Source organism: Sphingobacterium sp. LRF_L2, assembly GCF_965644235.1.
Classification (GTDB): domain Bacteria; phylum Bacteroidota; class Bacteroidia; order Sphingobacteriales; family Sphingobacteriaceae; genus Sphingobacterium.
Map to the genome: position 1 here is coordinate 230687 of NZ_CBFFRI010000006.1, position 115343 is coordinate 346029.

Here is a 115343-nt window from a genome sequence, read left to right on the forward strand (position 1 = left end):
ATTTATTCTTAAAAACAATATATCTAGTTGTTAGCCTGACTTATCTAATTTGAATTGCTGAATACCTGTTAATTCTATGATTATTCGTGTTCAACGAGGTTTGTTCTATTTATTTTTTGTTGTTTTTTTTATTTCAGTGCTATTTTTTTTATTTTTTTTCTTGTTTTTTCTAATTATCTATTTTATATTAGCAAAAGCTGATCTTCTTGTACGAAAATAAGCTACGACTAACAACAAAAAAATAATGCTTCCTCAGAAGCTCTGTATTAACTAAACAACAAATAACAATGAAACAGAAACTGCTTACTTATATAGGTGTTTTCCGACACTGACGTATTTAAATCACATCAAGTTTAATTTTATACCTCAAATTTCAGCGGAAAATTGTTTGAATAATTCTGCTAGGACTCTTTTTGACTTAAAATTTTGATTGAAGTCCTATTTTTTTTGAGATATGCTAAATCCTTTTTTTAAGGGTAAGGGGTGTTGTTTGCCTAATTTTAATAATAATACTATTTTTTTAGAAAAACAAATTGCACTATATAGTCCCATCGAGGGAAATTTCTTAACTAAACAACAAATCAAATGAAACAAAAATTACTCAGTTTTATTTTTGTGTGCACGTGCCTTTTAGGGGTCTCATTTGCACAAAATCGCCAAGTGAGTGGAAAGGTTACGTCTGCTTCCGACGGATCTCCGATTGGCGGCGTTTCAGTGGCCGTTGTAGGAACAAGTTTTGCTACACAAACAGACGCTTCTGGAAATTATTCCATCAGCTTGAATGGAGATGTAACCCTATCGTTTTCCTATCTTGGATACAGTAGCCAACGGGTTCAAGTCGGCACCCGCAACGTATTAAATGTCCAACTTGTAGATGAACAGTCGGCCTTGGATGAAGTTGTGGTTGTCGGGTACGGAACGCAAACCAAACGCGAAATTACAGGCTCTATTTCTTCGATTAGCGGCGATAACTTTACCAACAATTCTTCAGCATCGTTGGATCGTAATTTGCAAGGTTTAGCGGCTGGTGTACAGGCATCTGTAACCTCAGGAGTTTTAGGGCAAACGGCCAAGGTACGTATTCGTGGGTTGTCATCGTTGTCTAACTCTTCCGACCCTCTATATGTGATTGATGGTGTGCCGTACATTGCTGGAGATCAGAGTGGCGTGTTTTATAATAATCCCTTGGCTAGTTTAAATCAGAATGACATTGCTAGCGTGGAAGTTCTAAAAGATGGTGCCGCAACAGCTATTTTTGGTTCTAGAGCATCCGGAGGCGTTATCTACATCACAACCAAAAGCGGTAAGGCTGGTACAACTTCTGTAAACTATAACAACTGGTTTGCGTTTGCAAGCCCATCTAAGCGCTATGATTTATTAAATGCGAACGAATTTATTGAAATAGCGAATGAGAAACGACGCAATGCTGGTCAGTCAGAGGTTGCTGTTGAAACTGTTGATCCTGTGAGTGGTGAGGTTTATGATACAGATTGGCAGGATGTTGTTTTACGCAAGGGGGCTTTTCAACAAAATCACTCCTTGTCATTAAATGGTGCTAATGAAAAGACCTCCTACTATTTTTCAGGTGGCTTTGCCGATTTAAAGGGTATTTCGGTTGGCAATAGCCAAAAGAAATATAATATCCGGGGTAAGGTAGATCAGAAAGCGTTGAACGATAGACTTAAATTAGGATTAAATACGCAGGTCTCTTATGTTGATGATAGAGGTTTTAATGATGGAGGAAGTTCTTTGTCTGGTAACATTACTTCCGCTCTTTATGCCTTACCTAATGTACCTGTAATTTGGGCTGACGGGACTTATAATTTTACTTCGGATGCGGCAGCTTTGGGAAGAGGTGACAATTTAGCAGGTATTGACGGTAGTTATACGAATGTTGCTTATACTTTGGCGAATAACATCTATAAAACATCGGCTCTACATTTTAATGGAAGTGCCTATGCCGATGTGGAGATTCTTAAAGGGCTGAACTTCAAGTCGCAGTTAGCCGTTCAGTATATTGCAGGTGAGGATTACTTGTATTGGAATCCGGTACACGGAGACGGTAGACTTGTGAATGGTCGTATTTATCAATATTATCTTCCAACGTTTCGCTATAACTGGCAGAATTATTTGACGTATAATAAAGAATTTGGAGACAGTAAGTTGAATATCGTTGCGGGTATAGAAGCGCAAAAAAGTAAAACCCGTTATTTCTTTGCACACGGATATGACTTATCTTCTACGTACTTCGCAGAAAATGAGAATATTATTTCAGGATCATTGAATACCCAATTACTGGGTGGCTCAGCCAATGAGAATGCATTTCAGGCGTATTTCGGTCGTGTCAATTATACGTTGAAAGACCGTTATTTCTTATCGGCTTCTTTACGTCGGGATAGATCTTCATCTTTGGCTCATGGAAACCAAAGTGTAGTACTTCCTGGAGCGTCTATCGGTTGGGATGTAACGAAAGAAGATTTCTTCAATAGTTCGTTTATTAGCCAATTTAAGGTTCGAGGAGGCTATGCTAAAGTAGGAAATACCGATATTGGTAATTATCCATACGCAGGAACCTTTAGTGCAGCTATCTATGGAGATTATGCGGGAATACGGTATTCACAAACTGGAAATTCAGAGTTAGGGTTCGAGACGAGTAAGAAATATAACATAGGTGTCGACTTTGCATTTTTGAAGGATCGATTCACCTTTGTAGCTGATTTCTTTAGGAATAATATCGATAATATGATTCTATCTGTTCCCACGGCTCCCTCTTTGGGTGTACCAAATAATACAATAGCAAAAAATGTGGGAGAGATGTATAACCAAGGTTGGGAGTTTGCGCTCGGGGGGAATATTATTGCTAATGAAAACTTTCGTTGGAATACCAATTTGAATGCTACTTTCGTGAAGAATAAAGTTTTAACATTGTATGAAGGAAATGATATAACGTATACCTACCATATTGTTCGAGAAGGCGAATCCGCAGGATCCTTCTACGGCTATGAATATTATGGTGTAAATTCTACCAACGGAAATGCCATATACCATTCCCATACGAGAGATACCGATGGAAATCTGGTAGAAGGCTTGGTACAGTATAATGCTACCAGTGGAAATTTAGGATGGAAGGTTTATGATCCTGAAAATCCTGGCGATGTTGGTACGACAGGTAGCATAGGTGAGAAGCAAGTGTTAGGCAATTCCATGCCAACCTGGTACGGCGGTTTTAATAATACGTTCTTCTACAAAGGATTCGATTTCGCATTGAATTTGTCGTTTTCCGGCGGAAATAAAGTATTTAATCGTACCCGGCAGGAGGCTCTAAATAGTCAAACATTCACGAATGCGGGTAAAGAATTGTTGGATCGTTGGACTACAGAAGGACAAAATACGGATGTGCCAAAATTGTATTATGGGCAAGGTGCTAATATCAATCTAAATGGAAACACAAATAGTCGTTTTTTGGAGAGTGGCAATTTCTTGCGTGTTAGAACTATTGGGGCGGGATATACTTTTGAAAATGAAGCTTGGCTAAAGTCTATCTATTTAAAGAATTTACGGATTTTTGCGAATGTAGAAAATGCCTTTGTATTTACTAAATATACAGGCGTGGATCCGGAGGTTATGACTAGATTTACTTCTAATCAAAGTAATAATGCGCAGGGGGGCTTGGATTTTATGTCTAATCCGATTCCAAGAACGTTCACATTCGGTCTCAACGTTAACTTTTAAACTGACTAAGCATGAAAATTTTTAAATCAAGATATTATAAAGTAATAGGAGTAGCAACGTTAGTTATAGCTTTGGCTTCTAGTTGCAGTAAGGATTTCACGGAATTAGATCCTTTAGCTGCATTATCGGAATCGACAGCATTTACAACACCGGAAAATATCGAATTAGCTGTTAACGGGATGTATTGGCAAGCGGCTGTGGGACAATATGAAGGTAGTACGGGACGAGGCTATCCCTTTGGGGCGGCTAATACGGAGCAAGGAGACATGCGTGGCGAAGATATGATTAATCTACAACAGTTTTTTTTAATTACGTATCAGAGTCAGTATACCACGACTACAGCTAATAATAAAAACCATTGGGAGCAACTGTATGCATTGATTAATCAATGTAATGTGATAATAGAAGGAGTTGAGGGAGCTGTTGATGGCAATATTTTAGAAGCTGATGTTGCGAATCCCTACAAAGGTGAAGCTCTCTTATTGCGCGCTTTAGCCCATCACGAGTTGTTATTGCATTTTTGTCGTCCTTACGCCGATAGCCCGACTTCAAATCCAGGAGTTCCGTATAGAACTTTGGCGACAAATTCGTTTGAGAAGGTTGAACAACAGCTTACCTTGGGGCGTGGTACAGTTGCTGAAGCTTATGCTAACTTGTTAGCTGATTTAGATGAAGCCGAGTCTCTCCTTCCGGCGACTCGTTCCTCGGCAGATCTTCAGATATCGAGAGCAACAAAAGGTGCAGCAATTGCACTGAAAACGCGCGTAAAATTGCATATGGCTGATTATCCCGGTGTGATCGAGGAAGGACAAAAATTAGGAGCGAGTCTTACTTCTGGTACTTTTAGTTCTTCTATAGGAGGTTACGAGCTAGAAGCCGATCCTGCTACGGCATTTTTGTCGTATGACAAGAATTCGGAATCTATATTCTCTATTGCACAAAGTATCAATGCAAATGCGGGTACAAATGGCGCTATTACGAACATGTATGGAGCGGCAAATCCAAATGGCGCTAGTACTGGTGGGAGAAGTTTGATCGCTATAAGTCCTAATTTATACAATGCAAGTTTTTGGCTAGCAAATGATTTAAGAAAAACCGAGTTAACATATAAGCAAACGTCAGGCGATTATCCATTTGCATTTGCGAATAAGTATAGACGGTATGGTGATAATGACGATTGGAATCCGATTATTCGGTATGCAGAGGTATTGCTTAATGTTGCTGAGGCTTATGCATACAACGGTAATGATGCACAGGCACTTCGTTTATTGAATGCTGTAAGAGATCGTTCTGTTGGAACCGCTAATTCATTTGGTACAACATCTCCTTCGGATCTTAAACTCGCGATTTACAATGAACGAAGGATTGAGTTTGTTGCAGAGGGCAAAAGATGGGGAGATATACATCGTTTGGCATTATCTTCTTACGGTGCTAATGGAATTCCAGCAAAGGTTTTACCAGGGCAATTAACGAGTGCGGTATATGATGGCACAACCCTATTAACGCCTTCACAAGCTGTAGTGGCTTATTCCAATTATTTGTTTCTGTGGCCTATTCCTCAGACAGAAATTGATGCGAATCCTACACTGCGTGCGGAGCAAAATCCTGGATATAATTAGTAATAGTTATATTTAATTATCATAAATGACGAAAGGGGAGCAAATTATTATTTCGCTCTCCTTTTTAATTTTTCTGTATTTGCCGATTTCCTTGCCATTATACTCCATCAATTTTAGGTTAGTCCCCTGCTGACGAATTAAATGGTCATTCGATATAGGAATATTATGAGACTTTGGGCCTTTCTAGTAGATGATTAGATAATCAGATTTTGGCTTTTTATAAACGTTTTGTCTAATAGCAGAGAGAAAAGAACGAAATATTGACAGATTCGGTATGTAAAAAATCGATTGTGAGCTTTCTATTTATTGATCGTATATTTTAAAAATAATAAAATTTAACGGAATATGTATTGACGGGGAGTTGTTTGCCTGAGTAGGTCGACTGGTCTGTCAGTTCTTTTGGTATAAAAAAAGCTGTTTTAAAAGATCTCTCATTAATCCTTTAAAACAGCTTTCAATAGTTCTTTATAGCTTCAGTTAAAATTTGTAAGAGAAACTTGCTACAATGTTACGAAGTTTTTGCGGATTGGCTGTAGTGTATCCAATCCAGTAATGTTTGTTGGTTAAATTATCTCCTTTTAATGCAATTCTAAATTTGTTAAAATCATAAAAGGCATTAGCATTCATCACGAAATATGACGGAAGTTCGAAAACAGCAGATGTGGTGTTAAAAATACGGTTAGCATTCGCATAGTTTCCGCCAACGCCAAAACCTAGTCCCTTAATTGGACCGTCAACGAATTGATAGTTTGCATAGAAATTAGCTAACCAAGGGGATGAAGCCGTATTTGGCCTTCTATCTAAGACAGTATTGTCTGTCGTTTCTGTATATTTTGAATTGTTATAGCTTAATCCAGCGATAACAGAAAATCCTTTTACAAGGTAGGCATTCATCTCCAATTCAAAACCTTCACTTTTTAGTTTTCCAGCTTGATCTTGGATTGCTATGCCACCTGTAGTATACCCTGTGGTCTGTAAAGTGTTCTTAACAGCAATATTGTAGTAATTAATGGTTGCGTTTATCCGACCATCCAATAAACTGGTTTTTAAACCTCCTTCCCATTGATTTGCTCGTTCAGGATCGGAAAGAGCCGTATTGCCATCGCTATCTACAACATAATAGCCATTGCTTGTAAAACTATTTTGGTAGTTACCAAATACAGAGATTTTATCTTTAACAAATTCGTACACAACACCAAATTTTGGTGACCAAGCCGATTGGCTATATTTAGGTGTTTCGCTGCTTCCTTGTATTCCACCTAGGAAGTCATTTTTTTCATAACGTATTGAAGCCATTACGTTCAATTCCTCGGTTAGGTTCAATACATCCGAAGCATAAAAACTGTAGGTGTTTAACTTATTTTTTAAAGGCCATGTGGAGGCATCAAATGTTCCATTTTCGCGTAAGTTGTCGTAATAAGCAGTCACATAGGCTGCATTGAAGTTCGTGTAATCCATATCCCCAGTAAAAGGTACGAAGTCAATAACGCCATAATAAAAAAGTTGATCATTTTTAGTACGCATATAATCACCGCCGACTATTAGCCTATTTCTAAGACTACCCAGTTTGAAATCAAAGTTGAAGTTCTGTTGTACCTGGAAGATACGCTGCGTGCTATTTCCTGTAGATTGATCACCACGGTACAATCCTAGTGTTTCATCAGTGGGATCGGCTCCATAGGATGCTGTAGTAAGATAAAAATACGGATTAAACCCGTTTGAATAGCTGTAGGCGTTATTAATGGCTGTGGTGGATTTGATACCTTTACTTATTTGATAAGTAACCTGCCCAAATAGGTTTCGCACTTTTCCTGTGTTGATAAGGTCTGTTCCTGTATAGTAATTTTTATACTGAAGACCTATATCTTCTAAATCCTTCATGCTGTTGTATCCTAAATTGGAAGGTGAAAAAATAAAGAAAATATTCTGTTCGGCAGAAGTCTTATTTTCAAACATTTCATACTCAGCATGCACTTGAACACGATCATTTACTTTCCATGACAAACTAGGAGCTAAAGCAAAATACTTACTTTTTGCATCTGTATTTTGGAAGTTTCCTTCATTGGTGTAAGCGGTATTTAATCGGAACAAGACGTCTTTCTTTTTTGTTAGTGGGCTATTTATATCTGCTTGCGCACGATAAAAATTATAGCTACCTCCGGCAATGGAAACTGATCCTCCAAACTCTTCGAAAGGCTTCTTTGTAACCCGATTAATAACACCACCATATGAAGTCATATTACTACCATAAAGAGCTGCCGAGGGACCTTTTAATACCTCTACTTTTTCGATGTTTATTGCATCCATAGTTCCACTAACTGGGGCGACTAGACCGTCACGCAAGGAATTGTTGGAAATGAATCCTCGTAAGTTGACGTATGCACCACCATCCCCAGATCTATTTGTGGCATTCCACATTTTCTGAAGCCCTGTCACATTGCGATAGGCATCATCTACGCTAAATATCAATTGATTTTCGATTGCGACTCTATCTACACTTGAATAAACCTGAGAATTTTCAATTGCACGTAAAGGCATCTTATTTGTATATTCCGTATCTTTTTTGATGTACGTATTTACGATGATTTCTTCGATACTTCTCTTCGTTTGAATAGTGTCCGTTTCCTGACTGTAGGAAAGAGTGCTAGAGAGCAGCGCAACGCCGCACAGTGGTATTATTTTCATTGTTGTTAATTAGACTCATTTTAAATTGAGGCAAATATAGAACAAAAAGAATAAAAATAAATGTCAAATTAAAAAATGTGTAATTTTTTTGTTGCTTAATTCTATGACATGGGGTTAGATTGTATTTGTTTGGTATTTAGTTGTTTGTGTTTTTTTTGCAATACATAATTGAAAGTTCTAAAGTAAAATTGGAAAAGGTCTATTTGTTCAGGTAGGCTATTACATTGTCATTTTGCAAAGTGGTAACAAGATCTATTACAACAACTAGCTTGATTTTATAGCACATTATGGATGTAAACCTTTATTTTTCGTTTGAAAAAAAGTGTTTAAAAGTACAAAATCCGTTATGATAGGTTCGAAATTGCGCCGTAAAACGACCTGAGAATAATCGTTTACAGACTATTGTCCTTGGGGACAATAGTAACCTAGATGGAAAAAGCTATTGCAAAACAGGAAATTTGTGCCAGAATCAGAGGGGGGGCCAAATACTTTTTGGCACAGATTTCCTGTTTTTAGACGGTAAAAAGAAGCTGTTTTTGTGTAGGAAAGTTTGTTTATTTTAATTAAACAATGTTTTTAAGCTAATTAATTTAGTTTTTACGGGAAAGTGCAACTCCTGTGATTTTGACAAAACCTCCTGTGATCCTGGGCAAATCACAGGAGGTTTTCCGCTGCGCTGCTGTTGTTTTGTTCGGCACTGCTGTGATCCTGGGCAAATCACAGGAGGTTTTCCGCTGCGCTGCTGTTGTTTTGTTCGGCACTGCAGTGATCCTGGGCAAATCACAGGAGGTTTTCTGTTGCGCTGCTGTTGTTTTGTTCGGCACTGCAGTGATCCTGGGCAAATCACAGGAGGTTTTCCGTTGCGCTGCTGTTGTTTTGTTTGGCACTGCAGTGATTCTGGGAAAATCACAGGAGGTTTTCCGCTGCGCTGTTGTTGTTTTGTTCGGCGCTGTTGTGATTCTATGAAAATCAGATGATGTATTGTTTATCGCAGCTGTGGTTTTTTTGCAGGCAGGGCAGTGTCCCATAAAGAGTGTAAATCGTTTTTCTAGGATCTGTCTCAAATATTTCCTGTGATTAGTTTTGCAACTTTTTTAGTATTATCGGCATAATATTGCAATTTATTTTCATAATCTATATATTTGGTAGTATAATGCCGAAGCAACCGCAGGATCACTTCAACCAAAGCAAGTCTGATACTTTTTCGTCGCGAGACGAAGAGGCTTTAGGCCTGTTGTTCAAAGATCTTTTTTATGCATACGAAGCCCCTTTGTACAAACTTGCTTTGCAGCTTGCTAAAGATTCCGATGTGGCAAGGGACATTGTTAATGATGTTTTTTTAAAGTTATGGGAAATACGAGATCAGCTGGACGAAATTCGTTCAATCGAATCTTTTCTTTTTACCATGACCAGAAATAAGATCATGGATTATCTACGCAAGGTGTCTTCTGAAGAACGGCTAAGAAAGGCAATTTGGGAAAGTATGCAGGAGCTCGTTGATCCCGTAAATATATCCGTAGAGGCAAAAGAGTTTCAACGCATACTCCATGAAACGGTCGACAATTTACCCCAACAGCGAAAAAAAATTTATCAACTCCGCGACGACGGATACAGTTATAATGAAATCGCAGAGAAAATGCACCTATCTCCCCACACGGTTAAAAATCAGATCAGTGCAGCCATAAAATCCTTGAAAAAAGCATTCTCCCATTTTTTATTCCTTTAATTTTTATTGCTGATTTACAGTGTTTTGTGTTGTTGTTTGTTTTTTTTGCTTCCCGCAATAGGAGCAGAGTAGGCCCTCGTGCGTCTTACTAATAAGAGAGAAGCTAAACATATGAAAAAACGTATTGATTATTTAATACGACAATATATAGATAACAAAGCTACACAAGCGGAGTTGACGGAATTTTTTAATATGATCCGATCGGCCAAATATGATATGGAGTTATCTGCATTCATCAAGCAGCAATACGAGCTGTTAAAGAGAGAAGATCGTTCTGCCGTATTTATTGACGAAGAGGGGAAGCTGTCGATGGCAGAAAAACAATACCCGAAGCTGGAGAGATCCATCCCTATTAGAAAGAAGTTCTTAAAACGATCGCTATCTGTTGCCGCATTATGCATAGCAGGGCTCCTTTTATTTTTCTATTATGCAGCTGATAGCGGTAGAGACGGAATAATTTCGACAGGAGAAGAGCGGGTATTAAAGGAAGCTGCGCACGACGAACGTAAGATGCTCCAATTGTCCGACGGAACAAAAATCTGGTTGAATGGTTCCTCGAAACTAGAATACCCACCGCATTTTGTTAAGGGAACACCACGAGAGGTCACCCTGATTGGGGAAGCATTTTTTGAAGTGAGTAAGGCTGCCGATTGGCCTTTTATCGTGAATACAGGAAAATTACGCACAACTGTGCTGGGGACAGCTTTTAATATCAAGGCTTACCCAGAAATGGCGAATGTTATGGTCTCGGTAAGCCATGGCAAGGTACAGGTTTCCCAAGGGCAGCAGATATTAGCAACACTCCTGAAAAATCAGGAACTTCGGGTACCCGTGGCTGATAATCCGAAGGTTGTGGCACCGGTGCAGCTGGCCGAAAAGAATACTGGAAGTTGGAAAGAAGGCTATCTAGACTATGAGGCAGAAACAATAGGTTCGGTGATGGCGGATCTTCGACGTATTTACCAAGTGGATATAGAGCTTCGTGATAAAGAGCTCAAAGATCAAGTGATTACAGCTTCCTTTTCAAAGGAGCAAGGAGCAGATCAAACCTTGAAGGTTATCGCATCGTTAATCGACAGGCGTTTGAAAAGAGAAAATGGAATTTATTTTATTTATTAAAGATCAATATATGACGCAATAAACAACAAGCAATAATAAGCCATTACGGCTGGACCCCGTAATGGCTGCTGGATCTAATCAACTAGTTACGTTATACTAAACCATTATCAAAATTATGCATTTCAATTTAAAAGAATGCAAGGGGAATTTATTATTCAGAAAATCCCTCTTGAAGACCACAATCTTCATGATCCTATCCCTTGTCTGGTCATTGGCATCAGGACAAAATTTAAAGGATGTAAAAGTTTCCTTACCTGCCAAGAAGATGACGGCAAAAGAAACACTCAATTTTTTGCAACGGCAAACAGGATTTAGGTTTTCCTACATCACGGCTGATCTAAACCAAGAAAACAAGGAGACTGTAGTTCTTCAAGGAGATAATCTCGCTGAGATTCTAGAGCGTTTGTTTAAGGGGACAAAGCTGTATTATGAACAGATTGGGAAAAACATTGTCATCAAAAAACGAAAAGATGACGGAGCAACGAACAGCGTAGAAAATTCGCGAAGAGAAGTCGTACAGCGATCCCTTCGTGGGCTGGTTCGTGATGAAAAAGCACATCCACTTGCTGGAGTAACGGTGAAAGTGAAGGAGGGGAGCCAACTGGTTTTTACGGATGCGAATGGTCGGTTCGATATTCCCGATGTTTCCGTACTTCAGCCTACAATCGTACTTTCCTATCTTGGTTACCAAACGAAGGAATATGTCTTCGACGTGGAAAATAGTACGGATGCTGTTACGCTTGATCTGATTCCCGATTTTGGAAATATAGATGCCGTGACAGTTATTGCTTATGGTACGACAAGTAAGCGTGTAAGCACATCATCTACGGCCGGAATAGGTAGCGATGTCATTGCGCGAGCTCCGGTTAATAATCCGTTGGAAGCACTTCAGGGACGAATAGCAGGTCTAGAAGTAAATAGCTCTAGCGGCCTTCCAGGAAGTTCTTTTACTGTTCGACTTCGAGGATTAAATTCTTCTCGACAAGAAGGAAATGCGCCACTTTATATCGTTGATGGAATACCTTATTTTTCAGAATCGCTGAATGTATTTTCTGGGGATAATGGATCACAGAGTCCTTTGACTGCAATTAATCCAGCAGATATCGAGCGTATTGATGTGCTAAAAGATGCTGATGCAACAGCAATATATGGTTCTAGAGGCGCGAACGGTGTCATATTGATCACCACTAAAAAAGGAAAAGCTGGACGTACAGCTGTCAATGCCAATGTATACACAGGTGCAGGGAAAGTTACCAAGCAGCTGGACATGTTGTCAACTTCGGAGTATCTGGAGCTCCGGAAGGAAGCATTTGCCAATTCGGAAGTTACCCCTGATCCCGAGTTGCCCGATCTTTTTCAGTGGTCTTCTACTGAAGATCAGAACTGGCAGAAGCGTCTGTTAGGGAATACGGCCAAGCTTACCGAGGCTAATTTTTCGGTCTCAGGAGGTTCGGAGTTGACGAATTTTCTTTTAAGTGGAACTTTCAGAACAGAGTCTACGGTTCAACCCGGAGATAATGGCTATAAAAAAGGGAGTGGTATGCTGAATATAGGTCACCGTACCGCCAGTAATAACTTTTCTGTTTCAGCAACAGCTAATTTTACAAGCGATTTGAACGATGCGTTAGCAACAGATATCAGCCAATATTACAATCTTCCTCCCAATATGCCGATTTACGATGCCTCTGGCGATTATTATTGGTATGGCAATATTCAAAATCCAATTGCATTCTTGGAACGCAGCCATGAAAGCCGCAACAAAGCATTGCTTACCAGTACCACGCTGCGGTATTCTCCCCTAAAGGGATTGAATCTTGCGGCCAATCTCGGCTATAACTATACGGCTTTAAACCAATTACAAATGTATCCGTTGCGAAGTTTTAATCCGGCAACTGCAACAACCAATATGAGCTACTTTGGTAACAGTAGTGTTTCTTCCTATAATATCGAACCCCAGGCAACCTATACGATTCAATTGGGGAAAGGAACGCTTGACGCACTTGCTGGTGCGACATGGCATCAGGCCGTACGCGATGGGGAGTCTCTGATCGCAGAAGATTTTACCTCAGACTCACAACTTGACAATATCAGTGCAGCGGTTACCATTCGCCCGCGTACCTTTAGGTATAGTAAATATAAATACCAAGCGGCTTTCGCGCGCTTAACCTATAATTGGGATAATCGTTATATCGTCAATGGAACATTCCGTCGCGATGGTTCGTCGCGATTTGGCCCAGAAAGGCGTGTCGGCAATTTTGGTTCTTTAGGAGCTGCTTGGGTTTTGTCTGAGGAAGACTGGTTCAGTTCCGCACTACCTATAGTAAGTTTTGCTAAACTGCGCGGTAGTTATGGTTCTACAGGGAACGATCAGATCGGAGATTATGGTTTTCTTGATACCTGGAGCTACACGTCTTATCCTTATGATGGTGTTGCCGGACTTTATCCAACACGTGTTGCTAATCCGGCGTATAGCTGGGAGCGAAACCGAAAGCTTGAAATGGGACTGGAAACGGGCTTTTTGCAAGGCAGACTAACACTCAATGTTAATCACTATAGAAATCGTTCCGACAACCAGTTGATAGAACAGGTACTTTCCGCGCAGACTGGGTTTTCTGGCTTTACAGCAAACCTGCCGGGGATCGTAGAAAATAAAGGTTGGGAATTTGAAATCAGTTCGACGAATATAAAAAGCGAACATTTCGAATGGAACACATCAGCAAATCTGACCGTTTCTCGAAATAAGCTTGTCGCCTATCCCGGACTGGAAGGATCAGGATTAGAAAGTGTTTATGCAATCGGCCAGCCTTTGGACATCGTATTTGGTTATAAGTTTACCGGTGTCGATCCCGAAACCGGTATCGCTCAGTTTGCTGATCTAAATGGAGACGGTGAGGTAAATCCGGAATTAGCGGATATGCAGGTGTTAGGCACGCGGTTGCCTGAATTCTTCGGTGGTATCAATAATACGTTTCGATACAAGAATTTTGATTTGAGCTTTTTGCTGCAATTTGTCAAACAAAAAGGCGAAGGTATCAATTTTGGATATTCAGCACCGGCAGCCATTGGTATTATGACGAACTTTGATCGCTCGGTATTGGACCGTTGGCGTGAGTTTGGAAATATGACTGATATCCCGAGAGCTGCAGCAGTGTCTACCGACGAAGCGTATACCATTTATAACACCTTTTATCGGCATTCCGATGCGCAATGGGTCGATGCTTCTTTTTTACGGCTAAAAAATGTGATGATCAGTTACGATTTTACGTCACTTCTTCCTCAGTTGAAAAGCCAGCGTATCAGTCTCTATGGCCAGGGCCAGAACCTCTTTACGGTGACAAATTACGAAGGCTTTGATCCAGAGACCAAAGGTAGAGTTGTTCCACCTCTCAAATATTACACAATCGGTATTCGTTTAACCTATTAATTTTAAGCTATGCACTTGTTAAGATATTGTTTATTAATCGTTGTTTTTGTGCAACTCACCGCATGCGAAAGCTATCTTGATGCGGGTAATCCGAAAGATCAAATGCCATCCTCATTGGCCTTTTCTGATGATAAAACCGCCACCGCTTCGGTTACTGGCGTGTTTACGCGCATGAATCAGCTTAACTATCAGTTCGCGAATGTACTGTCGATGATCTTACCAGCGATGTCGGCTGACGAATTCGTTTATGCGATAGCTTCTGCGGCTTTTGATGAATTTAAAAATAATGCTGTATTGCCCTCAAACCAATACACAAATACGTTCTGGACGCAGCCTTATAGCTACATTGCTCAGGCTAATTTCTGTGTTGAAGGGCTGGAAGCTGCTGATGGACTGAGCGCTGATGTGAAAAGCCAGTTGATCGGGGAGGCTAAGTTTATCCGTGCGTTCTGTTACTTCTATTTAGTCAATAATTTCGGCGATGTACCGCTGATACTCGGTACCAAGGTTATGGAGAATAATACCAAGCCGCGTACGCCGGCAAGTGAAGTATATGCTGCGATAATCGACGATCTGATTGATGCGAAATCGAAACTTTTCGATGGTTATCCGCAGGGCGATGTGGTGGACGCGGATGGGGAACGTATACGCCCCAATAAAGGAGCGGCTACAGCACTTTTAGCGCGGAGCTACTTGTATACGCAACAATGGGCCTTGGCGGAGCAGCAGGCCACAGAGCTGATCGGTTCTTCGACATATAGCCTGTTGCCCGAAGCAGAATTGGATGCGGTTTTTCAGGCCAATAGCCGCGAAGCAATATGGCAATTGCAAGCCGTTAATACTTCTGGAGGACGTAACACCTGGGAAGGTTTTTTGCTGGTACCAGCAGCGCCGACGAGTTCGCCTTTATTCCGCCTTATTCCTGGATACCTTTACGATGCTTTTGAAGATGGCGACGCGCGTTTCGAAAAATGGGTGGGAAGCATGACCACAGCTGCAGGCGTTACCCACCGCTATCCTTATAAGTATAAGATCCGTACCGGCGTGAGCCCTGCAAAAGAATATACCATGGTTTTACGCTTGTCGGAGCAGTATCTTATTCGTGCTGAAGCCAGCCTAATGCTTCAGAAATACGATGCAGCACGGGCTGATTTGAATACAATCCGTGAACGTGCAGGATTGCAGGACCTCGCCACGGCAAATGATCCAGCCTTGCTTCGCGAAGCACTGGAGCAGGAAAGAAGGGTGGAACTTTTTGGCGAATGGGGACATCGTTGGTATGATCTGCGTCGATGGCCAAGTATTTCAGGACAAGCAGGAAAGACACGAGCGGACGATATTTTACCGTCATTAAAGCCCGCTTGGCAGTCAAAAGCTATCTATCTGCCTTTGCCGAATGATGCATTGCTTACCAACCCGAATCTTACACAGAACTAAGGCATATGAATGTAAATAAAAAGAACGGTAAACTCAGCACTATACATTTACTATCGTTACTTTCTCTCTTTTCGTTTTTCTGTTACGGCAGCTCGGTACTGGCAGCAGGTAAGAAGACAACTTTAAAAGGGATAATCAAAGGATTTGAAAGTAAAACGGTAACCTTTAGTTATCAGTCCTATGCGGTTCCCTTTGATGAGGATAAAGTCGATATTCGCTTAGATGGTGATGGAAGCTTTACATTGGAACTTTCTTTGAGTGCCGCAGTTCGTGGCTTCGTTATGTTGGGAAGTACGCCGGTAGAAGAACGTTTCGTATTGGCTAAAGGTAACGGGGTAGATACCACAGTTACAGCCAGTACCAATCGTCCACACATTGTATACTTCTACTTGTCACCAGGAGACAGACAGCAAGTAACGGTCGATCCGCAGGACATCTCCGGCACGCTGCTGTTACGTGGGAAAGGAAGTGATAATAGCTTATACCTCAATCAAGAAGACTGGCGCTTTAATCAATATAAGGATAAACACCTGAAGAATTATTTTTCCTATGTACACTATGAGCCAGGGCAGTACCTATCTTACGTAGATGGGCGGAGGGATGAGCGAATGGATTTTTTAGCAGAATTTTCGAGTAGGCATGCTGTTTCTAAACAACTCTTGCAAATCAGTAAGAACAGCATTTATGGAGATGCTATCATGGCCCGTTTACTCTATCCTCGTATGCGGGAGAGCTATCGTAAAGAAGACTACATCGTACCAACGGACTACTATGATTTCTTAAAGGACGTTGCTTTAGATCAGAGTGATACAGATAAGGGGATTGCTTATTTTTATTTCTTAGATTATTTTCTCAAGGAATCTGTTCGGTTAGAGCACTTTAAAGGGGAAGTTTATGAATTTGCCGAAACGAAGTTGTCGGGCAGACTGTTGTATGCGTATTATGCCTTTGCTTTGCGAAGTAACTTTAAAAAAGGACTGTATGAAAAGTTTGGTCAAAATTGCCCTTATCCCATTTTGGCAAAACGGGTAAAAACAAAATACAGTAAATTAGAAGGAATGTTGGAAGGAAATCCTGCACCAATTGTGGATTTTGAAGATCAAAAGGGGAATACGTTCTCTTGGGAGAAATGGAAAGGAAAATATATCTACGTAGATTTCTGGGCAACATGGTGTGGCCCCTGTATTGAAGAAATTCCAGCACTGGAAAAATTGCAGGTTGATTATGCAAATAAGGATATTGTCTTTCTCAGCGTTTCCTTTGACCGGGAAAAGGATAAACAAAAATGGTTGGACTTTCTGAAAGAGCGATCAATGAAAGGAACGCAATTATGGATCGATGAAGCAAATAAAAAGGAGCTTAGCGAAAGATTGAATATTTTGCAGATACCTCGGTTTCTACTGCTGGATCGGGAGGGGCATATCGTAGATGCGAATGCACCAAGACCCTCAACGGCGCAAGTACGGGAACTTTTTGACAACTTATTGTGATAGAAGTTAACTTTATTTATCGTCAATCCTGAAAGCACTTTTAAGGATGATTCTGTCAATAAATTGAGAGCCCGCGCTGATTTGTGGGAATTGATAACATATTTTATGTAACCCTATTTAAAACTAGCCAGCATCTGTGGCTAGTTTTTTCTTTTCAGAAGGAACCCGTGTTTATCTATTGCAGATTAAAAACTGTTTTGATTAAACGGTACGTGGGCATCGGTCGGCTTTTATATTGTTCTGTGATTTTGGTGATCGTTGCGCTATGTGGAATATACATCAAGATTTTAATACTAAAATAATTAGTTTTTAAGCGGTTTGTTTATTACCTTTGCCCTTAACCATTATAATAAAGCCATGCTAACAACACCTATTTACATTGATCCTGTCACGGATTATGGGTTCAAATTGATTTTTGGATCGGAGACAAACAAAGATTTATTGATAGCCCTATTAAACGGGTTCTTTCGCGGTAGAAAGAATATCGTTGATCTGGTTTATGTGCGGAATGAACATGTTGGAGATGGAGTTGAGATCGGTACAGTTATCTTTGATCTGATGTGCACCACTGTTGACGGTGCAAAATTTGTTATTGAAGTCCAGCGTACCGCACAGGTGAATCTGAAACGACGTATGTTGTATTACGGCAGCAAAATTATAGCCGATCAGGCACCAAAAGGCAATCGAAAGGCCTGGAACTACGAAGTTACGGAAGTATACGTGATTGTGCTGATGGATGGCTTTGTGTTACCAGATGCGGAGGAGTCACAGGCTGTTATGCACGATATCTGTCTGTGTAATAGGGAGACATGTAAAGTTTTTTATGAAGATTTGGGATTTATTTACGTGCAGTTGCGTAACTTTACAAAAGCAGAACATGAATTGGAAAGCGATCTGGATCGTTGGCTTTATGTTTTACGTGATTTATCAAAGCTAGATAAGCTGCCAATTTTTTTGCGAAAGTCGATATTTGAGAAACTATTTAAGATAGCAGAGTATTGTAAATTAAACAAGGAGGAACGTACGATGTATGACGTAAGTTTAAAGCGGAAGTGGGACCAGGAGGCTGTGCGGCAATATCAGGAACAAGAGCAGAAGAAACGACTTGAAGAAGGTTTCGAGCAAGGTATGCAACAAGGAATACAGCAAGGTCTAGAACAAGGCATAGAACAGGGAATCCAAAAGGGAATAGAACAGGGAATCCAAAAGGGAATAGAACAGGGAATCCAAAAGGGAGTGCAACAAGGTATGCAGCAAGGTGTGCAGCAGGGCATAGAACAGGGACGCGAGATCGGTCTCGAACAAGGTTTAGAGCAAGGACGCTGTGAAGAACGTGCTAAAGCTGAAGCGGAGAAAAAATCGGCTGCATTAAAGATGCTTGCCGGTGGATTTGCAGTTGAAGTAGTTGCCGATATGTTGGGACTATCAATTGAAGACGTCGAGAAGTTAAAATAACAAGCTTAAGCATTTGCTAAATATAATAAAGAATAGCCATCTGTATATTTCAGGTGGCTATTCTTTATTTCGTTGGTTTTTATGGGTTCCCGTAATTCTTTTATTTTTAAAATATTATATTTGGTCAGGTTTCCCCTTGAGGAAATCCATGCTATGACTAAATCAAAGGATCATACCTTGGTCTTTGATTATTAACTGAAAGCAACGTTGATTAAGACGATCATTTGAACGCAAAAATTTAATTGTAAAGTATACCGATTGGATACGTTGGCTCCATGAAGTGTGAGTAAATCAAACCATTGAATTTTAAGAAGTTTAGGCTTCCCGAAAATCTGTGGATACGGTCTATCTGCACTTGCCAATCCCTCCGCTTGTCATGCTTTACTGTGAACGTTAAATAAGAATCCAATTTACCATATTAACTAAAAATGATGAAGTTATGAAAAGAAAAATTCTGATCCTCTTTATTGGTCTGATGGCTTTTTCCGGCTTACAGACCCATGCCCAGAACCTCAAATTGTATAACCTGTTTTATATCAGTAAATACATGACCGCACCTGATCTGCCTGATACGGTAAGACGTCAGGTCTATTCCACCGTAATTTCAAATGTCGGGGTAGATGCAGGAAGTTTCAACCAGCTCAACGCAAGTCCACATATCCTGAAATTTATGGGAGATGTAGAAAAAAATGAAGTTTCAAAATTGATGGTGACCTTGAATAAAATTTCCACTAATACTGGGAAATATAAAGATAAGGCCGGTAAAATGGAAGCTAGTATGACCCTTGTCAGGGGGTATCTGGATACCGTAACAGCAAGGTCATCCTTGGTCTTAAAAAAATCGACAGAACGAAGTGCAGCTCTGGAGATCGTATCAGCTATCGATATTCTCGCTAAATTAAATAATTCATCCGTTATCAAAGCTGTTACGAGAGATAGTATCGTATCTGCCGCAGGTAAATTACCGTTAATCGGCGGTGAAGGAAGCCTAACAAACTTTAAAAATGAAATTGATGCAATTGTCCTCGAAATTAAGGAAATTGGAGTCGATTCGTTCCAGATCATACATCCTTATGCAAACTGGCAACATGTTATAAGTGACGCCCAAAAGAAAACATTTGTCGATCTGGCGTCGCAACTTAAAACCGACATCGAAACACTCGAAAAAGAAATCGTCAGGTTGGAAGCACAGAAAACCAAATCGCTGGACAGCATGGCGCTACTTGTATTTAGAGGAGACATTGTCCACTCCAATCTGGGCGAAAACATCAAGATCTTTGAAAGCCTGGATTCCAAGGCCACCACCCAACAGATTGCTATCAGCAGTAGTATTTCGGCCGCGGTTCAGGGATCGGCATCCTCATTTCGTTTACCTTCCGAGGCGGATGTTGTCAACGCCATGGCCATTTTTCTGGCAGACCGAGCAAAGCGCGAAGCGATGATATGGCTAGTCGATCAGCTAAAAACACAGATTAAGCAACCTTTGCTGACCGATGTATTTCCGGAAACATACAAAATGCTCAGTGAAGGGAGCGGCCTTTCAGCTCCTGATTTCGGAAGCGCATGGCGTCTTGCCCTTTCAAAGGATCTCATCCGTATCCCAACAAATCTAGTCGATAGCCGCTACGTCCGTGAAAAGTGGTTTGCAGGAAATGACGATAAAGCAAATGAACTTAAGGAACTTGTTGCGTTTGGGGCTGACTTCCTGACACTTGTTAACGCACAGTACAATTACCGTGATATTCTCAAACACCTCTATCTCAAAAAATACAATGAGTCCGCTAAAACCAATGTGCGGACCTATTTCGATTTCCTATATCTTCTTGTAAACGAACTTTACACCATTGACGAAGTAAACGGAAAATCAACCTTTAGGCTTTTAACCTTTGAAGAACTGCAGAGTCTCAATGAGCCTCAATGGGATATCTTTATCAACCTGGTGAAGATAAAATATGGACAGGCTTCATTTGATTTTCTTGTGAACGAGTTCAATGAAAATAAACTTAAATCAAAAGATCGTAACAAGTGGATTGCGACATTACTCCTCACACTTACACAGTTTGATAAATTGAGGGCCGAGGATAAAGAAAACCAAGCCAGTGGAAATGCTCCCGATATATGGAGCAGCTTTGTCAATATCATCGATCAATTGGACGCAAAGAGCTACATTCAGACTGGTGCAGGTTCCCTGAATAGTACAAAAAGTACCTCATCTAAAGATGGCCTGCAATCGCTTCGCAGTATAATCGATATATACCAAAACCTGTATGCCAGGAATTTTGACATGGCCTTGAAAGAAACAGTGAACTTGCTCACATCCTATGCCGAGGCAAATAACATCGTCATCACACTAAAACAGAATGCACTTACCCTGAAAACTCCCTGGAGAGCCCCGGAATTTAGCATGCCATTAAGTAAATACATTACAGGGCCAGACAATGATCTAGAGGTTTCTGTCAAAGAGAATGCCGTTTCATTTGGCAACATAGATAACCGCACCTTTGCATTGTCTACTATTTATGAAGAACTTCAGTTTCTGAAATATTATGATACAAAGACCTCGTGGGAAGATTGGAAGAAGGGATGGAAGGCCCCTGAAACCATTAGTATGGTAGGCTATTTAACCACAAAAGGGATCCTCCGAGGGAAAAAAGATAGTATAAACTTCCTTACAGTCAAACTTATTGTTGATCTGCTGCATGATCCGATGGCAGTGGTCAAAGATCCGTTTTATCAACAGACATTTGCTGCCGGCTATTTAGGCCATATTCCGGAAGAGAATACGCAGAAACTGATCAAGATCACCTCCTTTTTTACAGACGTACTGCAGTCCAGCGATGAAAAAGGTCTAGCATCGGCCATGGAAAAACACTTTCTCCCGCCGACTTCCTATATCATGAAGCGAAAGCTTAAATTCAGTGTTTTCCTAAATGGTTATGTAGGTGTATCCGCAGGATATCAGCATGTTTTTGCCGAAGAAAGCCAGTTCAGAAAAGGAGATAAAGCTAACTTTGCAGTGTACGGAATCACGGCTCCCGTCGGAGTCACCTTTTCCTGGAGGAATGTGGGGATCTTTGTGCAGGCCATTGAACTGGGCAATCTCGTAAATCACTACCTGTGGGAAACGGATACCGAAAACAGGCCTAACGTTTACATTAAAGAAGTGATAAGCCCAGGGGTTAACTTTATGTATTATCTTAAGAATTCACCATTTGTCTTATTTGCGGGAGGAAAACTTATTCCCCTTGAAACTAAGCTTGAAAATGGACATAAGTTAAACAATAAGGCCTTTGATCTAGGGCAGATTACAGCAGGGATTAAATTTGATATCCCGTTTGTGGCTCTTGCTAAGAAAAGTCTGTAGCAATATATGCGGCCATATGCTTTAGATAGGTCTGGCCGCATTATTTCAATCAGGTATTTCTCCCGCATTCCTATACCAAGTGCTTCTGTTCTTTTTTAGAATATGTTTTTTAAAAATGTTTTGAAATAAAAATATTTTATGTAACTTGTGTCAACATTGAATTTTTAAGCCGACCGTTAAATTATGCCCCTTAACAAAAAACAGATACTTCGCTATTCCATAGTCTATCGTGTAATAATGGTGATTATCCTATTACTGATTTTCCATTTTATAGCAGATACAATTATAAATCTGCTGGGTGACAAAACATTGGAAGCGTCGGAATGGTTGGTCTCCATTCTTAAAATCCTGACCGGATGTATTTCTGTATATTTCGTTTTAAACTATATCTTATACGTTTTTTCCTGGAAAGCAACTGTTACACGCGAGGGATGTGTCGTAAGTGGTCTTAAGCAGACAGACAGAATATTTACCTGGCAAAATGGAGATCTTTTGGCTTTAGAGACCTACAATCTGATCCTTATCAATAATCCTATTGAATCTTCATCCGGGAGCTATCGCCTGAGCGCATGGGTAAACAATAAGAAAGCATTGGTAGAGTCCCAGTTGGAGCATTTTAAACAGGAAGATTTTTCCGGCTTGGAAATCAGAAGTGAAGTTCTCGAAAAGATGTACCAGCAGACCGTAGACGGCTATTATAAACATCTAAAAAATAACAGAGGAAATAAGCTCTTTCTTGCGTTTTGTGTAAGCCTTGCAGTGACAGCAATCTTGCTGTTGTCTTTGCTTGGTCAGTTTACATACACAAGTATTCCCTTACTGATAGGTTTGTGTATCGGCGTGGCTATCCAATTGCATACGCTTATACAGAATTGGAATCTTTACAGTGACAGAACGGCGATTACCATAACAGCCTGTACAATATTTTCTGTGCTCTGTTTTGGCGGAACGATGTTCCTGAATACCTATGTCGCCAGTGAGCTCTATTTTGTAAAATGGGGAGTTCTCTTTGGTGTATTTAGTACGGTGTTTATCCGTGTTTTTGTCGATGGCCGTATAAGACCGGTAATACCCAAGCTCAGCGGGTTGGTCTATTCAGTGCTATTCTTATTACTTTCAATCTATTTTATATCCTTTTTAAAACTGGGTAATATGATCGGCAGCTTTCAGGGGGACAGATGGGAGCGGGGGACTGTCACAGCGTTGGATCAGTTTACTATATTTCACCCGGTTTCATATTACGTTACTTTTGATAATGATGATCTTGGAACCAGGTTATTGGACCTAAATTGTCTTGATCGAAATACTACTGAAGCTGGAATCACCAAGGTACAGATTAAGGTCAAAAATGGTAACCTTGGCGTACCTTGGTTATACAGAACTTATGATAATACCGATGATGCTAGGCAATTACAGTATCAGTAATGGTAGTTTGGAGATAGTATTATTAGATGTTTCTATAGGAAAGTGAAAGCTTACCTGAAACGGCACAAGTCCATTATATAATATTTGTAAACGGCGAAACTGTAGCGCTGCCAGATCTTTCAAGATTAGATGGGTTACCTTTACTCAAAATCTACCCTATACACGTTTATCCTGATGTTTTCTGTAGGGTTTTTGATTTGATATGGGTTACTTTTGCTATAATCCCGTGCAAATATCTCGTAGTTATTCAACCATAAAAACTTTTTTTCCGCTACATCGACAAGTTTATTGTAAGGGGACTCCAATAACTGTATTTTATCTGCATCAGCGATCAATGACGCATCTAAGTATATGTTGTCATACTTGAAGCGAAACATATTGGTAGCGATTTCTGTATCCGGATGTTGGGGAATCGTCTTCCGTATCGTTTCCCGAAAAAGAACTTTGTTCTTGTAGACAATCTCAAAATAATAAATATTAGAGATCTCTGTCAGGTATTTCTCGACAGCTTTAAGCGGTACACTCCCGTATCCGTTATCCTTGTTGATGAATAATCCTTCCAGATTATCATTTATCAAAATGGCCTTTGGCTGCTGCGCGTAGTTCTTGCTAGTACATAAGATTAATAGTAATACAGCGATAATAATCTTCTTTGCTTTCATGCTAGGCTATTTATAGTGAGATTGTTATGGGGGTAAATATAATTATTTATATCGTGAAAATTACAATAAAATATTTTATTGTTAGGATTCTGTATTATTGACTATAGTTCTAAGATGGTTTTGTTAACTTTTAGGTAAGTTGAAATAAATCCTATCTTAGGGTCGGTAAACCAAAGTATTTAATTAATAATCGTATATATGGATCAAAATGAAACTATGAAGGAGATTGATGTAAACTTGCTAAATAGGGAATTTTTGAGAAGGAGCTTACATATTATAAGCCATTAGCATAGAGAAAACTTGGAGGTGTTTTGCGGCAGTTAACTTTTTAAAAAGGATAATCTGAGTCTAGTAAAAGAGGTGATTTGGCTTTGATATAAAATCTTGCCAAATCACTTCTACTATTAGCAGAACAAAACCTTATGCTAGCATTGTCCTGCAAAAAAATAAAGCTATTATTCTAATTTTGTTTTTTAGCTCGTTGTTTTTTTGAAGTCTTTTTATTTCACGAATATCTTTTTTATTTAGTTTGATGTATTCGTAATCGATAGCTGGTTTAAATGCCATAGTTATTTTAAATTCAAAATCTCGGGCATACTGTCCTAAACTTAAGTTTGGGATTCTAAAAAATGAGAGATTATCCTGAACAATTAATTCTCCTTGAAACCAATCCGTTGGAAGAGTTATGTTGAATTTTCCTTTATTGTCCGTTTTTCCGGATGCAATGGTATCTTTTTCTTCATTGACAAAGTGAATTGACGCATTTTGAATAGCATCCTTGTTATAGGTGTGTAATTCTCCGAAAACTCTAATGCTACTGTCATTTGGCAGTCCATAACCTCTTTGCTCATAAGAAGCTCCATTAAATACTTCATGCTGTTTGTATGGAGTAGCTTTACTGATGTTTTTCTTTCCGGTACAGCTTAAAAATACATTTAACGCTGCCGCTAGTATCATAAGATGAAATAGTCTTTGGTTCATAATAATTATTTAAATTTTATTCCAATAGGTTTCTAACAAACTGCTCGCACTAGGTAATGCCATTAGTAGTTATAGCATATTGCTCTACATTGATTGTATCGCAATATAAGTTTTGTATCTGTCATTTCTCAGCGTGATATTAATATGAATAGCCAATCTATCAGTGCTAAAGTTTTGATTTTGACAAAGTAGATAAATAAAACCATTTTTTAATATCATTAAATTAAGATTTAAAAGTTTATTAAAAATATCTTTGGTGTTAATCTATATTTTTGAACAGTATTGGAGAATTTTTTTTGTAATTTATATTACTGATAATAAGGATCTTATTGATAATGTATATAAAGTATATGTTTTTTATATACATTATTACTATGTTTGAGAATATTTATTAACCATTGATAATTATTAATTAAAAAAAATGAAATATTATATCCTAATCTTATTAGTGTGCCTAACATTTGGCTTGCTGAGAGCTCAAGATGAGCGCATTTTGAAACGGATTGTCCCGCCTTCTCCAGAAGTCACCGCTCTAGGAAAAGTTGTCAGCACACCTGTCTCACTGTATACGGGTATCCCCAGCATCACAGTACCGATATTTACTGTAACGACCGCAGAAATAAATTTACCAATATCCCTAGATTATCACGCAGGAGGGATTAGAGTCGATGAAATTGCGAGCTGCGTTGGACTCGGTTGGAGTCTTAATGCTGGAGGAGTTATTTCTTCAAAAGTTGTGGGATTACAGGATTTTGCAAATGACGAACCAAATTATATGACATTAAGGAATGATTATGATTTTTTTAATAATCTAGCTGATTATCAATGGGCAAAACGCGTTGCCGCTGGGGAGTTGGATACGGAACCCGATAATATTTTTTATAACTTTTGTGGGCGCGGCGGAAATCTCGCTGTCGTGGGGAAAACCAATGGGATACGCAATTATATAACGATTCCTTATGAGCCATTAAAAATAGAAAATAACGGACGTCGTATTGTGGATGAGAAAGGAGTTAAATATGTATTCGGTGAGGTAGAAACGGTAGAGGTTTCGATGCCCGATAACTACGTAGAACAGCCTTATGACGGAGAAACACGTAAATTAACTAGGATTGAATCTCCTACGGGACATTGGATAGATTTAGAGTATATCACTTCAAGTTACCAATATGTACAGGGAAGGGTTCAGTCTGATTTCCATGTACTGCTAAATCAGTTCGCTACCTATACGGTAGGGTTTGATGATCTCGCACCTTTTGATAAGATTGCAACTAGTACAGTTTCAGGAGCATGCTATCTAAAAAAAATAATTGCTGATAATGGTACAGTCGTAGAATTTATCTATGACTCCAGTGTAGCGCGACGGGATCTTCCGTCTGCCAAAAAATTAACTCAGATTGATATTTATAGCAATAATAATTTAATAAAGACCTACAATTTACAACAATCTTATTTCGGACCCGAAGGAAGTTATTCGCAGAGTTTACCTGCAGATAATTTTCGGCTAAAGTTGGACAAAGTGATTGAGAGCGGTAAACCTCCCTATGAATTTACATATAATGCAAACGGAACTAATAAATACCTGCCGGCAAGGAGCTCGTTCGCTCAAGATTCTTGGGGATATTACAACGGTAAAAATGACAACACGAAATTGTTGCCCCAATTTTATACAGTGGACGGTCAGAATATCAATGGAGCAGACCGCGAACCGAATGCCGTCTTCATGCAGTATGGAATTCTGAACGTAATAAAGTATCCCACAGGTGCTACATCGACATTTTTTTATAAGGCAAATGAATATACGCTTCCCGCGGGAAGGCTTACAGGTAATAAGATACTAACATCTCAGTACGCAGGAAATAACAGTGCGGGAACCGATCCTCCTACAGTGTTCAGCGTTCCGGCAAATGCTCAGGATATAAAATTTACTGTAACCTCTACATGTCCTACCGAATCAGGTGGGGGCGCAAGTATATTTTTACGAGCTGCAAATAATCTTGACATGTATGTAGTTCGATTTCTTAATGGAGTACAAACGCAGATTATTAATTTAGATACCGCCCCAGCCCTGGGAGGTTCTCTTGCTGGTAAGAGTTTTCTTGTAGATTTTATTTTAGAGTGTGAATCTTGTTGTCCCAACGGTTATTTTGCGGGTGTGTTGTCTTGGAATATATTGGAAGATGAAGTAACAACTGTGCCTACAAATATAACTGTCGGAGGTTTAAGGATAGAAAAGATAGTTACGTCCAGCAAGGGGGATGGCAGCGATAATATGACACGTGTATATAAATACGATAACCCAGAGACGGGACTTAGCAGTAGCGGAATTACACCTAAAATACGTCCGACCTTTACACAGCGTTATTTCAAAAGAAAACTGGTAACTTATCCGCAGCCGGCCTATTTTAATTCAGAGTATGTAAAACGTGTCTCAAGCAGTGTTACTCCGTTGGGGGCTTTTAAAGGAAGCAATATTTGTTATGAATTTGTTTCAGAGCTTGAGGGAGAAAACGGAGAAAATGGCAAAATACAAAGCAAATTCACTTACTACAATGATCTGACAACTAATGAGAGTATTCCAAATGTCCCATATACAGATTACGATTTTCTTCGCGGATTACTTATCGAACGAAAGATCTTTAAAAAGAATTATGCCACTGGCGGATTCACACTAAGAGAGTTGCAGGAGAACCAATATCAGATTAACCACAATCCCATCAATTTTTGGGCATACAAGGACGGAGAGACCTTTAACGAAAAAAACATCCTTGGAATGCGGCTGCACCAACTTCTGGCAGAACTTGATGAAACACAGGCGATAGGGCCAAATTCCCCTTCTACACATTATTTCGCTAGGGCTGAATATCTATATTCGTTTTACAAAAAAGTAAGAGCTTGGTATTACTTAAAACAAACGGATGATTATACTTATTATTCTGATAATTTAGACTTTTTTACAAAAAAGACAACACAGTATTTTTATGACAATCCACTTCACGCACAGATTACAAGATCTGTAACCTATGGTAGTGACCAAACGGTACTTACCAATAGAATAAGCTATCCACAAGATTATCTGGCCGGAACAACTTTTATAGATAATCTAGTTGATAATAATCTAATTTCCTTCCCAATTGAGCAGGTCAGTTATTCTACGAAAGGGAGTGATGTCAATATTCTACATGGAACCATTTACAGATATTTTAATGGAGGAAAGGGCTTTTTGGAGAGGGAGCAGAAGATTAACCTCTCTAATCCATTGCCGCTTGCGCAATTCAAGTTCTCGAATAATAATTTAGGGGTATTTCCTGATAATAATAGTTTAAAGTCTTTTGTGTCAGATAGTAGATATATAGATAAAATATCTTATCTATATGATACTGATGGTAATCCTGTTGAAATCAAGAAAGTTGATGGACCAACAACTACTTTGCTATGGGGCCACAAAGGTCGGTATCCTATTATAAAAATTGAGAACGCATCGTATTCAGAAGTTTCGGCGATTCTAGGTCAAACGCTTATAAGTAGTCTCTATGCGGTAAATGTTTCTGAATCAGCTATTAATATTGCAGCATCTATCTTGCGTAACCATGCTATTTTAACAAAAGCGAAAATAACTTCCTATACTTATTCTCCCTTAGTTGGCATGACAAGTATGACGGATACGCGTGGGATCAAGGAAACCTATGAATACGACGGCTTCCATCGCTTGAAGAGTGTCTTGGACTTTGATAGCAATATTTTGAAAAATTACCAGTATAATTATAAACCATAAACAGCCTGATCGTGAAGAAATCCATTTTTAGTTCTATTCTGATATATCTGGGTGTTATCCCTATAGGTTTATTCGCCCAGAGCGATACGTTGAACGCGCATCTTTCCGAAGGACAGCTCTCATCATTTTCTGCGCAACCCTATTCATCCGGAATAACGATTCCAATTATCAAAGACAATATATCCGTATTATCTCCATCGATTAGCTACGGGGGCGCCAGAATATTCGCTGTTGATCAACAGATAGATTGGTCCCCTACCGATAATGGAGGAGGAGCTGACTTTGGCGTAACTGTTGACCAGACGATCACGGGTTATTACAATCCGCTCAATACGGTGCTGAAATCGGACAATACCTTATATATAGCGAATGCAGGATACCATACTATTATGCAGCGTACTTCTTCCGGTACGCAGACAGTGTTAGCGGGTGGAAATAGTACAGTTTCGGGTTACGTTAACGGGACCGGTAGTACTGCGCGTTTTAAACATCCGAGTTTTCTGGCGATGGATGCATCTGGAAATATTTTTGTTTCCGACCAGCAGAACCACCGTATCCGTAAGATAACCCCTGCCGGGGTTGTTACAACCTTTGCGGGAAGCGGTTCCATAGGTTCAGCCAACGGTACTGGGACAGCCGCATCGTTCAACTACCCGATGGGCTTGGCATTTGATGCATCCGGGAATCTGTATGTAGCAGATGCCTATAACCATAAGATCCGTAAGATCACAACTGCCGGTGTAGTAACAACAGTTGCCGGCAGTGGGACAGCCGGTCTATTGGACGGTACGCTCCTGAATGCACGGTTCAACTATCCGATCGCTTTATCCTTTGATAGCAACGGAGAACTGTATGTAGCGGACCGTACCAATAATGCGGTGCGTAAGATCAGCGGCAATGATGTGACCACTATAGCAGGAGGCACGTCGGGCAATCAGGATGGAATCGGTACAGCGGCCAAATTCCAGGTAAACAACCTCATAGTAAACAAGGGCAATATTTACTTTGTGGACCAGACGAACAGTGGGCTGAAATTTCTTTCGCCTTCGGGAAAAGTGACCACAATTTCCACCAGTGGAATGTTCACGAGTCCTTTTGGTCTATCCATGGGCCCCGACGGCAAATATTATCTCACTGAAAATGCAAGTAACCAGATCAAGAAGGTAACTATACAGGCTGCATATACGATCAGCCCTGCACTTCCAACAGGGCTCACGTTTGATATTTCGACGGGAAGAATAACGGGCAAGGTGAGCACGACGCTTGCCCAGCAGAGCTATACTGTAACGGCACGTAACAGCGGCGGAACATCAACGGCAACGGTCACTTTCACTATATCTAACGATGGGGTATTGAACCTGAGTGCGGGTCAGAACTATATTGTTACCCGTACGCCTCGCAATCCGGGCTATCTTACAGCGGCTTCCTTGGAGGGTAAACCTGTGGAAGATGTTAACGTTGACATTCAATATATTGATGGTCTGGGACGCTCCTTGCAGACGATCCAATGGCAGGCCGGGGCAAATGATAAGAAAGATATTGTCCAGTACATCGAGTACGATGGCTTAGGGAGGGAATCTATAAAATACCTTCCCTATGCTGAGCAGACCGGCAATGATGGCATTTATAAGACTTCGGCGAAGACGAGTCAGTCGAATTATTACAAAAGTACGGGCTGGGACAGCCACGTGAAGAAAACGGATTATCCGTATTCTGTTACAGTTTTCGAGAACAGTCCGTTAAACCGTGTACTGGAACAGGGGGCTCCGGGAGCGGCCTGGCAGCCTGCAGCTACACGCAGTTCGGTAACTACGGCTTCGACTACGGGTCATACAGTGGTGTCGGACTATGGAACAAACACCGCGAGCGATGTACGCCTATGGCAGATCACGGCCACTGGGGCAAGCGGTACGACTTACTATGCAGCTGGCAAGCTCTACAAAACGGTCCTTAAGGATGAAAACTGGATAAATACGAGCGGCAAAGGCGGTACCGTAGATGAATATAAAGATTTCGAAGGCCGTGTGGTTCTCAAGCGTGTTTGGGAAAGCGATAGCAAAGCGCTGAACACGTACTATGTATATGATGATTTCGGAGACCTGCGTTATGTGGTTCCGCCTGGATATACAGCTACAACAGTCACAGATAATAATACGGATTTCAATGAATTGGTGTATACCTACCGTTACGACGGCAGGCGTCGATTAGTGGAGAAGAAGATCCCCGGGAAAGGCTGGGAGTATATCGTTTACAATAAGAACGACCAGCCTATACTTACGCAGGATTCTGTGCAACGAGCAGCTAGAAAGTGGAACTATACGAAGTATGATGCATTTGACAGAGTGGTCTCTACGGGGATCTATACCAATACGACAAGTGGGCAGATTACACGCAAACAGGTGCAGGTGCTTGCCGATGCCGTAAGCAGCCAATGGGAGAGTCGTGTAGGAGCGGCTTCCTATACCAATGTGAGCTTTCCAACGACATCCGCCCAAATAGCGGAATACACGGTGAACTACTATGATGATTATGCCTTTAAGACCTTGACTGTACTGCCCGCTACCTCTGGACTGGACAGTACGGCTATGGTTACTGGGCTGTTGACAGGCACGAAGGTGAGCCAGGATGACGGTAGTGCACCGCTGCTTACGGTGAACTATTATGATAAACGAGGAAGACTGATCCAGTCTGTTGCGCAGAACCATTTGAGCGGTACGGACAGGGTAACGAATACGTATAGTTTTGTCGGTGAATTATTGACATCTCAGCGTGAGCATATTCCCAGTTCAGGTAGCACGACGACGATCCTGACTACGAATAGCTACGACCATGTGGGTCGGTTGAAGGATACAAAGAAGAAGATCAATAGCCAGACAGAGGTCCTGCAGAGTCGGCTTGCCTATAATGAGATCGGTCAGCTCAAAACGAAGGATATCCACAGTGAGAACAGTGGAACGAACTTCCTGACCACGGTAAGTTACGGCTATAACGAACGGGGCTGGGCAACGAACATTGCTGCCCTCCAGTTCACTGAACTGCTGAACTACAATGTCAATACAGCCGGAACGCAGCTTACCGCAGCACAATATAACGGTAATATCGCGCAGCAGCTCTGGGGGCATGCAGCAACGACGAGTAGTACGTTCAACTACAGCTATGACAAGCTTAACCGGTTGGCGAACGGTACAAGCTCGGGTACGACAGTGATGATCGAGGCTTTGACCTACGATGATATGGGTAACATCAAGACGCTTGCCCGTAATACAGGGAACACGACGACAACAACTTCGACGACCTATACGTATAACAATAGTGGTAAGAGTAACCGTTTGGCCAGCTTATCGGGTAATACGAATACCTATACATACGATGTGAACGGTAATGCCACGAAAGACCGCCTTGCGACTACCTTTGCCTACAATTACCTGAATCTGCCGAAGACAGCAAATAGAACGGGTACAAGTGTAGCGTATCTATACGATGCTACGGGAGCAAAACTCCGTAAGACAGCGACGGTAGGTACAACGGTAACGCAACGTGACTATATCAGTGGAATCGAATACAGTAAGACGGGGACGGGAAGCAGTACAATTGATATGATCCTGACGGAAGAAGGTTACTTGCAGAACAGCAGCGGTACCTATAGCTACCATTACAACCTCAAAGATCACCTGGGTAATGTACGTACAGTTATCAAAAGAGGAACAGCTTCGGCTACTACAGTGGATATCGTACAGCAGCAGGACTATTACCCGTTTGGAAAGACAAGGGCTCTTGTAACAGGTGGAAATAATAAGTATCTTTATAACGGCAAGGAAGTTCAGACGGAACTTGGTGACCAGCTGGATTACGGGGCAAGATTCTACGACGCAGAGATAGGACGGTGGAATGTGGTGGATCCATTGGCGGAGACGATGCGGAGGCATAGCCCCTACAATTATGCTTTTGACAATCCGATACGTTTTATTGATGTTGATGGATTATTTCCGACTCCTAAAGAGGCGGCTGCAATGTCTGCTTATGTGTATGGAGATTTAGATAAAAAATCGCTGATTGGAGGATGGGAGATTTCAAATTTGGAATTAGATGGAGTAGATTATGAAAATTCAAAAAGTGGATTTAAATCCATGCTTTTTGAAAGAAAATTGGAGAATGGGAAGGTTGAGTATACATACGCTACGGCAGGTACAGAAGATATTAAGGATGGACTTCATGATATCAGTCAACCATTCGGTTTTTCTTCCCAATATGAGCAATCAGCAGATAATGCTAAAAAAATAGTCGAAGCCGTCAGTGGTAGTGAATTAGCCTTTACAGGACATTCTTTAGGCGGTGGTTTGGCAGCAGCGAATGCAATGGTTACGGGAGGATTGGCTATAACCTTTAACGCGGCCGGTGTGGGATCGGATATGGCCTCGAAATTAGGTACAAGCCTTGATAAAGGAAAAATTATCGCATATTTTATGAAAAATGACCCATTGAATATGGTTCAAAATGACAACAGTTCACAATTAGGAAGGGAGATGCCGAATGTAAATGGTATTCGCGTAATGCTCTCTCCTTACAGAACATCTGGAGGTCACGGTAGTGGAAATATTTTAAAAGAGTTGGGGGGGGATCCGATTAAGCGCAGTTTTCCCGCCAAAAATCCGTTGACTACCTTTTCAAATTACATGCGAAATTCAATTAGATAAGTTTTAGTATGAAATTTTTATTATTATTACTATTGGCGATTGTAGTATTTTCATGTAGTGATCATGAAACTTATTTGTCGTCAGATTTTCAGATCTTCAAAGGTACAAAATCCTGGAAATTAGCTGCTTTAATTAGAAGTGATGACAGTGAGGGTATAAAGAAGGAGATATCGAAAAATAAATCACTGTTGTCATTTCAGGAATCAAAATATGGAATGACGGTACTTCATCTAGCAATCATCCATAAGAAAATGAATGCATTCAAAACTTTACTGTCTTTAGGGTTTAATTTAGATTTATACGATTTCGACAACGGAGCTTCGCCATTTTTATTGGTTTGTGGTGAATTGGATGAAAAGGAATACTATCCATATTATTTAATGCTTGTAAAACATGGCGCTGATGTAAATCAGAAGTTAAATAATTCCAAAAAGAATATTGATGTTTTGGATTATTCAGCGTTAATGTATGCGATTTCTAAAGGAAATAAGAAGATTGTTGAAAATCTTCTCCTTTCGGGAGCACAGATAAATTATCGCAGTTCAAAAGATAGAAATGCATTTAGCGTTGCTGTTCATTCAAATCGTTTGGATTTAGCGTACTTTTTGATGATGAAGGGAGCTGATTGCAATGCTAGGGTATTTACAAAATATGATGCATATCAGAAAGCTGAACCAGTATACGCTTGCGAATACCTTCAGGAAAGTAAATTTCTAACAAAAGACGAGTATTTTTATATGGTAAGAAAGCTTATAATTAAAAAAGGCTGTTGTAAAACGATAGAGAGTGGGGGATAAAATATCTATGTAATCGTTCCTTAGCAGCGCTTTACTATGGCGAGTAATCTTATTCAAAACGTAGAAGAACAATCAATAAAGCGGGAAGACTTCAGTTTCTTAAATAGTGAACTCGACGAAAAGGATAATGAAATCTTTATAATGGCAAGGAAGTTCAGACGGAGCTTGGTGACCAGTTGGATTATGGTGCTAGGTTTTATGACACAGAAGTAGGTCGTTTTAATGTCATTGATAGGTTTTCTGATAAGTATTTTGCATTATCTCCTTATCAATATGGTGGTTTAAACCCTTTGAAATATATTGATGTCAATGGGGATTCAATTAAGGTCGTCGGTTCGATGGAGTTTAAATTGCAATACATAAAAGATGTTAGAGTATTGCTTAAAGATCCAGTTCTACGACAAGTGTTTGAATTCATCTCTTCTAATAAAGAAACAGTTTATGTTAGTGAAGTTAAAGCCGAGAAATCAATTTTTGGTAATGATGATGTCAGTAAAGAAAATTATGATAGAATGAAAAGAACTGGCGTTTCACATACAGGCAAAGGTGTTGAATTAGAGTATGCGCAACTTGATGGAGTTAAAATGCAGGATGTGGAGGCGACTAATTCGGCGGTTACTTTAAGCCATGAATTGACACATGTCAAAGATATTTTTGCAGGCGAAGAGGGACGCGATTTGAAAGAAGCACGTCGTCTGAATGTTAATAATAGAGAGAAATTTGTTACTCAGAGAATGGAAAGACGTGCAATAATCAATGAAAACCGAATACGTAAAATGTTAAATATGCCAGAACGAAAAACATATTTAGGGGTAAAGTTGATTAAGTAACAGAGTTGTAATTTTGATCATAATTTTAAAATCTAACAGAAAAATGGAGGTTGTAAACTGAACTGTGTCAAATAAAGAATTTTTATATTAGACACAGAAAATGGGAAAAGAGGAATTTGACTTTGAACGCTTCAAAGAGGAAGCAATGCGAGGCCTTTACGAAGGAAAGAAAATGGGCGGTACAGATGGTGTTTTTGCACCGATGCTGAAACATCTTCTGGAAAGTATGTTGGAAGGGGAACTAGATCACCATCTACAGGAAAGTAAAGCTTCGGGGGATATTAACCGTAAAAACGGGAAGGCAAAAAAGACCGTACGTAGTATTCAGGCGGGACATTTCGAACTGGAGAGCGGTCGTGACCGAAACGGCACTTTTGAGCCTAAGATAGTCCCAAAACGTCAATTGATCATTACAGAACTGGAAGGCAATGTTATCTCGATGTATGCCAGGGGGATGAGTACAAGAGATATTTCGAGCTATGTCAAAGAGATGTATGCCATGGATATATCAGCTACGGAAATCTCCAATATTACTGACAAGGTCATTCCTTCCCTCAACGAATGGCGGAACCGTCCGCTAGAATCGGTCTATCCCTTTGTTTTTCTGGACTGTATGCATTATAAAGTTAAAGATAATGGTAGTGTGCAGACGCGTGCGGTGTACAATATACTTGGGGTGAATCAGGATGGTCGAAAAGACCTGATCGGCATCTATCTTTCAGAAAATGAAGGCGCGAAGTTCTGGCTTTCGGTACTGACGGATCTCAAGCAACGTGGCGTTGAAGATATTCTGGTTGCGTGCATTGACGGTTTAAAGGGATTCCCTGATGCCATCGAAGCCGTGTATCCCAAAACGCAGATCCAACTCTGCATAGTTCACCAAATACGTTCAAGTCTGCGGTATGTTCCCGAAAAAGACAAAAAGGCTGTTGTTGCAGATTTAAAGCCTATTTATCAGGCCAATAATCAGGATCAGGGCTATGAAAAGTTGTTGGAGTTTGACGAAAAATGGGGCAGGAAATATCCCTTATCTGTAAAGGGATGGCTGGATAATTGGGGAAACCTGTCTACCTATTTCGAGTATTCACCCGATATACGCAGAGCTATTTATACGACAAATGCCATTGAGGCGATGCACCGCCAGATTCGAAAAATCACGAAAACGAAAGGGGCATTTACCTCCGATCAGGCGCTATTGAAGCTCGTTTACCTGACTATTAAAGACATTTCAAAGAAATGGACTATGCCTATTCGTAACTGGGGATTGACAATGCAACAATTACACATTAAATTTGGAGATAGAATTAAGGCCTTCGGCAACTCCTTTTAGGGTTCGCACTCGAGGCTTTCAGCCTCTGAGCACGAACCCTAAAAGGAGTGTTGTGACACAGTTCGCTTTACACTCCCTATTGCGTAGAAATAATTCTCTAATATCAACTGCTTTATTTGTAAAAGTCTAACTTGATTATCTGAAATTTAATACGTTGTATTTTATGTTATGTACTATAAAATAGTTATTACGTTTTTTTTTTTGCGTGCATTGTTGTGTAAATTTTGTGTTTCACACTATGTCTCCTCTATAGGTCCTCCATATCCTGCACCTAATGTTCGAGTTAAAGTTGTTGATTCGCCACAAGGGGAAGTAATTGTTACCTCTAAAATTATTTGATTATTACCATATGGATTCCAATTACTAACATTTACTTGTATGAAGTTCCCATTATCAAAAGTCGTTATCGATACATTATTTGATTGGCTACGGGCATTCCAAACAATTGTATTTTCCAATGAACTATTATTCAATATAAAGGAATGAGAACCGGCATTTAGGATATTATTTCCGTCAATACTAGTTGGTAACATGCTGCCAATTTCAACAGTTTTAGTGTATTTATCGTATTGTTGTTGTGATTTTAAAGTCACTACCCCATTTATAGATCCTGTTTTAGTAATTTTCCATTGGTTATTTCCTAAAGCGGTGAGTGATGCGATTCCTGTGGCATTCTCTAAAGTTATCGTTCCAGGATAAGTTATCGTGTATGTAGCCTCAGAACAGATGTTATCAGGCCCGTCAAATTGTGTTTCCACAACCACAGGTATTGCCCTTTCTTCATGAACCACAAAAAAGCCAGTGGTTTGGCTACTACTTGCTCTAGACCTATAAGCAACAGCTAAACGGCCTGGCATGACGAAACTTGCTGGGATTTTTAGGAAGACCTGTTTCAATCCAGATGCTGTCGGGGTTCCATTTGGCCCTGTGAAATCTTGTGAATGGAAGGACATTGTATCAGTTGTTAGCAGGTGGTTTCCTGACGCATCAATAAAAGCTACATATGCGTCAAATATCGTTGCAGACCCTATTAAATCAGAAGAACGTTCTACACCTAGGCTAATGTCAAGCGTTTTTTCAAGTCCATTATTTTTTAAAATATACCTAGTTCCATTCGTATGTGTTAGTAATCCCGATTGATACAATGCAGTTGTCCAAGTAACTCCAGTGCCTTGTGCCAATATTATGTTTGCCACAATTGACATTAAAAAGAATAAAACCGATTTTTTCATTTTGTTCTCAATAAAAGGTAAGTTTCTGGATTAATGAATCCGTCGTATCTATTGAACTTGAAAACTTCTTCTTCTTGGTCGAAATAAAACTGTGAAGTGTCCATTCCTACGCATTTTGAGAACTGTAAATAAATAGAGTCCTTGGGATAGCTTTCACTTTTGATTGTTATTGTTTCGGTTTCACTTTCTTTAATAGAACTCTCAACAATTGGCTGTTTTTCACAGGCTGCTAGTAATACCAGTGTTAGACTTGGTAGCAATAATTTGGTTTGTTTCATAAACATTTTTTAAATTTATTTCTCTAATATATAAAATAAATTAATTTATTCAAAATGTTTTGGTAAAATTAATGAAGCTTTCGTTTAGAATTTGCCTAGATTTGGGCGGACATCAATTAATTGGATCGTTTAGATTGCATGTTTTAGCTAAGTACATGACAAAATTTGTATAATATTGATTTTTAGTTTTTTTCGTGATAATAGGGATTCCCATATATAATCGAGTTCATATCTGAATACAGATTTGGCTCTTCTTTCATGCTTTTTGGCTTTAGCTCTTGATCAATATAATCTTCAACCTTATAGCACCAGAGAAATGCTATCATGGTGAGAAGTATTAGTTTTTCCAACTTATCCAAAGCCGTTGGGTGTGTGTCTTCAAGATTGAATCCACTGGTTTTCATTGCCCTGAACAATGTTTCAATCTGCAATCTTTGTTTGTAATAAGACAACGCTTGATCTAGCTTATTCAAAGACACCAGTCAGATCGAGTTCATCAACCGCGACGCCAAACAGTTCACAGGGCTGGAGAACTGCCAGGCAAGAAGCGAGAACAAACTGGACTTCCACTTCAATCTGGGCCTGACGGCCGCAAGGATCATGCGGGCTACGCCGGTATGACCTTAATGCTTGATAAAGCAACAGGCGGAATGGGAGATATGATGGGCTCGCGATCAGCTGGTGGACGATCATCTCTGCATAATTTATTACCTCGAACACTAAGAGCGGGCGTTACTGTTCTTTACAAGGGTAAAAATGTACCTGTTTTTCGAGGTGGAAGTACATTTAAATTGAGAAAAATGGACTATAAATTAACGAATGAGGGTTATGTTGAAAATAAACGTGGAATATCATTAAATACCGATGCCTCCTCTTTGTCTAAATTTGGAGGAGCATATAGGATTGAATCTCTGCCCGAAGGGCTAAAAATCATCCAGCGAGGTAATGATGCTGGGCATTTTGAAATCGTTCCTGTAAATCGAAACTTGACGGTTCCTCAATTTCAAAATCTCCTCGATCAAGTAAAAGTTTCACCAGTTAAAGAATAGCAAATAATGGAAGAATTTAAAATTTTTTGTTTGGATGATAGTGAATATATGGACTTTGAGAGTTTTTATAAAGGCTATCGAATAGATGTTTATGTATTACTAAGTAATAAATATTATCAATTAAGTGTTTATAATCCGACTCGGCTAATACAAGACTTCGATAGTGATATTGAATATCAAGGTTATTATAATCCCGACGTTAATCTTGTTTTGGTTGAGGATATTACCCCCACTACGATTAATTTTATAGTAGGCAAATTACATTACCGTTCTTATTTTACGCACATAAAACCTATTGAATTGACAGAGGAAGAAATAACTGAACTGAAACCGTTCATTGTTAGAGAAACTGACTTTTAGAAGAATAGCGAGGCACGAAACTGTTAATCAACGTATGTTGGTTTGATTAGGAAGAGGTGATGAATTGCGGCAGGTTTAGCTAACTCATGACAAATTCTATTATTGAGATGATATTGGTTTCTTTCTTCAAGTGAACATATAGATCAAAGGCGACAATATTTTCCTTACCTTTAATTTATGAATACGCAGTTGCCTATAACAATTCCAGAAGATAAATTGAATGAGATCGAAGCGATAAAACAGGTTATTATCGACTTCGTCAATCCCGACAAGATTATATTGTATGGCAGTTATGCTAGGGGAGGCTATACCGATCAGGTATATATGAAGGATGGCATAAAATACTTCTACATTAGTGACTATGATTTGATCGTCATTACTGATAAAACGCAGGTGAAGGAATTTCAGCTTGCTGATGAATTAGAAAAGCGTATCAAAGCACGTCCAGATATCAACTTCTTCATGTATGATATTGAATACTTCAATAAGGAGCTTTCAACCGGCAATTACTTTTTTGTTCCTGTTTACTACGAAGGAGTGTTACTATTTGACAAAGGGCAAAAAGAACTTGTTGAACCCCAGCCATTGTCTATTGAGCAGATTCGCAAAAATGCAGTTGAATATTATAAATTCTGGAACGAGAATATTTTGGAATTTTATGAAACATCTCAAGATAAACTACAAAAATCAATAGAAGGTACTACTAGACCAGGACTTACACTGTGGTTTCAATTTCAAACCATTGAAGCAATATACAGTGTTTTGTTGTTAGTGTTTATGGGAATCAAACCAAAACTTCATAACTTAAAAAAATATCGACGTTCTGTGAGCGCACTTTCAAAGGAAATAAATGAGATTTTTCCTGATGTAAATGATAGTTATGAAAGGAGATTGTTTGATCTTCTGAACCGTGCTTATATAAGTGGTAAATATAAAATGGATTTTGAAGTATCATTAGATGACGTTAAAGAAATAGATAAACGCTTAAATAGACTAATACCACTTGCAAATCAGATATGTTTGCGCCGTCTAGAAAGCCTTTCTTAGCCGTTAAATTAAAAATCAATTAAATCCTTTAGCGAAATTTGTAGAGCGTCTGCAAGAGCTTTTAGTGTCAGTAGTGATGGTGAAGATTCTCCTTTTTCAATTCTGTGTATTTGACTAAAATCAATTTCTGATATCTGTTCTAATTTTCGTAGACTTACTTTCTCAGTGCGAATTTTTCGACCTTCACGAATATCCTTTAAATGCTGTCCGAACTTTTTTGAAAATTTGTCTTTATCAATACTCATCAAACAAAAGAGCTCAAAACGAAAAAATTAATTGTAGGATTATTTCCATATATTAAAAGGTGTGATTATATTTGGAAAAGAAATTATAGATTTAAATATATTCCTCGATCTGAGACCTAAAAAACAATTGACGATGAGGAGAAATGTTAAAGAAAAGATTTAATCAAATAAATAGAAGAATAGGTTCCCATTCCGTTTCAATAGACGGTTTTTTAGGGCTAAAGATCGCGAAAAAGGATCCAATTTCTTTTTTTTGCAGTACAACAAAGCGAGCCGCTAACGGTTTACTTCTGCTGTGCTTAGTCATTTCGCCTCCCGAATAGGGGTGCGATAAGTTTTGCCGAATGCAAAGGGAAATTTGAGCTGTAACTGTTTGCAACTTGAGTTATTCACGGTATACCATGCTAACGGTTTCACCTTCTTTTCCAATGTATTCTGCACCGGTCACACTATTTGAAGAGCTGTGAAAGTATTCTGCTCTTTGGTTAAAGATACTGGTCCATTCTTAAAATTTCCATACTATTGGTATCTTTTTCCCATTGAGCACATAAAATTTCCAGCTTCGCAGATTTTCGGATGGGTGACCGGATTTTTTACCGTTTTCGGAGTGTTTCGTACAGGAACCGTATTACCGCTTATGAATATTTGAAAGCATTCCGACCTTAATTTTTTTGTTTAACAGTGCTGTTGTTGGGTGCTTTTTATCCTGACTGACCGTACATTTAACCCATTTGATGAATGCAAAAATTACGCATAGGGGAAAGCTATGTCCTGTTTCGAAGGATATGCACCCTGATCTACAGGTACCTTTTCAGGTCAAAAAACAACCGAAGCCGGACGCTTTATTTCCAGTGCTTAGGTTTCCAAAATATTCAGCAAAAAAACGGGCATCTGCGGAAGATAATTCCAATTCAGGTACCCCTTATTTCCCAGGTACCTGTTAAGTACTGTTCAAGTACTGATGTAGTACTAAGCGAAAAGTACTTAACTGGAACTAGAAAGGTACTTTATGGGTACTTAAAAGTACCCCAAATTGGCTCTCCTTTTTTCGTGAAAATAGGTGATTTTGCTCATAGTTTCTTCGACCGCTGTTCGGTTGTTGTTCGACTCGCTTCGAGCTGGACTCGAAAAGCTCTCGAACAAGCCTCGAAGGAGGTACGAAGAAGTGTCGAAGCGTATCCGAAGAACACTCGAAGAAATGGATTCCCGAAGAGTCTCCTGCATTCGCTCCGGTTTTTCAGATTTCAACGATCTACAGTAGTGTACCCACTGCTGATAGTTTTAACAGTTTTGTTGTTTAGTAATCAGTTGCTAGCTCAGGAGCCCCGCAAGGACAGTGGGGCCGATGGGCTTCAAACGTTCCGCCAACTGAAGGGGGAGGTACGCTCTGCTGCGGATGGAAAAGCTATTGAGGCAGTATCGATCCACGTAGGTAGCGAGCACAGCAGTACGGACAAGAACGGCAGATTTAATATAAATGTAAACGCAGGGGAAGGAACAATTGAACTGAAGCACCTTGCCTTCAAAACAAAACGTGTAGCCTATGATCCAACAACTACCTTTTTTACCATTGAGCTTGAACCGCTCGAAAACCTAATTGAAGATGTGGAAGTGGTCAGCACCGGTTACCAGACGATCTCCAGGGAGCGGGCCGTGGGAGCATTTGACCATATTTCAAAGGAAATATTGGAACGTCAGGTGCAACCCAATATCCTTGAACGGTTGGACGGAGTAAGTAACGTGCTGTTCGATCGGAGAAATTCAAGTAATACCCTAACACAGATCCGGGGAGTTTACACCCTTTTGAACGAGACCATGTCACCACTTATTATCCTTGATAATTTTCCATTTGAAGGTGATATCAGCTCCATTAATCCTGCCGATGTTGAGTCTATTACAATTTTAAAGGATGCGGCGGCGGCTTCAATATGGGGAACAAGGGCCGGCAATGGTGTGATTGTGATCACTTCAAAAACGGGCAAAGGGGCCAAGGGGACGGAAATCAACTGGAACTCGACACTGTCAATCCAACAGAAGCGTGATCTTTTCGGAAGGAGGATTGCCTCGTCTTCCGATTTTGTAGATTTTGAAAGTGAACTGTTTGATCTAGGATACTTCGACGACTACCTATCCAATCCCTATAAAATGCCTGTGAGTGAGACGGTGGAGATTCTGGACCGTACAAGGTCCGGACAGTTGTCTGCAGAAGAATCGGAAAATGAGCTGAATGCTTTGCGGCGACAGGATGTACGTCAGGATTTTATGGATTATATCTATCGCAATGCTTCGAGCAGACAGCATTCCTTATCACTGATGCGGAACAACGGAGGCTCGAGTTCACGTTTTTCGGTGGGGTATAACCGAAATATTTCGGAGCTGATAGGCGATGATGATAATCGTCTGACCATGCGCTGGACACAGGATATGCAACTTAACAGGCGTCTAAAGCTGCAGCTGGGATCGCTCTTTACCGGAACCAACCGCACAAACAATAGCCTTGGTGCTTTCGGTGAGGGGGAATGGTTCGACGAGTACGCGCAGGTGATCCCGATATATTCAAGGCTGAGGGAGGATGATGGCAGCTCATCGGTCATGCTTAAACGCTTTCGCAAAGGATATACGGATGGTCTGGAGACAGACCGGCTTTACGATTGGAACTATCGCCCACTGGATGAACTTCAGCTGAACGACAATGTGTCCAAAACCCAGAATATCCTTGCAGATCTAGGGCTGCAGTACCTTATCACAGACGGTCTGTCGCTGCGGCTGAGCTATCAGTTCCAACAGCAGAGGACGGTCAGACGTGACAGCCATGTGGAAGAATCGTATTTTGTCCGTGATCTGGTGAACAACTATACAGACCTGCAGACTACCGAAAGCAGTTCCATCTATCCGGTTCCGCAGGGCGGTATATTGGACCAGGTGAGGTCGGATATCTCCTCGCACAACGGACGTGCCCTGTTGGACTGGAACAGGAGATTTGGAAAGGAACATGCGTTGACGGCAATGGCCGGCAGTGAGTGGAGGACAAGTGGAACAGTTGCAAACACGGCCCGATCGTATGGCTATGACCGTAACCTGAACACGCAACGGGTAAATTATACCACCCGTTTTAACAGGCATCTTTTAAGTGCGGCCACGATACCGTACATGGATGATTTCAGCGAAACGAACTACCGCTATGTTTCATATTTTGGAAATGCAAATTATGTGTACCGGGATCGGTATACTCTTTTCGGCAGTTTCCGTAACGATGCCGCAAATATATTCGGGGTAAAAACCCGTGATAAATGGACACCGCTATGGTCGGTGGGGACCAGCTGGCATGTCGCTAAGGAACCGTTCTATGACCAAGGACGGCTGCCCGATCTGAAGATACGGACGAGTTACGGCTACAGCGGGAATGTGCTGAACAATAGGAGTGCCTATACAACATTGGGCTATTATTCTTCGGCAACGCTTACGCTGCTGCCTTATGCCTCGGTACTCAACCCTTCAAATCCCGATCTGCGCTGGGAAAAGGTTGGGACGCTAAATCTGGGGATGGATATGTCGTCCGAACGATTCAGGTTCTCCGTGGACTATTACAGAAAGCAGTCCACCGATGTCTTTGCCACGCAATCGCTGGATCCTACAACGGGAATCACAACCATGCTGACGAATTCTGCAGATATTACGGGCAACGGTCTGGAACTCTCGCTCAACACGGTCAATATACAGCGAGCCCGTTTTTCCTGGAGCAGCGGATTTCTGCTGAGTTACAATACGTTTAAAGTGACAAAATACCTGAACGATAATGTAGCCAAAACAGGTTATGTTTCGGACGGAGCCACTATTTATCCATATGAGGGATTCAACCCGTACATGGTTGTCAGCCATCGCTGGGCAGGCCTCAACCCCGAAACGGGGGCTGCCCGGGGGATTTGGGATGGGGAGCCTTCGGAAAACTATGCGCAGATCATTCAAGGTACACCGAACGAAGAACAGGTATTGCACGGCCCGGCTACGCCACCGTATTTCGGGAACCTGCTGAATACGTTCAGCTACGGTCCCTGGTCGTTCTCCTTCAATCTGACCTACAAATTCGGATACTATTTCAGGAAACCTTCTCTAAATTATTACAGTGCGGTGCAATTTCTTGATTATCTGCCTTCGGAGTATGCGGACCGCTGGCAGAAGCCCGGTGATGAGCAGTTTACCGACGTGCCGGCATTTACTTATCCTGTGAATTCCGATGCCTCCACATTTTACACGTATTCGGAGGTCAATGTTGACCGTGGGGACCATATACGTCTACGCGACCTGCGTATTTCTTACAGGTTGCCTGTCCGGATAAATGAACGGTTTGCGATCAGGAGTCTGGAGGTCGGAGGATACTATAGCGGTGACCACCTGCTGTGGAAAAGAAACCGATTCGGCCTGGATCCCGATAATCCAAAAAATGGAAAAACGCCGTCGCTCGTTGCGCTGGATCTGAAGATCGTGTTCTGATTTTACCATAAATGATGAAAACCATGAAAAAAATATTGATGATGATGTTCTGCAGCGTAATCTGTTTTTGTTCCTGCAGTAGCTTTCTGGACAAAGTTCCGGATAATAAACTTGCTATTCCGGCGGATCTGTACGACCTTTCGCTATTGCTCAACAATCCGCTTCTTTTTACCAATCTTCCCTACGTTCCTCAGGTGCTATCGGACGATTACTATGTGACCGTATCAAGCTTCAACAGTGTCACGGATGAAAAGGTACGGGATCTTTATCTTTGGCAACGGCAGGAGAATGAGGGCTGGAATAAGCTTTATCAAGGTGTTTACAATGCGAATGTACTGTTGGAGGAACTTCCAAAGATCAGTTATGATCCGTCCAAAGAGCAGTCGGAATATGATCGGATTTACGGTTCTGCCCTGTTTTTTAGAGCTTTCTATCATTTCTGGACGGCGCAATTATATTGCAGGCCTTTTCGTGCAGCTTCAGCAGAGACGGATCAGGGTATTCCCATCAGAACGGGCACGGATATCGCTGTGCCCACCGTCCGCTCTACGGTAAAGGAAAGCTATGATGCGATAATTGCGGATCTTATGGCGGCTGTGGCTTTACTCCCGGTCGAAGTGCCGACCAGGACACAGCCGGGGAAGGCTGCCGCATATGGTTTATTGGGAAGGGTATTTCTCTGTATGGGGGATTACGAAAACAGTTACCGCTATGCGGACAGCTGTATCGGCCTGTTCGGAGAGGATCAATTGCTCGATTTTCGAAGTACAGCAGATATAACGCCTACGGCCACCCTTCCTTTTTCCGCACTTAACAGAGAGGTGATCTTTCACGCTATCGGCTATAGTAATGTGATTATCAATCAGGGGGCTGCAAAGATCGACACGGTGCTCTATACATCCTACGATGCTAATGATATCCGGAAAACGGCTTATTTCCGAACGAACACGGGAACTAATGCGGGCAGCTATGCATTTAAAGGGTCTTATGCGGGGTCTGCCACATCGATCTTTTTTGGTATTGCACTGGATGAGATGCTCCTGATGAGAGCTGAGACCGCGGTACGTCTGGGCAGTTACGATCAAGCGGTTTCCGACCTCAACACCCTTTTGGTCAAACGTTGGAAGCAGGGTACATATATCCCGTATACAGCTATGGACAGGGAGGGATTGCTCGGTGATGTGATGAAGGAGCGGAGAAAGGAGCTGCTGTGGAGAGGGCTCCGCTGGATGGATATCCGCCGACTTGATGTGGACAGCGATCTGATCGGGACGCCGACCAGAATGATGTCCGATAAGGTTTACAGGCTGGAAGCAGGTTCTGAGCGGTTGACGATACTCATACCGCAGACGGTGATCAATTACAGTAATATGCAACAGAACCCTTAGATTATGGCGAAGAAATTATTGTTGGCAGTGCTACTGCTATGTTCATGCCTGATATATGCTCAACCGGGTTTACAGGTCGGCGATAAATGTCCTGACGTTGAACTGAGCAGATATGTAAATGGAGAGATTCTTTCGCAGCGGCTTTCGTCTTTTGCAGGTAGGTATATTATCCTGGATTTTTGGAAAACCTATTGCGGGGCCTGTGTCAGCAGTCTGAGCGGAATGGAGAAACTTAAAGCAATGTGGCCGGACGGACTGGAGGTGCTCGCTGTGAACGATCAGCCTATAGATCTGGTACGTAGTTTCTGGGGAAGTAATGTGGTAACAAGCCAGCTTTCGATAGGCACCGTAGTTGGAGAAAATGATCTATCCCTTTTATTTCCCTATCTGTCGATGCCCCATCTTGTTATTCTGGATCCCGATAGGGTAGTGGTCGCGATAACCTATAAGGAATATGTCAACGCTGATAATATCTCCAGCCTTCTGAATGGTGGTACTCCATATTTTGAACCTAAGTTTGAAAATGGAAGCGATGGGCAAAAAAAGATAAATAAATCGGTGGAAAATAAGGAAGAACGATCGGCTCTGGGGAAAGTTTCCGTTTCCGGTTACGCTGCGGGGGAACGACGTACACTTGATCGGCCTTCTGTTGACACGCTAGGAGGTCTGGTCTCTTTGAAGTTTGTAAACAGGAGCCTGCCCGATCTTATAGCTTATACGATAGAGGATCCTGAGCTCGTCAAATTTCGCAAGCGTTGGTTCTATCTGTCGAAAGATCCATCAGAACTTTTTGTTACAGCCAGAAAAGAGAAATATAAAAAAGAATGGGAAAAAAAATACCTATATGGTTACAGGATCACTTTTGCCGAGGGAAAGCCTTTAGCACAACTGAAGCCGAAAATACGTTCCGATCTTTCGTTCTTTTTTAATCTGGATATTGTAGAGAGGGACTCGCTTATGCCGGTATGGGTGCTGCGACGGCTACATGAAAACGATAAGGTTTCTTCGGTTAAGAAACAGGGGAATTTTAATCTCTCCACATTGTACAATATCATGAATGCTGCCCCAGGTCTCCCCAACGTGTTGAATGAAACAGCTCTTCCGGATGATTTTGAGTGGAGTACGGCACAACTACCCCTGATAGATGCTGGTCTGCAAAAGATGAACGAGCAGCTCCTTCGTTTGAACCTCTATCTGAGAGAGGAGAAAAGGTTGGTAAAATTACTTTTTGTCGAGTAATTCAGCTGTAGAAAATGTAAAAGGGCTCCCTATTTGCGGAGCCCTTACTTGTTTTACTGCGACTGTTTTTCATCGATCAGATCTGATGGACCTGAACCGTTGCTGTAGGACTGTAATGCTGTGTACACCGGCTGCGCAGATGACAGATCCGGTCTGGATTGTCCTGCTAGGGTAACGGTTTCCGCATAGATTCCACAGAACTCGTTGGCATCATTACATGGACGCTCATCCTGATCGGAAATTCCTGTTGAACTGTAGTTTGCAGGATTCATTTTTTCCGTAGCAAAATTAACACTGTTGGGATTGGCGGTATAGGTGAACCATTGTGGATTTACAAGAACAGCTTTTTTAGGCTCTTCTTTTTTTTCTTTGTCTTTTTCACCCGCATGGGCTACAGACAGTGTTCCAACCGCTAGTAATGCACATATGGTAAGAGAGGCAAATAGCCCCTTGAATTTTGAATTTTTCATAGGAAAGAAATAAAAATCTTTAAATAAAATCAGTTGCTGATACCTTGATTTACTCGATGGTATCTGATCGAGTCAGTCTGATGAGAAGGATCTGCCGCCAGCCGATCTTTTCTCCTTATAAATCGCTCTACCGCAAAGGCGGGAAGAGGGCAAATTTTCGATTTCTTTTCATTTCTTAACTTGTAATAACGTTATAAATATCATTGCTTTTCAAATATCGGAAGCGCTTGTGAGGTATTCTGGCCTGCTTAGGGCAGGCTAATTTTAACTACTTTTGGATTTGAGGAGAAACTTTTGGGCTTTTTGAATGCTATCTCGTGAAACATTTAAAAAATCGGCTTGTTCTTGCTGGGTGGTTAACCGTTGTATTTCGGGCATGTATTTCGTGAAGGCCAAGTACCTTGAGAAAGGTTTCATAGGCCGTAAAATTTGGCTCTGAAGAAACAAGTGTCGTTGTTTTTTATTGTTTAAGATGTGAATGAAGGTGGCTATTTGTGGATCTTGGGCCTGTAGTAGTTCAATTGCTTTGTTGGGTATGCGGATAACGATGCCTGTCCGTAGAGCTACAAGGCTTCCTTCGCGAAGGGTACCGGTAAAAGGATGTAAGGTAGTCATGAGGCTGGAATTGGGGAGGGCGAAGGTTTGAATACGGCGCTTCTTTTTGTGTTTGTGCACTTCTTCGGTGACGCGCGCCAGTATGCCCTTGCATACAAAATAGATGTTTTGTGCGGGCTCATCAGCCCAATGTAGCACTTGGTTGCGCCGCACCGGGATGATCTCTAGGTTTTCCTTGATCCATTGGGTATGAAAATACTCTAGCGCACAGTGTTTGGACCAAAAGGCGAGTAATAGCCGTAAGCCTGGGTTGTTGTTTGTAATCTTTTCCATAAGCTAGGAATTTGTTGGAACGGCCAATTTCTTGTTTTTCGGCGGATTAGTTATATTTTATCTGTCAAAGGGTTTTTCTAGAGGGTAGAAATTATGAAAGTTACGTTTTAACGCTTTATGCATAGTTTGCTGTAAATTCACTCCCGAAAAAAGCCTTTCTACATTTTTTTTATGGAATAATAATTTAATTGTTGAAATTTAGTGCTAACTAAATTATACATAAGATGAACCTATATGTCCGTATATTGAAAAATCGGAGGGCTTTTATCCATCTGACTTTATGCCTGCTTTATGTGCTTCTGTTGCTGGTTTTGAATAGTCATGGTAAACCTTTGACCATGTCTCGCGTTGTGGCGCTAAGTGTGTTTGCTTGTGCTGGTATTGCTATGGCTTATTGGGTGAGGTACTGTATTATCTTATGGCGAAGGAAGGCCCGTGGGGTGTCGGCCATTATGCGGATATTGCTCAGTTTCTTTCTGCTGGGCTTGTTAGGTTATTTGTTATTGCATGGAATGGATACGTTCTTATCGCGTAACATAGTTAATCCGAATGCAAAGGTGCTCTGGTCTATATATTGGATCAACTATGGGATATGGTACCTTAATTTTGCAAAATATGGGATCTTGTTCTTTGTTCTGGATAAGGAATTATATGGCCTTTTGGATACTATGCTGGTAAGGTATTTTCCAGATTCGGTGATTCCTCTGGAGTTGCAAGTGACAAAAGAGGTTGCGAAGACTGAGCTAGTGATCAATGCGATGATGAGACATTTTTCGCAGAACTTTAGGACTCGTATTTCATTGTCCTTGCTTACTGTAGAAAAGTTTACGCCCGTGCAGGTAGATTATATGCAAGATCTGTTGAGCTATGGAGAGAAACATTTCTATTTTTCTCCTTCAAGGATTATTCCTTTGCGGAAAGAGATTGACATAACACGGAAATTTCTTGCTATCGAAGATTGCACGGGAATTCGCTTTGAGGTATCGGGCGATGTGAACGAAGCTTATATATTACCTTCGCTAATTTTAAGTGTTGCCAAAAATATGGTAAAGCATAGTGCTGTATCGGCGGATGAGCAATGTACGTTATTAACACTTCGGGTGGAGGAGCAGCAATTGATGATTTCTTCGCGTAATTTGGTGGCGGATAATCGGGAGTCGTCTTATAAAAGTAGTGGGCAGGGTTTGGAATACATGCGGAAGCAATTAGCGGAAACCTATGGAGATAAGATGAAATTTGAGGTGGAACAACACGGTGGTATATTTAAATTACTTATTCAGCTGCCGGTGAAACTGTAGCTAAAATCGCGACTATATGGTAAAAGCGCCTATGAGAATGGTGGTGATAGACGATGATCCACACTTTATTGCACTTGCTAAGGAAATTATATCCCAAATTGTGGAAGTGAAACTCACCAAAGCGACAACTGATGTGAAAAAGGGTATCGATTATTTGCTCTATTATGGTGCCGATATTTTGTTATTGGATTATGATATGCCGCAATTGAATGCTTTTGATCTTCTGCAACAGGTAGCTCTTTTGGTGGATCCTGCGGATTTGTCTGTGCGACCTATGCATGTGATCCTTTGCTCGGGGTATGATATCAAGGCTTCGGAACTCGGGAGGAATAAGATAACGGAAGTCCTGGAAAAACCACTCCATTATACGGATTTGATGGGTGCGATTAACCGAATTAAAAGGAGCTTAGCACGTATCCCTACGTTTAACGAACTACAGGGTGGACGTCAATATATGTTGCTGGATGAAAAAGAGACTGGAAAGACCATTATGCTTCATTTTAAGGATATTGTATATATTGAAGAAGATGATACCATGGCACGCTTTTACATGAACAATGGTAAGGCATACGAATATAAGGTATCGCTTGTTCAATTGAAAGAACATCTTCCGAAGGCTTATTGCATACAGATCTCGCGATCAAAAATTATTTCGGTACTCTATTTTGATTATCGAAAAGGGAATAGTGTGGTTTTGAAGCATTATCCGCAGGAGAATCTCGAACTGGGAGCAAAAGCTGCTTATCCTGGATTCTTTTGCTGGTTTGATGAAAATTATGGGCTGTAGGTTTATGTGTTTTTAATCGGCCTTATCGTCATTCCGAAATAATGTAAAAGAAGCAACCTCGCGTGTGGTATACGGGTTGCTTCTTTTATGATTTTATCAATTTTTTGCTTTGCGCGATGCCTATTTCGTTATTGGGTTGTTTCTTCGTCAGCTACGGCTTCTTGCCAGGTTTCCCATTTTGGGGTAGCAGGATCATAACCATCATAACCGAAGTTTTGGCTGAGTTGCCCCTTTTTATTGGCCGTTATTGCTGCGTTTGGAATGGGCCAATACATGTTTTTCTTATCCATTGTGTAATTCGGGTTACTATTACCTGTGGCATCGATCGATATAGGTCCTTTGTTGTACATACTGTAATGGACAATGCGTTGGTACCAGTAGCTTCCACCTTGCGAGTCTGTCCCACTTTGCTTGTCGAAATTATCAAGGTTGTAAGTATTGCCCCATTCATCTGCTCTGCCACTACGTGCTAAACACAGGGATACCCGTTTTAATTCCACATTTCGCCATTCTTCCCAGTATAACTCCCGTGCACGTTCATTCATAATATCGCCAATAGTGACAGTACCTTGGTATAACTGTGTACATTGTGCTCTTTCGCGCACGGCATTTAAGTCGTCTTTTATCGTTCCGTCGGTCGGATTTAAATAGTATTTAGCCTCGGCACGTAGCAAATAAGCTTCTGCCAAACGGTATAGGTACCAGTCTGCATTTCCTCCATTGGTAGCACCTTGTAAGCCTGCCGATTCCAGGTTGGCTTCGTTGACAGGATCGTCCATGTAAAATTTGTAATGGGGCACGTCAAACCAACGACGAATAGTGTCACTGCATAGGAGCGCTCCTGTTGTTGGATGGAATAGTTGTAACGGTTTCCCAAAGTCTACGGATGCTTTGTTGTTCACTTTGTAGTCTTCCATTTTTACCCAGTTACCGGTCGCGGAACTATGGCGTAAGTCACCAGCATCCATCGTGTTATTAACATGCCAGAGTCCGTCAGTAGAGAAGCTGGTGGGGCGGAAGGTGGCTATCCCACGACCGAAAGCGCGTGCATAGTCGTAACTTGAATTGTACGTTGCGCTTTTGCGGTTCGGGTTTTGGATTGCTTGCATTCCGTCGGTTGTTTTTAGACGGCCATCAAACACAAAGGGGTAAAGAATACGCATGGTGAGCATTTTAATAAATGACTCCGCTTCGGCACCACGATTTGGCATACCCATAATGACTTCTTTGTTCGTTGCAATGAGTTTATTTTCGGGGCGATGTAAATCCCAGATGACATTGCGGGTGATTGGCCATGTCAGCGGTTCTCCACCGTCGTTGAACGTACCAAAAGTGTTTTGCATCAATGAGTAGCCTGATTGATCGATCAAAATATCCGTTTGTTCTTTAGCTTTCGCATATTCACCTAAGGCAAGGTAGCATTTTGCCAGTAGCATGCGGCAGGCTCCTTTATTGACCATGCCGATCAAGCTCATCTGGCTTTGTTCTGGAACCCACTCTACCGCAAATTCCAAATTCTCTGTCAGCATTTGGAGGATAGCATCGCGTTTTGTGGTACGGTAATTTTGCTTAGGAACTTGTACCAATTTGCTGACGAGTGGTATATCGCCAAATTCAAAGACTAATGCCATATAGCGGAAAGCTCTATGGAAATAGGCTTGTCCTTTATATTTGTTTTTTGTAGCCTCGTCGAGTTCTTGTATACCGTCCACATAGCTTAATATCGTATTGGCATACATGATCCCTTTGTAAGTTTCTTGCCATAAATACCAAATACTGTTTGTCCGGTCTAGGTTTTGTAAGGTGGTTTCGCTTGTTGGTGTTAGCATTGCAGCTACGTCAGACATCATATTTCGTTTATCCGTAGCCGAAGCCACCATTAGTTCGGAAAAAATGTATTCCGTCCCTAAAGTTAGCATTTCACCATGATCTGTAGCCCAATAGGCTTTCAGATGTCTATCGCAGATGGCCATTGCCGACATTAATCCTGATTCTGTATTAAATGTGCTACCAGGTTCATAAATAGAGAGAGGATCGGGATTCAGGAAGTCTCGAGAGCAACTGCTGGCTAGTATAGTTCCGCCGATTAGTAGCGCAAAGGATATATGTTGTAATTTTTGAGTTATCAGTCTCATGTTTGTCACGTTAATAAGTTAAAAAAACAGATTAAGTCCTAAGGTATAGATGCGTGTAGAAAGTCCTCCGAGTTCGCCATTGCTTCGATTGAAGTTTGGACTTACTTCGGGATCGCCATATTCCCAATCTTTGGCCCAAGTGGCGACATTGCGTATCGTTCCGAATACTTTCACACGATTTAAATCGTATCGAGAGGTCCATGCTTTAGGAAGCGTATAGCCTAACGTGATATTTTCTAGGCGTATAAAAGATCGGTCGTATAGTTTTGCAGCGCTACCAGCACCTGTAGGTCCAGCAGCTTCAATACGTCCATATTCGTTTGTTGGATTTTCTGGTGTCCAATATTCCTTAGCAGGTAAATTTGCCATACCATAGGCCATGCGTCCGCCATCATCGTCGTTGTTCAGATAGAAGGTTTCCAGACTCTTATGTCCCATGTAAGAATAAATGTTAAAAGAGAAAGTGAAATCTTTCCAGAGCACAAAGTTGTTGCGTAAAGACCAGTGGTATGGAGGTGTTGTTTCTCCTAAAAATTCTTTATCCATGTTGTTATAAACATGTGTAATCGTCCCGTCCGAAGCAACGACATCATCTGCGGTATAGTTGTTGGCAACCTTAGGATCTCCAGGTAACTGTCCATATTTTGCAGCTTCCTCGACTTCGTTGGCTTGCCAGATTCCTGTTACGCGATAATTCCATATTGAACTGATCGGCTTTCCGATAAACCATCCATTGATGTCATCGTCGGTTTCTTTGCTACCTACTACATTTCCTGCATCATCAAGAACGTCTTCATATTCGTAATAAAGATGTTTGATGCGGTTCCGATTGTAGGAGAAGCTTGCGGTAGTTGACCACTCAAAATTCTCTCTGCGGATATTCACTGTATTTAAGGCAAGCTCAATACCACTGTTGTTTACTTGACCGAGGTTGGTGGTTATACTCGTAAAACCTGTGATTTCAGGAATTCGCTCATTCATGATCATATCATGCGTTTGCATATTGTAGTACTCTACGGTACCTGTAATACGATCTTTGAGAAATCCAAAATCTAATCCAAAGTTCCAAGATGACGTCTTTTCCCATTGTAGGTTCGGATTGGCGAGGCGATCGACTAGAAGGTAGCGATAGAGATCTAGTTCGCCAGAATTGTTTAAATAACCTTGGTATTTATTAGCACCTGTTCCTAAGTTCGCGAGGGCGAGATAAGGATCGCTTAACGAGCGGTTTCCATTTTTTCCGTAGGATAAGCGGAGCTTACCAGAGCTCATGATATCGGTCCATTTGAAAAAGTTTTCATTCGTAAAGTTCCAGGCTATAGATGCTGAAGGGAAATAGGCGTAAGGATTCGACGAACCGAATGCGGAATAACCATCGCGACGAAAAGATGCTGTCAGCATGTATCTGTCATCATAAGAGTAGAACATACGCGCTAGAAGTCCATCGGCAGTTTGACGTAAATCCTCACTGGAAAATCCACTATATTCTTTGTCCCCATTAGAGGTGTTGTGGAAGCCTAAGGCATCGGAAGGAAGGATATTTCTTGCCTCAATGCGGTCTTGCCAAGATTCCAGTGATTCGGCCTCTTGTACTAAAGTGACGTTCAAACGATGTTTTTCAGCAAATGTCTTTTCCCAGGAAAGCGTGTTGTTTAATGTCCAGTCAAAGCGTTTTGCTTGTTCGCGGTTTACGCCTCTCGTTCTAGGATCTGATCCAGGGAGATCGGCTGAGGTGAAGTAGCGATCATAAAAAAACTGATAGCGTGGTGCGGCATTGAATGAATACGTGATATTAAAAGGAAGCTTGATCTTCGCGTATAATATCGTGTTTAATACAGTATACCCTTTTTCCAGTTCGATATACTGTTTTTGAAAATCATAGTTGTAACCGCGTTGGCTGTAAGTTCCATCTAATGGAAACTGTATTGGGTTACCGAACTCATCGGCGTAATCTCCATAAGGGCTATTGCGCAATGATTCATCCAATGATATATCGACATTGCCATCCGAACGGTCCTGAAAATTAACGTTGGCTCCTACTTCGAACCATTTGGTTACTTTAGTGTCTATTTTCATATTGGCCCTTATCGCTCGGTAGGCATCACTCACTTCGGCACCTTGGTTTTTCAAGTAGCCCATAGACAGATAGTAGTTGGTTTGTTCGCTTGCTCCGCTGACACTGATGTTGTAATCTTGATCCAATCCGCTACGATAGGTATGGTCTTTCCAGTCCGTAACTTTGCCATTGACGAAATTTTCTAAGGCATTGCCTGTAAATCCTAACCGTCTCGCCCAGATGCTCTGATCAGATTCACCTGCTGTGTTTGTGGTGTAAGAACGCCAATCTTCCAAGGAAACGTCTGTCAATTGATCCGGACGCATAAAATACCCCGGTTGACTTGCATAAGTACCTTTTTGGTAAGCTTCATATGCTCCTGTTTCAGCATTTACACCATAGGTGTTCTTCGTGAACCAATCTTGCCGGTGTTGTAAATAGGCTTCCGGCGTAAAGCGTTTGCGGTAATTTGCTACTGTCGTGGTACCGATATTGCTGGTCATGTTTATAACCGGTTTGCCTTGTTTTCCTTTTTTAGTCGTGATAATGATAACCCCATTCGCTGCTTTGGAACCGTATACTGCGGCTGCAGAGGCATCTTTTAACACGTCGATCTGTTCGATATCATCTGGATTGATTTCGGAAAGTTCGCCATAAAAGAACATTCCGTCGAGGACAAGTAAAGGGTCACTATGACCGCCCGCTGTATATACAGAACGTTGGCCGCGAATATTAATACTACCACCTCCTTTTGAGGATGGACTGTAACCGACGCGCACACCTGGTGCCCCACGTAAGATATCTTGTACAGTCTTAGGGTTTTCTTCTGCGATTTTGTCGGGTAGAATTTGTACAACGGATCCTGTCAGATCTTTTTTTCGCATGGTACCATAACCAACGACAACGACTTCGTCCAAAGACTCATTACTGGCTTGGAGCGCGATTTGTACGTTGGTTTTGTTCGTAAGGTCTACCGTTTGGGATTCGTAACCGATGAAGGAGACGAGCAGCACGGCATTTGTAGGTGCTTCGAGGCTAAATGTGCCGTCAGCTGCAGTATTGGTGCCTGATCCACTATTTTGTACTTTTACTGCAACGCTGCTTAGCGGTTCGCCCGTCTTTGCATCGGTGATTTTTCCGGTAACAGTTTTGTTTTGCGCCCAAACAAACAGAGGCACAAGAAAGCTGCATAACAATAATAAAACACGCCGAGTATCTGGTATTTTATTATACAAGGTTAGGTATTTGTTAGATTTCATACGTTTTTATTACTGATTTTCGAATTGGTTTACACTCCATATCGGTGATGGAGGATGTATTTCTTTTTTTTTCAAGCATAAGTTACATAATTGTTTGCGTCGTAAATTCCCTCAAGTTTTTAATTGAATAGTTTTCTCGGTTCCCAATCATTATATGATGTGATTTGAAAAACGGTTGTCCTATTGTTTATAAATTGTTAACTATAGTACAAAGTAAGCTAATGCAAAAGATTGGGGGTTGTAAATTCTGTTCATCTTATTGCTTATCTGTCTCAAACTAGTTACAAATTGTTGATGCCTTGATATAGCATATGTTTCCATTTTAGTTGCTTTGTATTTTTGCCGTCGTAATACGTAATATCCTATTGCTAACTGTTTGCCGTAGTGTGGTGGGGTTCTGGTTATTTATTTGGTTGGTATGCTGTTCTGGGCTGATCAGGTTAAGAAATTGCAAATTAATATTTTGTTAACATAGGTTTTACCTCAGGTTTATGTTAAGTCCATAGGTTTGTCGCAATTTCAAAATCCAATCTATGAGATTATTTTCTACTATCCTATTTATTTTACTGGGGCTTTTTGTACAGGCCCAGAGTACTGTCTTGACCGGTAAGGTTGTTGACGAACACGACAAATTTTCGCTTCCGGGCGCGACTATCCGTATTGCGGAAGGAAACCGTTATACGGTTTCGGGCCAGAATGGCGACTTTGAATTTTTGGCGCTTCCTGAAGGAACGTACGCGGTTTCTGTTGTGTATCTTGGTTACCAACCACTTGATATGGAAGTCGTTGTGAAACGCGGACAAAAGAACCACTTGGAACTTGCTTTATCTTCTTCGGCAAACACACTATCTGAAGTTGTAGTAATGGGTGACATGTTGAAGGGCCAAGCAAGAGCACTAAACCAGCAAAAGAATAATCAGAATATCTCTAATATTATCTCCTCAGATCAGGTCGGACGTTTTCCTGATGCTAATATTGGCGATGCGTTAAAACGTGTACCTGGTATCACGATGCAAAATGACCAAGGTGAGGCTCGTAATATTATTATTCGTGGTTTGGCTCCAAATTTGAACTCGGTGACGCTAAATGGTGATCGTATTCCTTCGGCGGAAGGAGATAACCGTAACGTCCAAATGGACCTTATTCCTGCCGATATGATCTCTACCATTGAGGTGAACAAAACATTGACACCTGATATGGACGCAGATGCTATCGGTGGTTCTGTGAATTTGATTACACGTGCCTCTCCGAATGGACAGCGTATTTCTGCTACTTTGGCGGGGGGGTATGGACCGATTCGTGAAAAAGCAAATTATACTGCAGGCCTTGTTTATGGAAATCGTTTTGCGAATAATAAAATCGGAATTGTGTTTAGCGGTTCCTACAATAACAACCGTTTTGGTTCAGATAATGTAGAAGGCGTGTGGGATCAGGATGATAACGGCAATGCTTACTTGCAGGAGATGGATATCCGTAAATATGATGTGCAACGCATTCGTAGAAGTACGGCGTTGGCTTTTGATTATAAGATCAATGACAAACATATGCTCTATGCAAATGCAATGTACAACTGGCGTGACGATTTAGAAAATAGATACCGAGTTCGCTACCGCGATATAGAGCCTGTATATGATGCAAATGATAATATTACGGGATACACGGGTAATATACGTCGTGAAACAAAAGGTGGTATCGATAACGCTAAAAATAAAAATGCGCGTTTGGAACGTCAGACTGTACAGAATTATGCAATTGGTGGTGAACACTTGTTGGGTTCTAAATTAGATTTGGACTGGTCGGCAAACTATGCGACCGCAAGTGAGGATAGACCGAATGAACGCTATATCGATTTCCAACAGAAAGATGTGGCATTGAGCCAAAGCTTAACAGATCCGAGAAAGCCTTTGGTTAGCGCGGATGAAGATCCAGCGGATTTTAGTTTACGCAAGATCACTGAAAACGATAACTTTACGAAAGAGAAGGAGTTCGGCTCGAAGGTCAATGTACGTTTCCCATTATCGGTGATCGATGGCCAAAAAGGTCGTTTGCGCACAGGACTTCGTCTTCGTTTAAAAGATAAATCTAGAGATAATATTTTTTATGAATATACACCTGCGGAAGAGTTGGGATCACTGGCGGAAACACCGAATGTGTATTATGGAGGGAATGGATTTCAAGCTGGGGATCAATATGCACCGGGCTATTTCGTAGACCGTAATTACTTGGGTAACCTGGATTTAAAAAATAGTGCGCTTTATGAAGAGGAAGCGGATCCTGCTGAATTCCTAACGCAAAATTACACAGCTAAGGAGCGTATTATGGCAGGTTATGTGCGTTGGGATCAGGATTTTAGTGATAAGCTGTCGATGATTGTAGGAGCTCGTGTAGAGCATACCCGCATTAACTACACAGGTAACTATGTGTTGGATGAGGAAGAGTTGGCGGGTGTTGTGAATACGAAGAACAACTATACGAATGTACTGCCTAGCGTCTCCTTTAAATACAAAGCGAGTGCGGCTACTGTTCTTCGTGCTGCATTTACCACAGCATTAGCTCGCCCGAATTATTATGCATTGGCGCCATATGTGAGTGCAATACCGGGTGATACTGAAATTCAAGCGGGTAATCCAAACTTAAATGCAACTTATTCGTATAATGGCGATTTGATGTTGGAACATTACTTCCGCTCTGTTGGTATTGTTTCTGGAGGTGTATTCTATAAGAACTTAAGAGATTTCATCTACACGTACCGCAATAGCCAATATACAACGGCTGATTTTGCGAATGATTTTCCTAATCAACAAAATCCTATTGCTAGTGGTGAAAATTTCCAATTTGTACAACAGCGTAATGGTGATAATGTAGATGTTTACGGATTTGAAGTTGCTTTCCAACGTCAATTAGACTTCTTACCGGGGCGTTTCTTGAAAGGATTTGGTGTGTACGTGAACTATACGAACACGAATTCGAAGGCGAAAGGGATCACCAACGCGGATGGCGAAGAGCGTACGGACGTTAAATTGCCTGGGACGGCTCCACATATGTTCAACGGCTCGTTGTCATGGGAAAATAGTAAATTTACTTCTCGCGTGTCACTAAATTACACGTCTTCTTATATTGACGAGTTGGGTGGTGATGCTTTTGAGGATAATTACTACGATAAACAGTTGTTCTTGGATGCCAATGCAGCGTACAAAATAACACCAAAATTCCGTGTTTTCGTTGAAGCAAATAACTTGACGAATCAACCACTTCGTTATTACCAAGGGATTTCTTCACGCACAAAACAAATGGAATATTATCAAGCTCGATTCAATCTAGGGGTTAAATTTGATTTATAGGATTTTTGTTGAATCAATATCTTATGAGATAATAACCTGATAAAATACAGTTTACGGGTAATGCGTCTAAAATAAAGGTTATTCCGTAAACTGTAGCTTTTGACTATCTGCTGGATAGAGAAGCGACTTTCTTACAGCTGTGAATAAGGTGAGGGAAGAAGATCCGAAGGTCGACAAATAGAATTTAAACACATACACACTGAAAAATAAACATGAACAAAAAACTCAATACTATAATTGCTGGTGCAGGATTAGCTTTTTTAGCGTCTTGTTCTTCAGGATTGGCGCCCGTAGCTGCGGACGCAGTTGTGCCAACGGTTGTAACGGAACAGACAGAATTTGATACGGATGATCCTGCCATTTGGATCCATCCGACAGACCCTACAAAAAGTTTAATCGTAGGTACAGATAAGGAAGTTGGCGGGGGATTATATGTCTACGATTTAGAGGGCAAGATTGTAAAGAAAGTCACAGGGCTAGAGCGTCCGAATAATGTGGATATTGCGTACGGACTTGATGTAAATGGTAAAAAGGTCGATATCGCCATAACAACGGAACGCAAGGCTCATAAGATTCGTGTATATAGTTTACCTGATTTGACGCCTATTGATAATGGTGGAATTTCTATTTTTGATGGCGAAGAAGGAGAGGATGCGCGTGATGGTATGGGGATAGCTATTTATACGAAAAAAGATTCGGTACAGGCGAAAATTTATGCGATTGTAGGCCGAAAAACTGGTCCGTCGGGTTCTTACCTTTGGCAGTATGAAATAACAGCCGGTACTGATGGGATCGTAAAAGGGGAGGTTGTTCGTAAATTTGGTACATACAGTGGTAAGAAGGAGATCGAGGCTATCGCAGTGGACAACGAATTGGGTTATGTGTACTACTCTGATGAAACTGCCGGTGTGCGGAAGTATTATGCGGATCCTGCGTTGAAAAACGATAATGAGCTTGCCTTTTTCGGACAATATGATGCGAAATCTGATCATGAAGGTATTGCCATTTATAAAACAGGTGATTCTACTGGTTATATTTTGTTGTCTAATCAACAGAATAATTCCTTTGTAGTTTATCCCCGTGAAGGAATGAACGGAAATCCGAATGCTTATCAGAAATTAGCCGACATCCCTGTTTCGGCTGTTGAATGTGATGGAGCCGATGCTGTCAATTTGAACTTGGGACCGAAATTTCCAAATGGTATGCTTGTTGCCATGAGCAATGGAAAGGTATTTCATTATTATGATTGGAAGCTTATACAGGAACGTATAGATAAAGGTGAAGGAAAGTAATATTTTTGCTTTGTTCCATAAAGAAAGCGTAATGACCTAGGTTGTTACGCTTTCTTTATGGCCGAGATTGGAATCCTATATTGTTATGTTGTATTCTGGCTATAGCAGTCATACTTTTTCGGAATTGCTAAATCGAAAAAAAAAGAGTAATTTTTTTTTCGACTATGATAGGTTTTTTTTAATATCTTGGCAAGATAAATGGGTAAATTCTCAAAATTATCCAGATTACTAACAGACTTTTTCATTGTTAACAGTCAAAATATGAGTACTGTAGTTTCCGATAAGGCATTATTTAGCAAATACTATCGTTCGCTATGTTATTTTGCGTGGCAAATGGTAAAAGATGAAAACATAGCGGAAGATTTGGCTCAAGATGCGTTTGTGAGTTATTTTCAGCACAGGAAAATGGTTTCGGATGACGAAAATGCAATTAAATCCTTCCTCTATTCCGCGGTTAAATTTGCTGTTTATAACTTGAATCGGAAAAGTAAAACTATTCAGAAGTTTTGGGAAAGGAATAGCTACCAAGAGAGTGACGATATAGACTATGAACATCAAATTATCCGTACTGAATTTATGCATGCTATCCATGAAACGCTTTCTTCACTACCGGATGGTTGTCAGAGAATTATGACAATGAGTTATGTGGACGGTTTTTCAAATGAAGAAATTGCGGAACAGCTGCAATTGAGTATAAATACCATCAAGACCCAAAAGAAAAGAGGGTTACATGTCTTACGTCAAAAACTTCGTCCAGATTATTTTTCGGTAATTTTTGCTGCATTTCTTTTTAATTTTTAAAAAAAAACAAATTTCTTGTCACCCCAAATCCGAATTTAGGTTTCTTAACTTAAATTATGGATACAAAACCTTTCGATATAGCGGCTATTTTAGCGAAGAAGTTTAAAATGGAATCTCTTTCAGAAGAAGAAGATTGTATTCTTGTTGATTGGCTTCAAAAAGATAGCAGAAATAGAGGTTTGTATAATGAGCTGTTAGAGAAAGGTGCTGACTTTGATTCTAAGTGGCTGGAAAATATAGATGAAAACGTAGCTTGGAGTGTTTTAGAGGGTAAGCGTATGCCAAAGAAAAAGAATCGCTTAACACTCTTTGCCGCTGCTTCAGTCATCGCCATCCTTTCTTGTCTGGGAATATACTGGATGAAAACGGATAGGATCATAGTAGATGACCCACGGTTTGTGGAAAGTGTAGATGCGAAATATAAAAATGACGTGTTGCCTGCGAATCTTGGCGCAAAGATTATTTTGGCAAATGGGGAGGAGGTGAAAGTAGATGATACCTTAAGTGTCGCGACACATGCAAACTTTGTTGAGGATCAATCTTCTGATTTTTCAGCGACGTCTGAGCTGGTTTATCATACCTTAGTTGTACCTGCTGCAAATTTCTTTAGGTTGACGCTATCAGATGGAACGGCCGTCTGGGTGAATTCAAATACCGAGTTGCGCTTTCCTAGTCAATTCGGTACACATGAAAGGCGTGTGTATCTTTCTGGGGAGGCTTATTTTGAAGTTGCAAAGGACGAAAGGAAACCTTTCTATGTGGAGACTAAAGATATGAATGTTCGTGTTTTGGGAACTCATTTTAATGTATCTACCTATGGTGAAAAAAGTAAGACTTCTTTATCCGAAGGCCGCGTTGAGGTAAGTAGTGCTCAAGAATCCGTTGTCATTTCACCGGGGCAAAGCGCGGAATGGAGCAACGGAAATCTGAAAGTGAGACCGACAAATTTGCAAAAAGACCTTGCTTGGAAAAACAATGAATTTTATTTTAAAGAAGATAATATTGTCAATATTGCGCAACAGCTAAAGCTTTGGTATGATTTAGAGGTTTCGTTTTCTAAGGATGTTTCCTTGACCGATACTTATTCGGGGGAAATAGGACGCGATGTTCGTTTAACAGAGGTGTTGAAAATGCTGGAGTTCGTAAGTGATTTAGATTTTAAACTAAACAAAAATAAATTATTGATTACTAAAGAATAGACTATGAAATAGAATTACTGTAGAAGACAAAAAAACAGGAGTGTTGCAGCACCCCTGTACGCAATCAAGTTAAATTAAAAGAATACAAACCCCTAAATTTTACTCAATTACTCAAATGTATGAATAACTTCTCATTTGACAAAAGGTGTGTGGAAGTGTTGAAGCCGCCCATTGTCTTAATTTTCCGGATTATGAAAATCACAACATCCCTTCTGTTGTTTTTTATCACATGTGTTTACGCTGATAGTAATGCTCAGAAAGTTTCTCTTTCTCTTAATAATGCCAAATTAGAAGATGTGTTTACGCAAATTAGTAAGCAAACAGATTATAAGTTTTTGTATAGTGATGATGTCGTTAAGAGGTCGACTCGTATAAATGTAAACGTGCAAAATGCTGAACTAAAAGATGTTTTGAAGGTGGTTCTGCCTAACGATAATTATTCTTTTAGAATTATTGCTGAAACGATTTCTGTGGTTTATAAAGGAGAGAAGGTCGAGAAAGAGCCAACGAGAGTATTCCAAAACCGGATATCTGGTACAATTAACGGAACAGATGGCGCGCCACTAATTGGTGCTTCGATTCTTGTAAAAGGAACGTCTATTGGTGCAACTACAGGGGCAACTGGAGAATTTACCATTATTGCAGAATCTGATGCTGTACTTGTTGTTCGGTACGTTGGTTATAAAAATAAAGAGATTGCAGTCGCGAATCGTTCTCATATAGCTATTGTTTTGGAATCAGAAGATAATACGATAGAAACTGTCGTTGCTACGGGATACCAAAATTTGGATAGGAAGCTTTTTACGGGGGCTTCTAGTAAGGTCTTAGCAAAAGACGCCCAACGCGCAGGGGTGCCTGATATATCACGTATGTTGGAAGGACAAGTAGCAGGTGTATCGGTGCAAAATGTATCGGGGACCTTTGGCGCGGCACCAAAGATACGTGTGCGTGGAGCCACGTCACTTTCTGGAGATAATAAACCGTTATGGGTTATTGATGGAATTATTATGGAAGATGTGGTGAACATTTCTAATGAGGCATTATCTACCGGTGATGCAAATACCTTGATTGGATCCTCGGTAGCAGGTTTGAATCCCGATGATATTGAGTCGTTTAACATACTAAAAGATGCGGCGGCTACAGCGATGTATGGAGCGCGAGCAATGAATGGAGTTGTCGTCGTTACCACAAAAAAAGGGCGGAATACAGAAGGAAAGCCGAATGTTAATTATTCAGGTACATATACCACCTATCTTAAACCGAATTATGATCAATTTGATATTATGAATTCGGCAGAACAAATGTCCGTTTTGTTAGAAATGGAAAACAAAGGTTATTTTAACCATTCACCAGCGTCTAGAGCAAAGACAGGCGGTATTTTCACGAAGATGTATAATTTGCTATATGATTATGATGAAGCTACAAATTCCTATGCGTTAAAAAATACATATTCTGATCGCTTGGCCTTTTTGGAAAGATATGCTAAAGCGAATACAGATTGGTTTGATGTTTTGTTCAAAAATTCGCTTCTACAGGAACACTCATTAAGTATAAATTCGGGAACTGCGAATTCTCAGACTTATTTTTCCACGAGTGCTCTTATGGATAATGGTCAGACATTGGGCGATAATGTGAAGCGTTACACTGTTAATTTTCGGAATTCGCTAAAAATGAGTGATAAATTCAGTGCGGAAATGTTATTTAATGGATCGATTCGTGATCAGAGAACACCTGGAACGTTAACGCGTGCATCTGATCCTGTATACGGTCAGTATTCTAGAAGTTTTGATATAAATCCGTATTCATATGCTTTAAATACCAGCCGTTTGATTACACCTTATGATGAGAATGGGGATCTGGAATATTTCACACGTAACTATGCTGATTTTAATATTCTTAATGAATTAAATTCAAATTATCTTAAACTCACAATGCTGGACATGAAGGTCCAAGGCGGCATTCGTTATAAGATATTACCGCAGTTAACGTATTCGGCAGATGGAGCTTATCGTTATGCGAAATCTGAAAGGCAGCATTATGTGCTTGAAGGCAGTAACATGGTGGGAGCATTGCAAGCTGCTGGTGACGCCATAATTTTAGAGAATAATGATTTACTTTATTCTGACCCAGATTATCCAAATGAATTACCTGTTGTTGTTTTGCCGGAGGGCGGATTTTACAATACTACGTTGAATAGCATTAAGAATTATTACCTGCGTAATAATCTAGAATTTGATCAAACGTTTAATCAGGATCATCGTTTAAATATTTTTGGTTCGATGGAAATTCGATATACGGATCGTCAATTTTCTGATTATGAGGGTATTGGTTATCAATATGAAAATGGTGGATTGGTAAACCCTAATTACCGTTATTTCAAAAAAATGATTGAGGGTGGCGATCCTTATTTTGGTATGTACTATACTTACGATCGTTTTGCCGCGGCTATGGGAAGAGTTGCCTATGCTTACAAAGATAGATACAGTGTAAATTCCACAATTCGATATGATGGTTCCAACCTAATGGGGAGTTCAAATACCGCTAGATGGCTTCCCACTTGGAATGTTTCTGGCGCGTGGAATGTTGATCAGGAAGAATTCTTTAACAACGATAATCGTACATTGACTGCAGCTAGAATTAGAGGTACCTATGGTCTTGTTGCTAGTATGGGAAATGCGAATAATTCTTCGACAGTATATTATAACCGGGTAACATATAGACCTTATGAAGATGAGAAAGAATCACAGATTTATATCGACAATTTGACCAATACTGATCTAACCTGGGAGAAGTTATATGAGTTTAATTTAGGTACTGATTTGACTTTCTTTAATAATATCAATATAACCTTTGATTGGTATAAACGTAATATTTTCGATCTAATTGGCGGTATTCGTACTTCTGGAATCGGTGGGCAATATAATAAAAGTGCCAATTTTGGAGAGATGAAATCTCATGGTGTAGAATTTACTATTGCGGGATCTCCGATAAAACGGGAGAGTGGATTTGGTTGGAGGACACAATTTAACTTTGCCGTGAATAAGAACGAAGTGACGAGACTTGATGTGAATCAAAATATTTGGACACTTGTTCGTGCTGAAGGAGCTCCATTGCTAGGGCACTCTCAACGAGGACTTTATTCTATCCAATTTGATGGTCTCGACCCGAATTATGGTTATCCAACTTATATTGGAACTGAAGGTATTAAGGATACATACATCTATTTACAGAGTACAGATATCGATTACCTAAAATATCACGGCCCTGTAGATCCAACGTTTACTGGTGGTTTTTATAATCAATTTAGCTACAAGAATTTTAGTTTTTCGGCGTTGTTTACTTTTGCTGCGGGAAATTGGGTGCGTTTGCAACCAACTTATTCTATTGATTATAACGATTATACGGCGGTATCAAAAGATATGGTGAATAGATGGATTATGCCTGGAGACGAGGCCTATACAAATATTCCGGCCATATTAGATGAATTTACTATGGACAATAAGATTTACAGAGCGAATGGATCGACTGTTAATCCTCGATATACCTATAATGCTTATAACTATTCGGATCAAAGGGTTGCAAAGGGAGATTTTATTCGATTGAAAACAATATCAATTAATTATCAATTGCCTAGCCAATTTATTAAAAGACTTAAAATGAGCAATGCTTCTGTTTCTTTGGTGGGAAATAACATCGCATTGTTGTATTCAGATGATAGACTTAATGGAGCAGATCCCGAATTTTTTAACAACGGAGGAGTTGCTATGCCGGTGCCAAGACAATATACTTTGTCATTGAAGATAGGTTTTTAATAAGAAGATTATGAAAAGATACAAAATATTTTTTTACGCAGGATTGATTCTAAGTGTGACGTGTTTCGTGGCATGTGAGAAATTCTTAGAACAGGAACCTGATATGCGTACAGATTTAAGTACGATAGACAATGTTGCTAAACTATTGGTTTCAGCATATCCGGCACAGGAATACCTGACATTTGCTGAAATTGCTTCTGACAATGCCGAAGATAAGTCTGCGGCATTGGCTGGACATAATGATGAGCCTTTTGTTAATCTATATTTTTGGGAAGATGTACAGGGAACGGCTAACGGAAGGCCTGGAAGATATTGGAATGCGACTTACGAAGCGATTGCAGCAGCTAACCATGCTTTGAAAGCAATTGAAGAGAATGATTTTGGAAGTGAGGCTCTACAATATAAGGGAGAAGCATTGGTCGCTAGAGCCTATGCACACTTTATGTTGGTCACTTTTTTTTCAAAAGCATATGTCATTGGTGGAGCTAATGACTCTCCTGGCATTCCTTATGTCCTTGAACCGGAAACTGTGGCATTGGCAAAGTATGAAAGAGGTACAGTAGCATCTGTATATGAGCAGATTGAAAAGGATTTGAATGAAGGACTTCCATTGTTGACTGGCGGTCAGTGGGAAGTTCCAAAATATCATTTTAATTCGCAGGCTGCTAATGCATTTGCAGCACGTTTTTACTTGTTTAAAGGTAACTGGGATAAAGTTGTTGAACATGTGTCTGCAATAATCCCTGATGGAAATTTTAAAGATAATTTGAGGCAATATAACGGAAGCTTGTATAACTTGACCTATGCAGAGCATCGCCAAGAGTATACGAAGGCAGAGAAGCCTTGGAACTTGCTATTGACAAATGCTTACTCTGTATTTCAGAGAAGCAGCGGAGCCGGGAATGCACGCTATAGCTTTGGTGATAAGATGCGAACCTTATATAATAAAGTAACAGTATTTGGTGCTGCATTTCGTAATCGTTCTGGAACCTATACCGCACCAAACTATACAACGAATAAGTTTAATGAATATTTTTATTATACGAACGCTGCTGCGGGTATAGGTTATCCTTATATTATGCTCCCATTATTTACAGTCGACGAAGCATTATTAAACCGAGCAGAGGCATATATTAGGAAAGGACAACTTAGTAGTGCTATCAAAGATCTGGATGTATTCGCAAGTACGCGAATTGTGAATTACAGTAGTACTACGCATGCATTATCTGCAACTAAAGCGAAAGCATATTATGGTTTGGAAGATGATAATGAAGCAATAATGGCAGCTTTGCTCGAAACAAAGAGAATAGCATTTATGCAGGAGGGCCTCCGTTGGTTTGATGTGTTAAGGCACCGTATCCCTGTATCGCATAATCATATAGCTATAGATAATACAGAGACATTTACTGTTTTGGATGCAGATGACAATCGCAGAATGTTTCAATTGCCGCAAGACGTTACTGTGGCTGGTATAGAACTTAATCCTAGATAATGAGCCATGAAAATAAAATCTTTTAGTTTATACATACTTGCCTTTTTGCTATTATGTTCTTGTAGTAAAAAAGATGAAATACTCGATATTGATTTGAGTGCGTACAATTCGGATAATTATGTGGCGACAGAATTAGACGATTGGCTTTTGGAGACTTTTGTAAACCCCTACAATATTGAAGTTGTTTATCGGTTTGACAGAAATCTAACGGAAGTCTCTAAAGATATCTCCCCTGTTAAATATACACAAGTAGAGCCTTTTATGACAGCCGTATTGAAAGCTTATCTTAAAGCCTATGAAAAAGTTGCTGGGGCAACATTTATAAAAAAATACTCACCAAAGCAATTTGTACTTTATGGTTCTCCTGAATACAACAGTGATGGTAGTGTAACTTTAGGTACTGCGGAAGGAGGAAGAAAAATCGTTCTATATGAATTGAACGGGATTGACTTTGATAATCCGGACATGTCTTTTACGGGATCGAACACAGTCAGAAGACGTTTACGTACTATACACCATGAATTCACGCATATATTGAATCAAACTGTAGCAATTCCTTCTTCCTTTGAACAGATTTCAAAAGCTGATTACGAATCGGATTGGACAAATACAACGGCTAATCCAGAATCAACCTCAAGAAGTTTGGGATTTATTTCTCGGTATGCGCGAAGTGCTTATACCGAAGACTTTGCAGAAACAGTTGCTCATTTGTTGGTACAAGGACAGCTTTGGTATGATCAATATGCGTTAGCTTCTGGTGAAGATGCTTACACTAAAATGAAACAAAAGGAAGCTTTGGTGGTAGACTATTTTCTCCAATATTTTAGTATTGATTTTCGAGAGCTCCAATATGAAGTGCAACGTGTATTAAAAGATGATTATAACGATGTTCAAAATCAATCATTTGCTTACTGGCTAAATCAGGGAGATGTATTTTCATCGTTAACTTTTGATCCTAACGCTGAAGTTTTTGATACGTATGGCCAATCGGCGAATTTTACCGAAATATATCAAAATGCTGTTAGTGCAGTAGCTGCGGTAGGTTCTGCAGGACGTTCATTGAACTATATGAGGTTTGATATTACGAATACGAATGAATTGGAAGTCGTTTTGGGATATAATAATACTGCAGGAACGCATTACGAAGCGAATTTCTCTTTCACGATGTCTGTCAACACATCTACAGGAGAAGCTCTTTTTACCAAAATAGAACAAAGAGGCACAACAGGGGTTTACTCAAATGCTACAACAATAGCTGCGGGTATATTGCCTATTCAAAATTTTCTAACTGGTAATACGTTTGTTGCAGATTGGTTGCCGTTTGGCGCTTCAGCTTCCGACTGGCAACATTTAGGAGGATTCTATGTACAAAATAATCCAGAGAGTTATTTCTATGGAGAGTTGGGCTATAAATACTAATGATTATGAAATGTCCATGATTGCCAAAACATAAACACGAATGAAAATAACCACGAAGGGCTCATCGAAGATAATCAGGACATTCCATATGACCTTAAAAAAACAAATTATTTACATATGAAATGTCCATGATTGCAAAACACAAATACGAATGAAAATAATCTGGACATTCCATATGACCTTTAAAAAACAAATTATTTACATATGAAATTAATAAATAAGATATTTTGCGGATTTACAATTCTTATTTTGTTCGGCTGTAGTAAATCAGAAGTTGATCTTGTTTTTGATCAACTTCCTGAAGAAAGAATGGGGGAACGACTTGAAGAATTGCAAAACAAATTGTTAGAGTCTCCATATGGGTGGCATGTTTCGCTGCCTACATCTGCCGGAGGTGCTTTTGGATTCTACATGGATTTTCATGAAGATCAAACTGTTGATATGGTGGGCGATATTACGGATGAGACTGCTTCTTTACTTGCGACCTCAACTTATCGTGTGACTTGGGTGATGAATGCATCTTTGATATTCGATACTTATAATTATATTACGTTGTTACAAGATCCCGGTGCAGTTGTGGATGGAGCTTCTTCTGGCTCTGGATTGCAAAGTGATATCGAATTTGAATATGTGCGTTCGACAACAGACTCGTTGATACTGAAAGGTAAGAAATACCAAAATGCAATGATCTTGACGAAAGTGACAGCTGAAGAAAAGGAAAAATATACCACTGGAGGTTTTAAAGATATTATTGACGATTATGTTGACTTTTTTGCGAATCATTTGAACAATTATATCAATTTTACGAAGGATGGTGTAAGTACTAAAATGGCGCTTAAATACAATCATGGTGCGAAGACCTTAACATACGAGGTAATTGAGGTAGATGAGAGTGTATCATCAAGTAGTGGGAAATTCTTCTATTCTCTTAATGGCATTGGATTAGCAACCGATTTAAGTTATGGAGATCTTCAATTGTCTTCGGGAAAAATAAAGGCGGATGGTAAATTTTATATTTACGATACAAAGGGGACCGAATATGAGGTTTTCCAAAATGAGGTGCCACTAACGCCTCTGAAATCATTGTTTAATTATAACGGGACTTACAAGTCCATTTATATCTCTGGAAATGCACTTCCAAGTGGTGTTTCTTCTAGTTTTAATGATGTCTTTAATGCTATGGTAAGTCGATTTGCTGCTACTAATAGGACAATAACTAGTGTTGAGTTTGCCTTTCAAAATTCAACGACAGTGAAAATTAACATCAGGTATTTATCAGGTACTACAGCATATTTGGCAGATGCTTCGTTTAGCTACGTTTATTCAGATGGTATTTTGACTTTATCTAATTATACGCCATCCGTTTCAAATACAAACTGGACAACGCGGGCAACACAAATTGGAGCTTTTGCCGATTGGTTAAAAACGGGACCTTTTAAGGTCGATTGGGTTTCAAGTACAAATGCATCTGTAACAGGACTGGGTGGGCTTTATCGTGTAGAGGATGAGGGCGCATTTTTCTATGGTGTTTTACAATAGGCAGTTGTGAAATAATTAGTTTTATTGTTGCTATCAAAACACCTCTTTGCAGAAATGTAAAGAGGTGTTTTTTAATGGGACGAGTTATGTCTTAATGCACGCCGTGTTAAAGTTTTTACGAATTTGAAAATTGGGATAGATTATATGAATGACGAACTAAAATAAGTCACTATATTTAACCGTGAAATAAGTAAAAGATAATTATGATTCCAGTTTGGAATAATTTGTGTCAATTTTTTTTAAAAACCTATTCTCTTAAAGAATAATCATTAACCGTTGTTTCGGTTTTTACTCTAAAAGAAATGTGAGAATCTATAATATTATGCAAAGCCTTTTTTTTCGTGTTTTCCTGCTATTTTCCCTTCTCTATTTTTTAGGCTGTAAGAAAGCTCCTGTTGCTACATTTGTTGGTAATCTTCCTGTAGATTCTACATTGTACGTTGATATCTATCAGTCTTCTACGGGAAAGAATGTTGCATCAGAGTCTATTCGAAATAGAGATTTAAAAATAAAATTAGACAGTGCTTATTCTGGGATCTATACTATAGTAGTTTCATGGAATAGGGATGTAATGCGTCCTGCTGAAATGAAAAACTATGCGCGTTCGGGACGGAATGAATTGCCAAAATATTTGATGTCGGACAGCTTTTGGTTAGACGCGACGGAAACAATGCAATATGACTTGTCTATTGCGGGGGCTAAGAATCAGATTGAGCTTGAACAGGCATTATTATACGATAGCCATAAACCAAAATTGAAGGTAAGTGCTGAAGGGGATAACTTTATATTGTATCAGCGATTTGTTAAGATTTCAGCGTTGCATAGTGAGAGGATGATAGATTTGCAGGATAGCTTGAAAAAAGAACTTGTGGTAAATAATGAATTAGGTGATTTTGGAGCGGCCAAGGTTATTCATGATCAGTTAAAGGTGTTAGAGGATAAGGGCATTGCAGAAGATGTGGTTCGAGATGAAGTGAAATTTTTAATAGAGAATCGGGATAACCCTATTATACCTGCTTTATTTTGTAGCTTAGTTCATTCGCAAGAAGCGTTCAAGCTGTATCAAACTGCGTATAATATGTTTACTCCCGAAGTCAAAAAAAGTATGGCTAAGCAGATGGCACCTTATCTTAGATAACATAAAATTGCTGTCTAGATTTTGAGCAGGGGCTCCTATTCAAAAAAATTTAAACAGTCTGATTTGCCAAAATACTCAATTCTTGTGCTACGCGACCTGCGATGTCTTTGTAAGCTCCTGATACCGCTTCATCGGCGTCCAGTAAAATAGGAAAGCCATTATCTCCAGCATCAGCAATGGATTTGACCAAAGGAATTTCCCCCAAGAATGAAGTGTTATTGCTTTCTGCAAGTCTTTTCCCTCCGTCCTTACCAAAGATATAATATTTGTTATTCGGTAACTCGGCTGGCGTGAAATAAGACATGTTCTCCACAATACCCAAAATTGGAATATTGATACCTTCCATTTGGTACATACCTATACCTTTAATGGCATCTGCTAGGGCGACATGCTGCGGTGTAGTAACGATGACTGCACCCGATATTGGGTAGGATTGCGCAACCGTGATATGAATATCTCCAGTACCAGGAGGCATATCGACAACTAAATAATCCAGTTCTCCCCAGTGGGTGTCTCCAAAAAGTTGCTTAATGGCTGAAGTTGCCATAGGCCCCCGCCATGGAATGGGTTGATTGGGGTCGGTGAAGAACCCTATGGAAAGCAATTTTAAACCAAACTTTTCGATAGGTAAGATCTTGGTTTTGCCTTGTGGCATTTGTATAGACTCGGGACGTGTACCCTCTAGGCCAAACATGATGGGTAACGAAGGACCGTAGATATCTGCATCGAGAAGACCTGTTTTAGCGCCAGTCTCTGCAAGTGCGAGAGCCAAATTGCTTGCTACTGTAGATTTTCCTACACCACCTTTCCCAGAAGAAACGAGTATAATGTTCTTGATGCCTTCTAATTGTGCAGACTCGGTGCTAACAACGCGGGAGGTCATATTGATATCCACTTCGATTTCTTTGCTGATAAATAAAGCGATGGCATTCCGGCAAGCATGTTCAATATGTCCCTTTAGTGGACATGCCGGTGTGGTTAACACAACATCAAACTTTAATTTAGTGGGTAAGATTTCTATATTCTGAATCATGTTTAAGGTTACCAAATCCTTTTTTAAATCAGGCTCTTCGACATGACCCAAAGCGTGTAATACTTGTTCCTTCGTAATCATAATAACATTATCTGCTGCAAAGGTACGGATTGCTGAATATAATCTTGTCATGTGGATGTTTAAAGAAGCGCGGTACTGTGTTTTCTCTTGGAGTGAGAACGGATGTTGGCGAAGTGAAATGGGATATCTTTTGCTTTTCACGGGTGTGTGCTTGAGGTATAGCAATACTTATTTTTTGTTAAATAATGGTCATAGGAATGCGGAAATCATGTTTTTAAAAGCTCGGTTTGAAAAAAAACTTCTATTTTTAAATCGAAATAAATGAACATGAATATCATTCAAAAATTGCCATCTTTCACACCAAAGCAAAAGAGAGTTGCATGGATCTCTTCCGGAGCAGTGTTATTACTTTTATTGGTTGGGCTCGGTATTGGCTTGGCTTTGCGTGGACGTATGCTAAATCGGGCGATGGAGAAGGTGGAATCTACATTGTTGAAGCAGTATGAAGTAGAGTTTAAGGTGGAGGATTACCGTTTTACTGGACTGGCGACGGTAACTTTTAAGGGGATCGAAGTGCTTCCAAAAAAACGTGATACATTAGCAAGAATTGAATCTATGGCGGTTTCTGTACGTTTGCTGCCCTTGTTATTTGGCGAGGTGAAATTGGGAAACTTAGCACTGAAAAATGCACATGTAACGCTTGTGAAGCGTGACTCGACGAGTAACTATGATTTCTTATTTAAAAAGAAAGAGAAGGATACCTTAACTAAGCCTGAAAAGGAAGAACAGAACTATGCGGCATTGATAGATGGGCTGATGAAAAAGGTTTTCTTCAAGATTCCACGTGACATGGAACTGGAAAATTTTGAGCTGTCCTATCAGGATGATAGCCTAAAGCAACGTATTCGCTTACCAAAGGCAATAGTGGATGGTGGTGATTTTGAAACAAGTCTTTTTCTCAATGACCATGATGCGCAATGGAATTTAAGCGGGCACGTAAATCCGGATCGGCAGGAATTGCGGGTGGAGGTTTCTTCGGATAAGCAGAATGTAGAGTTTCCTCTTCTGCAGAAGAAATTTGGGTTACGTGTGAGTTTCGATAAAGTGATGTTTGACCTTGATAATGTAAAACGTCAAAGTCAGGATTCCTTAACGCTAGGAGGAAAATGGGCTTTTGAGAATTTACGTGTGCAGCATCGACGGTTGTCTGCCGATCAAATTTTATTGCCTCAGGCGACTGGAGAGGGACAAATTAATATTGGAAAGTTTGCACTGGAACTTGATCCTAAAAGTAGTATACAGGTAAAGGATTTTGTGTTTCACCCCTATGTTAAATTTATTCCAAAACCAAACCAAATTTTAAGTTTATCTGTTCACACGGGCAGATTTGAGGCGCAACATCTTTTTGATGCTATTCCTTCCGGGTTGTTTGAAACGGTTGAAGGTATTCAGGTTGATGGTGAAATAGCTTATGATTTGGATTTTTTTGTGAATTTTGACGATCCAGATAACCTGAAATTTTCATCGAAAATGGATGATAAATCGTTGCGTATTGTGAAATGGGGGAAAGCAGATATCGGTCAGATGAATAATGCTTTTGTATATAAAGCTTATGAGGATACTTTGCTGATGCGGGAAATTGTTGTTGGCCCAGCGAACCCGAAATTCACACCGCTTGCACAGGTTTCTTCCATTTTAAAAAAGACGGTCTTGAATACCGAGGATCCTTACTTTTATGAACATCATGGTTTTGAAGAAGAGGCATTTAAGCTCTCAATAGCAACGAATATCAAGGAGAAAGCATTTAAGCGTGGAGCGAGTACAATCTCGATGCAGCTTGTTAAGAATATTTTTCTGAATAGAAATAAAACGATGATGAGAAAATTCGAAGAGATTCTTTTGGTTTGGCTAATGGAGGCTTCAAAGCAGGTTAGTAAGGACCGGATGTTTGAGGTTTACCTGAATGTGATTGAATGGGGTAAGAATGTCTACGGAATAACAGAAGCTTCGTCGTATTATTTCGGAAAAACACCATCCGAATTAACGATCGGAGAGAGTCTTTATTTATCGAGTATTATTCCAAGGCCTAAGACGGGACTATCTTCGTTTGATTATACTGGTCATTTGAAACCATGGGTACAGCGGCATTTTAATACTTACGGGTATATTATGACGAAGAGACAACAGCTGAATGATGAGAGTGTTCCTGAGGCTTATGGTTTTTACTCTGTTGTACTGCAGCCGAATCTTCGGCCCCCACGTCCGCAAGGACTGGTGGATACTGCTTTTAGAGATATTGACATAGAGCAGGAAGCTATTATGAAAGAAATGGAACTAGAGGAAGCACAGCGAAAAAACTTACTGGACAGATTGTTTAATAAAGAAAAGAAACAAGAGGAGCAATAAAATGAAACATATCAAAATAGACCAACTGGACTTTGAGCTTTTTATTGACTACGAGCAGATAAAAAAGCGTATCCGTCTTATGGGTATTGATATCAGTATGAAATATGAAGCTAAGCATCCTGTTTTTGTGGGAGTCTTAAACGGTTGTTTTATGTTTATGGCTGACTTAATGAAAGAAATTCATGTTCCTTGTGAAATATCGTTTGTCAAGTTGGCTTCTTATGATGGGACTACACAAGGATCGATTCATGAGTTGCTTGGAGTTGGAATGGATCTAAAAGGACGGGAAGTGATTATCGTGGAGGATATTATAGATTCGGGTAAGTCTTTGCAACATACTATCGATGCACTGGAAAAAATGGAGGTTGCTAGTATTGCTGTGTGTGCGCTTTTGATGAAGCCGGAATGTGTGCAATATGAGTTTGATAACATTATGTATGTAGGTTTTGAAATTGAAAAGGAGTTTGTTGTGGGCTATGGTCTTGATTATAATGGCCTGTGTCGCAATCTTCCGGATATCTACAAAAATGTCAATTCAACTGGCTAGGTCTTCTGTAGGTTAACTTGTTGAAATTTATGTTTTTTTCTGTTCGCTCTTGGTGAATCTGACAAATAAGGACTCTTTTGATAAAGGGAGCAAATGTTTATTTGCCCCTTTTTACTTTGTGAAAAATCCTGTTTTTTTATTATTCTGTTTCTGGAACAGTTGCATTCCGATAGAAAAGTGTATAAGGATCTGATGGATATACAGTAGTCTCCGGATTATGCTTAAATGGAATATTCTTATCGAAAATCTCTTCTAAAGTACGTCGTAAAAAGGAGAGAAATTCTTGCTTTATTATTTCCAGATGCTCACCTTCTATAATTTCTTTCCCATTGTTAAATAACGTGCCTTCTTCGCGCATTTTGCGTGCAACGTAAAGATGTGGCTCAAGTTTTGTTCTTCCCGTAACTTCTTCAAAGACATAAGCATAAAATAGCGTCTGTACCAAAGCTTTATTGCTTGTGTTTGCTGCAAAAACATCGTCCAGCGTTTTGAAGGAGACGCTATCTCCTCCAGTTTTATAGTCTACAATCCGTGTTTTTACTTGATCATTTTTTGTCAATACTTCGTCTACTCGGTCGATAATACCGAAAATACGTATGGTTTCTTCTTTCCCTTCAATAGTGATGGGGAAGTCGAGTATGTAGTCTTTGTCGTTCTCCAATTCGATGATACGAAAAGCTTTATAATGTTCTATATCATATTCAAGATACATGTTAACATATTCACAAGCTATTTTGTGCATAATACGCTGCATGCTATTGAGCTCGTCGAGTAAATGGATATTCGTTGCATATTGCTCGCCAATCTCTCGCAGTACGAGTGTGTCAATATTTTTTTTCTTTTCTTTTAGGATATTGGTACTTGTCCAGGTATCTAAACCTTTATAGGGCTTGAGAATGGTTTCCATTACATTATGAATAACAGTACCAAGCCTGTTCATCTCAAATTCGTGAGATATGATTGGTGGCTCTTTAATCTCTGCAACGTGCTTGAGGAAAAATTGTAAAGGGGATTGCAGATAAGTTGTTAATGCGGTTGCCGATATTTTCTTTCGCTGCAGAATAAATGTTTCCCATAGGTGTTTCCATACGGCTCCATTTTTTTCGATGACCAGTTCTTCATGAGGTGGTTGGAAACTTATTGGTTGTTGTTGTGTGTGTTGTACAAAATGAAAATTACTTTCAAATTGTAATTGTTTAATAAATCTACTTTCTTCACCAGTACTGCTTTCGCTAACTAAACTGTTGAAAAAGACATGTAAACCTTCACTGTATTGAAAATGGCGGTAAAAAAGGTATGCAGAAAGTGCATCTTGATTTTCTAAAACAGGTAATCCATAAGCTATCCGCAGGCTATTGGGAAGAAAAGTCGGAGAGTTTGATGTTTTCGGTAATATACCTTCATTTGCGCCCAATATATATACACGGTCAAAATTTAAACAGCGGCTTTCTAGAAGTCCCATAATTTGTAGTCCTTTTAGGGGATCTCCTTCAATGGCTGAATTGATGGGAGCTATGGCTTTTCGTATTAACCCGATTTGAAAAAGAATGGATGTGGGACCTATGTTTTCTATACCAAGTTGCAACTGGTTGAGCACTTTTTTTGTTTCTACTAATAAGTTGCTGTCTATCTGTCGCACGCGATCTTCTTCGCCGTTGGCTATCAGCAAACAGTCTAATAGATGTGTCAGCGTGGGTATTAATTCTGTAGCTTGAAGGATACGACGGAAAAAATGAGGGTATATACTTGTACCTATACTAATATCGTTGATATCGATTTCAAATAGTTGTTTTTCTGTAATCTTATGGAGAGTCTCGGCCCGCTCCTCGCTCGATATTCTACTGAGTGGATGGTTCACAAAGGTTTCGATGTGTTGAAAGGATATCTTTTGTTTTTTCAAATGGCTAATATCTTGTTGTACTTCCATCCATAGATCGATCAACCCAAATATGGGAGACTGTGTTAAGGGGTAACCTGTTGTAATGTTAGGTGTTACATCAGGTAGGCTTTGTAAAAGAGGAACAAGTAGGCTCTCATCTGCTAATAGAATAGCAGAACTTTTTTCGTCATTTTCTTGCTCTTGAAGGATATCGTACAATAATTTCGTTTGACTGTTTTTTCCCGATGAGGCGTACAGGTGAACTTGTGAACGTCTATTGCCGATGATATTGGGGGATTCCCCTAATGCATTGACTAATCCATGGCGCTGTATATTTCGACGGATAAATAATCCCGCTTCTTGTTGTGTGTCGTCTAGATAGTATGCGTCGGCATCAAAATAGAAAAGAGCATTTTGTTCTTCTTGCCATTTTTTGAAGAGATGAACTTCAGTTTTATTTAGCGCATTGAATCCAACAAAGAGGATTTGTTGATATCGCTCAACAAAAGTTGGATTGATTACATTTCCCTCGACCAGATTGCGATAAAGAGTGGGGTAATTGAGCTGCTTTTCTTCTTGTAACTTCTGCTTGAATTTTGAGTAGAGTCTGGGGAGACGTCTCCATAATTTGAGGAAACGTTGTTGTAGGTTGGAGTGCCCCGTTATACTGAAGGATTGCCAGAATTGTCGGATGAACTGTTGCTGTTCTTGCGTAAAATGCTGAAAGGCAATATCAATTTTGGTGGTGTCGTATAACTCCATGTAGATATGTTCGATATCGACTAACTCATAGTCCAATTGTCCAAAATCACTTAATATAATTTCTGCGATTGGGTAAAACTCTTCTAGTGTTTCTGGTTCTGTTCCTTCTTCTTTCAGCATGGCGTTGTGCAGTTCGAAGAGGTAAAAGAATTGGCTGAGCTGACTGGCTTCGTTCTCTGCTGTGGATTGTTTGAAAAATTCTTGAATAGTGAAGAATTGTGGAGACCAAATTGCACGGCCGTACACCTCTGCGAGATGCTTTTTTAGGTAGGTAATAGGACGTTTGTTGTTGAAAACAATGGCAACATCAGAGAGGTCCTGTCCAAAACGCTGTTTGATATCTTCTGCTACTAAACGTAAAAATGGAGCCTGCATAACTAAAAATGAAAATTAGCGGCCTGGAGTTGTGCTCCGCCCGCTTAAAAGGTGAATTAAATGAATGGATGGATTGACTTGCATCTGTATGTTCATTATGTTACTTCTACAAGTTCATTGATTTTGGCATAATAGAGGTAGCCACTAACATTTGTGTAACCTAGATTGCTCAAAGCTTTTTTGTAGCTATCTACCTGCCATTGATGATCTGCATAGTCTCCCTTGGTAAATTTGAAATCCAGAACGATGGTTTCATCTGGACTTGTAAAAACTTTGTCGGGGCGTATGGTTTCTCCATTTTCTAAGATGATGCTGGCTTCATTCCAAATTTTGTATGAACCTGTTAGCCATTGGTTTATTTGTGGATGCTGCCAGATGCGATGTATTTCTTCCATAATAAAAGGTCTGTCATCGTTTGTCAAAATACCTTGTTCAATGTAGCTATCAACAAATGAAATAATTTCTTGTTCTTTCGAAATTTCGGACATGATCTCATGTGCGAGAATACCGTACTGTGCAGCTTTTTCTAACATCAGTATGTTGTTAATCGTACGTTTGCTGGATTTGTCGAAGGCTTTTTGTAATTCATGGGAAATGGGATAAGACTGCAGGACAATAATCCGTTCACTGAATTTCTCTTCTGGTGAATCGATGTTTTGTTTTTTTTCTTTTAGTGGTGCTGTCTCGTTTGATGGGGGAATGACATGGTCTATGTTTAGCTTGGAATTATCTAATTTGTAGCCTGATTCTTCAGTGCTTAGCGCCTGAAATAATAGATCACTGATGTATTCGTTCTTCATGTCGAATCCTGTGATTTCACCTGTTTTCCGATCGACGTTCTCTTTGAAAGACGGAGCTGATATGTAGAGGTGCTGTATGGCGCGGGTAGTAGCAACATAGAAGGTGTTTAGTGCGTCCATATAATTGAATAGCATTTCTTCATAATATTGTTTGAAAAAGATGGAATTGCCTACACTACTGTTGTATTTAATAGGGATTTTACCAAGACTGTGGAATGGGGATTCTAGGGTGTCGATCCAAAAATCGCCATTAAGCTTCCCATCTAAATCCCAGGAGCAAAATGGAATCATTACAACATCATAAGCTAAACCTTTAGATTTATGGATTGTTGTTACTTCGATAGCGTCTACTTTTCCATTGGATGGAAGAGCTGCGGTATAGCCGTCTTCTTCCCAATATTGCAAAAATTGGGTTATTCCTCGTTCTCCTGCCGCTGAGAAATTGGAAATGATATCTTTGAAAGCAAGGATGTAAGGTAGGTGAATATTGCCTTTCTCGTGGAGTCCATAGATTTCGATAAGTTGTTCTATCAAGTGGACGAGTGGTGATTGTTGTAGTTTTTTCCATTGGCTTACCAATGCTTCTGGCAGTATGTCCCGTAAGGAATCTAAATTGTTTTTTTTGAAATGGAACCAGTTGTTGTCCTCAAAGCTGCTGTGTTTTTTTAACAGTTGATATAGATAGGCCATTTTGGCACGATGGATGACATGCTTGTCGGAACTATAAACAAAGGCTTTTAGGGTCTCGAGCAATAATAGTATAGCGTCGTTTGAAGCTAATGAAAGAGCATCGCCTGAAATGACTTCGAAAGTGAGACTACTTTTGTTTTTGTAGGTCATGAGCTCTTGGATAACCTGACGGGCTTGGGCATTGCTGCGGACGAGAATGCCGATTTGTTTGGCTTCATAGCGGCCTTGGGATAGCCAATCGCCTATTTTCTCACAGAGCAATTGTAGAGACTCCTCGATGACTTGGTTTCTGCGCCAGCGGCCATCTGTGACAGGGATATATTGGATTTCGATGGATCCTTGTTTCGCGTTGTCGATTAAACGATGTTGTGGTATTTCTTGCGCACTGTTTGCATAGGCTTTGATGAGCATTTCGCTATTTCCAGAGCTTGACCACCACTCTTGAGCTTCTTCTTGTAGGTTTTCTTTCACTTTTTCGTTTAATACATCCTGTAACATCTTAGGAATAGTATGAAACAAATAGTTGTTTAGCTTTATGATATGTGGATAACTTCTGAAATTGGTGTCTAATGAGCCGTTTTCTATAAATGTTGAACGCTCTTCTGGGGCTAGATGAAATGCCTGGGAAACTTGCTCTTCTACTTGTTGCAAAAGGATGCGCCAATCTCCATTGCGCCAACGATAGATGCTTTGTTTGACGTCGCCAACGATAAGATGTTCACTGATTTTTTGTCTTGCATTGCTTAATGCATTGATAAGTAGTGGACTATAGTTTTTCCACTGTATTCTGGAGGTGTCTTGGAATTCATCAAAAAGGAAATAATTGTAACGATTGCCGATTTTTTCCCAAATGAAAGTGGGATCATTATGGTCGTCTAACCCTAATCTATTGAGTAGGATCTGGGAATCGGAAATGAGCTGCGCGCCATTGTCTTTACGCCATTGGCTCAGTAAATCGCTCATTTCTTTCAATAAACGAAGGTAGTATAGGTTATTTTGGACAGCTTGGTAGGCTATAAATGTAGGGAAGAATTTATAGAGCTCGGAAAATTGTTGGAGTACAGGGGATAGGGCATGTCGTATATCTTCACGTAGGCTTTTGTCTGCGGCTGTGAAAGCATCGTCATTTTCGGGGAGTTCTAAGAATTTTTCGAAGATTTTTTGTAGGCTACTAGAGGATTCCTTGTGGATCTTCGGGTTTATTTTACTTGCTGAAATGAGTTTATTTCTAGACTTGCCTTTGAGATCGTCTGCAGCTAGTTGAAAAATTTTGAAAGTCTGTGAAAATGTCTCTATAGCTTGACTTAGCGTGTCGAGGAAGAATTTGCTTTTTTCTTCCACATCTCTATGGAGTAAATCAAACAGGTTGTTTGCATTTGCAACGGAAAGGTGAGTATTGAATTCTTGAAAATTTTCTGTGAAAATTAATCCGGCTAGGTTTAAAAGTTGTTGCCTGTAGTTCCAATTTTCATTATTTGCTATCTTTTTTTCTGCAAATTCGATAATCCAAGTCAGAAGATCTGGTCTTTCATCAAGTAGTTGATTAAGCATAAAGGATAAGTCTTGCTTTACCTTGGCTGTATTCATCTCTATCTTGTAAGCGGCGTCGAGATTGAGCTCATAAGTGAAGCTACGTATCACTTTTTGAGAAAAACCATCAATAGTACTAATGGTAAAATGACCGTAGTTGTGGAGGATTTTACGGTAAACCTGATATGCTTTTTCTTGAATCTGCTGCGCGTTCCAATCAGGAAGTTGCTGTAGGAGAAGCCTGCGGAAATCGGCTATCTTTTGAGTTCTGCTTCCTAAGGCTAACCCTTGTAAGACACTCAAGATTCTTTCTTTCATTTCCGCTGTAGCTTTGTTCGTAAACGTAACTGCAAGGATCTCTCGATAACTGTTTTCGTTGGATAGGAGTAAGCTGATGTAGTGTAAGGTAAGACTAAAGGTTTTACCAGAGCCAGCCGAAGCTTTTAGTATTTTTAAAGGCGCAACAGAATTCATAGTGTGAAGGTAAGAAGTAATGTGTGAATGGGAAAATAGAACGAAAAGTTATAGGTATAAATTTATATCTTTGATTTAAGAATCAAATGCTGAAATTATGAAATCCTATTGTTTTTTTGGAGCTATCTTTGTCTTCCTGGTAATATCTTGTAAAGATAATGTTGTTCAACCTTTGACGGAAGAGCGGATAAGTATGATCGTGGAGACGAATGTGGAGACTGTTAATGAGGGGACGCAGTCTATGACTGTATCCGAGGAGCGGACTCATGATTTTCGCTATGATACACAAGGACGACTGTCTAAGGTAGGCGATAAAGTATTTATTTACGGGAGTGATGGTCGAGTTGCGTATACGCGTCAAGCACATGAAAGTGAGGATGCAGTGTCTGCCTATATTTACGTAGAGAAGTTACGCTATATTTGGGATAATCAAGGTCGTCTTAAAGAAATTGTTATTGATTCTCTCCTTCAAGAGTCAAAAAGTTTCATCTCAGAGGAAAACAGATGGAAGAGCGTTCATAGAGAATTAAAGACAGATGGGACTTTGACGACTTTCAACTATACTGGCAGTAGTGATTTACCTGCAACAGTTCGCTATAGAAAGTTGAAAGTTGCAGCTCCCTATTCTGTTGGTTTATCTGGTCTTGTATTAGGTCCGGAGGAGGTGTTAACTTACGAATACGATGGAGATCAGGTTCATCGTATAAAGAGTGTTTTGAATACAGGAAATTACTCATCTTCTCTTGGAGATATTCTTAGTGGAGAGCTATTAACTACTTTTCAGTTTTTGCAATATGAAGACACACCGAATCCTCTTTTTAAAATTTATCAGGCTATAGGTTTTCATCCTTATAGATCTGAAGAGGTTGTTTCTCGTTATTTACCTCATAATGTGCAGTTACAAGCATTCATGGGAGAGTACAATCAGACGGTAATTCCTGACTGGGATAATAGTGTGGAAGTTCATGTGGTAACCAATGCAGATGGTAACCCTACAGAATTCAGTTATGGTTTACAGTCTCTTGATGGCTCAATTTTTAAAGGGCATCTTACTAAAATTGTTTATGAATAGTTAGCTCTCCCTGTAATATTCAGGGGCTTAACTCGTTTTGCGTTTTATTTTTTCATTTTAATTGTTATCTTTGCATCCCCTCTTGTACGAAGCACGGGGGATATGTTGAATACATAAAATTATTTAAAACATGGCAACTAAAATTAGATTGCAAAGACATGGTAAAAAAGGGAAACCTTTCTACCACGTAGTAGTAGCAGATTCACGTGCTCCACGTGATGGTAAATTTATCGATCGTATTGGTTCTTACAACCCAAACACAAATCCAGCAACTATCGTTTTGGATTTTGAAAAAGCTTTGGATTGGGTGAACAAAGGTGCACAACCTACAGATACGGCTCGTACTATCCTTTCTGCTAAAGGTGTTCTTTACAAAAAACACTTGCAAGGTGGTGTGAAAAAAGGTGCTTTTGATGATGCTAAAGCGGAAGAACTATTTGCTAAATGGTCTGAAGGTAATGATGCAAAAATTGAAGGTAAAAAATCTGGTTTAGCACAAACAAAAGAGGAAGCTAAAAAATCTGCTCTTGCTGCTGAAGCAAAGAAAAATGCAGATAAGGCTGCTGCTGTTGCTGCTAAAAATGCACCAGTTGCTGAGGCTCCTGCTGAAGAAGCTGAAGCTCCTGCATCAGAAGAAACTGAAGGATAAATACTATTCATACAGATTCAAGAAAGCCGAGTCCTTAACGATTCGGCTTTTTTCATAAAATAGGAATGAGAACCTTGCTCGAATATTTTTAATTTTCATTTTTTAATTTGCGGTATGAATTTATCGGATACATTTTATATTGGATATGTTACTAAGACACGCGGACTAAAGGGGGAGCTTCAGCTTTTCTTTGAATTCGAGGATTACATGGATTTGGATTTTGATGTGCTTTTTCTTGAAGTAAATAAGAAATTGGTGCCATATTTTGTTGATTCTATTAAGCTTCAAAAGAATAGTACGGCTTATCTAAATCTTGAAGATGTAGACCATATTGATAAAGCACAACCATTGGTGAAAAGGAAAGTTTATTTGCCTAATGATAAGATGCCTGAACGTGATCCTGATGATTTTCGTTACACGGATTTGGTGGGCTTCTTGGTAATTGATGAACACGAAGGTGAATTGGGGGAAATCACGAATGTACAGGAGCTTCCTCAACAGTTTATTGCTACAGTGGACTTTCAAGGAAAGGAATTGTTGTTTCCTTTAAATGAGGAACTTATACTGGATATTGATATGGAGGAAGAAATAATCGAGGTGGAGTTGCCTGAAGGACTGGTTGATCTGTATCGCGAGGTGTAGCTTAGAAAGGGCTTCGATATATCGGTGTCGCAGGATATCCTGAGAAACATTTTGAGGTGCCGAATTTTAAATGCTTGAAGAATAAGGTTGAGATGGGGGCAGAGTTTACCGTGACACAGATGCTTGTAAAGCCAGTACTGAGGTGCGACAGGTGGGCGAAGCATGGGGGGCACCAGTGTCAGGAATTGATTAAGCTTGGAGCTCCGATACCGCATTTTACACAATGAGTAATCTGATCCAACAAAAAAAATGTGTAGCGTTTGGCATTGTTTCCAATTCAACATAATATTTTAAGAGAATACGTACGCTTGGTTGCGTGTGATAGAAGTTTCTTGTATGAAAAAGGGGCAATGAATATTTCATTGCCCCTTTGCTATGTTAAGAGAGAGCTCTTATGATTTTTTTACTTCTTTTGCCCAGGAATCTTTCAACGTCACTGTTCTGTTGAAGACTAATTTGTCTGCTGTGGATTTGCTGTCTAGGGTGAAATAGCCTAAACGAATAAATTGATATCCTTGTGTCGTTGTGTCCTTTGATAAACTTGGCTCAATGTAGGCGTTTTGAATAATTTTTAAGCTATCTGGATTTATAGACTGTTTGAAATCTTCTGCAGCGGCAGGGTTTTCATCGTTGAAAAGCCTATCATAGAGTCTCACTTCTGCTTGTTGAGCATGAGATACTGATACCCAATGGATCGTGCCTTTTACTTTTAAACCGGAAGTGTCTTCGCCTGATTTTGAATTTGGAATGTAAGTACAATGTATTTCTGTTACTTGACCGCTTTCATTTTTCACGAAATCGTGACAGGTTACAATATAGGCGTGCTTTAAACGTACAGATAATCCAGGACCTAAACGGAAAAACTTCTTTGGAGCGTCTTCCATGAAGTCGTCACGCTCTATCCATAATTCTTTACTAAATGGAATGGTTCTTGAACCGTCGCCTCCTTCAACCTCTGGATTATTTTCACCATGAAGTTCTTCGGTTTGCTCATCAGGATAATTGGTGATAATCAACTTGATCGGGTCAAGTACCGCCATCCGACGCCAAGCTGTGTGATTGAGATCTTCACGTATGCAAAACTCAAGTAAACTGACATCAATCATGTTTTCCCGTTTTTGTACACCAATACGGTCGCAGAAGTTACGGATGGACGCTGCTGTATAGCCTCTACGTCTCAATCCGGAGATAGTTGGCATACGTGGATCATCCCAGCTTTCTACATAACCTTCATTGACTAGCTGCAATAACTTCCGCTTACTCATTACAGTATAGGAAAGATTCAATCTGGCAAATTCGTATTGCTTGGAAGGAAAAATTTCTAATTTATTAATACACCAATCGTATAATGGACGATGCGGTATAAATTCTAATGTGCAAATAGAGTGTGTGATCTTTTCTATGGAGTCTGATTGTCCATGGGCAAAATCATACATTGGATAAATACACCATCTGTCTCCTGTACGGTGATGATGTGCATGTTTAATTCGGTATAGCAAAGGATCTCGAAGGTGCATGTTCGGATTGGCTAAGTCAATCTTTGCACGAAGTACTTTCTCACCATCTTTGTATTTACCAGAACGCATTTCCTGAAATAAAGTTAAGTTCTCTTCAATAGAACGACTACGGTAAGGTGTTGGCACTCCAGCCTCTGTTGGTGTTCCTTTTGCGGCTGCAATTTCTTCGGCAGTACTGTCATCAACATAGGCCAGATCTTTTTTTATAAGCTCTACAGCATATGAATATAATGTTTCGAAATAGTCTGAAGTATAAAGTTCTTCTGCCCATTGAAAACCTAACCACTGTATATCTTGCTTGATACTTTCTACATATTCTGTATCTTCTGTTACAGGATTTGTGTCATCAAAACGAAGATTGGTTTTGCCGTTGTACTTCTGTCCCAAGCCAAAATTTAAACAAATGGATTTGGCGTGCCCGATATGTAAATATCCATTTGGCTCAGGAGGAAAACGTGTCAACACGCGGCCATCATGTTTTCCTGAACGAAGATCTTCTTCAATAATCTCCTCGATAAAATTCAGTGGTTTTTCTTCATTTAACATGATACAAAGTTAATTATTTATGGTTGATATCGGATGTGCTGTTCTCAAAATTAATACGATGCTTCGATATGGTTTTTTGTCTTTTATTTTTAATCATTACGCTGCCTATGGGGTTCTTAGAATTGTGTATTTTAGTTGACGATAGTTTTCTTTTAAAAAAATGAGGTATATAGTTTTAAGCTTATTATTTGTGTTTCTAGAGTTTCCTTGCATGGCGCAGAAGAAGCAGAAACCACAAGTATTGGTTTACGGTTCTGGAATGTTAGCCTTTTCCGCTGCGGTACAGTCTGCGCGGTCAAATGTGCCTACTCTTTGGGTCGTTGAGACAGATACGTTGGTTCCTGAATTTTCTACCAAACAGATTACTGTGGAGGAGCATGCTGGACTTGACGGCGGAATTTGGTTAGAAATTTTAATGGATATGGCTTTGTCAAAAAGTCGAGACGATTCTTTGGCTTTGGTGGTAAAGAAAGATATGAGCCCGCGTTTATTTTTAAATGCATTAGATAAAATTTTGCATAACTGTCCGCAGCTGACAGTATGTAGAGGACAGAAACTCATTAGCTTAAAAGCTGATAAATCCAATTGGGCGGCGGTGTTAGCTAATAAGGAGAAGTTTGAATTTCGTGCTGTAGTGGATGCTTCGAAGGGGGGAGATCTCAGAACTAAATTTGTTTCTTCACCACTCCATGTAGGAGAAATCTTTCCGATTGAAGCGATCTCTATACGGGAATTGCGTGGTTTAGTGGTTTCTGGTGTGATGAACGATGGATTGTATGCTGTGACGTTAAAACAATTGCTTTCAGGAGAACATGCTGGTTTTTTTAGTCCGATCATGGCTCAAAATATGTTAAAAGAAGAAACCGAGGCTGTGGTTATTCAGTCTGCGATGGGGCAAGCATTGGGGGCGACGGCGGCTTATGTATCATTTTTTAAAACCACAAGTGAGAAAATAGATGTCCGAAAATTGCAGATGGAATTGATGACGTATGGCATGCGTATTATGCCTTATCAGGATGTCTCTTTAAAGGATAAAAACTTTTATGCATTGCAACGTTTTGGTTTATCGGGTATTTTAGCGATGGACGTTAGAGCAGGTAGATGTGTTTTTGATAAATATGAAAAAGTAAAGATGAAGGATGTACAACCTGTCTTCAACCGGTTGTATTCGAGAAGTCAACTTTGGTTTGCGGATAATAATCCTGAACATTTGATTTGGAGTGATTTTTTAGCGCTTATCAAGTTTGTTGGCTTGAGAGGAAACGAAATAGATCGAGAAATTGAAAGGGATTGGTCTTCAAAGTTTGGTTTTGAAGGAAGCTTTGATGTGAAACAATATGTGAGTCGATATGAGTTTGCCGTCATATTAGATCGCTATGCAAGCCCTTTTTTAAAGAGCGTCAGCCAAAATGGAGAGTTTATAAATTAATAAGGTTACCACCAGTGCTTTGGAGGTAACCTTATTCTCTGGAGAGGTATAGTTTACTATTGAAAAGCAAATACTTTTCCTAAGCTATCATTTGAAGTGAATGTATTCTCCAGATTGATTAATTCACCCGTGCCAATGTTGATAACCATCCCGTGTACCGCCAAATCTTGCTCGTTTTTCCATGCATTTTGAACGATAGAGGTGGTGCATAAATTGAATACTTGTTCTTGCACATTCAATTCGATCAAGCGGTTTACTTTCGCTTCATGGTCTCCGATGGCATCGATCTCTTGTGCGTGTAATCTGTAAACATCTTTGATATGAGCTAACCAGTTATCGATAATTCCAAATTGTTTGCCGCTTAGGGAAGCTGCAACGCCTCCACATCCGTAATGTCCTGCAACGATGATATGCTTCACTTTTAGTACGTTGACGGCATAGTCCAACACCGATAGTAAGCTCATATCGGAATGTACACACATATTTGCAATATTGCGATGAACAAAGACTTCACCGGGTTTTCTGCCTGTGATTTCATTTGCTGGTACACGACTATCTGCGCAACCAATCCATAAGATTTCTGGATTTTGACCTTTTGCAAGTTGTTGAAAACGACCTGTAGTGTCATTTTTTACAAATTCACACCAATCTTTATTACCGTCTAATATTTTTTGAAATCCTAATTCTAGTTCCTTATTTCCCATTTTTTCTTTTTTGTAATAGCAGAGTTGTGCTGCCAAGTTAATGTATTTATTATTTTCTAATCAATTATTTTTTGTAGGTGATGGATTCCAGTTCAATATCGATTCCTTTGCTTACGGCATTCATTTCAAAATCCTTTAACACCTCAATAACATCTTTGTCGATAAACTTACTGTGTTTTCCATCAATACGGATAGCCTCAACGTTTTTCGGAAGGCTATATAATTTTTGTTGGATTGGAACCTTGTTTAAAAATGAAACTTCTTCCGCCAACGTCATGATAACAATTTTTTCGCCATTTTGTTCCCGGATTTCCATCTTGAATGCATTTTGCATATTGGCTCTAATGATATAAAATATTGCAACTAAAATGCCTATCCCTACGCCCATAAGTAAGTCGGTGAAGACTACTGCCAAAATGGTGACAAAGAAGGGGACAAATTGATCTAAGCCTTTGCGAAGCATTTCTTTGAACAGTGTTGGTTTTGCTAATTTATAACCTGTATGTAAGAGAATGGCTGCAAGACAGGACAGCGGAATTAAATTGATGAGGGATGGTATAGCCAATAGAGCGACTAAAAGCCACATACCGTGCAACATAGCTGATTGTCGCGTTCTTCCTCCTGCTTGTACGTTTGCTGATGAACGTACAATGACAGAGGTCATTGGTAGACCGCCTAAAAAGCCGCTGGTAACATTCCCTATTCCTTGTGCGATAAGTTCGCGATTTGTAGGTGTATTTCTTTTAAATGGATCTAACTTGTCGATGGCTTCTATACTAAGTAGTGTTTCCAAACTGGCAATAATTGCGATAGTGATGGACACAATCCACACGTCTTTATTTAAAATCTGAGAGAAGTCTGGAAAAGCGAATAAATTGGTGAATTCGTTAAAGGAATTCACAACAGGTATGACTACAAAATGACTGGGAGTCAGTGTTATTTCCGATCCTTGAAAAGCGAATGCCAATGCGATTCCGATAGCAACAACCATTAGAGGAGCTGGGATTTTATTAGCTCCTTTTATTTTTGGCCAATAAATTAAGATGACTAAAGATAACAGGCAGATCAGGGTTGCCCCCCAATTGATACTCGAGAGTATGGTGTCGTGAAAGGACGCTATTCCTCCTCCATTATCAATTTCAAAAGCATGTGATTCCGTCATTCCAAAAGCTAAAGGTATTTGTTTTAAGATTATGGTTATACCAATCGCAGCCAGCATGCCTAATATAACGGCCGAGGGAAAGTAGTTTCCGATCATGCCTGCTTTGATAATACCTAATATCAGTTGGATAATCCCCGCGATAACAACAGCGAGTAAAAATGTTTCATAGGCGCCGAGTTTCTCAATGGCTCCTAATACGATAACGGTCAAACCGGCTGCGGGTCCACTCACGCTTAATGGTGATTTACTGATCGAGGCGACTACTAAACCACCGATTACACCTGTAACTATCCCTGCAAATAATGGCGCTCCTGATGCCATTGCAATACCCAGACATAGTGGCAGCGCTACTAGGAACACCACAACACTCGCTGGAAAATCATATTTTAAGTCTCTTTTCGATAATTTAAGAAAAGCAGACGTACGAGTTCCTAACATAATACTAGAATTAAATTGTCCGTTATTCGATTTTAACTTCACAATTTGTGAACGTGAAACTCTATTGAAAATAGGCTTCAGAAATACGTTGATATAATTTTTAAGCGTTAGGAGGCGGGGTGGGTACAGAAGGATGATACGCTCGTATCGATTTTTCGTCTTTTAAATATCTTCGCTGTTTCGCGTTGTTTTCCAAAATACTACAGAAGAAGCAATAGTCTGAAGAGCTGAGGCTGAAGAACTTCGAACCAGTCTCATGATGATCTTCGCATGGGTTATTACCCTTAGCATTGTTTTCAATTTCGAGCTGCAGGACAACTTGGAGGATGGTGCCTTTGTCTAAGACATCTATAAATATAGGTGTAGCGGCAATGAGCATCTTTATAAAAAAGATGGCAAAGCACACTTTAGCAGCCAATATTTGTGTAATCTTATTTAACACGCTTTTTTGTTCTTGTCTAACTCAAAAATACAATTTTTTCTTTGGAAATTGATGCGTAATCTCTTTTGAAAAGTTATTTTTTTATTAAATCGCAATATATTCTTATATTTAGTTGGAATTGTTACAATTGTATGTCATTTTTATTATAATCCTCTAATTACTTACTTATGGATGCCAAGCAACAAGAATTTGTGGATAAAATAACAGCGTCGTATAGTCCTAAAGGTGCTTCTATTCAACTCGGAGCCGGGATATTGAATGGTCATATCATTACCGAAGCGAAGGTTAATCTTGCACTGAAAATGATGAATCGACATGGGCTTATTGCGGGTGCTACCGGTACAGGAAAAACACGAACATTACAGTTGATTGCTGAGCAGCTTTCTGATGCAGCGGTTTCGGTGTTTATGTTGGATGTTAAGGGGGATTTGTCAGGTTTGGCTGAGTCTGGAAAAGTTAATGACGCATTGATTGAAAGAGGTAACGCAGTAGGCATTCCTTTCGAAGCGTCGGCTTTTCCAGTGGAGATTTTTTCACTAAGTGGTAAGCTTGGTGCTGCGATGCGTATTAAGGTTGAAGATTTTGGTCCGATTCTTCTTTCTCGTGTATTGGGGCTTAATGAAACGCAGGAAGGAGTCCTAGCAGCATTGTTTAAGTATGCTGCGGATCAGGAATGGCCTATAGTCGATTTGATGGATCTGAAACGAACGTTGTCTTATTTGGCTGAGGGACCTGGTGCGGCAGAGATAAAAGATGACTATGGGAAAATTAGTACAGCGACGGCTGGAACTATTTTGAGAAAGATAGTGGCAGTGGAACAACAGGGAATGGCTCATATATTCGGTGAGAAAGAGTTTGATGTGGATGATTTGTTTAATAAGTTGGACGGGCGTGGAGTGATTACCTTGTTAAATATTGCTGATGTCCAGGATCAGCCGTTACTCTATTCAACTTTTTTATTAAGTATGCTTATGCAGTTGTTTAAGCGCTTGCCTGAGGTGGGAGATTTGGAAAAACCTAAGCTGGTTTTCTTTTTTGATGAAGCTCATCTATTATTTAATGGTGCTTCAAAAGCGTTCCTTTCACAAATTGAACAGATTGTCCGTTTAATCCGTTCGAAGGGTGTTGGTGTGTTTTTTTGTACACAGGCAGCCACGGATATTCCCGAATCTGTGTTAGGGCAGCTTGGAAATCGTATACAACATGCATTGAGAGCATTTACGCCGAATGATGCAGAAAATTTACGTAAAACGGTAAAGACTTATCCGCATTCTCCTTTTTATGAAATTGATAAGGTGCTGACTTCGTTGGGTACTGGGCAGGCCTTAGTGACAGTGTTAAATGAGAAGGGTATTCCCACGGAGGTCGTTGCAACACATTTGGTTCCTGCTAGGGCTATGATGGGGCCCGCTTCTTCTCTTGTGTATGATGCTACTGTGAAGAACTCAGAATTTTACGACAAATATCAACAACGTATTGAACGGTATAGTGCAGCGGAAATAGTAGACGAAAAACTTCGGCATGTGGAGACACAAAAGGCCGAGGAGTTAGAGAAGAAGGAACTGCAAAAAGCGAAGTCGGCAGGAACAGTCCGAACCTCTAGACAGACTCCTCTGGAGGCTGCACAGACGCAGGCTTCTAGAACTTTGGCACGTGAAGGTGTTAAACTGTTGGGGAAAATCGCTTCGGGAATCCTTAATGCGATGTTTAAAAAGAAATAAATAATATTTCTATCTTTGCCCTGCTTAATATGATATTGGTTCTAACAAGATAGATAATGAGTAAACCCACCTTATTAATTCTCGCTGCGGGAATGGCAAGCAGATATGGATCCTTAAAGCAAATGGACACTTTTGGACCACATGGTGAAACTATCATTGATTATTCTATCTTTGATGCTATCCAGGCGGGCTTTGGTAAAGTTGTGTTTATTATTCGTGAGGAGTTTTTAGATAAAATGCGTGAGGCATTTGATTTGAAACTCGCTGGCAAAATCGAAGTGGATTACGCGTTTCAAAATTTTGATTTGACAAAGTTTGGTATTGATAAGGTTGTGGAAAGGGTGAAACCCTGGGGAACTGCTCATGCTGTAATGAGTGCGAAAGATAAAGTGGGAGAAGCTTTCTGTGTTATTAATGCTGATGATTTTTATGGTAAAGACTCCTTTGAGAAAATGGCCAGTTTCCTTACGAACGAGGTCTCTGATGATAAGATGTCTTTAATGGGATTTCAGGTAGGAAACACGATGTCAGATTACGGTTATGTTTCTCGTGGAGTTTGTGAGGTTGATGAACAGGGGCATATGGAATCTGTGACAGAAAGAACCAATATTTACTATGTGGATCAGGCTGATGGTACAAAAGAGATTGTTTTCGAGGAGGATGGTGTTCAACATACTTTGTCCCCTGAAACTCGAGTGTCTATGAATTTTTGGGGATTCACTCCGCGTATATTTGAGATTGCAGAAGCTATGTTTAAGGATTTTGTAGCGGAAAATGAGGGAAATCCTAAATCTGAATTTTATATTCCCTCTGTGCCTGATTATATGGTGAAGCATAAAATAGCGGATTTCCGGGTGATCCCTACCTCGTCTAAGTGGTTTGGAGTAACATACAAAGAAGATAAACCCATTGTACAGGAATCTATTTTGAAATTGGTTGAACAAGGGGTTTATCCAGAGAAGTTATTTTAATTTTTGATACGGATTGTAGAGGCTGTCTTCCATTGTTTGCGATGTTAAATAGTGGAAGACAGCTTTTTTTGCTAATATTTTATGGGAGTAACAGTAAAAAAAATGATCGTGTGGGTAGGATATTTTCTTTTGGGCTTGCTTCTGTTTGTTTTGCTTTATTTTTCGGCTGATTTTATCCTATCTCGTATTCCATCGACTAACTCCTCAATGGAGTATGCAAAGGATGGTGTTAAGGTGTATATTTTATCGAATGGTGTTCATACGGATGTGGTATTGCCTGTCAGGAATGATCAGATTGTTTGGAGCGATATTTTTCCCTATGAAGCAACGAAAGGAAATGATAGTATTCAGAACTGGGTAGCCATCGGTTGGGGTGATAAAGGATTTTATCTTCATACGCCTGAATGGAAAGATTTGAAGCTTAAGACTGCATTGGTTGCTGGGTTGGGAATTGGTGAAACGGCATTGCATGTCACTTATTATAAACAGATGTTTGAAGGAGAATATTGCAGAGAAACGCGTATTACGCCTGCTCAATATAAACGATTGATTGATTATGTACTTCAAAGTTTGGAAAAGGATAGTCTTGGTCGTGCAATCCTAATATCGACAGATGCACAGTATAATGACGATGATGCATTTTATGAAGCGGTTGGCGCTTATAGTTTATTCTTTTCATGTAATACATGGACGAATAATGCATTAAAGCGTGCGAATATGCCTTCGGGAATATGGACGGTATTTGATAAAGGAATATTGCGCTATTATAAATAATCAGAGAATATATAGCTTGTTTTAAAAAAATGTTATAAAATAAAAGCCCGAAGTTTTAACCTTCGGGCTTTCTTATGGTAGGAATTTGTATCCTTTATTTTACTTCTTCAAATTCTACATCTTGAACATCGTCACCACCTTGTTTGTCCCCTTGTGCATTAGGTTCGCCTTGTGGTTGTTGTGCTCCGCCTTGTTGTGAGGCCGCATACATTTCTTCGGATGCAGCATTCCATGCATTTTGAAGTTCTGTTGAAGCGCTGTCTATTTCATCAAAATTTCTTGCAGCATGAGCTACTTTTAATTTTTCTAAACCAGCTTCGATAGGTGATTTTTTATCTGCAGATATTTTATCCCCATACTCCTTTAATTGCTTCTCGGTAGAGAAGATTAAGGCATCAGCAGCATTAATTTTATCGGCTTCTTCTTTAACTTTTTTGTCGGCCTCTGCATTCGCTTCAGCTTCTTGTTTCATTTTTTGGATTTCGTCGTCGGATAATCCAGAAGAAGCTTCGATGCGGATGTTTTGCTCTTTGCCTGTAGCTTTGTCTTTAGCTGAAACTTTGATAATTCCGTTTGCATCGATATCAAATGTAACTTCAATTTGAGGAACACCACGTGGAGCGGTAGGAATTCCGTCCAAATGGAATCGACCTATCGTCCGGTTTTGTGAAGCCATAGGGCGTTCTCCTTGCAAGATGTGAATCTCCACTGAAGGCTGATTGTCTGATGCTGTTGAGAATACTTCTGATTTTTTGGTAGGAATAGTAGTATTTGCTTCGATAAGCTTTGTCATTACACCTCCCATTGTCTCAATACCTAAAGAAAGAGGAGTAACATCTAATAGTAGTACGTCTTTCACTTCCCCAGTTAATACACCGCCTTGTATTGCAGCGCCAAGAGCAACTACTTCATCAGGATTTACCCCTTTAGATGGTTCTTTTCCGAAGAAACTTTTGACAGCATCTACGATTGCAGGGATACGTGTTGAGCCCCCTACTAAGATGATTTCATCAATGTCAGAAGTTGAATAGCCTGCATTCTTTAATGCTGATTTACAAGGTGCAATAGTGCGTTGGATCAAATCAGATGCTAATGATTCGAATTTTGCACGTGATAATGTGCGTACCAAATGCTTAGGGCCAGTAGCATCTGCAGTGATATAAGGTAAATTGATTTCTGTAGAGGTTGTGCTAGAAAGCTCGATCTTTGCTTTTTCAGCAGCTTCTTTTAAGCGCTGTAAAGCCATTGCATCTTTTTTAAGATCAAAGCCTGCGTTTTCACTTGCAAATTCGTCGGCCAACCAGTTTATGATTACATTATCAAAGTCGTCTCCACCTAAGTGAGTGTCACCATCTGTTGATTTTACTTCAAATACACCATCTCCTAACTCTAGCACAGAAACATCATGTGTACCACCACCGCAGTCAAACACAACAATTTTCATGTCTTTATGTGCTTTGTCAAGTCCGTATGCTAAAGCTGCCGCAGTAGGTTCGTTGATAATACGTTTAACATTTAATCCTGCGATTTCACCAGCTTCTTTTGTCGCTTGACGTTGTGCATCATTGAAATATGCTGGGACTGTGATCACAGCTTCTGTAACTTCTTGTCCTAGAAAATCTTCTGCTGTTTTCTTCATTTTTTGAAGAATCATTGCTGAGATTTCTTGTGGAGTATATTTACGGTCGTCGATTTCTACACGTGGTGTATTGTTATCTCCTTTGATAACTTTATACGGAACATGTTGTCCTTCTTTTACAGATTCATCGTAAGATAGACCCATAAAACGTTTGATAGAATAAACAGTTTTATGAGGGTTAGTGATAGCTTGACGTTTCGCGGGATCGCCCACTTTACGCTCTCCTCCCTCAACAAATGCAACAATAGAAGGTGTAGTGCGTTTTCCTTCATTGTTTGCAATTACTACGGGCTCGTTACCTTCCATCACAGCAACACAAGAGTTCGTAGTACCTAAGTCGATTCCTATAATTTTTGACATATCTTGTTTTTTATTATTTACGAGTTGTTAATTATTTTCTACCATTATTATCAACTGCTGTGCCAAGGTGAAAAACGTCATAAAAATGTAAACCCTGTCTTTTTTTTGTATGTCTGTTCTGCCAAACTGTCATTTGGTTGTCCTATCGTCATAATTAAGTTGTGTCTAACCTTATTTTTTTTAAGCCGGAATAAATTGCTAAATTCGTCTGTTAACACAAAATGACATGACCTTTCAGGAATATTTAGATTATTTTGAACAGATTTTAGCATCTCCTCAGGATTATGAGCCTTACGGAGATGAAGAATATTTTAACTATACCAAACTTAATTGGTCCAGAATGAATCGCTGGTTGAAACGTTTCGAGCCGAATGATGCTATTAAAAGTTTTATTTCTGCAATAACGGAACATCAACATTGGATAGTAATTACAGAGCCTTGGTGTGGTGACGCAGCGCATTCAGTTGCACAACTGTATCAGATTGTGAAAAATAATCCCAATATAGATTTTGAAATACAATTGCGGGATACAGCTCCTTTTCTAATTGATGATTATTTGACAGACGGAGGGAAATCTATTCCCAAACTAATCATCAGAAATGACGTAGGACATGACAAAGTGATTTGGGGACCGCGTCCTCAAAGGCTACAGGATATTTTTGTCCACATGAAGGAGGATGGGAAGATCTTTGAAGAAATTAAAGAAACTATGCAGAAGTGGTATAATGACGACAAGGGGGAGGAACTGCAACGTGAACTTATCGAGGCTTTAAGCTAGAAGCATGAATATAGAAGATGTCAGGACATATTGCCTTCAAAAAAAAAGCGTTACGGAAGAACTTCCTTTTGGACCTGATACCTTGGTGTTTAAAATAGGAGGGAAGGTTTTTCTGCTCGTCGGGCTCGAACAAGTGGATTCTTTATCTTTTAATGTCAAATGTGATCCAGATCTCGCATTAGAATTGCGTGCCGATTATCCGAAGACGGTGGTTCCCGGATATCATATGAATAAAAAACATTGGAATACGGTGTATTGTAACCGAGAAGTGTCCGATAGGCGTCTGCTTGAACTTATTGATCATAGTTATGATCTTGTTTTCAACTCTTTAACAAGAGCTATAAAGAATTCTTTATAGCTCTTGTTGCTACATAACACACACACTTTTTAGTATCTAATAAATAAGATTTTCTAAAAGATTTCTCCGTGTTTGATTAGGATTTCCGCTTCCTCCAAACATTCTGTTGTTTTGAAGGCTATCGAAGAATTCTCGCATTTGCATTTCTTTGCTTTTCTTGTCTGACCATTGTTTTGGCACATTATCAACAATAAATTCTACTTTTCTAGCCCAATAATTTATGTGCATTTCGGGGATAGCTAAACCTAGGATCATTCCTGGTAAACCGTGTACTAAGGCGGGGCCTCCGGAAACAGGGATTTGATCGGTGTAAAATGCGACAATATAAAGTGAATCTGGCGTAGCGCCATTGACACGTCTACATTCATAACCGGCTATTTCTCTATATTCATCGGTAAAACGCCATGTTATCTGTTGTAATGAGTCTTGAAGAAGGTATTTGTCATCGAGTTGCATTTCAATTTGGCTAGTACCTTGTTTTAGATTTTGATAGTAAATTTTATCTTGGCTTGGCCCACGCATGCCTCTATTACCTGGATTTCCTCCTGGTCCCGTATTGTTTTGCGGGCGTCCGTTACGACTAGATCCTGTATTTCTTCCCGATCCTGAGTTTCTACTCGAAAAATTTGTATTCGTGGAATTGTCTGATTCAGTAGGCCGCATGAGTGTTTCGTCTTCGTCGAATTGAAGCGAAAACATGGAGGAATTTTTCTCTGGCATGTTGTTAATATCTCCCCCAAAACGCATCATCATACCGCGATTTTCTCCACCTGGTTTTGTACTCATTTCTCTTATACGTGCGCGCAGGTAGACTTCTTTTTCAAAACTTATTACACCTTTAATCGGAAAGTATGCATGTTGCGCTTGTAGCGGGGTAATAGTACTGCAAATAGCAACAACGAAGATTAGATAGATATAGTTATTCATTTTTCTTTCCTAAATTTTTGTTAAAATCCCATTTTAAACCAACCATAAGATATCGGGTGAGCATTTCTTGTTGTGTTTGCGAAAAGCTGCTATTCCCAGATGAACGGTTTATGTTATTGAAACTGTTGAATACGTCAAAAACTTTTACACTTAGTAAAAGAGATTCACTTTTTAGTAGCTTACGTGTTAGTTCTAGATTCATATAGAATTGCTGCACGGGGTCCGGAAATACTTTTGTCTTTCCTGTGTAGCTGTAAAAGATAACTTGTGTAAGGCTGAATTTATAAGGTAGAAAATATTTTAAATCTGCATTTGCGGAGGATCGAAATGCTGTGTTATTGAGTTGGGTCTGAATGGAATTTGCTTCTTCGTTTAAACCTATGTCAATTTGGGCATTGAAGTCTATATTTTTAGAGCTTTGTTTATTGGCATTAATACCTAAACTAAAGTTGGAGGTATTGTTTTTGTTTAGTTCTCCATTGACGTATTCATAATTGTTGTCGTAGGAGATGGAAGCGGAAGGTCCGAATTGTATAACTCCATTCCATATCGGTCGCCCATAATTTGCATTCAATCTTGCATTCCAATTGACATGATCATTGATGTTAACGAAAGTGGTGATTGTTTTTCCTAATGTATCCGTAATGGATTTGTTTACTATTGCGTTACTTGTGAAACTGCTTGTTGCATTTACATTTAAGGAGGAGGCTTTAAGCAAACTGAATTTGTTGAAATTCAATCGTATCGTGTTATTTCCTTCTCTTTTCAGATCGGGGTTTCCTAATTGCACATATAGCTCGTTGGTAGGAGGTTGTAACGGCTGTAGTTGTGAAAAACTGGGTACATTTGTGCTGTTTTGATAATCTAAACGTAGACTTTTGCTATTGCTGATTCTGTAGTCGAAATTTGCGTTGAAGTTATTTTGCCAGAAGTTTCTTGCAAGATTGAGGTCGCGATAGTTATCGGTTAGCTCTTGGTACTTATAGACTGTTTTGTTGGAAAAGTTAATGTTGAATTTTTCGTAACGAAAACTTAAATTTAGATCTATACCGTTGTTGTTGGAAGCATCAATTTGATTTTTTGAATAGAGAGTGTCCAAAGTAGAAAGCCCTTGCTCTGAATTGTTGTAGGCATTTACTAAACCTTTCTGCTGATTGGTGTTGAATGAATACCCAATTGTAAGATTGATGTTTTTTGTAAGGGGTTCGGAGATATTAAATGATGCACCTAAGCGTTGAGTGTTGTTTTCTGTTTTACGTGTTTGGTCTACTCTTATGACACTATCACCTGTACTGCGATAATATGTTGTGTTTTCGTTCACTAGGTTTGTTCCTTCTGTGTTATCGAATTGTGTGTTTAGATGAAGATTTAAGCTACGTCCTTTTTTATTGAGACGTCTTCTATAGTCTAGACGCAGGTCCATGTTTTCTTTGTCGCTTGTTGAGCTGTTGTTTTTTTCGAATCCGTTTGCTTTGATATTTTCATTTCCTGTCGTAATACTGGAAGAATTGGATGCCGATTCACTACTGCCTTTGCCTGCATTCAATTGGATATTTATATTACTGACAGAATCTAATTTATAGCGTGCTTGTGATCGAAATACATGGTTGGTATTATTTGAGCTAGACTCCGAACTGCTGTTAGTTTCTTGACTTTGGTTATTGTTTAGGATAAGTTTTTTGTAACTAGTGGATTCGTTTGCTTGTTGGTTGTTATTGATGTTGTAGCTGGATGTAAGCTGTAATTTTCTTTTGAAAAAATTGTTCTCATAGTTTACACCTGCACTTTTGTACATGGGGTTGCCAACAATCTGGTTATTCATTCGGATCCGACTTGCATCTCCTGAATTTCCCATATTATTCCAGTTTCCAGTTACGCCTATGCGTTCCGAACGGTTGAATTTTGCGGTAAAAAGATTGGTGTCAAATAATTGTTTTGTTCCCAGGCTGGCGTCGGCATTGCCAAATACACCTACCCTCGCTTCTTCCTTTAAAATGACATTTACGGTTTGGAGTCTAACGCCATCGTCGATGCCTGTGAGTTCTGCTTCCTCTGATTTTCGTTCATACACTTGTACTTTGTCTACTGCATCGGCTCTGACGTTACGAATAGCAATTTTAGGGTCGTAACCAAAAAATTCTTCGCCATCAATAAGTACTTTTGACACTGTTTTTCCCTGTGCTGTTATTTCGCCTGATGATGAGACTGTGAGTCCGGGTAATCTTCGTAATAGATCTTCGAGTTTTGCATTTTTCTCGGTTTCGAAACTTCCTGCATTATATTCAATAGTGTCTCCCTTGATTTTGATAGGTATTTTTTGGTTGATAACAACCTCTTCTAAGAGATTGGATTGGGAGCTGATTTTTATGGAATCTAGTTTGAGATCTGTATTTTGCAATTTTATCTGTTGACTAAATATCTCAAACTTTGGGTAGGTGACCAAAAGAAGGTATTGTCCCACATCTACATTTTTGATGCTAAATTTTCCTTGTTGATCCGCGCGTACGAAATATCGCATGATGGAGTCTCCGTCTAAGAGTACTACTGAAGCATTCTCCAGGGCTTTCTTATCGGCATGATCAACAATTATTCCCTGTAAAGAACGTTGAGCATAGGCATAATTTATTAATAGAAATAGTAAGATTATAATCCCTCTTTTCATAATTTTAGTTAGACAACGCCCAAAGAAAAGAAGAAATAGAGTAAATTAGTGTTAAAATCTTTCATGTAATAGCTTTGATACATAATTGCTTGTATAGGATATTGTAAACGTTCTTTTGAGGAAGAATGTGACAAAAAAAAGGTGCCTACATTTTTTGTAGACACCTTTTTTATTAAACGGTATGAATTATTTTACTTCAGATACGCGAATTGTGTTCGTTCTGCCTTTTTCATGCAATGGTGTGGAAGAAGTGTTGATCACGATTTGACCAGAGGAAACAAGTTGATTCTCTTTTAACAATCGGTTTACGTCTTGAATAGTACCATCTGTACTTTCAAATTTTTCATAAATAAATACGCGAACGCCCCATACTAAACTAAGTAAGTTTAATAATTTTTTGTTGCCAGTAAATACATAAATGTCTGCATTTGGACGATAGCTAGATATTTCAAACGCTGTATATCCAGAGGACGTCATAACCGCAATAGCAGATGCTTGTGTATGCGCTGCTAAGTGTATTGACGACCCACAAATGGCATCTGGAATTCTAGTGTTTGATGCGTGTACACTCTCTTTAGTACTGTAATAGGGGTAAGATGTCTGTTCCACATGTGTAATAATCTTTGCCATAGTTTCAATGACAATTTCAGGGAATTCACCAACAGATGTCTCACCGCTTAGCATTACGGCATCAGCTCCGTCAAGTACAGAGTTGGCAACATCATTTACTTCGGCACGTGTTGGACGAGGTGTTGTGATCATGCTTTCCAACATCTGTGTTGCAATGATAACAGGTTTAGAAAGGTCGCGACATTTCTGAACAATCATTTTTTGTAGACCAGGAACTTCTTCCATTGGCATTTCAACACCAAGATCTCCACGGGCAACCATTACAGCATCTGTCGCTTCAATGATGGCGTCGATATTATCGATAGCTTCTGGCTTTTCTACCTTAGCGATAACTAGTGCGTGACTTCCTTTTTGTTTGATGATTTCTTTACATTGATAAATGTCTTCTGCTGAACGTACAAATGACATTGCAATCCAGTCTGCTCCATTGTCTAACGCAAAGTTTAGATTGTCCAAATCCTCTTCTGTTAATGAAGGGATGGATACTTTCGTGTTCGGAAGATTTACGCCTTTACGTGATGTAAGAACGCCGCCATGCACTACTTCGCATTTTACAGTATCTTTATGATTTGTACTCAATACACGCAATTGTAACTTGCCGTCATCTAAAAGAATGATTTCATCTTCTTTTACATCATTAGGGAAGTTTTCATAAGTGATATAAATGCGATTTTCGTCACCGATAAGTTCTTCTGTAGTGATCTCTACAGCTGAGCCATTAATCAATACTGCACCGCCCTCTTTCATTTTTCCTATACGGATTTTTGGTCCTTGCAAATCTGCTAAAATCCCAACATTGAAAGGGTTTTCATTATTAATCTCTTGAATCGTTTTGATTACTTTTAAATGATCGTCTTGACTTCCATGAGAAAAGTTCAGGCGGCAAACATCCACACCTTTAGCAATCATATTGGTTAATGTATTCTTGTCTGCTGATGCTGGACCTAGTGTGGCAACAATTTTTGTCCTTTTTTGAATCTTGTTCATTTACAGTATTTTATTTGTGTGTTCGTTTATGTGCTTATTTGCTTTTTACTTTTAGTGCAAAAATAGCAATCTGTTTTTAAGTTAGGTTTACTAAAGTGTAAATTTTACACTTTGTGGGATTTAAAGCACTAAAATATAAGATTTTCTTTGGATTTCAATGAAGTAGGGTCTAATTCTTTTGTTAGCATAACCTCATTGATGCTTTTAATATCATCTAAAAGTACACGTAAATCGTCTTGGTCGATAAAATGTTTGACGATCAAGAAATAGTCAAAATTAGGTAATTCTGGTACTAGGGCTTGCCCGTCTAAGCTTCTGTTATTGATAATATAGTATTCGAATTCGAAGTTTGGATCGCAATAGCGGTAGATAGTGAAAAAATGTTTTTTTGTTCCTTTTTGTTTTGTTCTCTCATAAATAATATGGTAATCCATTTCATCTTTTTCTTTTTCTTTTAGATATCCTTTATGATCAATATAATCTTCTTTGCCCCGAACGAAGGCTAAGCCGGTGTGTTTATAAACGAAGTGACAAAGTCTGTAATCTCGTAGAGAAGAGCTTATACCCACCAATACGAAATCTAATTCCAAGTCGAAGTCTAGATCAAGTGTTAAATGTTTTTTTGTTACGCTCACGCTGTTGTCAATTTCTTCGAAATTATAAAAAAAAGGCCCATATGTGTTATTTTTCTAATTAAATTCTTTGTCTTATCAGTGCTTCTTGGTAGATAAAAAAAAAATTATTAATATTGGATTTGTAGCTAACAGCGGCGGTTTTTGAAACAATGCTGGAATAAAAACGTTCTTATTTCAAATCTTCAATCTAAAAAGGTTTGATATTTGGGGAAATTTATTTTTCTTTGCACAGATTTATTAAACAATTAAACTATAAAATCATGTCAGATATCGCATCAAGAGTAAAAGCAATTATCGTTGAAAAGTTAGGTGTAGACGAAAACGAAGTAACACCAGAGGCTTCATTCACGAATGATTTAGGTGCAGACTCACTTGATACAGTTGAGTTGATCATGGAATTCGAAAAAGAATTTAACGTAGCTATTCCAGATGATCAAGCTGAGAACATCAGTACAGTAGGTCAAGCTATCTCTTACTTAGAAAAGAACGTTAATAACTAATTTATTAGGCCAAACATACTTAATGGAGCTTAAAAGAGTAGTTGTAACAGGGTTGGGCGCTCTTACACCACTAGGCAATACTGTCTCAGCATATTGGGAAGGATTGATTAATGGTGTAAGCGGCGCTGCTCCTATTACGCATTTCGATGCATCAAAATTTAAGACCCAATTCGCTTGTGAAGTGAAGGGATTTGATCCACATGAATTTATGGATCGTAAAGAGGCTCGCAAAGTCGATCCTTTTGTTCAGTACGCTATTGCTTCTACAGATGAGGCTGTTAAGGATGCTGGACTTGAATTTGAAAAACTAGATACCAACCGAATCGGTGTTATTTGGGGAGCTGGCATTGGTGGGCTAACAACTTTTACGGAAGAAGTGACAAACTTTGTCAGAGGAGACGGAACACCTCGTTTCAATCCTTTCTTTATCCCGAAGATGCTTATTGATATAGCTCCTGGTCATATTTCTATGCGCTATGGTTTGCACGGGCCAAATTTTTCGGCAGTTTCTGCCTGCGCCTCTGCCACGAATGCGATGATTGATGCCTTTAACTATATTCGGTTGGGTAAGGCTGATATCATTATCACTGGTGGATCGGAAGCGACGGTAAACGAAGCTGGGATAGGTGGGTTTAATGCAATGCATGCGCTGTCTACCCGCAATGACGACCCTAAAACGGCGTCTCGTCCATTTGACAAAGATCGCGATGGTTTTGTTTCGGGTGAAGGTTCCGGGGCTATTATCCTGGAAAGTCTGGAACATGCTCTGGCACGTGGAGCTAAAATTTATGCAGAAGTCGCAGGTGGTGGTATGAGTGCCGATGCTCATCACATTACCGCATCTCATCCCGAGGGGTTGGGGGCTAAATTAGCGATGAATATGGCTGTTACGGATGCAGAGCTCAAGTATTCGGATATTGATTATATCAATCTTCACGGTACATCTACGCCGGTTGGTGATCTCAGTGAGCCAAAAGCTATTATCGGCTTATTTGGCGAACATGCCTATAAAATGAATCTCAGTTCGACAAAATCCATGACAGGACATCTTCTGGGGGCGGCCGGGGCAATTGAAGCGATTGCTTCAATCCTTTCTGTGAAAAATGATATTGTTCCGCCTACTATTAATCATTTTACGGATGATCCGCAGATTGATAATAACCTGAACTTTACATTTAATACTGCACAGAAACGCGTAGTTAATGCTGCTTTAAGCAATACCTTCGGCTTTGGTGGGCATAATGCTTCAATCATTGTGAAGAAATATCGCTCTTAATGTATTTCAAGAGGATTATTTAGATACAATGGAATAGGTGGTTTCGAGGAGAAACTGCCTATTCCTTATTTATACAATAGCAGAATGCCCTTTTCCAAAATTTATTATTTGTATTTTTCCCCTAATCGGGCTTACATCCGTAAACTTAAAAATGTTCTCGGCTTTGTGCCCGGTAATATTAAATTGTATAAAATGGCTTTTCGTCATAAATCGGTGGCTATTACGATTAAAGACGGTGTGAAAAATAGCAATGAAAGGCTTGAGTTTTTAGGCGATGCTGTGCTCGGATCTGTGGTCGCAGAACTGCTTTTTAAGTTGTACCCCTACAAGGATGAAGGTTTTCTTACGGAACTTCGCTCTAAAATAGTGAGTCGTGTGAATCTAAATCAACTGTCTCGCAAATTGGGATTTAATGAATTTATTGAATACGATGCACGAATGATTAGTTATCCCAATAAACAAAGTTCTTTATTGGGAGATGCTTTTGAAGCAGTGATAGGTGCGGTATATATGGATCGGGGATATACTTTTACTAAGGAATTTTTGCTTACGCGTATTATTAAGCCGCATGTTGATATTCATAAGCTTGAGATTACAGAAACTAACTTTAAAAGCAGGCTTATCGAATGGTGTCAACATTTCGGAAAAGAGATACAATTTATTCAGGTTGATAACCCGCCCGGGGACTCAACCAAGCTTTTCAATGTGCAGGTGCTGGTTGATGGTGCAGTGTGTGGTTTGGGAAGGGATTTTAATAAAAAAAGTGCTGAAAAACTTGCCGCGGAGAAGGCTTGTGAGTTCCTGAAGGTATTCGAAACAGAAGAATTTTCTCGCTAGCCTAGCCTTTCGCTTTTCATTTGTATATCTTACCTTTGCCGTATGGCAAATATCAAACCTTCATTAGCGAAAGGGACTCGTGATTTCTCTCCCCAAGAGATGGAAAGACGTAATTATATTTTTGATACGTTACGAACAGTTTTTAAAAAATTTGGATATAATGAAATTCAAACTCCTTCTTTTGAAAATCTAAGTACCTTGACCGGTAAATATGGTGAGGAAGGTGATAAATTGATTTTTAAAATTCTTAATTCAGGAGATTTTTTATCCAAAACTCCGGACGATCTAGTAGGATCGAAAATGTCTAATAAATTAATTTCATATATATCTGAAAAGGCACTACGGTATGATTTGACTGTGCCTTTTGCGCGCTTTGTTGTTATGCATCAGCATGAACTCACGCTTCCGTTTAAGAGATTTCAAATACAGCCAGTATGGCGAGCGGATCGTCCGCAACGCGGTCGATATCGCGAGTTTTATCAATGTGATGTAGATGTCGTTGGTTCCTCATCCTTATTGAATGAAGCGGAATTCATTTTGATCTATGAGGAAGCGTTAGGTCGTTTAGGATTGTCCGATTTTACCATTAAAGTGAATAACAGGAAGATATTGTCGGGAATTGCAGAGGTTATCGGTAAACCGGAGCTTATTGTCGATATGACTGTAGCTATTGATAAGTTAGATAAAATAGGTTTTGAAGGTGTGAATCGCGAGTTGTTGGAACGAGGTTTTACTGCCGAAGATTTGCTTGTTTTGGAGCCGATTATTCTTTTAAAAGGCTCAAATATTGAAAAAATAGAAGCTTTGAAAGGAATTTTGGCACATTCAATTATAGGTTTGGAGGGAGTAAAAGAGTTGGAAGATGTTTTTACTTATATTGTGAACTTTAAGAGAGAGGACTTGTTAAATGCTATAGTTGAAATTGATATTACTTTAGCAAGGGGCTTAAATTATTATACAGGATGTATTTTTGAAGTGAAAACGAATGAAGTGTCGATGGGGAGCATAGGTGGAGGTGGACGTTATGATGATTTGACAGGTATGTTTGGTTTAAAGGATTTAACAGGCGTGGGGGTTTCTTTCGGCGCGGATCGGATCTATGATGTGTTGGATGAATTGAAATTATTTCCTTCTTCTTCTGCTACAGGGACTAAAGTACTTATTACTAATTTCGATAAAGCTTTTGAAACGTATACATTGCCGATTTTACTGCAGTTGCGAAATTCCGGCATTGCAGCAGAACTATACCCGACTACTGCTAAATTAAAAAAACAGATGAGCTATGCGGACGACAAGAGAATCCCTTATGTTCTATTAGTTGGAGAAGAAGAAATTTCCGCGAGTGAAATATCTTTGAAGAATATGGTGACTGGTGAACAACAAAAGCTTAAGATTGATCAGTTGATGGTTCTGCTGAAAAACGAAGAGGTGATATAGCTTCTTTTTGCGGTAGTCGTAATATGGAATAAAATATTTTTGTGACAAAAAAGCACTATTTACCGCTGAAATATTGTCCGAAATATCGTTATAAATGATTAGATTTGTGGTCGGATTAGTTAAGAAATTCAATACTTTAAAATGAGTTCAACACCTATAACAAAAGAAACATATCTAGAGTGGTATAGATCTATGCTGCTTATGCGTAAATTCGAAGAAAAGACAGGACAGTTATACGGACAGCAAAAAATCCGTGGTTTTTGTCATTTGTACATTGGACAGGAAGCTGTTATGGCGGGTACAATGTCTGTTATTAAAGCAGAGGATTCAGTTATAACGGCTTATAGAGATCATGCGCATGCCTTAGCTAAAGGTGTTTCTGCTGATGCTTGTATGGCGGAGATGTTCGGGAAGATAACTGGGTGTTCGAAAGGTAAAGGTGGTTCTATGCACTTTTTCTCGAAAGAGCATAAGATGATGGGTGGACATGGTATTGTCGGTGGTCAGATCCCTTTGGGCGCTGGTATCGCATTTGCGGAAAAATACTTGGGTACACAGAATGTGAATGTCTGTTATATGGGAGATGGAGCTGTACGTCAAGGGGCTTTCAACGAAACGTTGAATATGGCTATGACTTGGAAATTGCCTGTAATATTCGTTTGTGAGAATAATGGATATGCTATGGGGACTTCAGTAGCTCGTACAACTAATATGATTGATATCTATAAAATGGGACACGGTTTCGATATGCCAAGCGCAGCAGTAGATGGAATGGATGTTGTCGCTGTGCATAATGCGATGGATGAGGCTGTTCAGCGTGCTCGGGCAGGTGAAGGTCCGACATTTTTAGAGATTCGTACTTACCGTTATAAAGGTCACTCGATGTCTGACCCTGCCAAATATCGTACAAAGGAAGAACTTGAAGATTACAAAGGTAGAGATCCTCTATTGGCAACAAAAGCTGCAATTTTGGAAAATGAATATGCTGATGATACTTGGTTCGCTGAGGTAGATGCTGAAATTAAGAAGATTGTTGAAGCTTCTGTTAAATTTGCTGAAGAATCTCCTTATCCTGATGCGTCTGAAATTTATAAAGATGTTTATGTACAAGAGGATTATCCTTTTGTGATGGACTAATTAAAAGGAATTACTTTAACTTAAAGATATAATCTACTATAACAAATGGCTGAAGTAGTAAAAATGCCGAAAATGAGCGACACCATGACCGAAGGTGTTATCGCTAAATGGCACAAAAAAGTCGGTGATAAGGTAAACTCAGGCGATTTAATTGCTGAAGTTGAAACAGATAAAGCGACAATGGACTTCGAATCTTATCAAGAGGGTACGTTGTTGTATATTGGACCTAAGGAAGGTGAAGCGGTAGCTATTGATGCTGTTATTGCTGTGTTGGGTGAAGAAGGAGAGGACTATAAAGCGCTTTTGGAAGGTGGTGCTGCACCAGTTAAAAATGAAGAGCCTACTAAAGAAGAGAAGTCTGAAACTCCTACTGAAGATTCTTCTACGGCAAATGCTGTTTCTGCGGAGGATTTAGGTTGTACAGTGATTACAATGCCATTGTTAAGTGATACTATGACTGAAGGTGTCATTGCACAATGGAATTTCAAGGTCGGCGATGCAATTAAATCTGATGATGCAATTGCGGATGTAGAGACTGATAAGGCGACTATGGAAGTTACAGCCTACGCTGAAGGTACATTACTTTATATAGGTGTTGAAGCTGGTCAAGCCGCGAAAGTTAATGGTATTATTGCCATTGTAGGGCCTGCTGGAACAGATATCACACCTTTATTAAATCAGAAATCTAGTGTTGGTACTTCTGCGAAAGAATCAACCTCTAAAGATGAATCGTCTGTCGCAAAGGCTGAGAGTAATCCTGCTGCAATAGAGGATAATAAAGTAAATCAGGACGACTCTCGTGTAAAAGCGTCACCTTTAGCTCGTAAAATTGCGAAAGATAAAGGGATTAATTTAAATGATGTGAAGGGGTCTGCTGATGGAGGACGTATTGTAAAGAAAGATGTTGAAGGATTTGTGCCTTCTGCAAAAACAGAAGTTCCAAAAGTTGCTTCGTCTTCTGCTCCTGTATCTGAAACGAAGTCTATTACTTTACCTCAGTTTATTGGTGAAGAAAAATATACAGAGCAAAATGTTTCACAAATGCGTAAAACAATTGCTCGACGTCTTGGTGAATCCTTGTTTACGGCTCCTCATTTCTATTTGACGATCTCAATTGATATGGATAATGCGATAGCTGCACGTGGACAGATTAATACAGTTGCTCCTGTAAAAGTTTCCTTTAACGATATTGTTATTAAAGCTGTAGCGGTTGCTTTGAAGCAACATCCTGCAGTCAACTCTTCTTGGAGAGGTGATAAGATTCGTTTTAATGAGCATGTTAATGTAGGTGTCGCCATGGCGGTAGAAGATGGCTTGTTGGTTCCTGTAGTTCGTTTTGCTGATGGAAAATCGCTCTCTCATATTTCCGCTGAGGTAAAAGAGTATGGGCAGAAAGCAAAGGCTAAGAAATTACAACCTGCTGATTGGGAAGGTTCTACTTTTACGGTTTCGAACTTAGGTATGTTTGGTATAGATGAATTTACGTCGATTATCAATTCTCCAGACGGTGCTATTCTCTCTGTAGGAGCTATTCAACAAGTTCCTGTTGTTAAAGATGGGTCTGTTGTTCCTGGTAATATTATGAAGTTGACGTTAGGTTGTGATCACCGTGTTGTTGATGGTGCAACTGGAGCAGCTTTTCTTCAAACTCTAAAAGGATTGTTGGAAGCGCCTATTCGCTTGTTAGCTTAGTCACTGGTAAAATATTTAATGATTTTAGCCCTTTAGTCTTACTAAAGGGCTTTTTATGTTTTAAGTAAGTGTGATTTAATTTTTATTAAAATATTAGTATTGATTAAAGTATTGTTTTTTTTTTTTTTAAACAATACTGGTTAAAGAACTTAAGTAATGGTTGGGGATTGTTTCTCTGTAAAAAATATGCTGTAAATAGTTTTCTTTATTCTTTTTATTGTTATTTCTGGTAATAAATACTATTTTGGGTAATTCTGCATTTTTAGGTAAAACGTAATATTTGAGGTAGTAATAGTGAGAGTAAATTTTTTTATTTTAATCTTAATTGGTGCTGTGGGAATGTACGCTTGTTCTTCCCCAAAAAAAAGACAAGAGGAAATTGTACAAAGGCAAGATGAAAAAGATAGTATATCTCTTGTGTACAACCCAGTAGATGAGGATCCGCTAATTGATGCTTTCATGCAGAAATTGCATGTTAAATCTGCATTTAATGGTAATGTATTAATTGCAAAAGGGGGGAAGATTATTTATCAGAAGTCCTTCGGATGGGCAGATTATCTTCGCAAAGATAGTTTAAAAATAACCTCAAAGTTTGAACTAGCATCGGTTTCTAAGCCTATTACAGCTATAGGTATATTGAAATTGGTCGAACAAGGCAAACTACGACTAAATCAAACAGTCAATGATTTTTTTCCAGAATTTCCGTACCTAGGTGTGACTGTTGAAATGTTGTTAACTCATCGCAGTGGTTTGCCAAATTACGTTTATTTTTCGGAGGAGGTTTGGAAGGATAAGAAGAAAGGTATGACTAATATGGATGCTATGAATTTACTTATAGAACATAAGCCTCCTAGATACGGAGCCCCAAACGGACGCTTCCTTTATAATAATTCTAATTTTATGGTTTTGGGGTCTATTATTGAAAAGGTTACCGGTAAGGATTTTGCTACATACATGAAGGAAACTGTTTTTGATCCTGCAGGTATGAAAAATACGGCTGTGCTTTCTAAAGCTGTATACGAAAAAATCCCCACAGATGTTGTAGGGCATGATAAAGTCTGGAGAAGATCTGTTGTGCAGAATTTTCTTGATGGTCCAGTTGGTGATAAAGGTATTTACAGTACTGTTCAGGATTTGTTTTTACTAGATTTAGCGTTAAAAGAAGGACGTATTTTGCAAAAACAAGTTTTGGACTCTGCATATGTGCCTCGTAGCGATGCTAAGCGCAGCTTATTTAGTTACGGTTATGGTTGGCGTACTTTTTCACCAAAACAAGCACAGATCGTGTACCATACGGGGTGGTGGCATGGGTTTAGAAACCTCTACGTACGTGATCTTACTGACGATATTACGATCGTATTTCTGTCGAATATGGCGAACGGTAGTCTGGTGAAATTAGATGATTTGTATAAAATCTTAAAAATGCCTATTTTGAGACAAAATGCATATAATGCAAATGGAGATTTTGTTGTTAACTAACTTATAAATGATGTATGAAAAAGACACTTATATTAGGCGCAAGTACGAACCCAGCACGTTATGCTTATTTGGTCGCAAATAAGTTGGTTAGGAAAGGTTATCCTATCGTCAATGTAGGCCGTAAGCGAGGTAAAGTTGCAGGGGTGGACATCGAAGAAATGGGAGAGGTGTATACGGATATTGATACTATTACTTTATATGTGGGGCCCTTGAATCAAGAGGTATACTATGATTATATTTTGGAGACACGTCCTAAACGAGTAATTTTTAATCCGGGTACTGAGAATCTCGAACTTCGAGCTAGGTTGGAGGCTGCTGGTATAGCGAGTTTAGATGCTTGTACATTAGTTATGCTTAACACGGGGCAATATTAAAATATTTTTTTGTAAAAAATAGGGTGCCTTGCATGTCAGTGTAGGGCACTTTTTGCTTAATTTATGTCGAGGATGTACTCGCATTTCTTGTACTTCTTATAGAAATTACAATTTGTAAGCGGTGCGTTTTCCATGGCACAAATCGGATAACGCATTGCTATAGTCCGATGATTTTATATTGTGAAAAGAAAAAAGTTAAAAATAATCCTTTAATTATTTGATAGTTATAAAAATGTTTGTAATTTTGCAATCCCTTTATGGGGAAAGTATGTCTTGAGCGAAGCCCTACTGCTTCGATGGACTTTTAATTAATTTATTTATAACATGTCAGGAATTATTGGTAAAAAAGTAGGAATGACCAGCCTGTTCGATGCGGAAGGGAAGAATATCCCTTGTACAGTAATTGAGGCTGGGCCGTGCGTGGTAACGCAGATACGTACGGTAGAAAAGGATGGCTATGCGGCTCTTCAACTTGGTTATGATGATGCTAAGGAAAAGAATACGACAGCTCCTTTAAAAGGACACTTTGCAAAAGCAGGAGTGGCTCCTAAGCGTAAGCTAGTTGAATTCAAAACTTTTGAAGACGAGAAACAACTAGGTGACATCGTGGATGTGACTATCTTTGCTGAAGGTGAGTACGTAGATGTAGTCGGTACTTCTAAAGGTAAAGGTTTCCAAGGTGTAATGAAGCGTCACGGATTTGGTGGTGTAGGTGGTGCGACTCACGGTCAGCACAACAGACTACGTGCTCCAGGTTCACTAGGTGCTTCTTCTTGGCCTTCACGTGTATTCAAAGGAATGCGCATGGCGGGTCGTACAGGTGGTGATAGAGTGAAAGTTCAAAACTTACAGATTTTGAAAGTTTATGCTGATCAAAACCTAATTGTTGTTAGTGGTTCCATTCCAGGAGCTAAAGGTTCATATGTAATCGTAGACAAATAGTAGAGATGGAAGTTAACGTATTAAATTTATCAGGTAAAGAAACAGGTGCCAAGGTGCAACTGCCTGAGTCAGTATTCGGTGTAAAGCCTAACGACCATGCGATCTATTTGGATGTGAAACAATACTTAGCGAACCAACGCCAAGGAACTCACAAATCTAAACAACGTAATGAAATCGCGGGTTCTACGCGTAAATTGCATAAACAAAAAGGTACTGGTGGTGCTCGTGCGGGTTCTATCAAATCTCCATTGTTTAATGGTGGTGGTCGTGTATTCGGTCCTCAACCACGTGACTATAGTTTCAAATTGAACAAAAAATTGAAGCAAGTAGCACGTAAATCAGCATTGAGCTATAAAGCACAAGAGAACAATATTTTGGTGTTAGATGCAGTAAGCTTCGAATCCATCAAAACTAAAAACTATGTGTCTTTGATCAACGCGTTGAACGTAGCTGACGAGAAAACCTTATTGGTTTTGCCAGCATACGATAACAATGTTTATTTATCAAGCAGAAACTTGAAGAAAGCAAAAGTAATCGCAGCTTCAGATTTGAACACTTACGATGTGTTGAATGCAACAAAACTTTTGTTAACTGCGGATTCTGTTAAAACTTTGGAGGAAGCATTCGCTAAGTAATATGGAAATTATCAAAAAACCTATTTTGACTGAGAAAGCTTCGTTATTGACGGAGAAATTGAATCGTTATGCTTTCAAAGTTGACCACAGAGCTAATAAAATCCAGATTAAACAAGCTGTAGAAGAAATGTTCGGTGTTACTGTATTAGCAGTAAATACTGCGGTAGTAGCTGGTAAAGCAAAGAGCCGTTACACGAAAGCTGGTTTCGTTTCTGGAAGAAGCCCTAAGTATAAAAAAGCCATCATCACGGTGAAAGATGGCGAAACTATTGACTTTTACAGTACACTATAATAAGAAATGGCAGTTAAAAGATTCAAACCGGTAACCCCTGGTACGCGTTTCAGAGTGGGTGCAGACTACTCTGATATTACTACAAACGTTCCTGAAAAGTCGTTGGTAGTAGGTAGCAACAAGAGATCAGGTGGACGTAATAAATCCGGTAAAATGACTATGCGTTATATCGGTGGGGGACACAAAAAAACATACCGATTAATAGATTTCAAACGCGATAAAAAAGATATCCCTGCAAAAGTAGCTACTATTGAGTACGATCCGAACCGTACTGCTCGTATTGCTTTGTTGCATTACGCAGACGGTGAGAAACGTTACATCGTAGCTCCAGCTGGTTTAACAGTTGGACAGACAGTAATTGCAGGTGATAAAGTAGCCCCAG

Annotated in this window: 79 protein-coding genes and 2 pseudogenes (1 of these 81 cut by a window edge); 58 read left to right on the forward strand and 23 right to left on the reverse strand. The window is 39.7% G+C overall.

Annotation, left to right across the window (positions count from 1 at the left end):
• Window positions 1–585 precede the first annotated feature (585 nt).
• Both ACSZOX_RS13850 and ACSZOX_RS13855 read left to right on the forward strand, forming a co-directional pair.
• Window positions 586–3732, forward strand: coding sequence for a SusC/RagA family TonB-linked outer membrane protein (locus tag ACSZOX_RS13850; RefSeq protein ID WP_437920632.1), 3147 nt, complete (start codon window positions 586–588; stop codon window positions 3730–3732).
• Between the two features lie 11 nt (window positions 3733–3743).
• Window positions 3744–5351, forward strand: a complete 1608-nt coding sequence (locus ACSZOX_RS13855; protein WP_437920633.1) for a RagB/SusD family nutrient uptake outer membrane protein — start codon at window positions 3744–3746, stop codon at window positions 5349–5351.
• Between the two features lie 477 nt (window positions 5352–5828).
• On the opposite strand, the gene ACSZOX_RS13860 is transcribed toward ACSZOX_RS13855, so the two are convergent.
• Entirely contained in the window at window positions 5829–8036 is a 2208-nt protein-coding gene (locus ACSZOX_RS13860; protein WP_437920634.1) for a TonB-dependent siderophore receptor, read from the reverse strand.
• Between the two features lie 590 nt (window positions 8037–8626).
• A complete protein-coding gene (locus tag ACSZOX_RS13865) occupies window positions 8627–9100 on the reverse strand; it encodes a hypothetical protein (RefSeq protein ID WP_437920635.1) in 474 nt (157 codons plus the stop codon).
• An 89-nt stretch (window positions 9101–9189) separates the two neighbouring features.
• Between ACSZOX_RS13865 and ACSZOX_RS13870 the strand changes: the two genes are divergently transcribed.
• From ACSZOX_RS13870 to ACSZOX_RS13905, 8 genes are all read left to right on the forward strand, one after another.
• A complete protein-coding gene (locus tag ACSZOX_RS13870; protein WP_437920636.1) occupies window positions 9190–9762 on the forward strand; it encodes an RNA polymerase sigma-70 factor in 573 nt (190 codons plus the stop codon).
• 111 nt (window positions 9763–9873) lie between these two features.
• On the forward strand, window positions 9874–10881 hold the full coding sequence (locus ACSZOX_RS13875) for a FecR family protein (protein WP_437920638.1): 1008 nt from the start codon (window positions 9874–9876) through the stop codon (window positions 10879–10881).
• Window positions 10882–11068: 187 nt separating this feature from the next.
• Window positions 11069–14305 (forward strand): SusC/RagA family TonB-linked outer membrane protein, encoded by a 3237-nt coding sequence (locus ACSZOX_RS13880; RefSeq protein ID WP_437920639.1) that lies wholly within the window; start codon window positions 11069–11071, stop codon window positions 14303–14305.
• A gap of 9 nt (window positions 14306–14314) precedes the next feature.
• Complete coding sequence (locus ACSZOX_RS13885; RefSeq protein ID WP_437920641.1) at window positions 14315–15742, forward strand: RagB/SusD family nutrient uptake outer membrane protein; 1428 nt, start codon at window positions 14315–14317, stop codon at window positions 15740–15742.
• Window positions 15743–15747: 5 nt separating this feature from the next.
• Entirely contained in the window at window positions 15748–17232 is a 1485-nt protein-coding gene (locus tag ACSZOX_RS13890; RefSeq protein WP_437920642.1) for a TlpA family protein disulfide reductase, read from the forward strand.
• A gap of 357 nt (window positions 17233–17589) precedes the next feature.
• The gene (locus ACSZOX_RS13895; RefSeq protein ID WP_437920643.1) at window positions 17590–18687 is read left to right on the forward strand and encodes a PD-(D/E)XK nuclease family transposase; all 1098 of its coding nucleotides are present in this window, start codon (window positions 17590–17592) and stop codon (window positions 18685–18687) included.
• A gap of 439 nt (window positions 18688–19126) precedes the next feature.
• A complete protein-coding gene (locus tag ACSZOX_RS13900; RefSeq protein ID WP_437920645.1) occupies window positions 19127–22051 on the forward strand; it encodes a hypothetical protein in 2925 nt (974 codons plus the stop codon).
• Window positions 22052–22234: 183 nt separating this feature from the next.
• The gene (locus ACSZOX_RS13905) at window positions 22235–23476 is read left to right on the forward strand and encodes a hypothetical protein (RefSeq protein WP_437920646.1); all 1242 of its coding nucleotides are present in this window, start codon (window positions 22235–22237) and stop codon (window positions 23474–23476) included.
• A gap of 140 nt (window positions 23477–23616) precedes the next feature.
• On the opposite strand, the gene ACSZOX_RS13910 is transcribed toward ACSZOX_RS13905, so the two are convergent.
• On the reverse strand, window positions 23617–24138 hold the full coding sequence (locus tag ACSZOX_RS13910) for a hypothetical protein (protein WP_437920647.1): 522 nt from the start codon (window positions 24136–24138) through the stop codon (window positions 23617–23619).
• Window positions 24139–24558: 420 nt separating this feature from the next.
• A complete protein-coding gene (locus ACSZOX_RS13915; protein ID WP_437920649.1) occupies window positions 24559–25119 on the reverse strand; it encodes a hypothetical protein in 561 nt (186 codons plus the stop codon).
• A 421-nt stretch (window positions 25120–25540) separates the two neighbouring features.
• Here ACSZOX_RS13915 and ACSZOX_RS13920 point away from each other — a divergent pair, with 421 nt between their 5' ends.
• The 6 genes and pseudogenes from ACSZOX_RS13920 to ACSZOX_RS13945 all read left to right on the forward strand — a co-directional run bounded on the left by ACSZOX_RS13920 (window position 25541) and on the right by ACSZOX_RS13945 (window position 36545).
• Entirely contained in the window at window positions 25541–28894 is a 3354-nt protein-coding gene (locus ACSZOX_RS13920; protein WP_437920651.1) for a hypothetical protein, read from the forward strand.
• An 11-nt stretch (window positions 28895–28905) separates the two neighbouring features.
• Window positions 28906–33588 (forward strand): DUF6443 domain-containing protein, encoded by a 4683-nt coding sequence (locus tag ACSZOX_RS13925; RefSeq protein ID WP_437920652.1) that lies wholly within the window; start codon window positions 28906–28908, stop codon window positions 33586–33588.
• 8 nt (window positions 33589–33596) lie between these two features.
• Window positions 33597–34385 carry an ankyrin repeat domain-containing protein gene (locus ACSZOX_RS13930; RefSeq protein WP_437920653.1) on the forward strand — a complete coding sequence of 263 codons (789 nt, stop codon included), beginning with the start codon at window positions 33597–33599 and terminating at the stop codon, window positions 34383–34385.
• 149 nt (window positions 34386–34534) lie between these two features.
• A pseudogene (locus ACSZOX_RS13935) lies at window positions 34535–34687 on the forward strand (RHS repeat-associated core domain-containing protein); the annotation flags it as partial.
• Entirely contained in the window at window positions 34676–35215 is a 540-nt protein-coding gene (locus ACSZOX_RS13940; protein ID WP_437920810.1) for a M91 family zinc metallopeptidase, read from the forward strand. The pseudogene ACSZOX_RS13935 and the gene ACSZOX_RS13940, both read left to right, overlap by 12 nt.
• A 100-nt stretch (window positions 35216–35315) precedes the next feature.
• Window positions 35316–36545 carry an IS256 family transposase gene (locus tag ACSZOX_RS13945; protein WP_437920655.1) on the forward strand — a complete coding sequence of 410 codons (1230 nt, stop codon included), beginning with the start codon at window positions 35316–35318 and terminating at the stop codon, window positions 36543–36545.
• A gap of 236 nt (window positions 36546–36781) precedes the next feature.
• Here the strand turns inward: ACSZOX_RS13945 and ACSZOX_RS13950 are convergent, their stop codons facing one another.
• Together ACSZOX_RS13950 and ACSZOX_RS13955 are read right to left on the reverse strand one after the other, a co-directional pair.
• Entirely contained in the window at window positions 36782–37741 is a 960-nt protein-coding gene (locus tag ACSZOX_RS13950) for a hypothetical protein (protein ID WP_437920656.1), read from the reverse strand.
• 496 nt (window positions 37742–38237) lie between these two features.
• The gene (locus ACSZOX_RS13955; protein WP_437920658.1) at window positions 38238–38528 is read right to left on the reverse strand and encodes a transposase; all 291 of its coding nucleotides are present in this window, start codon (window positions 38526–38528) and stop codon (window positions 38238–38240) included.
• 144 nt (window positions 38529–38672) lie between these two features.
• Between ACSZOX_RS13955 and ACSZOX_RS13960 the strand changes: the two genes are divergently transcribed.
• The 3 genes from ACSZOX_RS13960 (at window position 38673) to ACSZOX_RS13970 (ending at window position 40511) form a co-directional block, all read left to right on the forward strand.
• Window positions 38673–39104: a hypothetical protein gene (locus tag ACSZOX_RS13960; RefSeq protein WP_437920660.1), complete on the forward strand. Its 432-nt coding sequence runs from the start codon at window positions 38673–38675 to the stop codon at window positions 39102–39104.
• 6 nt (window positions 39105–39110) lie between these two features.
• Window positions 39111–39464 carry a hypothetical protein gene (locus ACSZOX_RS13965; RefSeq protein ID WP_437920661.1) on the forward strand — a complete coding sequence of 118 codons (354 nt, stop codon included), beginning with the start codon at window positions 39111–39113 and terminating at the stop codon, window positions 39462–39464.
• A 177-nt stretch (window positions 39465–39641) separates the two neighbouring features.
• Window positions 39642–40511, forward strand: coding sequence for a nucleotidyltransferase domain-containing protein (locus ACSZOX_RS13970; protein ID WP_437920662.1), 870 nt, complete (start codon window positions 39642–39644; stop codon window positions 40509–40511).
• An 8-nt stretch (window positions 40512–40519) separates the two neighbouring features.
• Here the strand turns inward: ACSZOX_RS13970 and ACSZOX_RS13975 are convergent, their stop codons facing one another.
• Entirely contained in the window at window positions 40520–40756 is a 237-nt protein-coding gene (locus tag ACSZOX_RS13975; RefSeq protein ID WP_437920663.1) for a helix-turn-helix domain-containing protein, read from the reverse strand.
• Window positions 40757–41490: 734 nt separating this feature from the next.
• On the opposite strand from ACSZOX_RS13975, the gene ACSZOX_RS13980 reads away from it, so the two are divergent.
• The 4 genes from ACSZOX_RS13980 (at window position 41491) to ACSZOX_RS13995 (ending at window position 47874) form a co-directional block, all read left to right on the forward strand.
• Window positions 41491–41700, forward strand: coding sequence for a hypothetical protein (locus ACSZOX_RS13980; protein WP_437920664.1), 210 nt, complete (start codon window positions 41491–41493; stop codon window positions 41698–41700).
• Window positions 41701–42046: 346 nt separating this feature from the next.
• Entirely contained in the window at window positions 42047–45247 is a 3201-nt protein-coding gene (locus ACSZOX_RS13985) for a SusC/RagA family TonB-linked outer membrane protein (RefSeq protein WP_437920665.1), read from the forward strand.
• Window positions 45248–45270: 23 nt separating this feature from the next.
• Entirely contained in the window at window positions 45271–46635 is a 1365-nt protein-coding gene (locus tag ACSZOX_RS13990) for a RagB/SusD family nutrient uptake outer membrane protein (RefSeq protein ID WP_437920666.1), read from the forward strand.
• 3 nt (window positions 46636–46638) lie between these two features.
• Window positions 46639–47874 (forward strand): peroxiredoxin family protein, encoded by a 1236-nt coding sequence (locus ACSZOX_RS13995; RefSeq protein WP_437920667.1) that lies wholly within the window; start codon window positions 46639–46641, stop codon window positions 47872–47874.
• A 53-nt stretch (window positions 47875–47927) separates the two neighbouring features.
• Here ACSZOX_RS13995 and ACSZOX_RS14000 read toward each other — a convergent pair whose 3' ends face one another.
• Both ACSZOX_RS14000 and ACSZOX_RS14005 read right to left on the reverse strand, forming a co-directional pair.
• Entirely contained in the window at window positions 47928–48344 is a 417-nt protein-coding gene (locus ACSZOX_RS14000; RefSeq protein ID WP_437920668.1) for a hypothetical protein, read from the reverse strand.
• 264 nt (window positions 48345–48608) lie between these two features.
• Window positions 48609–49232, reverse strand: a complete 624-nt coding sequence (locus ACSZOX_RS14005) for a Crp/Fnr family transcriptional regulator (protein WP_437920669.1) — start codon at window positions 49230–49232, stop codon at window positions 48609–48611.
• Window positions 49233–49456: 224 nt separating this feature from the next.
• Between ACSZOX_RS14005 and ACSZOX_RS14010 the strand changes: the two genes are divergently transcribed.
• Window positions 49457–50530: a hypothetical protein gene (locus ACSZOX_RS14010; RefSeq protein ID WP_437920670.1), complete on the forward strand. Its 1074-nt coding sequence runs from the start codon at window positions 49457–49459 to the stop codon at window positions 50528–50530.
• A 16-nt stretch (window positions 50531–50546) separates the two neighbouring features.
• Entirely contained in the window at window positions 50547–51317 is a 771-nt protein-coding gene (locus ACSZOX_RS14015) for a LytR/AlgR family response regulator transcription factor (RefSeq protein ID WP_437920672.1), read from the forward strand.
• 128 nt (window positions 51318–51445) lie between these two features.
• Here ACSZOX_RS14015 and ACSZOX_RS14020 read toward each other — a convergent pair whose 3' ends face one another.
• A complete protein-coding gene (locus tag ACSZOX_RS14020; RefSeq protein WP_437920674.1) occupies window positions 51446–53452 on the reverse strand; it encodes a RagB/SusD family nutrient uptake outer membrane protein in 2007 nt (668 codons plus the stop codon).
• 18 nt (window positions 53453–53470) lie between these two features.
• A complete protein-coding gene (locus ACSZOX_RS14025) occupies window positions 53471–56767 on the reverse strand; it encodes a SusC/RagA family TonB-linked outer membrane protein (protein WP_437920675.1) in 3297 nt (1098 codons plus the stop codon).
• 533 nt (window positions 56768–57300) lie between these two features.
• Between ACSZOX_RS14025 and ACSZOX_RS14030 the strand changes: the two genes are divergently transcribed.
• From ACSZOX_RS14030 to ACSZOX_RS14070, 9 genes are all read left to right on the forward strand, one after another.
• On the forward strand, window positions 57301–60108 hold the full coding sequence (locus ACSZOX_RS14030) for a TonB-dependent receptor (protein WP_437920676.1): 2808 nt from the start codon (window positions 57301–57303) through the stop codon (window positions 60106–60108).
• 212 nt (window positions 60109–60320) lie between these two features.
• Window positions 60321–61400 (forward strand): phytase, encoded by a 1080-nt coding sequence (locus tag ACSZOX_RS14035; RefSeq protein ID WP_437920677.1) that lies wholly within the window; start codon window positions 60321–60323, stop codon window positions 61398–61400.
• Window positions 61401–61661: 261 nt separating this feature from the next.
• Entirely contained in the window at window positions 61662–62201 is a 540-nt protein-coding gene (locus ACSZOX_RS14040; RefSeq protein ID WP_437920678.1) for an RNA polymerase sigma-70 factor, read from the forward strand.
• A 56-nt stretch (window positions 62202–62257) separates the two neighbouring features.
• Window positions 62258–63400, forward strand: coding sequence for a FecR family protein (locus ACSZOX_RS14045; RefSeq protein WP_437920679.1), 1143 nt, complete (start codon window positions 62258–62260; stop codon window positions 63398–63400).
• Between the two features lie 191 nt (window positions 63401–63591).
• Window positions 63592–67212 (forward strand): SusC/RagA family TonB-linked outer membrane protein, encoded by a 3621-nt coding sequence (locus tag ACSZOX_RS14050; RefSeq protein ID WP_437920680.1) that lies wholly within the window; start codon window positions 63592–63594, stop codon window positions 67210–67212.
• A 10-nt stretch (window positions 67213–67222) separates the two neighbouring features.
• On the forward strand, window positions 67223–68704 hold the full coding sequence (locus tag ACSZOX_RS14055; protein WP_437920681.1) for a RagB/SusD family nutrient uptake outer membrane protein: 1482 nt from the start codon (window positions 67223–67225) through the stop codon (window positions 68702–68704).
• Between the two features lie 6 nt (window positions 68705–68710).
• Window positions 68711–70123 (forward strand): substrate import-associated zinc metallohydrolase lipoprotein, encoded by a 1413-nt coding sequence (locus tag ACSZOX_RS14060; protein ID WP_437920683.1) that lies wholly within the window; start codon window positions 68711–68713, stop codon window positions 70121–70123.
• A 204-nt stretch (window positions 70124–70327) separates the two neighbouring features.
• Complete coding sequence (locus tag ACSZOX_RS14065) at window positions 70328–71662, forward strand: DUF4302 domain-containing protein (RefSeq protein ID WP_437920684.1); 1335 nt, start codon at window positions 70328–70330, stop codon at window positions 71660–71662.
• A 322-nt stretch (window positions 71663–71984) separates the two neighbouring features.
• Window positions 71985–72800: a hypothetical protein gene (locus ACSZOX_RS14070; RefSeq protein ID WP_437920686.1), complete on the forward strand. Its 816-nt coding sequence runs from the start codon at window positions 71985–71987 to the stop codon at window positions 72798–72800.
• Window positions 72801–72849: 49 nt separating this feature from the next.
• On the opposite strand, the gene ACSZOX_RS14075 is transcribed toward ACSZOX_RS14070, so the two are convergent.
• A complete protein-coding gene (locus ACSZOX_RS14075) occupies window positions 72850–73914 on the reverse strand; it encodes an Mrp/NBP35 family ATP-binding protein (protein WP_437920811.1) in 1065 nt (354 codons plus the stop codon).
• Window positions 73915–74181: 267 nt separating this feature from the next.
• Between ACSZOX_RS14075 and ACSZOX_RS14080 the strand changes: the two genes are divergently transcribed.
• Complete coding sequence (locus ACSZOX_RS14080) at window positions 74182–76260, forward strand: transglycosylase domain-containing protein (RefSeq protein WP_437920687.1); 2079 nt, start codon at window positions 74182–74184, stop codon at window positions 76258–76260.
• Between the two features lies 1 nt (window position 76261).
• The gene (gene hpt, locus ACSZOX_RS14085; RefSeq protein ID WP_437920688.1) at window positions 76262–76807 is read left to right on the forward strand and encodes a hypoxanthine phosphoribosyltransferase; all 546 of its coding nucleotides are present in this window, start codon (window positions 76262–76264) and stop codon (window positions 76805–76807) included.
• A gap of 139 nt (window positions 76808–76946) precedes the next feature.
• On the opposite strand, the gene ACSZOX_RS14090 is transcribed toward hpt, so the two are convergent.
• Window positions 76947–79823 (reverse strand): PD-(D/E)XK nuclease family protein, encoded by a 2877-nt coding sequence (locus tag ACSZOX_RS14090; RefSeq protein WP_437920689.1) that lies wholly within the window; start codon window positions 79821–79823, stop codon window positions 76947–76949.
• 95 nt (window positions 79824–79918) lie between these two features.
• Window positions 79919–83317: a UvrD-helicase domain-containing protein gene (locus ACSZOX_RS14095; RefSeq protein ID WP_437920691.1), complete on the reverse strand. Its 3399-nt coding sequence runs from the start codon at window positions 83315–83317 to the stop codon at window positions 79919–79921.
• A gap of 97 nt (window positions 83318–83414) precedes the next feature.
• Here ACSZOX_RS14095 and ACSZOX_RS14100 point away from each other — a divergent pair, with 97 nt between their 5' ends.
• The 4 genes and pseudogenes from ACSZOX_RS14100 to ACSZOX_RS14115 all read left to right on the forward strand — a co-directional run.
• Window positions 83415–84389: a hypothetical protein gene (locus ACSZOX_RS14100; RefSeq protein ID WP_437920692.1), complete on the forward strand. Its 975-nt coding sequence runs from the start codon at window positions 83415–83417 to the stop codon at window positions 84387–84389.
• Between the two features lie 130 nt (window positions 84390–84519).
• Window positions 84520–85038 (forward strand): 30S ribosomal protein S16, encoded by a 519-nt coding sequence (locus tag ACSZOX_RS14105; RefSeq protein ID WP_437920693.1) that lies wholly within the window; start codon window positions 84520–84522, stop codon window positions 85036–85038.
• A gap of 114 nt (window positions 85039–85152) precedes the next feature.
• Window positions 85153–85680 carry a ribosome maturation factor RimM gene (gene rimM, locus ACSZOX_RS14110; RefSeq protein ID WP_437920694.1) on the forward strand — a complete coding sequence of 176 codons (528 nt, stop codon included), beginning with the start codon at window positions 85153–85155 and terminating at the stop codon, window positions 85678–85680.
• Between the two features lie 20 nt (window positions 85681–85700).
• Window positions 85701–85802 (forward strand): annotated as a pseudogene (locus tag ACSZOX_RS14115) (methylenetetrahydrofolate reductase); the annotation flags it as partial.
• 270 nt (window positions 85803–86072) lie between these two features.
• Here the strand turns inward: ACSZOX_RS14115 and ACSZOX_RS14120 are convergent.
• Window positions 86073–87743, reverse strand: a complete 1671-nt coding sequence (locus ACSZOX_RS14120) for a glutamine--tRNA ligase/YqeY domain fusion protein (protein ID WP_437920695.1) — start codon at window positions 87741–87743, stop codon at window positions 86073–86075.
• 160 nt (window positions 87744–87903) lie between these two features.
• Here ACSZOX_RS14120 and ACSZOX_RS14125 point away from each other — a divergent pair, with 160 nt between their 5' ends.
• Entirely contained in the window at window positions 87904–89172 is a 1269-nt protein-coding gene (locus ACSZOX_RS14125) for a hypothetical protein (protein WP_437920696.1), read from the forward strand.
• A 56-nt stretch (window positions 89173–89228) separates the two neighbouring features.
• Here ACSZOX_RS14125 and ACSZOX_RS14130 read toward each other — a convergent pair whose 3' ends face one another.
• From ACSZOX_RS14130 to ACSZOX_RS14140, 3 genes are all read right to left on the reverse strand, one after another.
• Window positions 89229–89876, reverse strand: a complete 648-nt coding sequence (locus tag ACSZOX_RS14130; protein ID WP_437920697.1) for a carbonic anhydrase — start codon at window positions 89874–89876, stop codon at window positions 89229–89231.
• A 64-nt stretch (window positions 89877–89940) separates the two neighbouring features.
• Window positions 89941–91476: a SulP family inorganic anion transporter gene (locus ACSZOX_RS14135; protein WP_437920698.1), complete on the reverse strand. Its 1536-nt coding sequence runs from the start codon at window positions 91474–91476 to the stop codon at window positions 89941–89943.
• Window positions 91477–91576: 100 nt separating this feature from the next.
• Window positions 91577–91918, reverse strand: coding sequence for a hypothetical protein (locus ACSZOX_RS14140; RefSeq protein ID WP_437920699.1), 342 nt, complete (start codon window positions 91916–91918; stop codon window positions 91577–91579).
• Window positions 91919–92085: 167 nt separating this feature from the next.
• Between ACSZOX_RS14140 and ACSZOX_RS14145 the strand changes: the two genes are divergently transcribed.
• From ACSZOX_RS14145 to ACSZOX_RS14155, 3 genes are all read left to right on the forward strand, one after another.
• Window positions 92086–93639: a helicase HerA-like domain-containing protein gene (locus tag ACSZOX_RS14145; RefSeq protein ID WP_437920700.1), complete on the forward strand. Its 1554-nt coding sequence runs from the start codon at window positions 92086–92088 to the stop codon at window positions 93637–93639.
• A 56-nt stretch (window positions 93640–93695) separates the two neighbouring features.
• A complete protein-coding gene (locus ACSZOX_RS14150; RefSeq protein WP_437920701.1) occupies window positions 93696–94610 on the forward strand; it encodes a nucleotidyltransferase family protein in 915 nt (304 codons plus the stop codon).
• 81 nt (window positions 94611–94691) lie between these two features.
• Window positions 94692–95384, forward strand: coding sequence for a TIGR02117 family protein (locus tag ACSZOX_RS14155; protein ID WP_437920702.1), 693 nt, complete (start codon window positions 94692–94694; stop codon window positions 95382–95384).
• A 94-nt stretch (window positions 95385–95478) separates the two neighbouring features.
• Here the strand turns inward: ACSZOX_RS14155 and dnaK are convergent, their stop codons facing one another.
• The gene (gene dnaK, locus ACSZOX_RS14160; RefSeq protein WP_437920703.1) at window positions 95479–97383 is read right to left on the reverse strand and encodes a molecular chaperone DnaK; all 1905 of its coding nucleotides are present in this window, start codon (window positions 97381–97383) and stop codon (window positions 95479–95481) included.
• Between the two features lie 226 nt (window positions 97384–97609).
• Here dnaK and ACSZOX_RS14165 point away from each other — a divergent pair, with 226 nt between their 5' ends.
• Both ACSZOX_RS14165 and ACSZOX_RS14170 read left to right on the forward strand, forming a co-directional pair.
• A complete protein-coding gene (locus tag ACSZOX_RS14165) occupies window positions 97610–98161 on the forward strand; it encodes a thioredoxin family protein (RefSeq protein ID WP_437920704.1) in 552 nt (183 codons plus the stop codon).
• 4 nt (window positions 98162–98165) lie between these two features.
• Window positions 98166–98519, forward strand: coding sequence for an MmcQ/YjbR family DNA-binding protein (locus ACSZOX_RS14170; RefSeq protein ID WP_437920705.1), 354 nt, complete (start codon window positions 98166–98168; stop codon window positions 98517–98519).
• 36 nt (window positions 98520–98555) lie between these two features.
• On the opposite strand, the gene ACSZOX_RS14175 is transcribed toward ACSZOX_RS14170, so the two are convergent.
• The 4 genes from ACSZOX_RS14175 to ACSZOX_RS14190 all read right to left on the reverse strand — a co-directional run bounded on the left by ACSZOX_RS14175 (window position 98556) and on the right by ACSZOX_RS14190 (window position 104360).
• Window positions 98556–99446: a GLPGLI family protein gene (locus ACSZOX_RS14175; RefSeq protein WP_437920706.1), complete on the reverse strand. Its 891-nt coding sequence runs from the start codon at window positions 99444–99446 to the stop codon at window positions 98556–98558.
• Window positions 99439–102108, reverse strand: a complete 2670-nt coding sequence (locus ACSZOX_RS14180) for a TonB-dependent receptor (RefSeq protein ID WP_437920708.1) — start codon at window positions 102106–102108, stop codon at window positions 99439–99441. Before ACSZOX_RS14180 ends, ACSZOX_RS14175 begins: the two co-directional genes overlap by 8 nt.
• A 186-nt stretch (window positions 102109–102294) precedes the next feature.
• A complete protein-coding gene (gene pyk / locus ACSZOX_RS14185; protein WP_437920709.1) occupies window positions 102295–103725 on the reverse strand; it encodes a pyruvate kinase in 1431 nt (476 codons plus the stop codon).
• A 128-nt stretch (window positions 103726–103853) separates the two neighbouring features.
• The gene (locus ACSZOX_RS14190) at window positions 103854–104360 is read right to left on the reverse strand and encodes an IPExxxVDY family protein (RefSeq protein WP_437920710.1); all 507 of its coding nucleotides are present in this window, start codon (window positions 104358–104360) and stop codon (window positions 103854–103856) included.
• A gap of 260 nt (window positions 104361–104620) precedes the next feature.
• Here ACSZOX_RS14190 and ACSZOX_RS14195 point away from each other — a divergent pair, with 260 nt between their 5' ends.
• The 12 genes from ACSZOX_RS14195 to rplB form a co-directional block, all read left to right on the forward strand.
• Window positions 104621–104860, forward strand: a complete 240-nt coding sequence (locus tag ACSZOX_RS14195; protein ID WP_037498900.1) for an acyl carrier protein — start codon at window positions 104621–104623, stop codon at window positions 104858–104860.
• A 22-nt stretch (window positions 104861–104882) separates the two neighbouring features.
• On the forward strand, window positions 104883–106136 hold the full coding sequence (gene fabF, locus ACSZOX_RS14200; protein WP_437920711.1) for a beta-ketoacyl-ACP synthase II: 1254 nt from the start codon (window positions 104883–104885) through the stop codon (window positions 106134–106136).
• Between the two features lie 84 nt (window positions 106137–106220).
• The gene (rnc, locus tag ACSZOX_RS14205; RefSeq protein WP_437920712.1) at window positions 106221–106973 is read left to right on the forward strand and encodes a ribonuclease III; all 753 of its coding nucleotides are present in this window, start codon (window positions 106221–106223) and stop codon (window positions 106971–106973) included.
• A gap of 42 nt (window positions 106974–107015) precedes the next feature.
• Entirely contained in the window at window positions 107016–108410 is a 1395-nt protein-coding gene (hisS, locus tag ACSZOX_RS14210) for a histidine--tRNA ligase (protein WP_437920713.1), read from the forward strand.
• Between the two features lie 141 nt (window positions 108411–108551).
• Window positions 108552–109547: a pyruvate dehydrogenase (acetyl-transferring) E1 component subunit alpha gene (pdhA, locus tag ACSZOX_RS14215; RefSeq protein WP_437920714.1), complete on the forward strand. Its 996-nt coding sequence runs from the start codon at window positions 108552–108554 to the stop codon at window positions 109545–109547.
• Window positions 109548–109592: 45 nt separating this feature from the next.
• The gene (locus ACSZOX_RS14220) at window positions 109593–111239 is read left to right on the forward strand and encodes a 2-oxo acid dehydrogenase subunit E2 (RefSeq protein ID WP_437920715.1); all 1647 of its coding nucleotides are present in this window, start codon (window positions 109593–109595) and stop codon (window positions 111237–111239) included.
• A gap of 339 nt (window positions 111240–111578) precedes the next feature.
• Window positions 111579–112718: a serine hydrolase domain-containing protein gene (locus ACSZOX_RS14225; protein WP_437920812.1), complete on the forward strand. Its 1140-nt coding sequence runs from the start codon at window positions 111579–111581 to the stop codon at window positions 112716–112718.
• A gap of 14 nt (window positions 112719–112732) precedes the next feature.
• A complete protein-coding gene (locus tag ACSZOX_RS14230; protein WP_437920716.1) occupies window positions 112733–113092 on the forward strand; it encodes a CoA-binding protein in 360 nt (119 codons plus the stop codon).
• A 324-nt stretch (window positions 113093–113416) separates the two neighbouring features.
• Window positions 113417–114034 carry a 50S ribosomal protein L3 gene (gene rplC / locus ACSZOX_RS14235; protein WP_437920717.1) on the forward strand — a complete coding sequence of 206 codons (618 nt, stop codon included), beginning with the start codon at window positions 113417–113419 and terminating at the stop codon, window positions 114032–114034.
• A gap of 5 nt (window positions 114035–114039) precedes the next feature.
• Entirely contained in the window at window positions 114040–114669 is a 630-nt protein-coding gene (rplD, locus tag ACSZOX_RS14240) for a 50S ribosomal protein L4 (protein ID WP_437920718.1), read from the forward strand.
• Window position 114670: 1 nt separating this feature from the next.
• On the forward strand, window positions 114671–114961 hold the full coding sequence (gene rplW, locus ACSZOX_RS14245) for a 50S ribosomal protein L23 (RefSeq protein ID WP_093364177.1): 291 nt from the start codon (window positions 114671–114673) through the stop codon (window positions 114959–114961).
• Between the two features lie 6 nt (window positions 114962–114967).
• Window positions 114968–115343, forward strand: the 5' portion of a protein-coding gene (gene rplB / locus ACSZOX_RS14250; RefSeq protein ID WP_437920719.1) for a 50S ribosomal protein L2. The gene runs 452 nt beyond the window's last position; 376 of the gene's 828 nt are visible here — the first part of the coding sequence; it begins with the start codon at window positions 114968–114970; its stop codon lies off the right edge, out of view.

Bases quoted from the DNA above. Each gene is read 5' to 3' on its own strand.
- fabF (WP_437920711.1), top strand. From the start codon at position 104,883: ATGGAGCTTAAAAGAGTAGTTGTAACAGGGTTGGGCGCTCTTACACCA.
- ACSZOX_RS14195 (WP_037498900.1), top strand. From the start codon at position 104,621: ATGTCAGATATCGCATCAAGAGTAAAAGCAATTATCGTTGAAAAGTTA.
- ACSZOX_RS14130 (WP_437920697.1), bottom strand. From the start codon at position 89,876: ATGGGAAATAAGGAACTAGAATTAGGATTTCAAAAAATATTAGACGGT.
- ACSZOX_RS14175 (WP_437920706.1), bottom strand. From the start codon at position 99,446: ATGAATAACTATATCTATCTAATCTTCGTTGTTGCTATTTGCAGTACT.
- ACSZOX_RS14120 (WP_437920695.1), bottom strand. From the start codon at position 87,743: ATGTTAAATGAAGAAAAACCACTGAATTTTATCGAGGAGATTATTGAA.
- ACSZOX_RS14050 (WP_437920680.1), top strand. From the start codon at position 63,592: ATGAAAATCACAACATCCCTTCTGTTGTTTTTTATCACATGTGTTTAC.
- ACSZOX_RS14030 (WP_437920676.1), top strand. From the start codon at position 57,301: ATGAGATTATTTTCTACTATCCTATTTATTTTACTGGGGCTTTTTGTA.
- ACSZOX_RS13850 (WP_437920632.1), top strand. From the start codon at position 586: ATGAAACAAAAATTACTCAGTTTTATTTTTGTGTGCACGTGCCTTTTA.
- ACSZOX_RS14055 (WP_437920681.1), top strand. From the start codon at position 67,223: ATGAAAAGATACAAAATATTTTTTTACGCAGGATTGATTCTAAGTGTG.
- ACSZOX_RS14010 (WP_437920670.1), top strand. From the start codon at position 49,457: ATGAACCTATATGTCCGTATATTGAAAAATCGGAGGGCTTTTATCCAT.
- ACSZOX_RS13965 (WP_437920661.1), top strand. From the start codon at position 39,111: ATGGAAGAATTTAAAATTTTTTGTTTGGATGATAGTGAATATATGGAC.
- ACSZOX_RS14135 (WP_437920698.1), bottom strand. From the start codon at position 91,476: ATGTTAGGAACTCGTACGTCTGCTTTTCTTAAATTATCGAAAAGAGAC.
- hisS (WP_437920713.1), top strand. From the start codon at position 107,016: ATGGCAAATATCAAACCTTCATTAGCGAAAGGGACTCGTGATTTCTCT.
- ACSZOX_RS13980 (WP_437920664.1), top strand. From the start codon at position 41,491: ATGAATGCAAAAATTACGCATAGGGGAAAGCTATGTCCTGTTTCGAAG.
- ACSZOX_RS13895 (WP_437920643.1), top strand. From the start codon at position 17,590: ATGCTAACAACACCTATTTACATTGATCCTGTCACGGATTATGGGTTC.
- ACSZOX_RS13945 (WP_437920655.1), top strand. From the start codon at position 35,316: ATGGGAAAAGAGGAATTTGACTTTGAACGCTTCAAAGAGGAAGCAATG.
- ACSZOX_RS14230 (WP_437920716.1), top strand. From the start codon at position 112,733: ATGAAAAAGACACTTATATTAGGCGCAAGTACGAACCCAGCACGTTAT.
- ACSZOX_RS13860 (WP_437920634.1), bottom strand. From the start codon at position 8,036: ATGAAAATAATACCACTGTGCGGCGTTGCGCTGCTCTCTAGCACTCTT.
- ACSZOX_RS13990 (WP_437920666.1), top strand. From the start codon at position 45,271: ATGAAAAAAATATTGATGATGATGTTCTGCAGCGTAATCTGTTTTTGT.
- ACSZOX_RS14180 (WP_437920708.1), bottom strand. From the start codon at position 102,108: ATGAAAAGAGGGATTATAATCTTACTATTTCTATTAATAAATTATGCC.
- ACSZOX_RS14165 (WP_437920704.1), top strand. From the start codon at position 97,610: ATGACCTTTCAGGAATATTTAGATTATTTTGAACAGATTTTAGCATCT.
- ACSZOX_RS13920 (WP_437920651.1), top strand. From the start codon at position 25,541: ATGAAATATTATATCCTAATCTTATTAGTGTGCCTAACATTTGGCTTG.
- ACSZOX_RS13885 (WP_437920641.1), top strand. From the start codon at position 14,315: ATGCACTTGTTAAGATATTGTTTATTAATCGTTGTTTTTGTGCAACTC.
- ACSZOX_RS14070 (WP_437920686.1), top strand. From the start codon at position 71,985: ATGCAAAGCCTTTTTTTTCGTGTTTTCCTGCTATTTTCCCTTCTCTAT.
- ACSZOX_RS14225 (WP_437920812.1), top strand. From the start codon at position 111,579: ATGTACGCTTGTTCTTCCCCAAAAAAAAGACAAGAGGAAATTGTACAA.
- ACSZOX_RS14170 (WP_437920705.1), top strand. From the start codon at position 98,166: ATGAATATAGAAGATGTCAGGACATATTGCCTTCAAAAAAAAAGCGTT.
- ACSZOX_RS13930 (WP_437920653.1), top strand. From the start codon at position 33,597: ATGAAATTTTTATTATTATTACTATTGGCGATTGTAGTATTTTCATGT.
- ACSZOX_RS14095 (WP_437920691.1), bottom strand. From the start codon at position 83,317: ATGAATTCTGTTGCGCCTTTAAAAATACTAAAAGCTTCGGCTGGCTCT.
- ACSZOX_RS13870 (WP_437920636.1), top strand. From the start codon at position 9,190: ATGCCGAAGCAACCGCAGGATCACTTCAACCAAAGCAAGTCTGATACT.
- ACSZOX_RS14075 (WP_437920811.1), bottom strand. From the start codon at position 73,914: ATGATTACGAAGGAACAAGTATTACACGCTTTGGGTCATGTCGAAGAG.
- ACSZOX_RS13975 (WP_437920663.1), bottom strand. From the start codon at position 40,756: ATGAGTATTGATAAAGACAAATTTTCAAAAAAGTTCGGACAGCATTTA.
- rplW (WP_093364177.1), top strand. From the start codon at position 114,671: ATGGAAATTATCAAAAAACCTATTTTGACTGAGAAAGCTTCGTTATTG.
- ACSZOX_RS14040 (WP_437920678.1), top strand. From the start codon at position 61,662: ATGAGTACTGTAGTTTCCGATAAGGCATTATTTAGCAAATACTATCGT.
- ACSZOX_RS14025 (WP_437920675.1), bottom strand. From the start codon at position 56,767: ATGAAATCTAACAAATACCTAACCTTGTATAATAAAATACCAGATACT.
- ACSZOX_RS13910 (WP_437920647.1), bottom strand. From the start codon at position 24,138: ATGAAAGCAAAGAAGATTATTATCGCTGTATTACTATTAATCTTATGT.
- ACSZOX_RS13970 (WP_437920662.1), top strand. From the start codon at position 39,642: ATGAATACGCAGTTGCCTATAACAATTCCAGAAGATAAATTGAATGAG.
- ACSZOX_RS13855 (WP_437920633.1), top strand. From the start codon at position 3,744: ATGAAAATTTTTAAATCAAGATATTATAAAGTAATAGGAGTAGCAACG.
- ACSZOX_RS14065 (WP_437920684.1), top strand. From the start codon at position 70,328: ATGAAATTAATAAATAAGATATTTTGCGGATTTACAATTCTTATTTTG.
- ACSZOX_RS14015 (WP_437920672.1), top strand. From the start codon at position 50,547: ATGGTAAAAGCGCCTATGAGAATGGTGGTGATAGACGATGATCCACAC.
- ACSZOX_RS13900 (WP_437920645.1), top strand. From the start codon at position 19,127: ATGAAAAGAAAAATTCTGATCCTCTTTATTGGTCTGATGGCTTTTTCC.
- ACSZOX_RS14045 (WP_437920679.1), top strand. From the start codon at position 62,258: ATGGATACAAAACCTTTCGATATAGCGGCTATTTTAGCGAAGAAGTTT.
- ACSZOX_RS13890 (WP_437920642.1), top strand. From the start codon at position 15,748: ATGAATGTAAATAAAAAGAACGGTAAACTCAGCACTATACATTTACTA.
- pyk (WP_437920709.1), bottom strand. From the start codon at position 103,725: ATGAACAAGATTCAAAAAAGGACAAAAATTGTTGCCACACTAGGTCCA.
- rnc (WP_437920712.1), top strand. From the start codon at position 106,221: ATGCCCTTTTCCAAAATTTATTATTTGTATTTTTCCCCTAATCGGGCT.
- ACSZOX_RS14020 (WP_437920674.1), bottom strand. From the start codon at position 53,452: ATGAGACTGATAACTCAAAAATTACAACATATATCCTTTGCGCTACTA.
- ACSZOX_RS14080 (WP_437920687.1), top strand. From the start codon at position 74,182: ATGAATATCATTCAAAAATTGCCATCTTTCACACCAAAGCAAAAGAGA.
- ACSZOX_RS14060 (WP_437920683.1), top strand. From the start codon at position 68,711: ATGAAAATAAAATCTTTTAGTTTATACATACTTGCCTTTTTGCTATTA.
- ACSZOX_RS14035 (WP_437920677.1), top strand. From the start codon at position 60,321: ATGAACAAAAAACTCAATACTATAATTGCTGGTGCAGGATTAGCTTTT.
- ACSZOX_RS14005 (WP_437920669.1), bottom strand. From the start codon at position 49,232: ATGGAAAAGATTACAAACAACAACCCAGGCTTACGGCTATTACTCGCC.
- dnaK (WP_437920703.1), bottom strand. From the start codon at position 97,383: ATGTCAAAAATTATAGGAATCGACTTAGGTACTACGAACTCTTGTGTT.
- ACSZOX_RS13875 (WP_437920638.1), top strand. From the start codon at position 9,874: ATGAAAAAACGTATTGATTATTTAATACGACAATATATAGATAACAAA.
- ACSZOX_RS14125 (WP_437920696.1), top strand. From the start codon at position 87,904: ATGAGGTATATAGTTTTAAGCTTATTATTTGTGTTTCTAGAGTTTCCT.
- hpt (WP_437920688.1), top strand. From the start codon at position 76,262: ATGAAACATATCAAAATAGACCAACTGGACTTTGAGCTTTTTATTGAC.
- ACSZOX_RS14155 (WP_437920702.1), top strand. From the start codon at position 94,692: ATGGGAGTAACAGTAAAAAAAATGATCGTGTGGGTAGGATATTTTCTT.
- ACSZOX_RS14105 (WP_437920693.1), top strand. From the start codon at position 84,520: ATGGCAACTAAAATTAGATTGCAAAGACATGGTAAAAAAGGGAAACCT.
- ACSZOX_RS13960 (WP_437920660.1), top strand. From the start codon at position 38,673: ATGACCTTAATGCTTGATAAAGCAACAGGCGGAATGGGAGATATGATG.
- pdhA (WP_437920714.1), top strand. From the start codon at position 108,552: ATGAGTTCAACACCTATAACAAAAGAAACATATCTAGAGTGGTATAGA.
- rplC (WP_437920717.1), top strand. From the start codon at position 113,417: ATGTCAGGAATTATTGGTAAAAAAGTAGGAATGACCAGCCTGTTCGAT.
- rimM (WP_437920694.1), top strand. From the start codon at position 85,153: ATGAATTTATCGGATACATTTTATATTGGATATGTTACTAAGACACGC.
- ACSZOX_RS14220 (WP_437920715.1), top strand. From the start codon at position 109,593: ATGGCTGAAGTAGTAAAAATGCCGAAAATGAGCGACACCATGACCGAA.
- ACSZOX_RS14090 (WP_437920689.1), bottom strand. From the start codon at position 79,823: ATGCAGGCTCCATTTTTACGTTTAGTAGCAGAAGATATCAAACAGCGT.
- ACSZOX_RS13880 (WP_437920639.1), top strand. From the start codon at position 11,069: ATGATCCTATCCCTTGTCTGGTCATTGGCATCAGGACAAAATTTAAAG.
- ACSZOX_RS14150 (WP_437920701.1), top strand. From the start codon at position 93,696: ATGAGTAAACCCACCTTATTAATTCTCGCTGCGGGAATGGCAAGCAGA.
- ACSZOX_RS14145 (WP_437920700.1), top strand. From the start codon at position 92,086: ATGGATGCCAAGCAACAAGAATTTGTGGATAAAATAACAGCGTCGTAT.
- ACSZOX_RS13995 (WP_437920667.1), top strand. From the start codon at position 46,639: ATGGCGAAGAAATTATTGTTGGCAGTGCTACTGCTATGTTCATGCCTG.
- ACSZOX_RS13905 (WP_437920646.1), top strand. From the start codon at position 22,235: ATGCCCCTTAACAAAAAACAGATACTTCGCTATTCCATAGTCTATCGT.
- ACSZOX_RS14000 (WP_437920668.1), bottom strand. From the start codon at position 48,344: ATGAAAAATTCAAAATTCAAGGGGCTATTTGCCTCTCTTACCATATGT.
- ACSZOX_RS14100 (WP_437920692.1), top strand. From the start codon at position 83,415: ATGAAATCCTATTGTTTTTTTGGAGCTATCTTTGTCTTCCTGGTAATA.
- ACSZOX_RS13915 (WP_437920649.1), bottom strand. From the start codon at position 25,119: ATGAACCAAAGACTATTTCATCTTATGATACTAGCGGCAGCGTTAAAT.
- rplD (WP_437920718.1), top strand. From the start codon at position 114,040: ATGGAAGTTAACGTATTAAATTTATCAGGTAAAGAAACAGGTGCCAAG.